Source organism: Treponema phagedenis, assembly GCF_008153345.1.
Lineage (GTDB): Bacteria > Spirochaetota > Spirochaetia > Treponematales > Treponemataceae > Treponema > Treponema phagedenis.
The window spans coordinates 2,191,332-2,306,674 of record NZ_CP042818.1; the positions used below are offsets into that span (position 1 = coordinate 2,191,332).

Genomic DNA, 115,343 nt, shown 5'->3' on the forward strand with positions numbered 1-115,343 from the left:
TAAATAAGGCGCTTATTCCATCAATGCTTGATGAGCGCCTTGAGCTTAATGAAGCGCAACTTAATAAAATTATAGAAGCTGTTGACACCGTTGATTCCGGCGATATCATCAATGTATCTGAGCCAGGCGGGAAAAAAATACATGTTTTTATTGAATAAAATTATTCAGAGGTTTTCCTTAGTCCGCCTCAAAATAAAATAAACAACTCCCAAAAAGAGATAAGAACAGCTGGCAATAAGAAAAACATAGTCTTTTGCCGCCAGCACCGAAAAGATCCCTCCAAAAATAAAAAAACACATACTTTTTATATAAAACAGCGTGCGCCGCATCTCGTTCGGTTTCCCCCGCATCGCCATTCCGAAAGATGTTGCCGCATCGGTTAAATAGCCGGTAACGTGGGTGGTGCGTACCAAAATCCCATCAAAAAATATAAACATTCCGTTTTGCATTCCGAGAATAAAAGTTGTTATAAATACGCAAAGGTCCTGCCAAAAATCAAGAAAAAATAAGCTTAAAAATACAACAGAAAATCCTATCAAAAAAAGACCGTATGTTTTTTGCAAATGAAAAACCCGATCATAAAACAAAAATCCCGCGACAAAGGAGCCTGCAAAAAAACATAAAACCGACAAAAAAAGGAAGCGCGCGGAATGAAAATCAAAGCTCCCCAGCGACAGAGCGAGTCGAGTCATATTCCCGGTATGATGACTGACCGAAACCGCATATATTTGAATCAATGCAGTATTTAAAAATCCCGAAAGAAAGGTAAGCCCTTCTATCCAGTTTCGTAAGAGAAAATTTTTCATTTGCATGTTTATATTCTAACCTTTTATCTCAATATAAGAAAGACTGAAACAGATTGAAATAGTAATATAATTTTTTATTACTCCTCGTGTAGCGTTTTATAATTAAGTTCCTGGTATAAAAATCGGAGTATCAACAATAAGAGCTTGCGGATTTAAGCATTCCTATGGTACATTGCTCGCCCTTGCGAAATTCTAAACGATGTTTAAAAGCATCAACAGTAAATTATAAAATTGAAGCTTTTAAACTCGTAGGGTTAGTTTTTTTCACCGGACGTCAAAATCAGAACAATGTAAAACGATGTTTAAAAACTACCACACCGACATAAATAGGAGTTTTTAAACTCGCAGCACTGATTTAAGCAAAAATACTAAAAATCAGGGCGTGGCGGTGGTTCCACACAAAAATGATGTTTTAAAGCAAGACAATTTGTAAAGCTTTAAAACTAACCTGGACTCTTTTTTATAAAATTTTTACGATTTGTATAAAATTCATTAAGAAAAATAATTGAATTATCAAAAAAACGCTGTACTCGGTATAAAACCGGATATAGAAAAACTTTTTGTAAAACTATTGAGCAAAACATCTTAACCCATTATAGTGAAATTCAAGGAGCTCCAATGGAAACCGCACTTCATTCGTTTCTATCAAATAGTAATATCTTTTTTTCTCTCGCTTTGCTTTGTCTCAGCCTATATACGCTTGGTAAGGGCGCCGATGTTTTAGTGGATAATGCAGTAGTACTTTCCCTCAGATGGGGAGTACCTAAGATGGTTCTTGGCGCAACATTGGTCAGCCTCGGCACTACATTGCCAGAAGCATCGGTTTCGGTACTGGCGGCTATACGCGGCAATGCCGATCTTGCTTTAGGCAATGCAATCGGCTCAATCATCGCCGATACGGGGCTTATTTTAGGACTTGCAGCTATAATCGGTGTACTGCCGGTGAACAAACAGCTTATTCATCGACAGGGGCTTCTGCAAATTTCCGCAGCCGTATTGCTTGCAGTCGTTTCGCTTCCGTTTTTTTCTCCCGATGAAACCGGAAAAATTTACCAGTGGATGGGGTGGGTGTTTGTTGCCCTACTTGCCGGATATTTGTATATTTCTTTTAAATGGACAAAGGATGCAATGGGAACGGTAAAAGCAGACTCTTTGGAAGCAACCGCGGAAGAAAAACAAAAGCCGCTCGTAGTAACCTTTATTTTTATGATAATCGGCATTGCGGTAATCATTATTTCGTCAAAGGCGCTTATTCCTGCTGTAGAGGTAGTGGCAATACGCGTCGGCATACCGCAAAGCATTATTGCCGCAACCCTGGTTGCCTTTGGAACAAGCTTGCCGGAACTTATTACCGCAATTACTGCGGTACGAAAAGGACACGGAGAATTAGCGGTAGGAAATATCATCGGAGCGGATATTCTAAACGTGCTTTTTGTTTTGGGGACAGCTGCAGCGGTAACTCCGGCCGGCATCATAGTACCGGTATACTTTTTTTATTTGCAAATTCCCTCCATGATTATCATTTTGCTTGTATTCAGATATCTTTCAACCCGAAAAAGCGGTATTATTAGTCATCGAGGAGGCGCCCTTTTACTCTCTTTATATATCATCTATTTGGTATTAAACTTTTTTATAAAAGGATAGAGTTTAATCATTGCAGTAGTTAACGTTAAATTCCTTGAATTAAAATCTGCAAGCCCCGAGAATTTTAGATACTGGTTTAGCGAGATTTTTGATAAATACTTGATTATAAAGAAAAAAAAAGGTACAGTAAGATCCTATGCCCGAAATTATTGACTGGGAAGACAAAAAGTATAAAGAAATCTTTGAGGATGAGTTGAGACTTTTAAGCCGACGGCGAAAAAATGATCCGAGCTGTACTCTTTCGGATATAGAAGGGATCCTGCACTCATTGTATATTATTGACGGCAATAACCAAGAAGGCAGAAGCACTGTACAACAAATCAGCTTATCTGCCACAATCGCCGCCTATGAGCATTTTATTTATGAATGGAAAGGAGAGTTAAAAAAATGAAAAAACTTTTATTAATGCTTTGTATGATCTCTATAATGAGCTCATGTTCGATTAAAAAGATGGCTTTTAATTCTATATCCGATATGATGGCTCCGCATCCGGAAAAGAAGAAAAACATAGTTTCCGAAACCGATCCGTCTTTAGTAATTGCCGGAGAAGATGATATTACACTTGCAGCAGAATTTTTTCCCACTCTTTTGAAAACATATGAGCTGCTGCAGTTACAAAATCCAAAACATAGGGGCTTAACTATGATGACAGGTTCTCTGTTTATCATGTATGCAAATGCCTTTATCCAAACCCCAGCGGAATTTCTTCCCGACAATCAATATGAAAAACAAAATGCGGAATACTTACGCGCAAAAAAATTCTATTTACGCGGTGCCAAATATGTTTTAAAAAGTCTTGAGTTACAATACCCAGGATTTTCGGAAAACATTTTATCGTCCGATGAGCAAAAAATTGCAAATGCGCTACAGCAATGCAAAAAATTTGATGTTGAAAGTTTATATTGGGCAGGAGCGGGACTCCTTGGTGCATTCAGTTTGGAACCGCTTGATCCTGCTATCACCGAGTCTGTTTTAGGTGCGGTTGCCATGCTGGAAAAAGCTACGGAGCTTGATCCTCAATATAACCAGGGAGCTGTTTGGGACTTGCTGACAAAATTTTATGCGGCTGCTCCAGAACCGCTTGGAGGCGGAATGGAAAAAGCGAAGACAGCCTATGAAAAACTCTTGCAATTTTCGGAAGGGAAAAGCGCATCAGCATATGTAACCTATGCCCGTTCCCTCTGTATTCCCCAACAGGATACCAAAGGATTCGATAAAGCGCTGGAACAAGCACTTGCAATTGATCCGAATGCTGATCCGCATAATAGGTTTATAACAATTTTAGCGCAACAACAGGCTCAATGGCTTAAAGAACATAAAGAAGATTTCTTTATTGAATAGTTTTTTAATTTATTTTTAGGAGATGTTTATGAAAAAACGATGTGTACTTTTTATTTTTGCGGTTTTTTTTCTGAGCGGATTTGTCGCTGCTGAAAAAATTACGTTAAAAATAGCAACCGTGGCTCCTGCCCGCTCCCCGTGGGAAATAGAGCTAAAAAAACTTGCCCAAGAGTGGAATAGAATCACCAAGGGACAGGTTTCGGTACGGTTTTATAACATGACTGTTTTAGGAGGAGAAAAAGCAGGTGTACAAAAACTTCGCTCCGCGCGTCCGGGACAGCCCGCTCCGATGGATGGAGCAATTTTTTCCAGTCTTGGATTACATGAATTGGAACCTAAAAGCGGCATTTATACGCTTTCTCTTCCCTTTCTTATCAAAAGTCAAAAAGAACTGGACCTTGTGCTAAAAACATACGGAAAAGATATTGAAGATCCGATTGCAAATGCGGGTTTCCAGCTCATTACATGGTCAAATGTCGGCTGGCTTTCTTTTTACACAAAAGAATCATACCGAACTTTGAAGGAATTAAAAAGCATCAAGCTTTCTCTTTCCGGCATGGATAGCCCGATTTTAAGTAATAGCTTTAAGGTAAGCGGTTTTAATGTAAAAGATACGCCTATTACAAAATTTGCTCAAGCGTTAAAAAGCGGCGGTGTAAGTGGTTTTCTTGCAGTGCATTTAGCCACTTGGGCTACCGGTTTTTATAAAGATATAAACTATGCTCTTGATTCAAGAATATGCCCGATTATGGCGGGTTTTGTTATTTCCAAAGAATCATGGAATAAAATACCGGCACAATATCAGGCACCGATGCTTGCCGCAGCGGAAAAAGCCCGTAAAGCATTGAATGAATCGCTTGACTCTTCTGACAGAGAATATGTCAAGAAAATGGAACAAGCCGGGGTAAAGATGATTAGACTGACTCCGCAGGAGCTTACGGAATGGCAAAAGGAATTCAATATGAATATTGATCAGGTAAACAAATCGCTTCCGGGCGCTTTCAGCATGCCTTTGTATAAGAAAATTCAAAGCTTACTGGCTTCTTAGTAATAAATATCCAAATACGTATCTTATGAAATTAAAACTTAGACAAATTTTAAATATAATTGTACTCACTTTGGCAGGAATTCTTACCGTCCTGCCTCTGTGTTTTTATCTTGCCGGAAAGATTATAAACATCCCGTTTTTTTCCGATAGTTCAAACACATCGCATACCGTTTTTGCCGAACAGATACGACTGGTTATCTTGTCGTCGGAAGGCGTATTAACTCATATTGTGTTTATTTTTGTTTGCTTTGCCGGTATTATTACCTCAGCGGATAAAAAACAGCTCAATATAGAAGTTTTTGTTTCAAAGCTCAGTGAAAAAGCTCAGCATATTGTCGGGCTTGCTATTGATGGTTTAATAATCACCGTATTGGTGTCGGTGTTTTTTGCCGCATGGCCGAATGTTTTTGCGGTTTTTGATCCTGCGGATAATCTCTGGGGAATCCCAATACGTTTTATTTTCATTACCTTGCCGATAATGTACATCGGGATTCTCGGTATCCAAATTGCAAGAACTCAAAAGATTATTCCGATCATACTCGGCATTGCGATCGGGTTGTTTATCAGTACGGGATCTCTTGCATCGATTATCTATAATCTTTTTGAAGCGGACATCGGTTTTCTTGATTCCGTTTTTAATTATTGGAAAAGCTTCGGATCGCTGCTGTTTTGGCCGCTTATCCTTATATTGATAGCTTCCGCCTTTTTCGGAACGCCCCTTTATATTGTATTGCTCGCCATTGCATATCTTGCAACCAGTGTTGACGGCGGCTATGTAGATGTTGTGCCGCTTGAAGGATATAAAATTTTAACCGACACGGGCGGAATAGCGGCAATTCCCCTGTTTACCATCGCAGGTTTTATTCTTGCACAAGGAAGTGCCGGCAAACGGCTATTAGAGCTCGTAAAAAGCAGCGTCGGTTGGCTCCGAGGCGGCGTAGTGATTGCGGCGGTGGTAGTTGCGGCATTTTTTACAACCTTTACAGGCGCATCGGGAGTAACCATTCTGGCGCTTGGCAGTATTTTAAGCTTAATTCTTACCGGAAGCGGCTACGACGAAGAAAATGCGGAAGCGCTTATTACCTCATCCGGTGCCATAGGTTTGTTGTTTCCGCCCAGCATGGCGATTATTATTTTCGGTGCAACAAATATTATGAAGGTCAATATCTTTGACCTGTTTAAAGGTGCTTTAATTCCGGGAATTCTTTTATCGCTTTCAATGATTGTGCTCGGCATCATAAAAGACAAAAATAAACATCGCGTACCATTTTCTTTTCAAGCCCTGCTCATTGCCTTCAAGGAAAGCATCATAGAGCTTTTACTGCCCATACTGATTATAGTCGGTTATTTTTCAGGCGCATTCAATCTTTTACAGGTAGCGGCGTTTACCGTTCTCTTTTCTTTTGTGATGGAGGTATGGATTCGTAAAGATTTTGATGTTAAAAAAGCCGCATCGATTATTTTGGAAAGCGTTCCGATAGCCGGCGGCGTTTTAGTCATTGTTGCGGCGGCAAAGGGACTTTCCTTTTACCTCATTGATGCAAATGTCCCCGATATGCTAACCGGATTAGTACAAACTTTTGTTACCTCAAAGTATGTATTTTTACTTTTACTCAATATTCTCTTATTGATCGTGGGATGTATAATGGATTTGTATTCGGCTATCATGGTTGTGTCTCCGTTGATTATGCCGATTGCCTTAAATTTTGACATTCATCCGGTACATACGGGCGTTATATTTTTAATGAACCTTGAGCTCGGCTTTTTAACTCCTCCGGTTGGAATGAACCTGTTTATTTCAAGTTATACATTTAACAAACCTGTTCTACAAATTGCGAAAAAGGTCTTACCGTTTTTAGGAGTACAGCTGATTATACTTTTAATAGTAACATATATCCCTTGGTTCAGTACGGTTTTATTACAATAAAAAGAGCCCCTGTTTAGTTTTTGACGTCCTTGTCAAAAACTAAACCACGAGTTTTAAAGCTTTGCAAACTTATTTTGCTTTAAAACATCGTTTCTGTTTGGAACCACCGCCACGCCCTGATTTTTAGTATTCTTGATTAAATCAGTGCTGCGAGTTTAAAAACTCCTATTTATGTCGGTGTGGTAGTTTTTAAACATCGTTTTACATTGTTCTGAGTTTTGCCGTCCATGGCAAAACCTAACCTACGAGTTTTAAAGCTTTGCAAACTTATTTTGCTTTAAAACATCGTTTCTGTTTGGAACCACCGCCACGCCCTGATTTTTAGTATTCTTGATTAAATCAGTGCTGCGAGTTTAAAAACTCCTATTTATGTCGGTGTGGTAGTTTTTAAACATCGTTTTACATTGTTCTGAGTTTTGCCGTCCATGGCAAAACCTAACCTACGAGTTTTAAAGCTTTGCAAACTTATTTTGCTTTAAAACATCGTTTCTGTTTGGAACCACCGCCACGCCCTGATTTTTAGTATTCTTGATTAAATCAGTGCTGCGAGTTTAAAAACTCCTATTTATGTCGGTGTGGTAGTTTTTAAACATCGTTTTACATTGTTCTGAGTTTTGCCGTCCATGGCAAAACCTAACCTACGAGTTTTAAAGCTTTGCAAACTTATTTTGCTTTAAAACATCGTTTCTGTTTGGAACCACCGCCACGCCCTGATTTTTAGTATTCTTGATTAAATCAGTGCTGCGAGTTTAAAAACTCCTATTTATGTCGGTGTGGTAGTTTTTAAACATCGTTTTACATTGTTCTGAGTTTTGCCGTCCATGGCAAAACCTAACCTACGAGTTTTAAAGCTTTGCAAACTATTTTGCTTTAAAACATCGTTTCTGCTTGGAACCACCGCCACGCCCTGATTTTTAGTATTCTTGATTAAATCAGTGCTGCGAGTTTAAAAACTCCTATTTATGTCGGTGTGGTAGTTTTTAAACATCGTTTTACATTGTTCTGAGTTTTGCCGTCCATGGCAAAACCTAACCTACGAGTTTTAAAGCTTTGCAAACTATTTTGCTTTAAAACATCGTTTCTGCTTGGAACCACGGGCCCGTGCCCGTTCGGAGTTTTGCCGTCCATGGCAAAAACTAAACTCACGAGTTTAAAAACTTCCTGTGATAAAAAAGAGCTCGACACGGCGCAAGGGTGGGCAATTTACCATAGTGATGCTGAATCCGGTAAGCTTTACAAATACTTTTGCTTTAAAACATCGTTTCTGTTTGGAACCACGGGCGTCCGTGCCCGTTCTGAGTTTTGACGTCCATGTCAAAAACTAAACTCACGAGTTTAAAAACTTCCTGTGATAAAAAAGAGCTCGACACGGCGCAAGGGCGAACCCTTGGAACTTCTACCTTTGGTTCGCCAACGAGTTTTAAAGCTTCAATTTTACAATTTTGTATTGATGCTTTAAAACATCGTTTGGAATTGAGTAAGGGGGGACGATTTAGCATAGGGAAAAAGCTTCAATCATTGTGCAATTGTTTTTACTGATGGTTTTACACGCATTACAGCTGCCCTTTGCCGTAGAAAAATTTTCGTACGTACCTCTTACTAAAATAAAACAGTCGAATTATACCAAAACGCCGCGCGTATCCCTTCCGTTAATGCACGGTTAATCAGGCATGCGCACCGGCTCCCGTATCTTTTTTAAAACAGGTTCGGCTTGAGGAGAAAGTAAAAAACGGTATGTTGCTTCCGGCACAAACTCTTTCAATACACACAACTCTTCCTGTCCGCTGGTTTCCCGTATGATTTTCCGCACTGCCGACGCAGAGATTGGATTTCCCGCATGGGTTTTCCGCTGCACTTCCACACAGGTAATTCCAAAATCCGGCAGCAGCTCTTTCATTACTTCGTTATAGTTTTTAGTTACCGGATCATTCGGTTCGGTTCCCACATAGCGATAGTGAATATTTAAAGCCGGTGCAATATAAGAGCCGAAAATGTTTACATCAAGACGGGCATGAGTTTCCACAATCACCTTTGAATCTTTTAAAAAATAACTGGGAAAAATCGATGATGAAATAATATATTTTCCGCCCGCATGAATTTGCAGATTGGAAAGATGCGCGGTTCCCTGCTTTACCAAATCATAGCGAACGGCAAACGGAAAAACCGATTTATCTTCTTCTACAATAAAAAGATGCACAGCATCATTTTCTTTGCATGCGGTTTCTATTAAAAATTGATGTCCGTAGGTAAACGGATTACAATTCATTACAATCGCCGCAATTTTTTTCCCCGACCGCTTGTACGACTCAAGACTCTTTACATACTCGTAAAGAAGTTTAGGATTATTATCAAACAAAACAAGCTTGTCCGTTTCGGCGATTTGCGTAAACCCGAGACTTGAAAAAAAGGCGGCATTGTCAGGTTTGGTAAAAATAAAAAGATGAAATATTCCGATGCTCGCGGCGTATTCGATCACCTTGCTTATCAGCATATTGGTTATCGCCATACCGCGATATTCGGGATCAACGCCGATACATTTTATTACATGCCGCGCAAGCGAGGCGGAGCCGATTATCGTGTCGCCTATCTTTGCAAGAACGGTGTACTCGATATCATCATCAAGCAATAAGTCCTGCGCCACCAGAAAATTTTTCAGCGCGTGATATTCGGATGCAATACTTAAAAAAGCTCTTTCGTATGTGATATTCATTTCTGTATCTCCTTTTTTTGTTATTATCATTAAGATTGAGCTCGGCGCTCAGATAAAAATTCATGTATCAGTTTTTGGCAATATGCGGAAAGCTCGAATGAATTATGAGTTTGCATTTTACAACAAAGCGCCGCTTCTTGCGAGCAGAGTAAGCAGCGGCGCGGCGGAAGTTTACATTCTCTGCGCGAAATTTGAGTAAAATCTTTGTCAAAAACATCGATATCAAGTAAGCGAAAGGGCGGAATGCTTTCTTCTAATTGTATCATACGGCGTTTAAGCTGTTCAGCATTTTCGCTTGATACAACAAACCCCTCCAACCCTGTCGGCTTGTCTTTTACACTAAGATGCAAAATATTTTCAGTCGTCAAAAGGGAAAGAATTTTTTCCCATCCCACATAAAAAAACATATCGATTTCGGTTGAGCGTTTTATTTTCCCCGGAATGTTCAGCGTATACGAGATAAGCGATTGATGATACCGATTGATTAACTCTTTTTGGAATGAACTCCGCTCTTCCCGTGCTTTCAATATTGTAAGCATTCTCTTTTCCGTATCAGAATCGTAGTACAATGTTCTTTCTCCTATACTCTTTGTTTTAAAAAATAAAATAATAAGGTTAAGGCAAGATAATCTGCAACACCGCCGGGACTTATGTTCTTTTTAATACATGAAGCATTTAACCTTTTAAGCATCTCGTAATTATTTTTTCTAAAACTATTTTCATCGTTTAAAATGTTTTTCGCCTCTGCTTGCAGCCACCGCAGATGCTCATATCCGCCGCGGCCGATAACATTTGTATCATCTAAGGATTTCATAATATGCAGCATGGTGTATAAAAGCGCATCGTTGATATTTTCTCCCGTGTAAAAAGATTCAAAAGCTCGCAGCCCTATATGTAGTGCTTTTGAAAAACCTTCTTCCGCCTCTCCGCGAATGCCTTTTATTCCAAGTTGTAAAAATGCGGATTGCCCGTATGTTTTACCAGGCATTTTATATCGCATTTCCTCTGAAATATTATGAACCATTTTTGTAATATATTCAGAAATACCATGCGGATCATTTCGCTTTTCAGGATTATTTTTTTCCACGTAACCTGCAGCAAGACAAACAAGTCCGAAAGAAAAAATAATCCCTTTATGCGTGTTCACTCCTCCAGTTGCACGAAGCATGATTTTTTCCGCTTCAACTCCGAGCGAGCGAGCTTTTACAAAAAGTTCCGATGGAGTACCGGTATGTTGTACACCATATTCCGCGCACTGCAGAAAATAAGGATACAAGGCAAAAGCACTTTCAAAAAAGGTGAAAAGATTCATATCGGTATGAGCGCCTGAATCATTGGAATCCACAAGACCGGGTTTCGGCGTGGCGATAACCTCATAAACAAGAGCCTTTACACAATATGAAGCAATAGTATGCGCAAAATTCATACGAGATCTACACTAATTTGCTTATAAACTTTATTACCAGAGGAATTAAAATAACCACAAACGTTAGCCGAATAGTATGCACGGTTGCAACTACCTTTACATCCGCATTATAGGAATCGGCTAAAATTGTCATATCGGTTAAACCGCCCAGTGATGTTGACAGAAAGGCGGTTATAATATCCACCCTTCCAAGCTTATAAAAAATAAAACCGAGTATTAAAGAAAAAACCAATAAACAACTGACCACCATAAAAATAGGAACAAGCAGTTCTTGTAAGTGCACAAGCACTTCTTTTTTAAAGCTGCTGCCGATACTTGCGCCCATGACAATTTGCACGATAATCTTTAGATTAGGCGGGATATGAGCTTGATTGCTTAGAATATTATACGCTGCCGTTGCGATGAGGGCACCAATCATTGCGCCTGCGGGAATCTTGAGTTTTATGCCGAGAAAACCGCCAAAGCAGGCAAAAATAAATGTTACGGCAATTTTTACAATACTTGAATGCACGGAATACCTCTTGTCTAAAATTAAATGATACTTTGTTCTATTATAAAGAAAAAGCCCCGAAAAATCTTCATCTTACAAAGCTTTTCGTAAGTTTCTCGCAAGCGTTATGTCAGCATTTTTATTTCGCCGAATTAATTTAAAATGTTTAGCATACAAACAGGAAGCTTGCGTGTAATCGCAACTCTAATCGGAATAGTAACAATTTGTATAAGATGTATTAAAAACGGAATGAGTTATCAAAAGCATTGCAGCAGATGAAAACATGTATAAAAATAGTTTTCTTGTTCAAGAATAGCGTAAATTGTGCCGTATGGTTATAACTTTTTTACTTAGGCTTCAAAAAGACAAAGCATCTGCTGAGGGAAATCCCTCACCAGATGCAATACGTTTTACTTCCAATAATCCAAGTTGCTTGTGTCTATGCCGATGTCCTTCGCGTGGAATACAGGATCCTTTCCTTCTTTTCGCTGTTTTTCATAATCTTTCAGCGCAAGGATTGCTGTTTTCCCTAAAATTAAAATTGCCGGTAAGTTGATGAGCGCCATCACTCCCATCAGGAAATCTCCGATATCCCATGCGAGTGCTTGTTGTTGAGCCGCTCCGAATAGGATAATAACTGCCGCAAAAATGCGGTATATCGTCATAAAAGTTTTGCTCGGTGTTTTACCGTTTATATACGCTAAGTTGCTATCCACATAGAAAAGGTTTCCCAGCAAAGTGGTAAAGGCAAATAAAATCAACGAAAAAGTAATGAAGTAGTGGCCGAAATTTCCCATAATGACCGAAAGTGCTTTTTGCACATAGGGAGCACCCGCCAGCTCTGCACTTGGTTCAATTCCCGAGCCCAGACACATAAAGGCGGTAGCACTACCTATCAACACAGTATCGATGAATACGGAAAGCATTTGCACCAAACCTTGTTTTACCGGATGGCTTACGTCCGCCGCAGCAGCCGCATTCGGTGCGGAACCGATACCTGCCTCGTTTGAATACAAACCGCGCTTAATTCCGTACACCATACAAGAACCTGCGATCCCGCCGAAAATTGCTTTAAAGTTAAAGGCATCCTGAAATATTTTTACAAAGATACTCGGCAGTAAACCGATATGCACAACGAGCATGATAAGTGAAACAAGAATATAAATAATACTCATCAAAGGAACCAAGGTCGAGGTGAATTTAATAATACGCTTTCCACCGCCTAATACGCAGTATCCGGTGATCAGAGCCAGTACCGCCCCGATAATCCAAGGAGTTACATTCGGGTTATAAAATTCATAGAGTTGAAATGAGGTTTGTAAATTATACGCTGCAAGCATATTAAATCCGACCGCATAGGTTAAAATCAAACTAACCGCAAAGACAATGCCCAGAGCCCTGCTTTTGAGCGCTGTTTCTATATAGTATGAAGGACCGCCGTAGCTGCCACCGTTTTCATCTCTTTTTTTATAAATCTGCGCAAGCGTTGATTCGATAAATGCGGAAGAGCCGCCAACAATGGCAACCACCCACATCCAAAAAACAGCACCGTATCCGCCCAAACAAATCGCATTGGCAACCCCTACAATATTTCCGGTTCCAACCCGAGAGGCTGTCGATACCATCAAAGCCTGAAAAGATGAAACGCTTCCCGCATGTTCGGGTTTTTCCTTCACAATGCGAATTGTCTCTTTCAGTAACCGTCCTTGCAAAAACCCTGTCCTCAGGGTAAAATACAAGCCTACTCCAAGCAGCAGAATAATCAAAATCGGATAATATAATAATCCGTTGATCATTCCGAGAGCGCTACTAAACCATGCCATATAAATCTCCTCGTTCAATAAAACTACTCAATATTCTTACTCTATATTATCTCTTAATAGATACTGAGTCCCAAATCTCTTGAAATGCTTTCAAGCATTCTGATACCGACGTAGGAATTCCCGTGAGAATCCAATCCCGGACAATAAACCGCTAAACCGAAACCGCCCCTTGTTGCGGTTACAATGCCGCCCCCTACTCCGCTTTTAGACGGAATACCTACCCGCAGTGCAAACTCACCGGAATAATCATACATACCGCATGTTGCCATAACGGTGCGTAAGATTTTCGCATGCTCTGGCTTCATCCGTTGTTTTCCGTCAATGCCGACTCCGTCTTGAGACAAGACAAAACTTAAATTTGCCAAGTCAGCGGTATCCGTTAAAATAGAGCAGCTTTTAAAATAAGCATTTAATAAATCTTCTACGTTTACATTCGGAGCAATAATTTTATCATTCAAAAGCATATAGGTTAGCGCCCTGTTTGCAAAAGCGCAGGAGCTTTCAGATTCAAAAATGCTTCGGCTGTAATCCATTTTTTCATTACCAACAAGTTCACGAGTTCTGTTTAAAATCATTTCAAAAGTATTATTGCCGTATTTTTCATGCAGCAGCCAGGTTGCCACAATTGCTCCCGCATTGATAAAAGGATTGACAGGAATATTTTTATTGCTTAATTCTAAATCTAAAATGCTATTATACGGTTTTGAGGATGGTTTTACACCGATAAAATTTTCTATGTAATCTAAATCGTAATGCTCCAGCACGCAAAGGTATATAATAACTTTTACTACACTCTGAATAGTAAATTTATGGTGCGGCTCCCCTACTTCATATTGCTGCCCGTCTTTATCGATGATTACCGCCGCCGCAATATTCGGATTCTCTTTTTCCAACTCGGGAATATAATTTGCCGGCACGCCTTTTCCCGCATATGCGATTCCGTAATCATAGGCTTTTTGTAAAATATCTTTCAAAATGATACACTCCACCTAATGTATGAACCATTCATAAAAAAATTTTTAAATGATATTTTTTATTGCTACAATAAAAATGATAAGGGCAGAATTCTCATTTGTCAATAAAAAAATATAAAATTGTCTTTAATCTGTGATAATTTCACCCCTATAAGTTTTCAATAAATATTTCACCCCTATATTTTACCGAGGTGAAATTATTGACTTATTACATTACACTGGAGGAATGAAATTATTTATGAGCATTGATCAAATTACACGAGGACATGTTATCGCCAACTGCTTAGAGGGGAGATGTACGGTACAACAAGCTGCGCTTCGATTAAACCTTTCACGAAGACGCGTACAGCAATTAAAAAAGGCGTTCAAAGAAAAGGGTTTAGCAGCAATGCTGCATGGCAACAGTCAGCGTCCCTCTGCAAAGAAGACCTCGAAAGAAATTGAGCAGCGATTACTTGCGCTGCGAAGCGATCCCGCATTGTCAAAAAGCAATTTTTTGCATTTTCATGAAATAGTAACTGAAGAATATCAATTGCAGCTGTCATATTCGACTCTGCGCCGTATTCTGTTATCACATGGAATTTATTCACCAAAGAAAAGACGAACACGAAAGAAGGTGCATAAAACGCGCGAGAGAAGAGCTTGCTTCGGAGAGCTGTTGCAAGTGGACGCAACCCCGTTTCCTTGGTTCGGCGGGAAAGAAAAATCCGCATTACATGCTTTTATTGATGATGCGCGCGGAATGATTACCGGTCTTTATTTATGCAAAAACGAGTGCCTGCTCGGATATTTAGAAGTTCTGCGGCAGACACTCGAAAATTACGGACTCCCTGCCGCTCTTTATCCGGATAAGTGTAGCGTTTTTTTTGTTAATGCAAAAAAACAGTTATCCATTGAGGAGCAATTACAAGGAACCAAGGAACAAGTAACACAATTCGGCAAAATTATCAAGTACTTAGGAATCGATATGTTCCCGGCTCATTCATCACAAGCAAAAGGACGTGTTGAGCGATTATGGCAAACTTTACAAAGCCGACTCCCTGTTGAATTTGCACGACGCGGAATTACAACCATAGAGCAAGCAAATCAATTCTTAAAAGAGTATATCGGTATTTTCAACAAACAGTTTGGTGTTCCTGCCTGCGATTCATATTCAATGTTTGTACCGACGCCAAAAACACTCGATCTTGATAAACTGTTGTCATCGGTTATTACGCGCAAACTTTCAAGCGGATCTACCATCTCAATCAAAAACCATTTGTTTAAAATTGAGCAGAATAAATTCGGCGCAGGCACAATGGTAAATGTATTGATTTCCCAAAAGCATGGTATACGCGCTTTAATACATGATGAATTCTATCCGATTGTACCGCTCGATGATATATACCGAACCGATACGGTTGGACGAACCGGAGACCTGCCTCAAGTAGTTATTGACTTGATTTATGAATTCTTACTTAAAGATGCAAAAGCAGGATAACTCGATGTGTTAAGGGGTGCAATTTTCATTGCAAAATTAACCCCCTTTAGGGGTGAAATATTCACTGGTTATTGACATAAAAAAATATAAAATATTTAAAAAAAAATTAAGAATAGAAGAGTCAAAAATTTGGGCACAGAGATTTTATATGGATGGTGTAGCGTTTGTAATTAACTTAACCTGTTATGCAAAGCGAAGCAAAAATAAAAATTCCAAGGTTTCGCCCTTACTCAAGTCCAAACGATGTTTAAAAGCATCAGCAGTAAATTATAAATTGAAGCTTTTAAACTCGCAGCACTGATTTAATCAAGAATTCTAAAAATCAGGGCGTGGCGATGGTTCCATACAGAAACGATGTTTTAAAAGCACAAACTTTTTCCAAGTGCTTTTAAAACCAAACCGTTGTTTCTTCTATAATTAATGTAAGAACCTTACATTTTTCTTACTTATTTTTAGGCATGATATTTGCTTTAGATTCAGTAATAATAACTATAAAGCGAGGAAATTGATATGAGTAAATTTATGCTGCCCGATATTCCGGAGAATTTTGCGGATTTATCACAAGAAGAGCAAAAAGAATTTGCAGATGCAATTTTTGAAGTGCTCTATTTTAATTCCGCACGGATACTGTATCCGATGCGGTATGTTGAAGAGGAATTATTTGATTTTCTTCTATTATTTTATCAAAATTTAACAACCACGATAAAAAAATATAATAGAAATTTATCAAAATTTTCAACCTACATTATCGGATCGTTTCGATTTTCGTATAAAAGCTTTAAGAGAAAACAGATGCAAAATAAAATAATGCAGAATACGCTTTTATATCATGAGAAGTCAGGCTTGGAAACAGAAAATTCCTACCATATTGAGACCGGATATCAATCAGCTTTTGCAGCTTCAAACGAACCTACATATACCGTATCAGTTGAACCAAAAATGAAAGAAGTAAAAACGGAACGTAAAAAGAAAATTCGAAATAAGACACTATTGCTTCTTGCTTGTAAATCCTGTCTTCATATCGATGATGATTTAATTAAAAAAATTGCAGCAACAATAGAAATGGAATTTTCAGACTTATATAAAATTATTTTAAATCAACGGCAAAAACTGGCAAATAAAGATCACAAACTACAAAAGATTCGTGAAAGGAGAAATGCGTATTATATAAAAGCGTTGCTGTATGAGAAGTTGCATAGTCGAACAGAACCTTTTTCCGAAAATCAGGAAAGGTACCGAGAGCGAATTGAGTTTTATCGGCGGAATTGGGAAAAAGCATGCAATGATTATAAACAGGTGAAAAAAACTCCAAGTAATAGGAAATTGGCAGAAGTTATCGCTATGTCGAGGGGATCAGTTGATAAGTATCTTGCGCAGGTAGAAGAAAACATATAAACTCTTTCTATGAAACTATATATTGCAACAGGAAATGAGCATAAAAAGAAAGAGTTTATGCAAATCTTACAAGGCATACACTGCGTGCTGCCTAAGGATGAAGGAATTTCCTTTGATCCGGAAGAGACGGGATCGAGTTTTTTAGAAAATGCCCTAATAAAAGCAAAGGCTCTTTTTTCGGAAGTTAAGCAACCGGTTATTGCCGATGATTCAGGGATTTGTATTGATGCACTTGGCGGAATGCCGGGTGTGTATTCAGCACGATATGGAGATAAGGCCGGAAAGATTCTTAATGCTGAAGAAAAAAACATGCTTGTGCTGCAACAAATGACAGGAAAGCAAGAAAGAAGCTGTCGTTTTGTTTGCTGTATTGTGCTCATGCTTTCGTCTGACAGGATATACACAGTTCAGGAAACTTGTGAAGGGATTGTTGCCGATAAACCGTTCGGGGAAGGCGGTTTCGGCTATGATCCGATTGTGTATCTTCCGACATTTCAAAAGACGGTTGCAGAGCTGAGCGAAGAAGAAAAAAACCGATTTTCACACCGCGGAAAAGCAGGAGCAAAAATAGCAGCTCTTTTAAAAATGCTCTAATGTAGCGTTTTGTAATTAATTTCCTGTTATAAAAATCGGGGTATCAACAATAAGTGACTGCGGATTTAAGCATTCCTATGGTAAATTGCTCACCGTTGCGCCGTGTCGAACTCTTTTTTATAAAACTTTTTACGTTTTGGTAAGATGTATTAAAAAAACGCTGTATTAAGGATGAAAAACCGATTTGGAATTTTGCATAAAAATAATGCAATAGTCCGTCTGCGTTTAAACCGCAACGTCGATAAAAAATATGCTTTGGCTGTAATGCAGGGGATCGCAGTTCGATACCCTGCATTTTTGTCTTTTATAATTTACCGAATATGATACAAAGCATTGCGCTGCAAGCCGGCGGGCTGTAAGTATTTAGCTCCGAAAAATAAGTCGGATAAAAATCGGATAAAAAATTGTAAATCACGGTGCCCATTAACGTATGCTTTTATTTTTTGCGTATGCCTCGTCAAATAATAAATTTCTGCTTGTCAAACAAAAGCATTATCAGTATGATAAAAACCATGCAATCAAAAACAAAAGAACTTTTGTCTGAGTGGTATGGCTCCAATTTTATGCTAATGATTGAGAGCCTTGTGATCGGTGTTTTAACAGGCTTTGTAGTAGTAGGTTTTAGAAAAGCAATCGAATATGTTACATTCGGGCGAATGCGACTGTATGCGATCTTGGAAACAAAAGGCATATGGTATTTTTTGCTTTGGATTTTTGCCGTTGTTATTATTGCGTATTTACTGGGGCTTATGAGTAAACTGTATCCGATGATTAAAGGCAGCGGTATTCCGCAATTAAAAGGTTCTTTTTTGCATAGGCTTGAATTAAAAACATGGCCGGAGCTTCCGCTTAAAATAATTACCGGAGCGGTTGGAATAGGTATGGGGATGTCGCTTGGGAGGGAAGGTCCTTCTGTTCAAATAGGAGGTTATGTCGGAGATGCTTGGGAAAAAATCGGCAAGCGTACTCCGATGGAACGAATCTTTTTGGTAACAAGCGGTGCCGCAGCGGGGTTGGCTGCCGCATTTAATGCGCCCCTTGCCGGGGCTGTGTTTGCGTTAGAAGAGTTGCATAAACATTTTAATCCGATCTTGCTTATCTGTGTAATGATAGCCTCTGTTTCCGGAGACTTTATTGCAGGTCATTTTTTCGGGGTGGGAGCTGTTTTTAAATTTAACGATTTGAGCATTTTGCCGCTCAAATATTTTCCCTGGCTTATACTGCTTGGTATCATCATTACTATTGTCGGAGATATTTTTAAACGCGGATTGTATCTTTCTCAGGATTTGTTTGATAAATCTAAAATTCCTGTTGCGTTTCGTCCGATCATTCCGATGCTTGTTGCAGTTCCGATTGCGATTTTTTTAACCGATGCTTCAGGCGGCGGGCATACCTTAATAGAAAAACTAGCATCGCAGGAATACTCTTTTTCTCTTTTGCTTGTTATTCTTGTGGTGAAACTTATTTTTACCGGCTTGTGCTACGGGTCAGGCAGTTCAGGCGGTATTTTTTTGCCGCTTCTTGCCTGCGGTGCGCTTACGGGAATTATTGTTTCAAAGGCGTTAGTGCACTTTCAGATGCTGGAACCCTTGTATACTCTTAATTTTATGATTTTCGGAATGGCGGCGTGCTTTTCCGCGGTGGTAAAAGCACCGCTTACGGGAGCAATCCTCCTTTTAGAAATGAGCGGAAAGCTTACGCATCTTGGCGGTTTGGTATTTACCTGCGCTATTGCCTTTGCTTTTTCTACTCTGATAAAATCTCTTCCCGTGTATGAGGTATTACTTGATCGGCTGCTTGCAAAATCAAAAAACGAAGCTGAGAAAAGTGCCAACAAAACAAAAAAGGAAATTGCGGAGCTGTCGGTAAATCCTGGCTCCCAACTTGATGAAAAACTTGTAAAAGAAATTGTATGGCCAAAGCACTGCTTAATTGTAGGGATTGGCCGCGGTGAAGAAGAATTTATTCCCAACGGCAATACTAAAATCTATGCGGGCGACAGGCTAATTATTCTCACCGATGAGGACGCGATGAGGGAAACCATTGCCGCGTTAATGTTGCTCGCGGGGATTTCTTAAAACACAAGATAGGTTTTACAAAATAATTGTGTTAAAATGTAAGATAAAAACTTCTATATCTATCGGAACATTAACAGGATGCTTGCAACATCACTATGGTAGATTGCTCACCGTTGGCGAACCAGAGGTAAAAATTCTAAAGGGTTCGACCTTGTTCAAATTCAAACGATGTTTAAAAGCATCAACACTGTTTTGTAAAATTGTAGCTTTTAAACTCGTGGCGAACCAACGGTAAAAATTCCAAATGGTTCGCCCTTGTTCAAATTCAAACGATGTTTAAAAGCATTAACACTGTTTTGTAAAATTGAAGCTTTTAAACTCGTAGCGAACCAGAGGTAAAAATTCCAAAGGGTTCGCCCTTGTGTCGGACTCTTTTTTATAAATTAATTTTTTTTTACGATTCGTATAAATGTATTAAAACTGAACAAGGTATCAAAAACACTCTATACGAGTTTTTAAATTCGGCAATGAATTTGCAGCAAAAATAAAATCTCTGATTTGACTTTTTTTTAACTTATGCTTACAATGAAGGAAATGGAAACAACAAAAATATTTTTTGGAGGAGATGTCTGCGGTTTAATCGGAGTCAAAACGCTTAAAAAAAATCTTCCTTCAATTATTGATAGATATGGAATTGATTTTGTATATATTAACGGTGAAAACGCGAGCTCCGGAGTAGGAATACGTCCTTCCGAATCCAATGTTTTTTTTGAGTCCGGAGTTGATGTTATTACGGGAGGGAACCATAGTCTGGAACGTTTTGATTTACGTGATACATACGGTAAAGAACCGCGAATCTTGCGCCCTGAAAATTATCCTTTTGCAAAAGGTTCCGGTATATATATCACGGAAAAAAAATCGCTTACCTATATTGTTATTAATATTCAAGGGCGGGAATACATGAAGCCGATTGATTGCCCTTTTCAAACACTTGATAGAATTTATGATACTATTTTCAAACAATATCCTGATGCACTTATCCTTGTTGATATTCATGCGGAATCTTCTACGGAAAAAGAAGCGCTCGGATACTATCTTGACGGAAGAGCTGCACTTGTTGCCGGCTCTCATACGCACACGCAAACCGCCGATGAAAAAATTCTTCCGAACGGAACCGCCTATATTACCGACGCGGGTATGATAGGCGCAAGATATTCCGTTATCGGAGGAGATCCGGAAATGATCATAAAGCGTGCCCGCACACAGGTGCCGCAGAAGTTTACAATTCCTGAAAAGGGGGAAACTATTTTTTCAGGCATAATTGCGGAAATCCATAATGAAACAAAAAAAGCAATTGCAATTGATCGCATAAAAATATTTGATTATATTGATTAGATATTTTTGCAAGAGATTTTTAAATTGACGAAAGAAAAACAAAAACTCAACCTTTTTACGGTTGAGCCGCCATATTACGCGTAACTGTAAACTAAAACGAGTAATTATAAAGGCTTAGTCAAAATCTGTATAGTTTTCTTTTGTTACCATTTTGCTCGGCACCCAGATATACACTCCGTCAACTATTTTTTCTCCGCACTCGGATGCCGGATTTCCCAAGGCAAGCTCATATGCAAGTTTAAATACGATAGCAGCTTGTCCTTTTGCATCGTTCAAAATAGTTGCATATAAATAACCATCCCTAATCGCTTCAACAGCTTCTGTGGTAGCATCTACTCCAATAATGGGAATGTATTTTTTATCCTGATAATATCTTGCAATCTTAAGCGCATCCATTGCACCTAACGCCATATCATCATTATTTGCAAGAATAAGTTCTATACTGTCTCCAAAGGCTGTTAAAAATTCGCTTGTTTTTTTTCTTGCATCTTCTCTATTCCACCTTGCAGTTTCAGAAGCAAGCTTTTCGATTTTCTTGCCGCTATTCTCCATTGCCAGAATAGAATACTTGCTGCGCAGCTCGGCATCCTGATGTCCCGGTTCTCCTTCCAGCATAACATACTGGATAATACCGTCCCTGTTTTTATCCGCCTGCGGATTTTTATTAAAATAATTGACCGCAAGCTGTCCTTGCATTGTTCCCGACTGTTCCGCCAGGGCGCCGACATAAAACGCCTTATCATAAGATTTTAAATCTTGTGCAAAAGGTTCCCGATTAAAAAACACTATCGGCAAATTTGCCTTTCTTGCTTTTTTAATGATCGGTAATGCCTGTGATCTGTCTACAATATTTACCGCAAGCACATCGACATTTCTTTCAATTAATCTGTCAACTTGCTTGTTCTGAATCGGTTGAGAATTTTCCCCGTCAAGTATAAGGAGCTCTGCCTTATTTTTGCTTGCGGCATTAATCGTCGACCGCATAATTGTGATAAAACTATCATCATATTTATAAACAACCACTCCGATGCGAGGTTTTTTAACGCCTTTATTAGTACAGCCGACAAGTACTCCAAGCATTGCAATACATATACCACAAGCAATTAGTCGCTTCATTTCTTTCTCCTTACATGTATAAAAACATATCCTAGTCTTAGTTTTACTATACTGCAAAATCTTTAATCTGTCAAAATAAATCTTAGGTAGCAATCTCCGTACCTCAGTCCATCAGAATGTACATAGCGAAGGAAATTAAATCGCAGCCCACGGAAGTACGGTTTTATTCTTTGCGTAAGATTCAATTACTTTGAAAGCTGCGATTTAAGCAAAGGTTTTTTGTGTTTTTTCAAGGAAGATATTGAGGACGAATGTTTTTGAGTGAAGTAAAAAGTTTTAGCTTTAGCTCATAGCTGCCGCCGGTTAAAGCGTCAAGGCGGGATCGAGCTTCCTTTCGCGTAGAATTTGATTGGTAATTACAAGTACAGGTAGAAGAAAAATAGTTTTGCATTTGTGCATGACGGACAATCATCGGAATATCCGCAAGGCAAAGCGGACGAATCATCGTTATCGGATACTTTTCAAATTGCAATACCGGCGGCATTGTGGAAAGAATACCTTTACCGAGTGCATTCATTAAAAGTGTTTCCAAAATATCATCAAGATGATGCCCGAGCGCAATTTTGTTGAATCCGTTTTTCAATGCAAAATTATTCAGCTCGGTTCTGCGCTGACTTGAACACCACCAGCAATTCATACGATGTCTTTCTTTAAGCCGTCCCAACACTGAAACTGTTTTTATAATCAGCGGAATGCCCCAGCGCTCAAATAGCTCTGCAAGATTTTGATTAAAAGGACTTCCGATGTCCGTTGCAATATGCATTGCGCTTACCGTAAATTGCGCATCTCGTCGTTTTAAACGCGCCGCAAAATATTCAGCCAAAGCGGTAGAATCCTTGCCACCCGATGCTCCGATAAGAATACGGTCTCCATCTTTTATCATCTGATAATCAGATACCGCTTTATCGATTGTTCTGAATAATTTAGGATTTGCCATAGGATGCTATTGTATCTGAAAACAAAAGAAAAACGCAAGCACTTACACGAAAATCACAGGCTGTACGCACAAAAAATAAAAACATACATTTGTGGGTGTTGGGTTTGAAATTTTCTTTTATCCGACTTATTTTTAGTTGTCGGAGTTTAGTACGTATAAACTTCCGGCGGAATCGGTATATCGTTTTTTTGATAATTCTATCCGTTTTTAATACACCTTACAAAAATCAAGACAATTTTATAAAAAAGAGTTCGACACAACGGTTTCATTTTGCCATCCGTGGCAAAATGAAACCTATGAGTTTGAAAACTCCTATTATACAAATGTGGTAGTTTTCAAACTCAATTCTGTGTGGAACCACGGGCGTCTGTGCCCGTTCTGATTTTGCCATCCGTGGCAAAATTATACCTTGCGAGTTTTAAAGCTTTGGAAACAGTCTTGCTTTAAAACATCGCTGCTGCTTGGAACCACGGGCGTCTGTGCCCGTTCTGACTTTTGACGTCCATGTCAAACCAAACCTGTCTGCGTGGAACCACCGCCACGCCCTGATTTTTAGTATTCTTGATTAAATCAGTGCTGCGAGTTTAAAAACTCCTATTTATGTCGGTGTGGTAGTTTTTAAACATCGTTTTACATTGTTCTGAGTTTTGACAACGGTGAGTAAACTTACCATAGGAATGCTAAATCCAACATTCGGTAAGCCGCCTGTTGATTTTCCGTTTAAGTATAAGAGAAGTTAATTGCGGAACGCTATACCGGGATTTTGGTGTTCAGTTTTTCTTAAATATTTTTTTAGAGCTTGACATTTATGACCAAGAGTTATAAGATGACCAACAGTCAGTAAACGGAGTTATGATGGGAATTGCAGATAGAAAAATTCGTGAACGGGAAGCGCGTCGGGCAGCTATTCTTGAGCAGGCGATGCAGCTCATTCATGAAAAAGGAGTAAACTCGTTCAATATGCAGGATCTTGCCGATCGGTTAGAGCTGAGCAAGGCAACCTTGTATCTTTCTTTTAAGAGTAAGGAAGAACTTTTATCTGAACTCATGTCTGATGCCTTGGATGAGTTTATCCGTTCGGTGGAACCGCAAATCAGCGATTCAAAGACAGGAATAGAAGGCTTGCGTAAGTTATGGCTTTGTTATCTTGAAAATTTCAGTAAAGAAAATGAACTTTTTTTGGCAATGGGAATTCAAAACACCCTTGCCGTAGGAATGCCTTTACACACCGCCATTTCAGGAGATGGCAATTCTTCTATGCAAAAAATAGTCAGTCTGATTAACAATATTTTACAGCACGGACTTGCAGACGGAACCTTGGATGCTTCTATCCAGCCCGCACAGGTAACTAAAATGTTAATTCTTATTGCTACCGGTATTATACAAAGTGTGGCCCAACTACCGGAAGAATTACGCGACCCGAACAAAATTACTCAAGAAATGAAATCGATATTTGAAATTATTTTACGCGGTCTTGCTTCGGATCGGGTAGATAAAACAAACTTACATTTATAAATATCACAAAAGATAGAAGGAATAAGAGTATGAAAGAAAAACAACCGAAAAAATCAAGCACAAAAAAAAGAAATCGTTTTTTTAGTTTTGAACGGTTTTATGCACATCCGCTTGTGATGCTTTTAGTTATTTTAGGTATCACCATATTTTTTGCCTTACAGCTTTTATATGTGCAGCTGGACAATAATAATTTCCGATTTATTCCGAAAACGGATCCGGCTCGTATGGCGGATCAAAAAATTTCCGAAATATTCGGTCCCGAACTGCCTATCATGATCGGAATAAAGCGGGAATATTCTACAATCCTTGATAAACAGTTTCTTGATAAGGTAAGAGAGCTGATAAAGGAATTTGACACTATCAAGTTGGTAAAAACCGATGGGGTAATCTCTGTTTTGTCTACAAAACATATTGAAAGCGGCATCGGTGGAGAATCAATTCACACCGATGATTTGATTCCTGAAAACTTTACCGGCAGTCCTGAGGAAATAAGTGCCGTGCGCGAAAAATTGCGTGACTGGGAACTGTATGCACGCAGCCTTATTTCGGACGATCTGAAATCTATGCAAATTATGATTTTCTTGGATACGGAGCATTCAAGCAGCGGCGGGCCGGAGGCGATGGCTGCCTGTCAGCAAATTATGGCAATGCTGGACAACTGGGACTGCCCCGATGCCGAAACCTATATTACCGGTATGACTATTTTCAGTGAAATTATTAACGAGGCTACCGCTCACGATTTAAAATTTCTCATTCCTTTGGTAATTATTGTTGTGGTAGTAGTTCTCTTTTTATCTTTCAGGCGCTTTACCGGTATTTACTTGCCGCTTTTAACGGTTATCATCTCTACAATCTGGGCAATCGGTGCTATGTCTTTATGCCGAGTTCCCTTGTCAATTTTATCTACCGTTTTGCCCGTTATCTTAATCGCCATAGGCAGTGCATACGGAATCCATGTTATCAATCACTATTTTGATCAAGTAGTGCAGGATACTACTATTTCCAAAGAAGAGCATGCAAAACAAGTTATCAATTCAATACGGCATATTATACGCCCGGTATTCTTAGCGGCACTTACAACCTTTGCCGGATTTGTTTCTTTTTGTTTTACTTCCGTGCCTCCTATTTTTGAGTTCGGGATATTTTCAAGTTTCGGTGTTATTGCCGCTTTCAGTATTGCGGTTACTTTGATTCCCGCTATTTTGATTTTACGCGGTCCCAGAAAGCCCATAATGAGTCAATTATTTAAGAAAAGACGAAAAACGGAAGAACAGCTTGAGCAACGAAGCCGCCGAATGGATCAGGTTATTACAAGCACCTTATTGGTAATTAACAATCACCGCAGAACGATTTTGTTCGGCATGCTTCTTCTCGTTGTTTTTTCTGGTTTAGGAATGTCTAGGCTGGTGATTGATAATGTGATGATGGAATATTTTGAACCGACCGTTCCTGTTGTACAGTCTGATGTCTTTATACGTGAAAAATTCGGCGGCTCAAAACTCTTAAATGTTTTAATTTCAACCCCCGATAAAGACGAGACAATATTACGCCCCGATGTTTTGCAGGCAATGGACGGATTAACAACCTATCTTGAAAAAAATGTTCCGGACGTAGGAAAAGTAACTTCTATTGTTCCGCTCATTAAACGAATCAATCAAGTATATAATGCGGATGCTTCGCCGGAAGGTTTACCTGAAAGGAAGGTTATTGCGGAAAGCTCGTCAGCCGATGACGGATTTGGTGATTTCGGCAGCGATAATGATGATAGTTTCGGAGATTTCAGTATTGACGAATCGGAAACCGCTGAGCATACAAACAGCTCAAGTTATAAAATTCCGGAATACAATTTCCCGACTCTTTTAACCAATCTGAATAAGATAATACGAAATTCGGATAAGGATACCATGACCGCGGATGAGCTTGTAACCGAGCTTGAAAAACAAAACAATTACAGAGGTTTGGCATATTATGAGATTCCTTCAGATCCTAAAAAATACGGTGTAAGTACGGAAAAAGAGTTAGAGGCAATTATTAATGATTATTTAGTGTTGCTTGCGGGGAATTCCAAGGGATTTGTCGATGAGCCGATAAAACCGCGAATACTTAAAATGAATTTGCAATTACGGACTCTCGGACAAAAAGATTCCGACCAAGTATTGGATACGGTTAAAAAATATATCCAAAATGAATTTCCGCAAGATTTACAAATAGAGTACGGCGGTTATGCACTGATTGAAAAATCACTTAATCACCTAGTTGTTGAATCACAGCTTATATCGCTCGCGGTCTCTTTTGTAATTGTCTTTTTGATTATCGCGATCTATTATCGGTCGGTTGTTGCGGGGCTTATCGGAAGTGTGCCGCTGTTTATTTCAATCATGGTTAACTTTGGCGTAATGGGATATTTCGGGATTAAGCTTAATATCGGTACTGCAATGGTTGCAAGCTTTGCAATAGGAATAGGTATTGATTATACGATACACTACCTTGCTGCCTATCATTCCGCATATCTTCAAAATAAGGGCGAAAACTTTTTGCCGCAAACATTTTACGGTTCCGGAAAGGCAATATTGTTTAATGCGGCATCGGTTGGAGCGGGCTTTGCGGTGCTGATGCTTTCAAAGTTTAATATGCTTGCGGAACTCGGTCTTTTGATTGCAATTGTGATGGTAACAAGCTCTTTTGCAAGTTTAACCATTTTACCAACAATATTAAATATTGTGAAACCTAAGTTTATTACAAAGGTTTTAAAAGCAGACAGGGTGGAAGCTTTAATTGATGCAACGAGCGAGGAGGAACCCTCGTCGGAATACAGTATGGAGGAAAACAAATGAAAAAGAAATTTTTTGCATTACTGATCGGTTTTTGTGCAATCGGTTTTATTTTTGCGGATGATGCTGCGGAAATTATGAAACAGGCACGAAAAAATGCGGATGTGGATTCTGTCGGCACACAGGCGGAAATGCACTTACAAAATAACGGTAAAACCGTAAATATTCTGAAAATAAATCAGTATACGTCAAAAAATAAGAGCGGTGATCAAAGAACTTTTATTGCTTTTACCGCACCGGCAAATGTACGCGGAACACGTTTTTTAACTATTCAAAAAAAGAAGGGAGCTCTCGATCAGCGTATATTTTTACCGTCGCTCGGAAAAGTTCGTCGTATTGCGGGAGCAACCGAAGGAACCACCAGTTTTATGGGAACAGACTTTTCCTATAATGATATTTCATTTATGAGCAGAGACCTTGATCTTGATGTATACAAAATTGTGAACACCGAAAACTTTAACGGTAAAGATTGTAATGTTATTGAATCCGTGCCGAAAGATACAAAATATGAATACTCAAAAACTCTTTTATGGATAGAAAAAGGGAATAATCGTTTTTGGAAAGCGGAATTTTATGATAAAAAAGGTGCCGCGGTAAAACGTATTGAGCTGTCCAATTATAAAACGCTGCAGGGTATTGATACGCCAATGACAATAAAACTTACAACGCTTAGTGCAAAAACATCTACATTGATCAAAGTCCTTAAAATGCAATATAATATGGAAATACCTGAAAAAGTTTTTACTGCTCAATATCTTGAGCTTGGAAAATAAGAGTTACAACACGGAGAGCGTTTGCTCTCCGTATTAACCTAATTCTTAAGTTATAATTCTGCATAGGATGTGTTTGCAAAAGGAGCGTGTATGAAGCAGATTGTGTTTATTTTTTGTTGCCTATTTTCTTTTTATATATGGGCACAAGAAAATACCGAAGATACCGATGCCCCATTAAGTTTTGAAAGTTTTAACAGCGAAGAAGCTTCTGCCGAATCTGCTGATACCGACAGTCAAAACGATGATTTCGGTTTTGGCAGTTTTGATCATCAGGGAGATTCGGCTGAAGACGCTGAAAAAAATTTTAAGATTTCCTTTGGCGGCGCTCTTTATGCAGGCGGTAGACTTTTTTTTAATGACTTTAAAAAGTTCAAAGATTTTCATCCGGGCTCTCTTGTATGGGGCAATTTGCATATACGAGCGGAAGCCCCGCTTACCCAAGCATATTTCGGGGTGGATTTAAGCGATCAAACGCTTCCGATTAATCTCGGTTATAAACCGAAAATTTTCCCGCCTAAACCGCAAATTCCTAATTTTATTGAGCAGGCATATATGCAGTTATCGGTCGGTCCGGTTGTTTTCGGCGGAGGCATAAAAAAACTGACTTGGGGAAGGGCGGATGCAATGAGCGTGCTTGATGTTATCAACCCGCAAGATTACAGCGATATGTCCGTGCTCGATTTTGAAAAACTGAAAATTGCCCGTCCGATGTTTTACCTTACCAGTTACCTTCCGCATGATATGCGCCTTGAGGCGGTTTTTTTGCCCGTCTTTGAAGGAGATCGTTTTGCTTTAACTGGGAGATGGGCGCCCGTACAGCTAACCGAAAAAACCTCCGTTGAATCTTTGTTGTCTACGGAAAATCTTGCAAAAATAAAAGAGATAAAAGATCAGATGCTGAATCCACTAAACATGCTTCCTCCCGGGTTAAAAGGTCTCATACCTGAAAGTATATTACATGATATCTCAGCCCCAATCGGAAACGCATCTTTACCAAAGATAGAAACTGACAAAATTCCCGATATAATAATGGATAGTGTTTTTAGCGATTTGGAAAAAAAGACCTCGACAATTAAATATGCGCAAGGCGGCATTCGCTACACTGCTACAATAAACGGCGCCCATGATCTTGGCTTTCAATATTATTACGGAAGATGGCATCGTCCTGCTATGAAAATGGATATTGATAAAATAAATGCCACTATAAAAAAATATACGGATTTGCTTAAAAGAGTATTGGATCCTCTAGCTAAAAAAGAAGAAAAAGAAAAGGCTATAGAAGAGCTAAAAACGATAAAATTTCCTACAGATGCTATCGGATTTGACTACAATCCCTATCACCAAATAGGTATTGATTACGGGACTACTGTGGGGCCGGTAAATCTTAGGGCTGAATTCGCGGCAAATATCACCTACGATATAAAAGGAAATGACCCCTCGGTGTATAATCCGTCCTTAGCATGGAACTTCGGACTTGATTATACTACACCTTTTGGTATGATGTTGAACGGAACCGTTGTGGAAAACATTCGTTTAATGCAAAAGAAAACAAATGAAAATAAATTTGATATTGAAAAAGGCACCAACGCGACGAATACAAAAATTGTTTTTGTAATTGACCAAACTTTGTTACGAGACTCTTTGCACTTAAAATTGAATACGGTTGTCGGGATTGAAGATGCCGATTTTATGATTTGTCCCGCGGTAAGCTGGCAGTTCGGAACCCTGCTTGTTGATTGCAGCCTTGGATTCTTTGGCGGCAAAAAAACGGGTGAACTCGGGCAGTACCGCGGCAATCACTATATAAAAGCATCGATCGGCTATGTTTTTTAAAAAACTATGAGCCAAATCTGTTTGCAAATTTATTTTGGTATATAATTTCTACTTGTACCAAAAAAGGAAAAATGCTAGTATAAGCCTTATGAAAATTACGAAAGATTGTGTTGTAAACATTGAGTATACACTCAAAGACGAGGCGGGAGAAATTCTTGATTCTTCCGCTGTGATGGGTCCTTTGGAATATGTACAAGGGTACGGAATGTTGATTCCCGGACTTGAAAAAGTAATGGAAGGAAAAGAGCCTGGAGATAGTTTTGATATTACCGTTCCGCCTGCCGAAGCATACGGCGAGATAGCCGAAGGCTTAAAACTGGAAGTAGATCGCAGTCAATTTCCTCCCGATGTTGAGATTGAAGTAGGAATGCAGTTTGATGCGGGATCCGGACACGAAAGCAGATTGGTTACCGTTACCGACATTGACGGTGATAAAATCTTTATTGATGCAAACCACCCGCTTGCAGGCGAAACTCTACATTTTGATATTGAAGTGCTTTCCGTCAGAGAAGCAAGCGAAGAAGATTTAGCTTCTATTTTATACGGCGGCGGTTGTGATTGCGGCGATCATGATCATGATTGTAGCACAGGCTGCGGAAGCTGCTGCGGATGCCACTAAGTAAACAAAAACAAGACAGCCTCATACCTCTGTTCGGGGCTGTCTGTTTTTTTCTTTCCGTCATCGAATTTATGATCCCCAAGCCATTACCTTTTTTGCGCTTGGGTCTCGCTAACCTCCCGCTTTTATTTGCGGCAGACCTTCTTTCTTTTTCCGGATATTTATTACTTGTTTTTATCAAGATAATCGGCCAGGCGGTTATAAACGGAACGCTCTTTTCTTATATCTTGCTTTTTTCGATGGCGGGCAGTATTTCTTCGGCGCTGGTAATGTTCGGCTTAAGAAAAATTTCAGGTAAATACCTGTCATTTATCGGAATAAGCGTAGCAGGTTCGTTTTCATCAAACATGGTGCAGTTATTACTTGCACGGTTTCTTATTTTTGGTGAAGGCGTATGGTATATTCTCCCGCCGTTTTTTATTATCGGAGCGATAACCGGCGTTGCGCTTGGCTCTTTTGTAAACAGTTTTGTTGAAAATTCCTCATGGTATCAACAAATTACCGATGAAAATTATACGTTCATGATAAAAACTGCAGAAAAAGAGGATACTGTTTCTCTTACTCAAATTTATATACGCATAGCAGTCGGGTTCCTTTTTATTTTGTTGCTGGTTTTTGTCAATCTGCCTGCCGCCAAGGCGATAGTTTTCGGTGCTGCTCTCATTCTCTGTTTAATTGACAGACAAAAAATTCACTTTATCTCGCTTTTTCTTATTTCGGTCAGCATTATTGTTTTTAATCTTTTGCCGCCTTTTGGAAAGGTGCTTTTTTCCGTCTTCGATTTTCCTGTTACTGCCGGAGCGCTGCTTCGCGGCATAGAAAAGGTTCTAATTCTTGAAGGAATGATTTATACTTCCCGATGGATGCTTAACTGTCCGATAAAATTGCCGGGCGCTATCGGAAAAAAAGTATCTGACTCGCTGATTATTTTTAAGAAACTTGTCTTGGTAAAAAGTGAATTTCGGTTTAAGGACATTATCGGAAGCCTTGACGAAATATTATTCAGTGTGGAACTCCTTTAAAAAAATCCTTTATCGCCGTATTGATACAATACTAAGTGCTGATAGTAAAATTAAAAGCCTTAGCAAGACCTAAGGCTTTTAAACAATCAGCGCACGATTATTCGAACAAATCGTTTTTTCCCTGCCCGCAGAATGAGTTCTTTTTCAGAATTAAGATTTTCCGTATTAATCATTGCTTTTATATCTTTTATCGTTGCCTCACCGACAAAGGCACCGCCTTGTTCGATAAGACGGCGAGCCTCACTTTTTGAAGACGCTAATTGCGCTTCGACAAAAAGCGCAACGATGTCAATACCTTTTTCAAAAACCGTATACGGCATCTCTATTGTTGGCATGGAACTTTTATCGCCGCCTGCTCCAAAGGCTGCTCTGGCTCCTTCCAAGGCGCTGTCCGCCGCTTCTTTTCCGTGAATGAGGCGGGTAACCTCATAGGCAAGTTTTTCTTTTGCTTTATTTATATTTTCAGCAATATAAGAGTCAATCTCTTCTATTGGTAGGAAAGTAAAAAGAAGCATGAATTTTCGAACATCAGCATCCATTGTGTTGCGCCAATATTGGAAAAACTCATACGGGCTAACCAGTTCGGGATCAAGGAAAAGCGCACCCTTTTCAGACTTGCCCATTTTTTGCCCGTCGGCACGGGTTACAAGTGCGAACGTTAACCCAAAAACCTCTTTACTGCGTAACCGTCGGATAAGATCCACGCCTGCAACAATATTTCCCCATTGATCATCACCGCCGATTTGCATTTCTATATTGTGTTTTTCATTGAGCATTAAAAAGTCATAGCTTTGTAAGAGTTGATAATTAAATTCAATAAAAGAAAGACCGGTTTCCATTCTTCTTTTATATGATTCAAAAGAAAGCATCCTGTTTACTGAAAACTGTGAGCCGATTTCGCGCAAAAAATCGATATAGTTAAGGTTTGCAAGCCAGTCCTTATTATTTGCATGAAAAATAGTTTTGCCGTCGAAGTCTAAAAACCTTCCCAACTGTGCAATAATGGACTCAACATTTTTGTCTAAAGTTTCATAGCTGAGCATTTTTCGCATTTCTGTTTTTCCTGAAGGATCACCGATTCGTGCCGTACCTCCGCCCGCTAAAATACAGGCTTTATGCCCGAAAGCGCATAGATGCCGCGCAGCAAAAACCGGCAACATGTGCCCGATATGTAAACTTGGCCCTGTGGGGTCAATGCCTACATAAAAGCTTATCGGCCCCTTATCCATTCTTTCGGAAAGGCCTTCAAGGTTCGTACACTGTTGGAAAAATCCTCGCTCTTGTAATACTTTCAATGCTTCGTTCATAGTTTAACATTATAACGTTTTCTATTTTTTAGTCAAGGGAGAATAATTTTTGTGTCAAGCCACTATAAAAATGTCCCCTTTTTATTATGCGAAAATGAGCTTTGGCGACCTCCTTGCCTGGTTTATTAGTAAGTTCTATAAAATTCAGTTTCATGTTATTCCATACCAATCGTGTCGTTCCATCCAAACGTTTCCGTACGGTAATTGCTGTTTTCGGTCTTGGAAGTTTTTTATTTGCTTTTAGTATTTGGAAGAATTTATTTTCATATCGAACAATATAATCATTATTTACAACGCGTTGTTTGATGTGTTGGAATGCTGCAAAGGTTAAATAGGCTTATAAAAACAGGCTGCCGGTTATCAGCCGGCAGCCCTTATTGTATCTGTGGAGACGTACTATGAAACAAAGTCTTTTATTGAAGTGTAAACCGTTCGCATGAGCGGCGGCAGAAAACCGCTTTATACTTTTTCGTTTAATTGTAAATAGATTTGGTCTGCCAAACCGAAACCTGCATTTGTCGTTACATCGCGGGTAAGCTGGTCGTACATCATATCTTCATACATTTTACCCGCAAAGCTTTGCTTTCCCGCTAAAGACGTATGCGACAGGGTGTTCCGCATTGAGCTAAGCATAATTTTTACAAAATAAGATTCAAGCTCCAATGCTTGTGTGTATAATTTGCTTGTTTTATCGATTGTTTTTTCCTCACCGAACCGCTCCCGTGCAAGACCGTGCGGTTTTGCCTCGGTGTCGGCTTGGGTGGGATTTTCTTTTTCAAAGGAGCGGATATAATCGCCCGGAAGTTGTGTTGCAGACAGACTGCCGCCATTATGCACCACCTCCGATTGCATGCCGTGATTGCGCATGCGGTCAAGCATTTCGGCAAAATTGCCCGTCTGCGTATGATCCTTTGCGCGCGAAATTTCCGGCTTTTGCGGAGTTTGTATCGGAACTGTCTGTACGGTTTCTATTTTCATATTTTACACTCATCTTTTAATTTTAAGCTAGGTAAAACCTTATCGTTTTAAGCCAACTGCGGTGCCGAGCATATTATCGCTGGTTTGAATTGCCTTTGAATTAAATTCATAGGCGCGCTGGGCTACAATCATGTTGACCATTTCGCTGACGGTAGAAACGTTTGACATTTCCAAAAACTTATGCTCGGTTTTACCAAAGCCGTTAAAGCCCGGCCGTCCGGGGATTGCCTGTCCTGAAGCAGGTGTTTGTTTGAAGAGGTTGCTTCCTTCCGCCGCAAGTCCGGCGTTATTCTGGAATCTATAAAGCTCAATTTGACCTACTTCAATGGGCTCATCTTCTTCCCCAACACGTACGGTAACGCGCCCGTCCTGTGATATTGCAATGCTGCGCTCAACATAGTTTTCGGGGAAAATAATTTCCGGCAAAACGCGTAAACCGTTTGAGGTAACCAGCTGACGGTCTGCATCAATTTTAAAAGAGCCGTCGCGCGTATACGCATAGGTTCCGTCATATTGCAGAACGCGGAAAAAACCCTCGCCCGCAACAGCAACATCACTGGTAAGTCTGGTATGCTGCAATGCGCCCTGCTCAAAAATACGCTGTGTTGCCGCAAGCTTTGAGCCGTGCCCCATTTGAATGCCAACCGGCGTAATGGTATCCTCGGTAGCGGGTGTTCCCGCACTTTTTACCGTTTGATACAAAAGGTCTTCAAATTCCGCCCGCTGTTTTTTAAAACCGGAAGTATTTACGTTTGCAAGGTTATTTGCCACCGTATCAATATTTGCCTGCTGGCTATTCATACCGCTTGCCGCTGTCCATAAACTTCTAATCATATCGCACCCCTGTTTTTATTATTTACTTCTATCAAAACTACTATAAACTACTATAGTAGGTATCGGCTTTTTTCAGCTCATACTTAGATACTTTATCAAAAAAAACTCAGGGGCTTACGCATGAATAGGGACAGCCGGCCATTGTATAATATTTTTTTAATAAGTCGATTATATTTTTTAATACATCTTACCCAAAACGTAAAAAATTTTATAAAAAAGAGTTCGACACGACGCAACGGCGAGCAATTTACCATAAGAATGCTTAAATCCGCAGTCCCTTATTGTTGATACCCCGATTTGTATAACAGGAAGTTAATTACAAAACGCTACACTTGTTCATGCGTAAGCCCTGCAAAAACCTTCAGTCTGATTGACAAAACAGTGCTAAGACACTAATTTTGAAAGCGTAATGATAACAAACCTCAGGGAGTTCTACGGATGACAGTTTCTTTTATTTTAGCGAGAAGTGAGAACAAGGCAATCGGCTACGCGGGCGGATTGCCGTGGCTTTGCCCCGAAGACATGGCGTATTTCAAAAAACGCACAATGGGCAGCCTCTGCCTTGTGGGAAGAAAAACATTTCAAACCCTGCCGCAAGGCGGGCTGCCGGGACGCCGTCTTATTGTAATAACCTCTCGTCCCTTCGTTCAAAGCGATACCGTACAATCAGCTGCCGGCATAGAAGAGGCACTGCAGCTTTGCCAAGGCAGGCAAAACGTATTTTGCATTGGCGGCTTAAGCCTCTACAAACAGCTTCTTCCCTTTGCGGAGGTTATTTACCTTACCGAGGTTCACGGAACATACGATGGCGATGTTTTTTTCGGTGATGATCTTTTAAGCGGCTTTGAACGCGTTTCCTTACAGCAGGGCGAAACCTGCGACTTTATCGAGTATCGCCGAAAATTACATTGAATATAACCAATCGGGCCGGTGCGGTTTGAATGTGCCACAAACCGGCTAGTGGCTGCGGCTCTTTTTGCGCTGATTTTGGCGCGCACAATTTGCCGCTTTTAGCCATTGATTGGATGTATGGAAGCGCACGGGCAGCAGCAAGCGCAAACAAGCGGAACTAATGTAGCGTTTTTTAATAACTCAATTATATTTTTTTGATACATCTTACAAAAACCATAAAAAGTTTTATAAAAAGAGTTCGACACGGCGCAACGGTGAGCAATTTACCATAGGAATGCTGAATCTGCAAGCTATTATTGCCAATGCTCCGATTACTAACAGCAACTTAATTAGAAAACGTTACACTAAGGAGCCCAAAGTTTTTTGGAAGAAGGCTTATGCAGAAAAATTTTGCCTCACTGTTGCGTGTAAATCATCATATCGCCCGGTTTTCATTTTTTTCAAACACCGTTGGTCGATATCCTTTTTCAGCAAGATAAAAGGCACAGCTCAAGCCCGCGGGGCAGCCTCCGATAATGGCTATCTTTTCTGTAAATAAACGCCCGGTTGTCGGCGGTATTATCGGCGGGATATAGCGCGTTTTTGCATCTAAATCTTGACGGGCAATAAATTTTTTCACTTCATCAATGGCAACTGCTTGGTCAATGCTGCCGCGTGTGCAGGCATCCTCGCAGCGGCGGTTACAAACATAGCCGCATACTGCCGGAAAAAGGGGTTTTCTTTTTTGATCAATGCGAGTGCTTCTGTGTACTTACCCTGCACTGCCTTTTTCAAGTAGCCCTGCACGGCAATATGGGCAGGACAGGCCGTCTGCACGGCGCAGTTCCGGTGTCGTAGCAGTTAATGCGGCTATTCTCGCGGTAACCTTCATTCCACTTTTCCAGCTCCCATTTGACATTATCCGGAAGCTCCTGCTTGGAGTATACAATGTGGCCGTCTTTTGTGCATAATTTTTGCCCGAGCCGTACCGCTCCCGCAGGGCAAAATTCTACACAGCGGCCGCATGCCACACAGTCTTTTTCCTCTACACGGGCCACATAGGCTGAGCGGGATAGGTTGGGCGTGTTAAATAACTGTGAGGTACGCAGTCCGTAACAGGTGTTGGCGTTGCAATTACAGATAGCAAAGATCTTATTTTTGCCGTCTATATTGGTAATTTGATGGACAAAACCGTTGTCTTCAGCTCGTTTTAAGATTTCCATAACTTCTTCATAGGTAACATAGCGCCCATCCTTGTTTGTCTGTACCGCATAATCGGCCATATCGCCTACCCCTATGCACCAGTTTTCAGGGTCATCGCCGCAGCTTTCACCGAGAATCTGCCGAGACATTCGGCACGAACAGGGCGCGGCGGCATATTTTCCTTCGTATTTTTTGAGCCAATGAGAGATGTGCTCAATGTCGATAGATTGGTTTTCCAGTTCGATGGCTTTTTCCACCGGTATCACAGGGCATACCGATGCCCCCTCCTCCGGGCGGCACCATGGGACTTGCTTTTTCAAGCGGCAGCCGTGACATCCGCTCAAAGAATTTTGCTAATTCCGGATACTTTTCTAACCGCTTCTTATTCATGTTCATAAATTCAGCGCTGCCGGGTACAAACATGGGAAGGATATACTGCTTTTCTCGTCTGGGATTTTCCCAGTTATATTCAAGGATGCCGAGTTCGCTCATGTCATCGAGCAATTGCTGCAGTGCTTTTTCTTCCTTTTTACTTATTTTTAGCAGTTGCTCAAAGGTCATCGGCTTGCGCATCTTCATTTTAAGTGCAAGTTCTGCCATCTCATCAGTAACAACACTCGCTAAGCCCCAATATTCAGGATCATCCGTAGTTACTTTATGGCCAAGTCTATCCGTGAGCTTTTGCCCCAGTTTTATTATCAGTTCTCTTCGTTCTGGCATAGTTGCCTCCTATTGAGTATTTTCTTGCCAATTAGCTATTGTTCCATTCTTGTACCGCAGCTTTCAACCAGGTTATCCATACGTCTATACCCTCACCGGTACGCGCACAAATGGGAATAATCAGAGCATCCGGATTACGCTCCAAAATATTACGCTTACAAGTTTCCATATCAAAATCAAAATATGGAAGCACATCAATTTTATTAATGATGACTACATCACAAGTGGAAAACATGAGTGGATATTTAAGCGGTTTGTCATCGCCTTCGGGAACACTAAGTATCATAACATTTTTGCGGCACCGGTATCAAATTCTGCGGGACAGATGAGATTGCCGACGTTTTCAAGGATAACAAGATCAATGTCGCCAATTCCAAGTTCAGAAAGACCTTCTGTGGTCATACTTGAATCCAGATGGCACATACCACCTGTATGGAGCTGAATAACTTTTACACCGAGTTCGGAAATTGTTTTTGCGTCGACATCAGAATCAATGTCGGCTTCCAGCACAGCGATACGAATCTCATTTTTAAGCTATTCTATGGTTCGAGACAGCATCGTAGTTTTTCCTGAACCGGGTGATGACATCAGATTTAGCAAAAACACTTTCTTTTCTTTTAATGCTGCTCTCAATGCCTCTGCCCGCCGATTATTGTGTTCAAAAACAGTCTTTTTAACTTCAATAATCTTAAACGGTTTTGTTTCATTCATTGCATACTCCTTGTCATTTTGATGACCACAGCAATAGTGTAACATGGTTTTTGAATTTTTGTAAAATATCTTTATAAAAAATGTATTATTGATTTTGGTTTAATCGTTTTATTCGCATCATATTATTTGTTTTATAACTAATGCAAAACGCTTGTTGGGATTTCCTTACTATAATTATGAACAAACTGAACGTATCTGTTTTGATAGTTTTACCGTTTATTATAATGGTTTTAATTTCGTATTTATACATGGGTTTTCTTGGTCGCCTATTGAACAAAAAAAATTCACTGCGGCTCATTTTACGCCTTATTTCCGCGGTACTGACATTCTCTTTTATTTTCCTGCATTATTCATATCTTTATTTAGTTGAAGGAGTAATCAATTGAGGATTACCGAATTTTTTGAATCAAATTATCTCACTTACCATTATACACTGATTAAGGCATCGAAAAGTGGCTTGCGGATTTTGCATTCCTATGGTGAATCCGCGATTTGCCTGTTGCTATTTCGATTAGTATACCGAGAGTTAATTGCAGGAACGCTACAGTAGTAGCCGAGAAAACAAAACGGGTGTTCCACAGAGTAAAAGCAAGAAAAGTTTTTATTCTAAATGTACGATTGTTTTACCGGTGCCGCCGTCTTCGGGGCGGGCAAAATAAAAGTTTTGAACAAAGGTGGTTTGTTTGAGTTTTTCGTGTACCATGGTTTGTAGAATGCCAGATCCTTTACCGTGAATAACGGCGAACTCTTTTATGCCGTGCATTGCGGAAAGGTCAAGCTGATCTTGCAAAGCTTTTTCAGCTGCTTCGATTCTTAAGCCAAGCAGGCGCAATTCAAATTGGGGGCGTTTATCCGAAGATATTTCGGTTATAATTTGAACGGGTTGTTTTTTTTGCTGTTCCGATTCAAGCGGCTGTAAGTCGTTTTCAAACACAACCATTTTGACAGTATCGAACGAAACAAGCCATGTGTCTTTTTTTTCTTTTCGGATAAGCGTACCTTTGCGGCGAAAGCTTGATACATAGACGGTCATGCCTTCGGTAAAGGGTGTTTGCGGCGTTTGGTGTTTATTTTTATCGGATCTTTTTTTAATTAAGGCAGTAAGCTCCGCGTTTTCTTCGCGCATGCCGGTTTTCTCTTCGGCAAGTTCGCTTTCAAAATTGTCAAACCATTGCTTTACCTTTTTTGTTTTTTCAGATGTGAGCTCGCCTTCTTTAATTTCCCTGATTAAGTTTTCAAGCTCTCGGCGCTTATCGCTGAAAAGATTATCGAGGCGTTTGTATCCCTGTTTGCGCAGCTCCAATTCTTTTTGCTTTAATTGCAGCTCTTTTAAATCAATCCGGCGTCTGTCGCTGCGCAAGGCTTGTTGCTCAATTTGTTTTTCTTCTTCAAACTTATTGAGGTCTGCATGTTTTTGCACAAGACTTTGAATGAGTGCGGAAACATCCGCACGATTATCCTGTATGTATGCACGAGCTTGCGCTATGATATGTTGCGGCATGCCGTTTCTTTCAGCAATGTCGATTGCGTGGCTTTCTCCGGGTACGCCCATGATAATTTTATAGGTTGGGCTTAAAGTGCTTTCGTTAAATTCAACGGAGGCGTTGACGCAGTTCTGTTTGGTGTATCCGTAATTTTTTAAACTGCCGTGATGTGTGGTAACAAAAACAAGCGCATCGCGTTTTGCAAGCTCGTCAAGGACAGCCATTGCAATTGCCCCGCCTTCCAAAGGGTCGGTGCCGCTTGCAAGCTCATCAAGGATAATGAGGCTCTCCTTATCAGCCGAGCGAAGAATTTCCGCAATGTTTTGCATATGTGCGGAAAAGGTTGAAAGTGATTGCTCTAAGGATTGTTCATCGCCTATGTCACAAGCTATGAAGTTAAAATACGGCAAACAGGTTTGCGCACCGGCGGGAACAGGCCAGCCGGTTTGGTTCATTAAAGCAAAAAGCGCAGCGGTTTTCAAACTTACGGTTTTGCCGCCGGTATTCGGCCCCGTGATAATAAGAAGCCGATCGTTTGCTACAAGTTTTAAATCGATGGGCACCGCTGTTTTTCCAAGCAGCGGATGGCGTGCCTGATGCAGAAAAAATGCCGCCGTGTCTTTTTGCGGCTGAGCGGCAAAAACACAGTGAAAGTTTTTTGCCCACTTTGCACTTGCGGAAACGCAATCTAATGCGATAAGCTTTTCGGAAAGCTCTTCCAATGCGGGTGCATAGGCTGCAATTTTTGCCGTTAATTCTTTTAAAAGCCGCTGTAATTCCCGATCGTACTCGGCATGAGCGGAAAGCAATTCATTGTTTTTAAACACAATTTCTTCCGGCTCAAGATAAAAGCTTTGCCCCGATTGGGAATACTCATGAATGATTCCTTTAATTCTTCCTTTAAAATTGGAGCGCACCGAAAGTACTTGCCGTCCGTTTCGCAGCACGGGAATATTTGTTTGCAGTAAATCCCGCGTGTGTTCGTCGGTAAAATATGAGCGCATGGTTTTTTCAATATCCGATTCAATGGCTGCAATTTTATTTTTTATGCTTCGCAGCTCCGGGATGTCTTTTAGGTCACCGTCTTCGTCTATAAATGAAAACACCGCTTTGTATACTTCAAGAAGATTGGGAAATGTTCTGATAAATTGCAATACATCCTGCTGCGGCGTTTTATTTGCATTTGCTTTTTCAAAAGCATCTGCCCATGCGTGCAGCTCGTTGCAATGCTTTGCGGATATTCCTATCGAATAGATTCCCTCAATGCTTAATGCGCTTCCCTCTTTGCCGAGACTTTGCAAAAACTCAATAAGGGGCGGGCGTTTTTTTACCGGCGGTTCCGCTCCCGTTTGCAGCAATGATAAAAAATCCGAACCGAGTTTTTTTTCCGCAGTAATTTTTTCTTTATCCGTTAACGGTTTTTTTTGAAGACACGCTGCCCTGCCCTCTTCGGTTACACAATATGCTGCGATGGCGGCGCATATCTTATTAAATTCCAATACTTCAAGTGTGTGTTCCGTCATGAATAATCCTCGGCGGTAAGAGCTTCAAGTTCTTCACTGATAAGCCGCCAGCTTTCATAGCGGTCGGGATGGATGCCGCCGTTTTCCAGTGCATGCAAAATTGCGCAGCCTTCTTCGTGCGTATGCGAACAGGATAACCCGAAGGTACAGGTTCCCAAAAGTTTTTGCATTTCGGGAAAATACAAGGCAAGCTCATCGGGCTTCATTCCCCAAATAGCAAAATGCCGAATGCCCGGCGTATCAATTACTTCGGTTTTTGATTCCGTACCGTCCCGAAAGCGGTGTGTTGCTTTAAGAAGTATGCCCTGCGTTGTGGTGTGAATTCCTCGATCGTATTTGCTTGAAATTTCGGCGGTTCTTAAATTGAGTGTAGGATCAAGGGAATTCAGCAAGGTTGACTTTCCGACTCCCGACTGGCCGATAATAGCAACGGTTAAACCTTCAATTCGTTTTGCAAAGCGTTCCACGCCCGTATTGTTGAGCGCTGAAAGTTTCAGTGTTTCATAACCGATTCGTTCCCAATCGTTTATGCGCAGTCTTACTTCGTCCGTAGTATCAAGGTCGGTTTTGTTTATTACAATTAAAACGGGGATTTGTTCGGCTTCCGCCTGCACCAAAACACGGTCAATAAAACGCGGGCGAAACGGAGGGTTTGCGGGGCTGGTAACACAAACAAGTAAATCAATATTGCAGGCAAGGATTTGCGGCTTATCCGTTTTTTGATTCCAACGCACAAAGTGATTTTTTCTTTTTTCCAACGAAACAATCTGTCCCTTTTCTTTGTCATGGGTATCTTCATCAACTAATACAAAGTCCCCCGGAGCTAAAGGGTTATAATACCCTACCGGGTCTTCCAGTTTTTTTCCCCGTATGGAGCAATACCGAACGGTGCCGTCTTCACAGCTGACATCAAAAAAATTATTGGCTCCGCAAAGAACCTTTCCTCTGATCAAAGAGCCCCCCCCCATCGAAGTTGAAATAGTTTTGAATACATTCGATATTGTTCTTCAATATGAGTATCAAGTGCTGCGGTTGCATAGCAGGAATTCGGCGGAGCATCAGGATTTTTTTTACAGGGTGCTATGCGTAATGCTTGATGAATTACTCCGCTGCGTGTGTCTATTATTTGCATGTCAGATCCGGCAGCCGATTCAAAGACATCTTCGATATGTAAAAAATGAGTACATGCAAGAATAATTGAATCCGTATTTGCTTTTTTGAATTGCTCAAGCGCCGGCTGTATTGCTTTTAATTTTTCCTCATAGGAATCGGTAATAAGTCCGTCTTCAATTTGCGCAATAAGTTCTTGATCCGCTCTTTTTTCAAAATAGCAGCCGCTGCCGAATTCTTCGATAAGCCGTTCCGTATACGGATCACAAACCGTACGTTCGGTTGCCAAAATACCGATGCGTTTATTGCGTGATTGTTTAACGGCAAGTTTTATTCCGGGAACAGTACCGACAAAGGGAAGGGTAAATTTTTTCCGCAATGAATCCAATGCCATTACGGACATGGTGTTGCATGCCACAATAATGATTTCAGGATTAAATCGTGCAATCAGTTTTTCAACCGTTTCGGAAGCAAAGGCAATTACCTCTTCTTTTGTTTTTTTCCCGTATGGAAAGTGTGCATTATCGGCGACATAGACCATAGAAGCGTCGGGCTCAAGCTCATGTAAGTATTGCAAATACGGTAAGCCGCCGGTTCCTGAATCTATAAATGCGTATTGGTATTGCTCGTTTTTTTTCGTCATAGTTTTATCCGTTACTGGTTAAAATATAAAAGAGGAAGACTCTTTTTTGTAAAAGCGCTGCCTTTTTCTCGATACCGAGTTATCAGAGCTTTAACATGAAAACCTTCTTTATCGGAGTGTGCTTTCCGTTTTCCGCTATTTTTCGCTACTGAATTCGAGCGGCAAAAAATACTGCGAAGTTCCTTCACGCATGGCTGTGTAGGGTGCGGACTGCGCGTTAGTGGCTTGGAGGGCATCGGGCAAGTTTTTCAAAACTTGTCCGATGGTACATTTTTGCGCGCCCAAAAAGCGCAAAAATACCGAAGCCGATAGGCGGAGCCCGGAATGACACGGCGGTTTGCGAGTGTTTAGTTCCGGCATGGGTAATGCAAAGCCGGCTTTACGAAAAAGTTCAAACCGCAACGCCCATATGATACCTTTTAGGCCTTCATGCTTAAGCTGTAACTGAATAATATCCTTTTGACAAAAAAGCTGCAATACCGTACACTGTGTCCATGTTTAGTACGAACTGCGTTCTGACAAAAGATGTTTTTCTCAAAGAGTACGGAGCGGAAAAAAATATCAACTCGGTTAATGTTTCCGATCAGGTTTTTGAAAATATTGATTTCTCGGAAAAGATACTTACCGGCACCTGCTTTTCAAACTCGGTGTTTAAGAATTGTATCTTTGACGGCATAAGAATGCGTATGTCTTTTTTTGAGTTTTGTCAATTTCAGAATTCATCATTTAAAAATTCCGATATACAATTCAGCTCGTTTTCGGGAAGTAGTTTTGAAAAGGTGAGCTTTAAAAATTCAGTCTTACTGCATAATAATTTTAATGGAATCCGTGCCGATGAAACCGTTTTTGATGATTCGGATTTGTATAATTCCCGTTTTATTGCCGCAAAACTGAAATTAACCGGCTTTAACAATTGCAATATACGTAAAACTCGTTTTTTTAAAAATACCTATGATGCGGTATCATTTAAATCTTCAAATACACGGGAAGCGTTTTTTGGAAAAGGAGAAAATCCCGAATGAAAATATATTTTCATTATTCAATCGGCAGTTTTACTAACTCCTATCTTGTCGGTAATGAAAAAACATCCGAGGCTATTATGGTTGATCCCGGACGCATTACAACGGAGATTATACACAATATTGAAAAAAATAATTTTTCTTTGCGAGCGGTTTTTATTACCCATTGTCATGCAACATATTATGATCATGGTTTGCAAACAATTATGAATGTATATCAGCCGGAAGTTTTTGCAGCAGACACCGAAGTTGATACAATAAAAACAAGCGTTTTGCGCGGAGACGGTTTAATTGAGCGAGCAGGTTTTACGATTGAATATTTTTCAGTTCCCGGATACTCTCCCGATTCTTATATGTTTAAAATACAGAATGTACTTTTCACCGGAGATTCGTTATCTGCGGGAATGATTGGCGAAACCGCAAATATCTATGCGGGAAAAAACTTATTAAAAAATTTGCATACAAAGATTCTCTGCCAAGATGAAAATATTATTCTTTTTCACGGGCATGGGCCGCCTTCTTCATTGAAATCTGAATTACTCTATAATGATGAGTTACATTATCCCTATGTATCTTTACAACCACAAGGATAAACATGAATACGGAATGTTTTTATGCAATTGTATTGCCGGGTAATTTGCTTTCTGTTTTGTATGAGGAGCAACGGCTTTTTCAAACGCTGATAGAATCTCAGTTTAGAAAAATGCCTCCTTTTTTGAAATATGAGAAAAGATATGATCAAAGCGTATTAAAAATCTCCGCGCCTGAATTACGAGACGGGTATTTGATTAGGCAATGCAGTATGCAGGGCGAAAAACTTTCAGAATGTTTTGTTTTAGGTTTTGGCGGTGTGCATGCCGAAAAACTGATAAAAACCATGCCTGAGTTAAAAGCGCAGAGTAAGGTGCAAAATATTTTTCTCCCCTTGCAGTGCAGCAATTGGCGGTTAGCAAAAGTAGAACTTACACATTACGGTACCTATGGGATATGCTGGAAACTGCGGGAACTATGATAGCGGGTTTTTTGATGACTCAATCCATTTTTCATGCATCCTGAATTGTCAAGTTAAGCTAGACACGGATACACAAAATCCATAAAAACTTCTATTGGTGTTTTGTATCCCAGGGATTTTCGTGGGATGTTGTTTCTGTAATTGGCTACCGAAATAATCTCCGATTCTTCACTTATATTGAAGTCGCTCTTCTTTGGCAGTCCGTCTCTTCTGAGTAACCCGTTTGAGTTTTCGTTCATTGTGTATTGACTCGGAAAAACGGAGTCTGGAAAAAAGATAGAGCTGTCATGCAGGGACAGATGTTTCTCTAATTAGAGAACTCCTTGCCGCAATCAAAGGTTATCGACTTGAACAGGTTTCTCGGTAATTTTTAAACCGGTGAATAAGCCTTTGTTAGACTGCAGCTAATCTTTTGTTCCTGTCGATTTCAGTGCGATAATTACTTTTGAAACACGCTCCGCAAGAGTGATGACCGTACTTTTATGATCTTTAGCCGACAATTTGACATTATTCAAAATTATCCGAACTCGTTCTCATAGCGGAAAAATTCGTTTGATCAGTTGTACCGCGTGCGATAAAATACCTGTTTTCCCCTCCCCTGATAAAAGCATTTTTATTCAGCTACCCCAGCGTAACTTCACGGGTGGTTAAAGAGCTTTATACCGCTTTACGTAGAAGAGATTTGCGTTAGGCGGACGGATGGCGGCGAGCGCTTTTTCAAAAGCGCGAAGCCGGATCCTTTTTGCGCGCCTAAAATAGCGCAAAAAGAGCCGCAGGCGATAGCCGGAGCCCGTAGTACGCCGGCGGTTTGTAAGTACTGCGCTTCGGCAAACTTACGACTAAGCCGATGTTGAAAAATTTCAAACCGCAACGCCCGTATAGGTATAATTTTTATTTTTACTGCCTAAACCGCTTTGTTGATACATTATAAGCTGCTTGACAGTGCTGAATAAATTTGCTATCTTTTTTATCTATATTAACGGTTCTACCGGTAGGAGGTGAGTATTTTAAGTGGCTTATATAACTGTCGATGATTCTGAAAATTTAGAAAAAGCGATTAAACGTTTTAAGAGACAGGTAGAAAAAGAAGGCATTATTCGTGAGTGGAAAAAAAGAGAATATTATGAAAAGCCTTCAACTATTCTTAACCGAAAAAAGAAGGCGTTACAGCGTAAACTAATGAAAAAAAACCGCAAAACATACGATTCAAAAGCGTATTAATTGCGTGTTTTAACGGAAGAAGTGCGGAATGTTCATTTGGACAACCGCGCTTTTTTTTATATTGACTTAACCATATAAAATCCTGTATCTTTTAAGTATGGAAATATTGTATTTAGGGGAAGAGTCTTTGAGGCAAAAATCAATTCCCGTTGAAAATATAACTGAAGAAATCAAAGATTTGGTACAAAAGATGTTTGTTACCATGAAAATAAAAGACGGAATTGGGCTTGCCGCCCCGCAAATAGGAAAGAATATTCGACTCTTTGTTACAGGAGTAAATAATGAACAACGGGTATTTATCAACCCTCAAATTATAGAAACATCGGAAAAAGTTTGCTCGTATGAAGAGGGCTGTTTAAGCATTCCTCAAATATATGAAAAGGTTGTGCGCCCCGAAACTGTTACGGTACAATATCAAAATATTGACGGCAGACGAAAAACGCTTCAGGCAACCGGTTTGCTCGCCCGTGTTATTCAACATGAAAACGATCATTTAGACGGCGTATTGTTCATTGACAGAATAGACGAAAAGCTGCGAGAAGAAGCGATTAAACTTTTTGAAAAAAAGAAAAAACCAATAAAGAAAAAGGCTGCTGTTTGATGCTGAAAATACTCTTTGCGGGAACCCCTGAATGTGCGGTTCCCGTTTTACATGCTATCGCACAAAAGCATCATATAGTCGGCATTTTAACGCGCCCGCCCGCTGCAGTCGGCAGATCAAAAAAACTTATTCCTTCCGCTGTTGCACTTGCAACGGAAGTATTAAAATCAGAAAAACGCATAAGCCCTGCCGCCCCTCTTTTTACCCCCGAGAAGCTGAATAAGGATGTAAGAGAAGCAATAGCAGCAGTATCGCCGGATGTCATGGTATGTTTTGCATACGGAAAAATATTCGGGCAAAGCATGCTTGATTTATTTCCTCTAGACGCAATCAACATTCACCCCTCATTATTGCCAAGGTGGCGCGGCAGTACTCCGGTGCCTGCCGCCATTTTAGCCGGCGACACCAAAACCGGCGTTACCGTACAGCAAATGGCGCTCGAAATGGATGCGGGGGATATCCTTGCACAATGTACAATTCCGCTCGACGGATCTGAAACAGCGGAAAGTCTTTTAAACCTTTGTGCGCAAAAATCTGCGGACTTAACACTCTCCGTTTTGCAAAAGATAACAGATAAAACTCTTTCTCCGATGCCGCAAGATCATTCAGCGGCAACTTTTTGCGGAATGCTTACGAAGGAAATGGGCTTAATAAACTGGCACAATTCCGCTGAGGAAATCGATAGGAGACATCGGGCTTTTGTGCCGTGGCCCGGAACCTTTACGTATAAAAACAACGAAAAACTTTCTATTCAGGCGCTTGCAATTGCGACGTCGGAAAATACTCAGAATGCAGAGCCGGGAACTATTTTGACTGCGGATAAAAAAAACGGCATTTTAGTGCAAACGGGAAAAGGAATCATTTCTCTTATACAATTGCAGCGAACGGGGAAAAAAAGCCTCTACTGGAAAGATTTCTTAAACGGTTCTGCAGAATTTTTGACAGGAAAATTCAATGCATCTTTATGACAGAAGTATCTATATACCCGGCACAACGCTTTTTGATAGCTTGATCCGTTTTTAATTTATTCTTATACAAATCTTAAAAAAATTATATAAATAAGAGTCCGACACAACACAACGGTAAGCAAACTTACCATAGGGCAAAGCGTTAATAATTTGCCTCCGCTTTGCCAACGAGTTTAAAAGCTTCAATTTTACAAAACAGTGTTGATGCTTTTAAACATCGTTTGGAATTGGGCAAGGTGGCGGTTTGACATAAGATCAATTTTAATTTTTAAATAAAAAGCCCCTTTCGATTAACTAATCAAAAGGGGCTTTTTTTACAACCTCAAAAAGAATTAGAAGGGTCTGTCAGCAAGATACTTATATTCTTGCCACTGCCTTCTTGTTTTCTCTTCCGCGGCTTTTAAGAGCATTTCTGCCCGTTCGGGATTTGCATTTTTCAATGTCTTAAAGCGAACTTCTTTGTACATAAAGTCTGCAAGTTTGAAATCAGGCTCCTTGCTGTCAAGCTGGAAGGGATTTTTACCTGCCGCAACAAGACGCGGGTCATAGCGGTAAAGCGGCCAAAGGCCCGAACTCACCGCTTCTTTCTGATGAGACATTCCCTTGGTCATGTTAATTCCGTGAGAGATACAATGGCTGTATGCAATAATAATTGCAGGGCCGTCATAACTTTCAGCTTCACGGAATGCCTTAATTGTCTGAGACATGTTTGCGCCCATTGCAATTCTGGCAACATAGACATATCCGTAACTCATCGCCATCATACCGAGGTCTTTTTTGCTTGTGGTTTTACCCGCAGCGGCAAATTTTGCAACCGCACCGATCGGGGTTGCCTTTGACATCTGCCCGCCGGTATTTGAGTACACCTCTGTATCAAGTACGAGTACCTTAATATTTTTTCCCGATGCAAGCACGTGATCCAAACCGCCATAGCCGATATCGTATGCCCAGCCGTCACCGCCGAAAATCCAAACGGAGCGGCGTACCAAATGATCCGTTAACGAAAGCATTTCTTTTGCAAGCGGATCGGAGCTCTTTTCCAGCTCTTTTCGCAAGTCCGCAACAAAGGCTCTTTGGTCTTCAACAGCGGAATCTTCTTCCTGAGTATTCGCTAAAATTTTCGCAATGACATCTGCCGCAATATTTTTGTCTTTTAATTGGCCAGCTACCTCGCGTGCATATTCGGCAAGTTTATCGCTGGTAAGCCGCATTCCGTAGCCGAATTCGGCGGCATCTTCAAACAGTGAATTTGACCATGCAGGGCCTCGTCCGTCGGCACGTTTTGCATACGGAGTAGTCGGCAAGTTACCGCCGTAGATTGAAGAACACCCGGTTGCGTTTGCAATAATTGCGCGGTCTCCCGCAATCTGGCTCATCAGTCTGATATACGGTGTTTCGCCGCAGCCGGGACAGGCTCCCGAGAACTCAAACAGAGGTCTCTTCATGGAAACACCTTTTGGAACACTTAAGTTAAGTTTTCGCGCATCCGGATCCGGAAGATTTACAAAAAATTTCCAGTTCTTTGATTCTACCTCACGGTGTTCTACAAAACTTTCCATGTTGATTGCTTTGCGCGTCGGATCAGCCTTATTCTTTGCCGGACACTGCTCAACACAAAGGGCACAACCGGTGCAGTCTTCAGGGGACACTTGAATAGTAAAGGCAGCGTTTTCAAACTCTTTACCTTTATAGGCACATGATTTAAATTCCTTCGGAGCCTTATCCAGTTCTTTTTTATCGTATGCTTTCATGCGAATAACCGCATGGGGACAAACCATTACGCATTGCCCGCACTGGATACAAACCTCGGAATCCCAAATCGGAACATGCTCGGCAATACTGCGTTTTTCGTATTGAGTGGTTCCCGTCGGGAAGGTTCCGTCAACCGGCAACTGACTTACTTTCAGCTCATCGCCCTTATTAAGAGCCATCTCACCCAGAACGTTTTGTACGAATTCGGGAGCATCGGCGGTCATTGCCGAATGGCGAGTTACTTTGCTGTCGGCTGTTTTCGGATACTCTACTTTTTCAAGTCCCGCAAGAGCCATATCAATTGTTGTAATATTTTTCTGAACAATTTCGGCACCTTTTTTGCCATACGTTTTTTCGGTAAATTTCTTGATAAGACCTACCGCCTCATCTTCGGGAAGAATACCGAATATTTTAAAGAAAGCTGTCTGCATGATGACATTGATACGTGTGCCCATTCCCGCTTTTTCCGCAATAGACATTGCATCAATTACATAAAACTTTGCTTCTTTTTCGATAATTTGTTTTTGTACCTCAACCGGTATTTTTTGCCAAATCTCATCCTTACCATAGGGAGCATTTAAAAGGAAGGTACCGCCCTTTTTCAGGGTTTTGAGCATATCAAAGGTTTCAAGATAGGTAAATTTATGGCAAGCCATAAAATCGCTTTGGGTAATAAGATAGGGCTTTCTGATTTTGTTCTTTCCAAATCGAAGGTGAGAGATGGTAAAACCGCCGGATTTTTTACTGTCATAGGCAAAGTATGCCTGTGCATTATTATCCGTTGCCTCACCAATAATTTTAATAGAGTTCTTGTTTGCTCCTACCGTACCGTCGGCACCGAGCCCGTAGAACATTGCCTGATGCATATCCTTATCATCAAGATGGAAACTGGGATCATAATCAAGGCTGGTATGAGTAACATCATCAGTAATACCGACTGAAAAATTCGCAATCTTCTTTCCGCTCAAATTATCAAAAACACCTTTTACCATTGCAGGGGTAAATTCTTTAGAGCCAAGTCCGTATCGTCCTCCAAGGATAAGCGGATAATGCGTAAAGGGGCATTCTTTTTTAAACTGCATTTCTCCAATTGCGGTGCGAACATCCTCGTATAGGGGCTCGCCAAGAGCTCCGGGTTCCTTTGTTCTGTCAAGAACCGCAATGGCGGTAACTGTTGAAGGAAGAGCCTTTACAAAGGCTGAGGCATCAAAAGGACGATACAGGCGTACCTTTACAAGCCCGCATTTTTCTCCTTTTTCATTTAGCGCATCAACAGTTTCTTCTACTGTATCCGCACCTGACCCCATTAGAATAATAACTTTTTCGGCATCGGGGGCTCCGTAATAGTCAAACAGATGATATTGTCTACCGGTAAGTTCGGCAAACTTATCCATTGTTTTTTGTACAATTGCCGGAGTTGCCTGATAATACTTATTCACAACCTCCCTGCTTTGGAAGTATACATCGGGATTTTGTGCGGTTCCGCGAATCATCGGCTTTTCGGGTGTTAAACCGCGCGTGCGATGTTCGCGTACTAACGTATTATTTACCATTTTTTGCATAACTTCATACGAAACTTCTTCTACTTTTTGAATTTCGTGTGATGTTCTAAAGCCGTCAAAAAAATGCAGAAACGGAACCCGCGCTTCCAAAGTTGCGGCATGCGCAATAACCGCAGAATCCATAACTTCCTGCACGCTGTTGGAAGCAAGCATTGCCCAGCCGGTTTGACGGCAGGACATTACATCCTGATGATCACCGAAAATAGACAAAGCACTGGTAGCCAATGCTCTTGCAGCCACGTGGAAAACCGTACTGGTCAATTCTCCGGCAATTTTATACATATTCGGAATCATAAGGAGCAGTCCTTGTGAAGCGGTAAACGTTGATGACAAAGCACCGGTTGTTAAAGCACCGTGAACAGCTCCGGATGCGCCGCCTTCGGACTGCAACTCTACAACAGAGGGCACCGTTCCCCAAATATTTTTCCGCCCTTGAGCCGAATACTCATCGGCAAGCTCTCCCATCGGACTTGACGGGGTAATAGGATAAATCGCGATAACCTCGCTTAAAGCATGGGCAACATAGCCGGCGGCTGTGTTACCGTCAATCATTACAAGATTTTTTTCAGACATAAAACCGTCCTTTGATAAGTAGTGTGTGAATATCTATATTCTATCTATATGTTAATGATAAAATATACCTACCTATAGGATACTATCTTTATCCCTTTTTTTCAAGAGCGAATTATTCTATATTTTGATTAAATTCTTCAATAAATATGTACGGAATTATGTACGAAAAAAAGTGAAAGACTGGACGCTCTTTATACTAATCGAAGTATTAACAAACAGCCTACGGATTTAAGCATGCCCCTACTCAATTCCAAACGATGTTTTAAAGCATCAGCACAAAACTGTAAAATTGAAGCTTTTAAACTCGTTGGCGAAGTTGCTGTAAATTTTCAAAACTTCGCCCCTGCTCAATTCCAAACGATGTTTTGCCTGTACTCCAGCGTAAACAGGCAAAACTCGTTGGCGAAGTTGCTGTAAATTTTCAAAACTTCGCCCTATGGTAAATTACTTGCCGTTGCGCCGTGTCGAGCTCTTTTTCATGATTAGATGAATTAAATAATTGAGATATCAAAAGAACGGTTAGCGGGTTTTATCTTTTTTTCATTCTTTTTGCAAAAAGTTTGCAAAAATGCTTTTTACTACTTGATTAAAATATCCGTTTATAGTACTTTTAGCACAGAGATATTGTTACCTGGAGTTTACATTGATACCATTGATTGTTTTAAAGACAGGTGAAAAGGCTTCGGTGTTAAAATTTGACGGAACAGGAGCCGAGTTTACCCGATTACGCAGCTTGGGAATTGACGTTAACACGGAACTAACTGTTGTAACCTCGCAAGCGGATAAAAAGGGGCCGATGCTGTTGTTGGTAAACGGTGCAAAGTATGCAATTGATTATAACTTGGCTTCTAAAATTTTTGTGCTTATATAGAAACCGAATCTTAAGTTCGATTCAAGTTTCGCCTTGTATTTGCGAAACATTGCTGATTAACTTGCAGTTTATAAGACTTTAAGACGTGGCTTTGTCTTATAATGTTAAAAAAATTAAGGGATTATCAACATCCGGAAAAATTTTTTAGGAGAATGAAATGACGCTTGATGAGCTGGAACAGGGTAAAAATGCAGTAATTGAAAATTTAGAAATAACAGGCAGCACCTTGCAGCGGCTTATAAGTTTAGGGTTTACCCCCGGAGCTGAAGTCTCAGTTGTTAGAAAAGCGCCGTTTTTAGATCCCTTCGATATTTCTATTTGCGGTTCTCTTGTGGCAGTACGAAGAGATGAGGCAAAAAGAATTATTATCAGAGAGTTAGCCGAATGAAACAGGACCAGATACATATCGCATTTGCGGGGCAGCCAAACTCAGGGAAGTCAACTTTGTTTAACATGATGACTGGCGCCCGCCAGCATGTCGCAAATTATCCGGGTATTACCGTAGAGAAAAAAACAGGCAATTATCAAGCGTTTGGACAATCCGTATTGATAACCGACCTGCCCGGAACCTATAGTCTTACCTCATACTCTCCCGAAGAAAGGGTTTCCCGGAATTTTATTCTTTTTGAAAAGCCAAATCTTTTAGTCAATATTACCGATGCGTCAAATTTAGAGCGGCATTTATATCTTACGTTTCAGCTTTTGGAAATGCAGTGCCCTGTTATCATGTATTTAAACAAAACGGATATTGCAACATATCAAGGGCTTAAAATCGATATCGATAAATTGTCGCAAACGCTGGGTATTCCGATTATTGCCGGTTCGGCAAAAAGGAAAGAGCATGCACAGGAACTTAAACAGTGCATAGCAGAAACTACGGGACATACACAAAACCCGTATATGCTTTCGTACGGAAAAGATATGGAAGCCTGTCTTGCAGCAATTGTTGAACGGTTGCAAAAGGCTCAAAAAAATGCCGAAGATGCGGTGCCGTTGCGTTGGCTTGCAATTAAACTTTGCGAAAATGATTCCGCCGTGCGCAATGAGCAAAAAGAAAAATTTGAAGAATTCGATTCTATTTTACAATATATAAGCGAGCTTGAAGCACAGCACAAAGAAAAACATAAACACAGCTTTGAAATTGAAATAGCCCTTGCCAGAGCGGGCGCCGCAAAAAAAATTATTGCCGATTGCGTTACCAAAGTTGCGGCTGATAAAAAAACAGTTGAGCGGGTACGTTTAAAAAGAAGAATCTTTGAAGGGCTTTCCGCTCTCACACTCTTTTTTGTTACCTTTCAGATTCTTGATGCGGTTTTGGTAATGTTTCCCGGCGTGTTTCAACACAATAGCGTGCGGCTTTGTATAAATCTTCTGCTTTCAGGGATTTTTACCGGCGGGGCTGCTTTTATCTATGTGAAAGGCGGAGAAAATGCCGTCAATGCCACCGACCGGGTTGATAAAGTCTTGTGCCACCGCGTGTTCGGTATTCTTATTCTTGTGGAACTGGTGCTGGTCTTTTATTGGATAACCGTTATTCTCGGATATAAGATGACTGATAAGGTTTTTCCGGTTTTTAAATTTTTCCGTTCTATTGTATCGCAACTTATTCCCGCTCAAGGTTTAATAAGTGAAGGACTGTTACGCGGTCTTTTTTTAAACGGTATTATTGACGGCGCGATTATGATTCTAAACTATGTGCCGATTTTCTTCTGCCTTTTTGCGCTTATTGCCTTTTTAGAAGATGTGGGTTATATGGCACGCCTTGCTTTTATAATGGATAGGATTCTTCGTAAGTTCGGATTACACGGGCAGTCTACCTTACCGATGATTCTCTCCGGGGTTATTATGGGCGGCTGTGTTGTTCCCGGCGTTATGTCAACCCGCACAATTCGTGATAATAAATCCCGGTTAGTTACCATTCTGATTTTGCCGCTTTTAAATTGTATGGCTAAGATTCCTTTTTATGTGCTTATTACCGGAATCTTTTTTGTGCGCTATCAGTGGCTTGTGCTCGGCGGCATTTCTTTTATTACGTTATTGGTAGCACTCATTGTGGCAAAGTATTTTAGTTTATATGTGGTGCAAGGCACGCCGGAACCATTTGTGCTTGAATTGCCCGCATATAGTTTGCCGACTGTGCGCGGAGTGCTTACCAGAACTTTTGAGCGATTGTGGAGCTTTATCAAAAAAGTTGCTACAACCGTCGTTGCCGTTTCGGTTGTGATTTGGGCAGGCGTCAGTTTCCCCGCAATGGGTGAAAAGGAACAAGCAGTATTTAATACCGAAAGGGACACCTATATTCACAATTTTGTACGCAGCCTGAACAATTCCTATGCTCCGTATTTTACCTCTGAAAAAGGATTTTTAGATTATCAAAATCTTACGGAAAGAATGTATTTGCTTGAAACACTTACCTCTTTCGGCGGAGAAAAGGCGGCGGCGCGCAGCATGAATAGACTCTTTTTGGAAAACCCCGAAATGACCAAAATTGCTTTGCGCGGAAAACTTGAGCTTGGCGATACTATTCACGCATTTAAAGACTACTTTACCCGGTATGCGGCAGCAGAAAAAGATTTTATAAACGCTTATGCCAAAACACCCGACTTTCAAAAACCGATTATGAAATCCGCCTTTTACGGCTATTGGCAGCGCATGAATCCTTTCTTTTTTGCAATTGTGCGTACGGGCTCTATCAGCATAAGCGGCACAAGCGTGGTTGACCGCGATGCGGCGGCGATGACAAGATCATTACGCACCGCTTTTGCAGACCTAAAATTGATCAGTGTACATTATCACCGCGAAACACTGGAACATTCAGCGCTTGGGTACCTTGGTAAAGGTATGGAGCCGGTTACCAAATACGCAGGTTTTGACTGGAAAATAAATATCGCAATACTCGGATCTTTTGCGGCAAAGGAAGCCCTTGTTTCAACCTTAGGCACTATTTACAGTGTGGAGTCCGCAAGCGAGGACAGCGGAAAGCTTTTGGAAGCACGGATTCAGGATAAAGAAACCGGTATGACTCCTTTGGACGGACTTACCATAATGATTTTAATCGCTTTATTCCCGCCCTGTATTGCAACAATGATTGCAACAAAAACAGAAACTCAAAGTATCGGTTGGACAGCGTTCAGTGTAATATATCCGGTTGTCTTAAGTTCGCTGGTTGCGGTGTTTGTCTTCCAGTTCGGAAGGCTTTTAGGATTTTAACCTAAGGAGATTGTAAAATGATAACCATAAGAAAAAATGACAAGGAGTACAAATGAAAAAAATATACCTTCTCTTAGTTTTGATAATAAGCGCACCCGTGCTTTTTGCGCACACTCCCCTACTCACCGTTGAGGATAACGGAGACGGAACAATATATGTGCAGGGAGGTTTTTCAAACGGCGCTTCTGCGGCGGGAGTTAAGCTTTATTTAACCGACAAAAATACCGGCGAAAAACTTTGGGACGGGGAATTTCCCGCCGTAGGAGAAATCAATCTTGAGATTCCCGCTGTTCCGTACACCGTTACCTTTGATGCGGGGCCGGGACATGTGGTTGTAAAAGACGGACCTCTTTATGAAAGAGGTGCGGATGATGCGCCGGCTCAAAAAGACGCTACCGAAAACGGCGGCACCGTTACTGCGGGATCGGTTGCAGCCCCGTCCGCAAGCTGGGTTCCTATGGATACCGTTTCCGCAATGCCGAGTGTCGGCCCATCCTTTACTGCAATAGCAGCGCTTTGCCTTGCCATACTCAACCTTGTGTTAATTCTTTTCTTGTTCAGGAAAATAAAAAACAGGAGTTCATTGTGAAAAAACTTGTACTCACTGCCTTTTTATTTACATCCGCTTTTTTTCTTTTTGCTCATTTTCAAATGATATATACCTCCTCTTCCATAATTGAGCAAAATGCAAAATCGGCAGGCTTTATTCTTACCTTTACTCACCCCTTTGAATCGGGACTCACCATGGATATCGGAAAAAACGAGCAGGGAGAAATCAAAGGTTTAAAAGAATTTTACTCTATTCATAAAGGAAAAAAACTTGATCTTCTTTCGATGATAAAAGAGAGTGAATTTACCTCTGCCGAAAATAAGGCTTCCGCATATACGTTTACATTGGATAAAGATTCCGGTTTTAGAGGCGGCGGCGATTGGGTGCTTGTTGCCGTTCCGCATCCCTATTACGAAGCAAGCGAAGAAGGCTACATTCAGCAGATAACAAAAGTTTTTATCAATAAGGCGGGGCTTGCCACCGATTGGCAAACTGCCTGTGTAAAAGGCTATCCCGAAATACTGCCGCTGGTAAAACCTTATGATATATGGAAGGGAAGCATTTTCCGCGCGGTTGTTTTGGATTCAAACGGAAAGCCCGTTCCGTTCGCGGAAATTGAATTTGCACATATCAATTATGATATTGATATGCAGGCAAAGGCATTTACCGGAAAAGCAAAATTGGAACAAGCGGGCGGCGGTATTATTTTGGCTGACGCAACCGGAGTTTTTGAATTTATTCCTCCGTGTGCCGGCTACTGGGGATTTTCCGCCCTCGGCGTAGGAAAAGAAAAAGAATTTTCCGGCAAAGCGCTTTCTCAAGATGCGGTAATCTGGATTGAGATAAACAAGGATGAAACGGAGCCTGCCCCAGCCTCAAATGAGAATGAAGAAAAAACCGCTGCAAGTGAAGAAACTTCAGCGTCCGAAAAAGATCGGGAACCCCGAAAGGATGATTTTTCTCCTGCAGCCTTAATTATTGTTATTTTATTATTTGCGGTTATGTTTGCATGGCCGCCGATATTCAAAAAAATGTCGGAAAAATCGGAGAAAAAAGACAGTTAATCTAAACAAAGAATTACTGAAGGAGTTTATGATGAAAAAAAATATAGGAATACTGCTGCTTTTATGCGCAATCGGCGCAACCGTGTTTGCACACCATCAAATGATTTACACCCCTGCATCAGTCATTGAATCAAATGAAGTCAATTTTAAAATCACTTTTACGCACCCCTTTGTGTCCGGTCATACCATGGATATCGGAAAAAATGAGCAAGGAGAAATAAAAGGATTTGAAAAGTTTTTTTCAGTGCATAAAGGAAAGATTCAGGATTTGCTTCCGAGCCTCAAAAAAACAAGCTTTTCAAGCGCGGAAAATTCCGCCTTGGCCTTTGACCTTGTACTGGATAAAACAAACGGTTTTCGGGGAGGCGGAGACTGGGCACTTATCGGCGTCCCCTACCCTTATTTTGAAGAAGCGGAAGACGGATATATTCAGCAAATCACGAAGGTTTTTATTAACAAGGCGGGACTTGCAACCGATTGGAAAAATCGCTGCGCCGAAGGCTATCCTGAAATTCTCCCTTTGGTAAAACCCTATGACGTATGGGTTGGCGGAGTATTTCGCGGCGTGGTTGTAGACGCAAACGGTAAGCCGGCACCGAATATAGAAATAGAAATTGCCTATATCAATTACGATGTAAATATGGAAAAAAGTGCGTTTGAAAAAACACCGAAGACAAATCGGGGCGATGCAATTATTCTCACCGATTCAAACGGTGCCTTTTCCTTTGTGCCGACTGAAAGCGGATACTGGGGATTTTCCGCCTTGGGTGCGGGAAACAAAAAAGAATTCTCCGGCAAAGCGCTGTCTCAAGATGCGGTTTTATGGATTGAAGCAAGTCTTCCAAAGTGAGGAAATAAATGGTCGAAAAAATTATTATCGGTGTTGCGGTTGTTGCAATAGTTTTGTTGTTTGTCAGAAAATATTACAGAATATTTACGGGTAAAGCTTCAGCATGCAGTTGCGGCGAAAAAAACGATATGAAAAACGGATGCGGCTGCTGCTGTTCAGCATGCCACGATACAAAAGAAAAAAACGAAGGGGAGGGATAAAAAATATACAACCCATAAAGTAACTCTTTACTAACATTAGTATTTATTTTATTATAAAACTGACAATAAACGGTATCAATTCAAGGCTGATATCGGGAACTGTCAAAACACAATGTAAAAGATAAGGTAGATTAAGAATTCAAAAGAGCAGGAAATTTTGCATAAGTGAATACTATCAACCTTACCATATAACCGGACGGTTATAATTCATGACTATAGAGGAGATTCAATAGATATGTTAAAAAAAACAATCGATATAAAACATATATCGTTTTTTATGTTCATTACAGTATTTTTCATTGCCTGCCAATCGGTACCAAAATCCGAAACCGAAACAATAGCGAAAGGGAATGAAATGGCGGCGTGGAAGGGCGAATGGGTTTCCCTTGACACCATAAAAACAGATGCAGCTTTGGAAGATTCTTATACAGAAGCTGCAAAAAGCATGGCGCATTATACGGTAGAAGGTTTTAAAGCTGCTGTTGCAGATATGTATCAAACACCTGTTGTAAAAATGAAATTTGACGGAACAAACACCGTCCTGCTTACCGTACAAAATAACAAAGGAGTAATAGTCGAAATCCCTTGTGAGTATGTATACAAAGGAAAAGTTGCGGTGATCGGTGAAAAAAATCGTTTTTGGTATACCTTTGAAGCAGCAAAAAATATCCGCGAATTAAAAAATGCAAAATACCTTATCGCTCTTCCGCCCAAACAAGATAATAACGGTATCCTGCACTGGCATGCACGCATAAGCAGTCATGATATTGACTGGCTTGTAAACGGAAAAAAAACATGGCCTACCTATGTTGCCGAATCAACGCCACAAGAAAAAATGATTCAAAATCTTAAAGAAAGCATCCGCACAATGCCTACACAAATTCCTGAAAAACCATTTGAGCAATATGCGGATGGCGGAAAATGGATTAACAGACCGGCAGTATTTGACAATACCGGCAAAGAAGTTTTGGCAGTATATGAAAAAATCATCAAAGAGTTTGCCGGCAAAAATCCTAAAGGCGGAGATTTTACCAAAGAAGAAATCATAGCGGAAATAAAAAAGAACGATAAAACTCTTAACACCCTTGATGACTTCACCCACCTCTCTTTTATTACTGAGGGAAAGAAAAATGAACTCATTGTATACAAAGGGGAAAAAATAGTTTTTCAATCAGAATATAAACGGGTGGCACAAAGTGCATCAAAACCGTATATCACCATGCGTGCAGAAAAAAAAGATGCGGGGAAATTCTCACTCATCTCTTTTGTGGTAGTACACGGAGCTCCTATGTATCATTTCCATTTATGGTACGGCAGAAATGAGGCAGACCTTGAAAATCAGGAAGGAGTGCCTACCTGTTTTTCAACAACAAAAATATCAAACGAAACATTTGCAAACTATATTGAAAAAACATGCCGCAGAACATTGACTGCGGAAAACTGAGTTTACGGAATTTCGATTCGGCATCATGCCTGAATCTGAGATTGATAAAAATGCGTAATTTTAAAAACAGATAAAATTACGCTACCACACAATTTAGTGACATATAGGAGGTTATGTATGTCTAAAAAAAGAATTGGTACCTTACTTGTACCTGTTTTTATGGCGCTTGCGGTATTCTTTACCGCATGTCAATCCGCACCCGATGCGGAAAGCGGTGCAACACCGAAGACGGGAGAGCTTGCCGGGTGGAAGGGTGAATGGATTTCTTTTGGTGATACAAAAGACGATCCTTCTTTAGAAGCCGCATATAAAGAAACAGCGGAAAAAATGCCTAATTACACGGTAGAGGGATTCAAAGCCGCTTTTGCCGCAATGTATAAGACACCGGTAGTAAAGGCAAAATTTGACGGCAGCAATAAAGTAAAATTCACCGTACGTGATGCTGACGGCAAAGAAAAAGAAATTGCATGCGAATACAAGTACATCGGAAAAATTCCGGTTCCCGGATATGAAGGCTCCTCTTGGGAAGCTTTTGAAGCGGTAAAAGATGTACGCGGTTTATCACAGGCAAAATACATGGTTCTCTTTCCGCCACACTCTCACGATGGCGGCATGCTTCACTGGCATGCACGTTTCGGAGCAAGGAGTGCCGAAGCCATAGCAAAAGACACAAGCTTCTGGTGGCCGACCTTTGTTTCAGCATCAATGTCAAAAGAAGATCTTTTAAAAGAAGCGAAAGAAGGCATAAAAGCAATGGGCTCCATGTTCGATAAATCTCCCTTTGAATCCTATGCAGCACAGGGACGCTGGATGAACAGCTCGTTAATCTATGACAACACAAGCAAAGAAGTTTCGAATGCATTTGATAAAATCATCAAAGAATTTGCCGGAAAAAATCCCAAAGGCGGAGACTTTTCAAAAGCGGATATCATTGCCGAAATGAAAAAAGCATACGGCACAACCGATGATTTTTCCCATATTGAGTTCGTAACCAAAAAAGGAAAAAACGAACTTGTTCTGTATAAAGACGGCAAAGAAGTTTACAGAGCCGCTTACAAAAGAGTCGCAGACAATCCGTCAAAACCCGGAATGCTTGCGGTTGCAACAGACAAGGGTGGAAAATTTAAGACAATTTCTCTTACCGGCGCACACGGAACGCCGATGCATTTCCATCTTTGGTACGGTGCAAGTGATATTGATTTAACGCAATTCACCACAAAACCGACCTGCATCCCCGAAAATACAAGCAATGCCGACATTGCGGTACGTGTTGAAAAATCATGCAGATCAGTATTGAATTCAATCCTGATAAAATAAAACCGTAATTATTTTAATACGATACGCAAGGCGCCGGATATACGAGCACTTTGCGTATCCTGCGGGTTTTGCTTTTTCCGAAAACCGGATTTGCAAAACAGAGATTATATTTAATGTAACGTTCTTTATGATAACTCAACAAAGTTTTTTAATTCGTTCCATACGAATCATAAAAAAATTTTATAAAAAGAGTTCGACACGGCACAAGGGCGAATCCTTGGAATTCCTACCTTTGATTCGCCTACGAGTTTTAAAGCTTCAATTTTATAGTTTTGTGTTGATGCTTTAAAACATCGTTCGGAATTGAACAAGGGTGAGCAATTTGCCATAGGAATGCTGAACCGCAAGCTATTATTGTTGATAGAACGTTACACTAATTGCGATAAGACAGAGGTAAAACGTCTGTTCTTACCAAACAATGATAAGGAAGAAAAAATGAAAAAACGAAATGTCATTCTTATTTGTCTTTTAGCCTTTGGGGCTGCTTTTTTGATTGCTCACACTCCATTATTGTTATGCTATGATAACGGAGACGGAACTATCACCTGCGAAGGCGGATTTTCAGACGGCTCCAGTGCAAAGGGCGTAGAAATCCGCGTGGTCGATAACAAAAACAAAGTTTTAATTAAGGGCAAACTTGATAAAAACAGCGAGTTTACTTTTAAGCGCCCTAAGGGAAACTTTTCGGTTATCTTTGATGCAGGCCCCGGACATGTGGTCAAAGTAAAATCAGAGGATATTGAATAATTTTCCTTAAAAGATTTTATGCAGCCGACACAGGCAAGCTCGATTATGAGCTTGCCTGCTTTATTTTTCAGGTGTAAAACCGCTAAGAATAAATTTGTTTTGCAAGATCAATTCTGAATTCATGCAGGGCAACATCATTATTAGTATAACAGAGTGTATCAAATCCGGTAATTTGAAATCCGTGTTTTTGGTAAAACCGGATAGCATTATAGTTACAGCTTTCAGTATCAAGAACAACGGCACGGCAATGCAAATGCGCAGCCCTTGATTCGGCAAATTCCAACAGCAAAGATCCGATATGGTGCGAGCGGTATTTAGATTTTACATAAATGTTCAAAATGCGCAAACGCCTAATCCATTTTTGTTGAATCATCTCGATAAAGCCGATAACCTCATTTTCGTTTTCAACACCGTATACCATAGCACCCGCTTCTTCAAAAAGATTAATCGTATAGCGTTTTTCAGTAAGCTTTTCAAAATCCTTTTTAATAAGTTTAAAAGCATCCCCTCCCCCATCACGGTTAATCTGTAAATCAAAATACGAAGGAGTTTTGTACTTTACGGGGATCTTACATGCAAGATCATTTTTGTGTAGTTTAATAATTCGATAATCAGTCAACATAAAAATAGCTCAAATATAAGAACCCCGATAGTTAATCGAAGTTACCATTTTTATTGTACCAAAAAAACTGCTTCTAAAAATTTTTTACTAGAGTAGTGTTTTTTGATAAGTTAATTGTATTTTTTTAATACATCTTACCCAAAATGTAAAAAATTTTATAAAAAAGAGTTCGACACGGCGCAACGGTGAGTAATTTACCATAGTGATGCTGAATCCGCAGTCCCTTATTGTTGATACTTCGATTTTTATAACAGGAAGTTAATTACAAAACGCTACACTAGTGTAACGTTTTTTTGATAAGTCGATTAATTTTTTTTAATACATCTTACCAAAAACGTAAAAAATTTTATAAAAAAGAGCCCCTGTTTAGTTTTTGCCGTCCATGGCAAAAACTAAACCACGAGTTTTAAAGCTTCAATTTTACAGTTTTGTGTTGATGCTTTAAAACATCGTTTCTGCTTGGAACCACGGGCGTCCGTGCCCGTTCTGATTTTGCCGTCCATGGCAAAAACTAAACCACGAGTTTTAAAGCTTCAATTTTACAGTTTTGTGTTGATGCTTTAAAACATCGTTTCTGCTTGGAACCACGGGCGTCCGTGCCAGTTCTGATTTTGGCAACGGTGAGTAATTTACCATAGGAAAGCTGAATCCGCAGTCCCTTATTGTTGATACTTCGATTTTTATAACAGGAAGTTAATTACAAAACGCTACATAAGATTGAAGCCGCAGCGGTATTCTTTAAGCGGAGAAAGGAAAACTAAAAACCTTCCGCTTTGTACGGCAAGCTCTATGGGTTTGCCGTCAGAGCGGTTACTCAGGCTGACCTGTCCCGATTGCCAGTTTACCGTATCAAGTTCCCAATGCAAACCGCGCGAAGAGATAAAACCGCACGGCTCACCGGCGGGGAAAACAGAAATGGCGGCGTTTTCGGCTCCGTCTATTCTGAGCGTTTTGACGGCGCAGTCCTCACCAACGCAATACACAAGCCCTGCATCATAGAGCCAAAGCCGCGGAGGCTTTTTTTCTCTGAATATCCGTGCAACCGATAAAAAGTGATCAGCGCGCCCGCCGCCGGCTCCGCAGATAATAATATCCTGTGCACCCTTTTCCTTTGCCGCAAAAACCGCAAGCTCAGTATCGGTAAAATCCTTATCGCAAGGGTGCAGCTGCACCTGCGCTTCTGGGTAGGCGTGCAGTAATGCCTTATTTTGCAAACTGTCCATATCGCCCAGAATAATATCGGGCGTAAAGCCGGCGGATGCAGCCGCCTCAAGCCCCGAGTCCGCAGCGATTATAATACTGTCGGGCAAAAAGTATTTTGAGGCAATCGCATAATCGGGCTGACTGCCGCCGGTAATAATTATCGCATTCATTTAAACTTCTTGCACACTCTCTTTTGCTTCTTGCTCATATTTATCAAGTTTGGTGTGCAGCGTTTTTCTTCCGATACCGAGTACATCCGCAGTTTTGGTTTTATTTCCGCCTTGTGCCGCAAGCGTTTGCAGAATAATTTCTTTCTCAGCCTCAGCCATGCTTACGCCCATCGGTACTCTAATGGAAGAAAAATCTTCGATTTTTCTGACAGGTTCGGGCAGATCATCAAAGCGGATAATTGAATCAGAGCTCATCACAACGGCGCTTTCAATGCAGTTGCGAAGCTGCCGTATGTTTCCTGGCCAATCATACGCATACAAGGCGGTGCGCGCTTTCGGCTCAATCGAGGTTATTTCTTTGCCGTTTTCATCTGCAAACTCTTTTACAAAGGCGGTAATCATCAGCGGCAGATCGTCCTTTCGCTCCCGAAGCGGCGGCACATGAATATGCACCACATTAAGGCGGTAATACAAATCTTCGCGAAAGGTACCGTTTTTTATTTCTTCTTCCAAGTTTCGGTTTGTCGCCGAAATAACGCGTACATCAACATCAATGGTTTCCTGACCGCCCACCCGCTCAAATTGCCGCTCCTGAAGCACACGCAAAAGTTTTACCTGCACCGCCATGCTCACTTCTCCGATTTCATCAAGAAAGATGCTGCCTTTGTGTGCAAGTTCAAAACGACCTTTTACCCGATTGATTGCGCCGGTGAAAGCGCCTTTTTCGTGCCCGAATAACTCGCTTTCCAAAAGCCCTTCAGAAAAAGATGCGCAGTGAACTTTCACCAACGAGTTATCTTTTCGGGCGGATAAGTTATGAATAGCATTTGCAATAAGCTCTTTTCCTACGCCGCTTTCTCCGGTGATAAAAACAGAAGCTTTTGAGGCGGCGGCTTTTTTGACTGTCTCAAACACTTTTTCCATTACTGCGGTTTTGCCGATGATATGCTCAAAAGATTTTTTGTCTCCCAACTCTTTTAGCAACTCTCGGTGCTGTAACACAAGCTCACGATTTTGTAAGGCGCGGCGTACCAGTAACGAAAGCCGGTCAAGGTCAAGCGGTTTGGTTAAAAAATCATAGGCACCGGTACGCATCGCTTCAACAGCTGTTTCCACTGTGCCATGCCCAGTAAGCACAATGACGGGAACACCGGGAGTTTCGGAGCTTATTCTTCGCAGCACTTCTTCGCCGCTTATTTCGGGCATTTTTAAATCGGTTATGACAAGATCAATATCATTGGAGAAGGCAATATCCAAACCTTTTTTTCCGTCGGAAGCGGTGAACACTTCATAGCCTTCATCTTCCAAAGACATTTGTAAACCTTCCCGAATATTTTTTTCATCGTCAATAATTAAAATACTGAATTTCATATGGACTCCCGTTTCTTTTTATCAGATTTCGTTTTTTCCGTTAGATCAAACGGATCGTTCATTTCATTTTTATTCTCTAAAAGTAATTGGTTTTCATGCCGATGAATCGGAAGATAAACCGTAAAGCAGGTTCCCTCTCCGACAACCGAGTCTACATGAATATCTCCGTTATGTTCTTTTATTACTTTATATGCCATTGTAAGTCCGAGTCCGGTTCCGTCAGACTTAGTGCTAAAATACGGCTCAAATATTTTGTGTAAGTTTTCTTCAGAGATTCCCTGCCCCGTATCTGAAATATAGATTTCAATAAAATCATCCTTCCAGGTGGTATAAATAATAAGTGCGCCTCCCGTTTTCATTGCAGCTTTCGCGTTAGTTAAAAAATTCATAAAAGCCTGTCTAAGTAATCGCTCATCGCCTTGAATGATTGGGATGGTTTTATCAAGGCGGAGTGAGAAATAAACACCGCTTTTTTTAAATTCATCAAGAAAGGTTTGATGTAAATCATTTATTATTTTGTTGATATTAACCGGGGCAAGCTCAACTTGCAATGGACGTACCGCAAAAAGAAAGTTTACCACAATTTTATTTAAGCGATCAATTTCTTCTTCTACCACGTTAAGATGTTTTTGTGCTTTTTCATTAATATGTAAATCACATGCTTTAAAATTTTTGCGCAGTAATTGCACATGAATGCTAATAGCCGCAAGAGGATTTTTTATTTCGTGCGCAACCGCCGCCGCAAGATTGGTTAAGCTTGCAAGACTTTCCAAACGGCGATGATTTATTTCAGTTCGTTTTTTTTGCGTTATGTCTTCCAGTAAAATAATCGTACCGCGAACCCGATGCTCTTCCACTAAGGGCAGCACTGAAATTTCTATATAACGGCTTCCGGAATCTCGGGAGAGAATAAATTCTTCGGTTGTCTCCCCTTCTTCATTTTGTATAACGGAAGAAATAAAAGCGGCGATTTTCTCATCGTCAATATATTCCCAAAACGGTTTGTCGGAAGATTCGTGAAATGTTCTTCCGAGAATACGTGCTGCCGCCCGATTGGTTTTTACCGCGGTGTGAAAAGAGTCAAGCACAATCACTCCGTTGCTTAATGAGTCCATCATTGCCTCAAGTAATGAATACTCTTCGGCAATACGACCGATCAAATCCCGCAATTGTGCTTCATTCATTTTAGAAGATTTGTTAATTGCCCGAGAGATAAATTCTCTCATACTATCCTCCATAAAAATTTTTCCGTGCTTTTGGAATAAAACGAAAAAGCACCGTAAATAAGCAATGTTTTGGCAATCTCAATTGAAAGCCAAAACTCGACAGATAAAAAGTTTTTGCAGTGTTTTATACAATACGTACTCGGCGATCTTTCGCTGCAAAGATTAAAAACTCAAGCGCAGATAAAAAATTCCGGCAAAGTTTAATTTTCTTTTATACTATACGTCATTCAAAAATAGCGTTAGAACATAGCTGCAGTGCATAATTTTTAACACACCTCTTTCATTTGTTCGGCACAATTTTCAAGAACCGCTTGAGGAGAAAGATTAAAAATATCCACCGAAGATTGCGCAGTATGTAACAGTTTTGAAAAATTTGCATAAGTTTCCGTTTCTTTTGCAGAGAGCGTTCCCGCTCGCAATCCTTCCCGCAAAAATAAAATAACATGGGCAAGAAATAATCGGTACACTGTGCGGGATTTACATCCTTGCAATAATTTTATTATTTCCGATATGCCGGAACCGGTTTTCGGAAGAATAGTTTTCCGATATGTTTGCACACTTACGAAAAGCGTTTCAGGAATTGCTTTTTTTTGAGCACTGCTGCGTTCAAACATATTTTCCAAAAAGAGCGCGGCAGCTTCTTTTATATCTTTTTCTGAAACAGGCAAAAAGCTATAAAGATATTGCTGCAGTAAACTTACCTGTCCGAAGTTTTTCTCATCGGGAACTTCCGATCTGAATACACGTTTGATTACTTCTTTTTCCGCATCAAAACTGCGATCAACAAAGGCGTAGGTTCTGACGCGCGATAAAATCGTCGGAATGATTGCCGCACGCCGCGCAGTGGTCAAAATAAAGGTTGCATACTCGGGCGGCTCTTCAAGTATTTTCAGAAAGGCGTTGCGGGCGGATTCTTGCATTTTATCGGCGTTTTCGATAATCACTGTTTTTCTTTTACCTATCGGCATAAGTCTAACCCATGCGGATACTTTACGTACCTGATCAATCGGAATGCTCTCATACATGCAATCATGTTGCAGTTTTTCGGCAGTAGCGCAGATTTTATCAATCTGTTTTTCTATCTTTGTATAATCAATCGTCGAATCCGTTTTTGTTGTTGCATCAATAAAACCCACCAGTTCTTCATCTAATGTCGCAAGCAGAGGAGCAGCTTTTAAAAATCGTGTTTCAGTCGGCTCCCATAAGCGAGCATCAAAACGAGCGGTGAGCTTTCGTATTGATCGAATAAAAAGATAGCGGGACGGTATTGTTTTTGCAGATAAAAAAGCATGGGCCGCGGCTCGTATTTCGCATCCCGTATCTCGCTGCCCGATAATTATAAGATCGGGTGAAGTCATTTCCCGTTGTTTCAGACAGGAAGGACATGCACAACTCCATTCGGCATTACCCGTACAAGATACTATTCGCGAAAGTTCGAGGGCGGTAGTAAGTTTACCTGCTGCTTCCGGCCCCGAAAAAAGAATAGACGGCGGCAATGTATGTGCCGTGATATCATCAATAAGAAGCTTGATCGTTTGTTGTTCAATCACATTCTCAAACATAAAACCTCACTTAATAAGATGAAAAAACCTTGAGCTGTCAACAATAAAAGGAGAAAGGAGTTTTACAAAAATACTGTCAGCCAGAAATGGTTGTAAATTGATAATGGGCTGTACATGCAAGATTATCAGGATAAGCGCAATAACTAAAAGCCCTTCGGCAATCCCTAAAAAAAAGCCTAGCGCTCTGTCAAGATTTGTCATGGTTGCTCCGGTAAACATTGAGCCGACCAGCAGTTGAAGCAGTTTAACGCCAATGTAGGTAACTACAAATAAAAGCAAAAACGAAACAATGGATGCGAAAAGCGTTCTCCCTATAAAACCAACTAGAAAAGGTGTAAAGGGTTTATAAAAAAGGACGGCAGCCAGCAATGCTCCGAGCACAGCCGCTTTTGAAAAAAACTCTTCAATAAAACCCTTTACCGCAACCTTTACTACGATAATAAGAAAAAGCGCTCCAAAGATTAAATCAGCAACAACTATTGTCATATTTTTTTCTCTAACTCCGCAATTAGTAAATCCGCAATATACTCGGCTGGTTTTTGTTTGCCTAAATGCAAAGCAGCTTCGTGCGCAACACGCAATTTTTCCGGATTATGCAGCAAGTCTTGTAAAAGAGCGATGAGATTTTCCGCTGTAGTTTTATTGCCGCTTAAAACAAAGGCAGCTCCTTTTTTTTCAAAAAAAGCGGCATTATCAAGCTGATCCCCGCGCGATGAGCCTTTTTCCAAAGGTACCAAAACCATGGGCTTTCCTGCGGCAGCGCACTCCCAAATAGAGTTTGCGCCGGCACGGGAAAGTACAATATCCGCTGCGGCAAGCACCTGCGGTATTTCCTCCCGAATAAACGGAAAATACTGATATGAATCAGCGGCATGAATTTTTTGTTTTATCAATTTTGCCTGATCGACATTTGCCGCCCCGCATTGATGCACCACATAAAAATGCTCCGTAAGGAAAGAGATTGACTCAAACACTAAATCATTTATTTGCCGCGCCCCTAAACTGCCGCCTTGTATAAAAAGCAAGGGCTTTTTTGTATCAATATGCAAAAAGCTTCTGCCCGCATCCGCCTTCGCCGTGTAAAAATCAAGGCGCACCGGATTCCCCGTATACACAGCCTTCCCTTGCTGCTCTTTTTTTAAGAACTGAATTGTTTCAGGGTACGCGACAAAGATTTTTGCTGCGCTGCGACTATTGAGCCTTGTGGCAAGACCGGGCGTAAAATCTGATTCATGGGTAATAACCGGAATTCGCAAAAATTTTGCAGCCATACAAGGCGGAACGGACACAAAGCCTCCTTTGGAAAATACAAACGCCGGTTTTAACGTTGCCAGCAAATACAGGGATTTTATAAAACCTCCCGCAACCTTAAACACGTCAACAAAGTTTTGCAAACTGAAATATCTGCGCAGTTTTCCCGCCGGAATGCCCTTAAACGGAAGTCCTCCGCTTTCCACATACGAGCGATCCGCTCCCTTCTCGTCTCCGATCCAGACAATCGAAATGCCTTTCTTTTGAATCATTACCTCGGCAACGGCAAGACCGGGGAAAATATGCCCGCCCGTACCTCCGCCGGTAAATACAACATAGCTCATGGCGCAAAGTGTATCACAATGACGCAGTTTTGCAAAGAGCCGGCAAAAAATGCGTAAAACATTAGAGCCATATTTATTTCGGAAGCGTAAAAAAATAAATTTGAAAGAGCTTGTTTTTCTTTAGATGTGAATTTGCAAAATTTTGCATAAAACTCAACACAAGAGAATAAAAAGTTTGATAGCCGTATTTGTTAGGCAAAATAACAGTATCCGGAATAATTCTCATTAGTATAGCGTTTTGTAATCAACTTCCTTGTTGGGTTAATCAAAACATTAACAGGTGTCTTGCAGATTTAACATTGCTATGGTAAATTGCCCACCGCTACTCAATTCCAAGCGATGTTTAAAAGCATCAGCACAAAACTGTAAAATTGAAGCTTTAAAACTCGTTGGCGAAGTTAAAGCGAATTTCTAAAACTTCGCCCTTGCGCCGTGTCGGACTCTTTTTTATAACAGGAAGCTTTAAAACTCGCAAGGCATAATTTTGCCATTTTTATAAGATGTATTAAAAAACGCTGTATTGTGCAGCAGTAAGTTAATTCCAGAACACCGCAATAGCTTCATAATGACTCATACCTATTCCCCTAAAGCGCATATCTTTTTTGCCGATGCTGATAGTACGTTATTATTTTGTAATTTTGATTATAAAAATTAAAGCAATATTAATTCAGGAAAATTCTATTGGGAGGCTTATTTTGCAGCGAAATTTTCATGTATTTTTAAAAAAACTTACCGGAATCATCGGCAGTCTTGTACTCGCTTGTATAATCTTTTCCTGTACCTCTACGCCTCTGCCGGAACGGAAGCAAACTCTTTTTGAACTTATACAAGAAGGAAATATCGAAGGCTTAAAAGAACGTTTTAGTAAAGAGTCCGTAAATATCCGTGACAGTGCGGGAAATACCTTATTGCACGCAGCGGTTAAACAAAATAATGAGATTATTATTCGATTTTTATTAAGTATGCGTGCTAATCCTGAAGACACCGACAGTATGGGCAGAACACCTTTGATGCTTGCTATAACCGAAGACTGCCTTGAGGCTGCAAAAGTTTTGGCCGAAGCAAATGCAAATATTTTTGCGTATGACGGTAATAATGATACTCCTTTCGCTCTTGCTGCCCGAAAAGGAAGCGCAAAGTATATTCTAACCGCACAAACAGTTTTACAACAGGACAAGGACGGAAGGACGCCGCTACATTACGCCGCCATTGTATTAGATGAAGAGTTGGTAAAAGATATTCTAAAAGAAGGCAATCCTATACAAAAAAAAGATAAAGACCACAATACTCCTTTGCATTTGGTATATAAAAAAACCAATCATATTGAAGCGGCAAAAATTGCAGCGCTGCTTTTACGTGCCGGAGCGGAACCTTTACACAAGAGTTTTGATGAATTTGAAATAGCGGTATTAAAAAGAAATTACTCAATGCGTTTTAATAGCGGAAATACAGCTTTGCACATGATGGCAAAAGAAGGGTTCCTTGGTTTTATTCGGTATTTAATCGCACAAGGCGTTGACTTAAATGCAAAAAATGTTGCAAGCTCAACCCCCTTACACGAAGCGGTACGCAACGGTCATGCCGATGCAGTGCAAGTACTCTTACTTTCCGGAGCAGACCCAAATGCGCGCGATGCTTCTTCAAATACTCCGCTTCATATTGTTATGCCAAAAGAAAAGCGTATACGTATTTTCACCGATTTACTTAATGCGGGAGCGCTTCCTTCTTTAAAGGACATTTACGGTGAAACTCCATTACACATTGCAGCTCGAGTGGGAATGGATGTAAGTATCATTAATCAGTTAATCCGTGCGGGAGCGGATGTAAATGAACGGAATAAAAAAGGAGAAACACCTCTTTTACTTGCAATTGATCGAAACAATATTGCTGCAGCAACATATTTTGTTACGCTTGGAGCGGATATTAATGCGGAAAACATTGATAAAGAAACTCCTCTTACAAAAGCGTTTGACAAAGGACTTGAAACCGTTAAAGCAATTATCACTCCGCAAAACCTGGGCGGAAGAGATTCCCTCGGTAGAAGTCCTTTACATATTGCAGTAATAAAATCCTGCAACACGGATATTCTGCGCTTTCTCCTCAGCGAAAAAAAGCAAATATCAGCAGGAGATCAAATGGGAAACACACCGCTGCATTATGCGGTTGCCAATAATGACAAAGTTGCAGGGGAGCTTTTAATGGCAGAAGGTGCCAGCATTTTTGTGGCGAATATGCAAGGAGCTTCTCCTTTAAAAACCGCCCTTACACAGGTTGGTGGCAGAGAAGGTTGGATATTAAATCAAAAAACCATTAATGCCCAAGATAGTGCCGGAAACACGCCGCTGCATTATGCTGCCGAATGGAAGCTTGTTTCTATTATGAACTATATTATTCTCAAAGGCGGTAAAATTGATGCCCGCAACACAAATGCGGAAACGCCTCTTTTCAGTGCGGTAAAATCAGACAGCGCCGATGCCATACGGCTTTTACTGCATCCCGAAACAGGCAAGAGCGCAAATATTGATGCACGAGACTTTTTAGGGAATTCCGCATTGCATGCCTGCATACGCTGGTCGTCGTATGATGCGGCGGAAGCTTTACTGGAAGAAGCAAAGTTAAAACAAATTGCGCTACAAAATGCGCAAAACCTTGCAGGAAAAGCCCCTTTACACGATGCGGCGGAGCAAGAGCAATTAAACTTTATCCGATTACTCATTGAATATTATGCAAAAATAAACATCGGAGACGAGACCGGAAAATCTCCTTTGGCGGATGCCGTAATTTACGGAAGAAAAGAAGCGGTACGCATGTTATTGGAAAATGGCGCATCCCCGGTACAGCAAGATATGTACGGACGGACAGCCTTCCATGAAGCGGTAAATCTTGGATCCTTAGCGATTATTACCGAAATTAGAACCGCCGGAGGAAATCCGCTTGCACGCGATTCCTTCGGTACAACACCGCTATCACTTGCCCTCTTTATGGGAGACACCTTTGTTGACACTGTTGTAGGCACAAATCCAATGCTTGCAAATTCAGACGGAGACTCACCGCTTCATATTGCAATAGCTGAAAATGCAAAAGAACACACCTTAAAACTTTTGCTGAACAAAAAATATCAGGTAAACAAGCGAAACAGAACGGGCTCATCAGCTCTCCTTACCGCTGTAAAAAACGGAAGAAAAGATTTTTGCAAAGATTTACTTGAAGCGGGTGCCGATCCTTTTTTAACAAACAATGCGGGAGAATCTCCGCTATCAATAATGCTTTCCGAGCAAACAGACATGATCGATATTTTTGCAAATTTCGCGGCTCAAAAAACCGATGTTATCGGAGACACCATATTGCATTATGCCGCAAGAATTGCAAATGCGCAAACAGTTAAAAAACTCATCAGTATGAATAAATTCAATCTGCTTGAACGAAACACTGCCGGAGAAACTCCCCGCGATGTTGCCCTCCGCTGGAAACGCAGTGATATTGCTCAGTTACTTAATTAAGAATACATTCTTAAAAAAATCACACACACGTGCGGTATTTTACTGCAAGCTATTTCGATTTGATCATTATTCACCATTGTATACAAGCATACAATGGTGAATAATAGTTTTTTTTACCCTGCTCTTCTTCATCGCTTATGGTATAAAATCCGATTCCGCAATTGTTTTTCAGATATGCGGTTTAACTGCTCTATCACTTGCGAAACAAATCCCAATGCTAAACGAAATTCATCAATCTAAAAGAGTGCCGCTATTTCGCAGCTTGATTTAATCTCCGCTTTTTTTTATTATTTTATACATGGCAAATCGTTCACGAACTGCGGAAGCTTTGGTGCTTTCTTTAGGAGAATTCGGAGAAGGGCATCGAATGGTGCGTTTATTTATTAAGGAAGATACTACGTGCTCGCTCTTGCACGCTGCCCTGTACGGCGGCGCAAAAAGTAAGGCACGCAGTTCTATTGCCCCTTATCAAACCGGAACCGTCTGGTTGTATTCAAATCCGATCAAAAACACGCATTCGATAACCGACTTTGCCATTACCTCATATCGTTTTAGTATTAGAGAAAGTCTTGTCCGTTTATGGAGCGCCGCTCTTTGCGCGGAGCTTATCGATGCAACAAAGGGAAATATCAGCTGGGTTTTGGTAAACGCGTTTCTTGACGGCATAGAAAACCTTCCGGACAATGAGTGCAAAGTCGCCCTTATCAGATTTTTGTGGCGAGTATTATTGGGCGAAGGGATTGCTCCGGAAATTGACTGCTGCGCCGCGTGCCGAAAAAGCTTTACCGATTTATTGGCAAACGAATATTTTTATTATCATACGCATGAGGAGCTCTGCCTTTGCAGCAGCTGCAGCGATATATCACAAAGCGGTTTTCAACTAAGCAAAGAAGCGCTTTTTTTTCTGCTCGCCGTGAAAGAAAAACCTCCCGCCTATTCGCGGGCGCTGCCGCTTTCCCAACAAACCTACGGAATGCTACGGCGTTTCCTCTTTTACCTTATCACCAAAATGAACGGCAAAAAACTGAACACCATTGAAAGCGCGCAAGGTTTGCTCTAATGTAGCGTTTTGTAATTAAGTTGCTGTTACCTTAATCGGAGCATCACCAACAAAAGCGTGCGGATTCAGTATCACTATGGTAAATTGCTCACCGTTGTCAAACTCAGAACGGGCACGGACGCCCGTGGTTCCACGCAGAATTGAGTTTGAAAACTACCACAGCGCACTCGGAGTTTTCAAACTCACAGGTTTCATTTTGCCACGGACGGCAAAATGAAACCGTTGTGTCAAACTCTTTTTTATACAATTTTTTACGTTTTTGGTACGATGTATTAAAAAACGAATTGACTTATTAAAAAACGCTGTACTAAACGTGCATATCTTTTTAAAAGCTAATTTCCGATAACTTCGGGAAAAACGCGGTCGCCGAGAACGTGTTTTATAAGGAAGGCAAGCAGGGTTCCGCAAATTAATCCTACCAAAATTCCGAGTATGGCGGTTCCTTGATTATCCGTATAGCGAAAAATGAGTCCATAGCCAAGCGCCGCTAAAAAAAGAGGTACGATAATTGAAATAAGGATTTGAATCAGCGTTTGCATTTTTGTAGTGATTACCGTTACCGCATCTCCAATCGAAAGACTTTTACCTTTTTTATTTAATGCGATAACTTCGTTTCCGTTTATCACAAAAAGCCCTGTCTCCGCATGTTCATAATTACAGCCTGCGCAGGAAGGGCGGGAAGCGGCGTTAAAAGTATCGGTAGACTTAATTGAACAGGCGCACGTATCCTGTATGAGTTCTATTTTTAGTTTTTGAAATCCGTCTTTTGATTTTTTTTCAATTGCTTTTACTATTCCCCGTTTTCTCATGTTTTTCTCCTGATACTATAATTCGCTCTATGGTTTTTGCCGTGCCGTCATCATTGACTTCCAATACAATCCCTTGTAAGCAGGGACATTCCCAACTATGGCGGGTGAGATTAAAAAGCCCCGTTTTATATTCTTGTATTTTACCTTGCGGGTCAAAACCTCCCACCGAATAAAAACTGCCGGTTCTCCCCGAATCGGTGATATAAGCGGTTTTTTCAGATAAGATAGTTTCATCGGCGGTGGGAACCTTGTTTCCCGATCCGATTACTGCGGAAACTTTTCCGTTCAGAAAAAACCCCATTGTTTGCTTTTCCGCGGTTGACAAAGCCGCATAATCAACGATAACAGCGGAAGTTTCTTGTTTTATTTTTTCTATTGTTTCAAGCAAAAAAGGAAAAGGATTATCTGCAACGATTTTCCGTATTCCCATTCTTCCTAATAAAGAGATAACTGCAAGCTTTTTTTTATTCAAATTTGAATAAAAGATTCCCATGCCTTTTCCGGGACTTTCAGAAGATACATTCATAGGACGCAAAACATAGGAAAGAGTATCCAGTTTTTCGGTTAAATCAGGCTTTTGAAAAATAGATTCTCCTGCGGTGATACAGTCAACGCCCAGTTTGTGCAAGTATCCCGCATGCTGCCTTCCAAGGCCGGAAAAACCGGTTGCGGAATTTGCATTGGCAATAATAAAATCAGGACGATATTGTTTACGCAATTGAGGTAATAATTCTTTTACCAAAAACACTCCGACTTTCCCGATAAGTTCCGCTATATATATAATTTTCATTCCTTTTCCTCGTCAGGGTAATTCATTTGTTCTAAAAGTTTTGTGCAAATTGCCGCTTTTTCATCGTTTTTAAGCACAAGATACGTATCCCGTAAATTAAATACCGCATCTCCGAGATCGGGCATCAAAGAAACGGCGGTCTCAAATGAGCGTAAGGCTTCGGTATATTCTTTTTTATTAAATAAAAGAGTCCCGTAATTATTCCATATTCTGCCGCTATCGCTTTCCAAGTTAAGTGCGCGCATATAGGCTTTTTGCGCAGCCTCAATTTCTCCGGTTTCGTGTAAAATAACGCCGAGTGTGTCCCAGATGTCCGCATCAAAAGGATCGCAACGGGCAGCCTGATACAAAGCGCTGGTGCAATCCGTTTTTTTCTTAAGTGCATAATAACTTAACCCTAAATTAAACCACATCAGGCTATTATGAGGTTCCATTCTTAAACCTTTTCGAAGACAGGCAATAGCCTCCGCATGCAACCCTTCCGCAGCAAGAGTTACAGCAAAATCATTTAAATAATCGGCTGTTTCTTTCATATTGTCCTCCTGGTCGTATATATTATACTCAAACATACATTTTCATTTGTTTTAAGAAAAACAAATCTTGTATGTACCCTACTCCATACTATGAAAAAGATCGGCAATAAGTTTTGCCGCCGGCTTAGCGGGAAAATGACCGCAAAGTTGCAGTACGGAAGCTTCTATCATTTGAATCCCGTAATTTTTTGCCCGCTCCGCCGCCTTGGAAGAATTCAAGAGCTCAATGCATTCCCGTATTGCCTGAGATTCTATTCCTTCTTTTTTTGCCGTTTCAAAATAACTTTGAATCTTTTGCAGATCTTCGGGATGTTCTTCAAGATGAAATATTACCGGAAAGCTTTTCTTTCCTTCGACAATATCATCTCCGATATTTTTTCCTTTATTTCCTCCCGTGATATTTTTTGCATCATCTAAAATTTGAAATCCGATCCCTATCGATTCCATTGTTTTCCCGTATTGCTCTGTAGCTTCCTCCCCTGCTCCGCCGGCAAGAAATCCGATTTCCGCTGCAAGCCGTGCAAGCGATCCGGTTTTTAACGCAATCATTGCCATATATTCTGCCCGCGAGGGGATAAAATTCGAGTTTCTATGCCAATCGATATCCATTGCCTGCCCAAGATGTAAGTTGGTTAAATTTTTATTAACCGTCCGATACAGAGAAAGCTTTAATTCCGAAGAAGAAGGATACGCATTGATAATTGACATTGCATGAAAGTAAAGCCAACTCGCCGCATTTATCGCCGTATCCGTGCCGTATTGTATGTGGATAGCCGGTGCACCTCTTCTGGTTTCGGCGGAATCTTCTATATCATCGTGAATAAGGCTCGCCGTATGGATAAATTCAATTACCGGCGTTAAGGCATAGGCGCGGTACGCATCACCGCAGGCAAGTTCCGCGGATAGCACTGCAACCAAAGGACGCCATCTTTTACCGCCTCGCAGTACTAAGTCTTTGCAAGGCTTAAGCAGCGGCAAAATATGACGCGGTAAAACTGCTTCGGGTATATCTGAAAAACTGAGGTTTACCCAGTCCTGATCAATATATTCCAGCAATGCCGCGTATAATGCTTCTTCTATTCGTTGCAATCGCTGCGCAAATTCTTCACTCATGCGTATACTATAGCCTATGTGCACAAAATTTTCTATAGGGGATGCCGCATGTTTTACAAAAGTCAAGAAATTCTTAAAATAATGGAGTATTTCCGCCGCCTCAAGCCTTATAGGTTTTTTGTTTTGCGTATAGTTCCTAGCAAACTTAACACGGATTAAAAACACACACAATTTACCATTTACCATCTTTACAAATACAGTGGAATTTAGTATTATCGTAAAGATATGAATGACCAAAATGATGAAATCAGTCTGATTGATATTTTTGCCGTGCTCTGGCGCAGAAAAAAAATGATTATAGGAGCCACCCTTTGTTCGGCGATAGTTATAGTTATTCTCTCCATTATTTCAATGGTACTACCTGCAGAAAAGTCTTTTTTACCTAATGTATATACTTCTACCGCTTTGATGCTCATCAATGATAGCCATGGAGGAGGAATGAGCAGTCAATTGCAAAATGCCGGTTTAGAATCTTTTGCAGGCATGCTAGGTGGTATGGCAGGAAAAAAAGGATTAAATTACGGGCAGCTTGCGGTGTTTCTTACAGAAACAAATGCTTTTTTGGACACTGTTGTAGATACTTTTGATTTAATAAAAAGATATAAAATCACAAAATTCCCTCGCTCAGGAAGCAGACGGCTGTTAAAAAAATATATTAAAGCAAAATATGATGAAAAAACAGGAGTTTTTACTGTGAGCTTCACCGATATAGATCCTGTCTTTGCCCACCAAGTCACAAGTTTTATTGCTCAATACTATGAAAAAAGATTTGATGAACTTGGACTAGATGTTGATAAACATCAAAAGGCAGGCATGCAGGAAACTATGAATTTAGCGGTAAAAAAAATACAGAAACTTATGGAAGAAAGAAAAAAACTTGAAGCCAGTGTTTCGATGGGATTTAGCGGCAATATTCCCGCGATTAGCCTGGAAATGGAGCGTTTGGCAAAGGAGATTGCCGCACAAGAAGCTTTTTATACTCATTTGAGGGTGCAGGAAGAAACGATGAATCTTGAGCAGCGAGCCAATGTTCCTATTTTTCAGATACTTGACGCCAGCGAAGTTCCCGATCAAAAATCAGGTCCGTCAAGAGGTATGCTTTGCATCATAACAGTTTTTGCAGTGTTTTTTCTTTCTATATTTTTTGCTTTTATATTACAATCAATTGAAAATATAAAAAATGATCCTGATACACTAAAAAAATTAAAAGGAACGGAATTGTGAAAAAGAGGCTTTTTTTTGTTTTTTGTTTTTTGGCTTATAGTATATGCCAGCAGACAATACTTGCTCAACAAACAATAGATACACAACAGGCGATGTCAAATCCGAACTATCTGGTTACCCCGGGGGATATGTACAGACTTTCCTATGCAGTTGGAACAACGAAAATTGATTATACAATAGCGGTAGATATTTCTTATCGAGTGAGGATTTCAAACTTAGCAATTATTAATGTACGAGGCATGACTTTTTCAGCATTTAAAAACGAGGCAGAGCGAATTGTTTCAAAAAACTATCCCTTAAGTGCAGTACAGTTGGCAATGATTTCTCCTGCCCGGTTTTCGGTCATCGTCAAGGGAGAAGTAAAAACAACCACCGAGGTTCCCTGTTGGGCATTGACAAGGCTATCGGCAGTGGTTACTCCTCTTTTAACACAATATTCGTCAATAAGAGATGTTTCCATAACATCGGTAACGGGTGAAACTAAAAACTATGATATTTTTAAAGCTGCAAATGAGGGTGCTTTGACGGAAGATCCATATCTTCGGCCGGGAGATATCATTACCATACAAAAGCTTCAACGTTCGGTTGTTTTAAAAGGTGCGGTAAGGCGGCCGGGGACGTACCAGCTTTTAGAAAATGAAAATTTGGAAACCTTAATCAATTTATATGGCAAGGGATTTACAGATTCTGCAAACTTAGCCGGAATAAAAATAAACCATGCGATAACCACGGAAGAAACGGATGCAAATGCCGAATTTGCGGATTGGTCTGAACAAGCACAGGATGTTGCTTTAAAAAACCGAGATACGATCATTGTGCTCGATAAAGAAGATTCACATCAAGTTGTTTATTTTGAAGGAGCCTTTTCTTTTAAGAATTCCTCTTTAGTTTCAGGGGATAAAATAGTTTCAGGGGATAAAATAGTTTCAGGGGATAAAATAGTTTCAGGGGATAAAATATCGGATTCTATTATCCCTGTACAATTTACACGAGGTGATACTCTCGCTTCTGCAATACGAGAAAGAAGGACATGGTTTGGTCAGTATACCGATACAGCGGCAGCATATCTATTACGTGAAAACAAGCGGATCCCCATAGAGTTAAACAAGATACTTTACGATATCGAATATCAATGTCCGATTGAATTACAGGCAGGTGATAGATTAATAGTTCCTATTCTAGTGCAACAGGTTACCGTGTCGGGAGCTGTTATGCGGCCCGGCAGATACCCTTATGCACCCGGCCGTACATGGAGTTATTATATCGGTCTTGCGGGCGGCTTTGATACCAACCGAAATACGGGATCGGCTGTAATTATCAGAGATATTTATGGAAAAAAACAAGACAAAAAAACTCCGATTATGCCTGAAACCGAAATTTATGCAAAAAGTAACTCTTTCCTTTATAATTTTAGTCTATATGCCCCGATTATAACGGTTAGCGCTACAGTTGTCACTGCTGTTATTGCGGTTTTAACATTTGTGTACAAAAAATGATTAAAAACATTATTTATAAAGAAGAGTTTATAATCAATATGCCTAAGGTTAAATCGTATAGAAACCTTTGAAATACCAATTTTTAAAGGTTTCTAATAGGGATGTTTTTCTGAAGGTTACTACTAAACCACAAGATAAGGGCTTGCCATGTCTCTTTGAAAAGTTTTCTGAGTTTTTAGAAATTTCCTTGTGTCTATTTTGAATGAACACTTACAAATTAAATCTTGAAAAATATGTATCGAGTTACGAATTTTGATACGTTTGTTTTATTATCAGTGTCAACCGTATAAGTTTTATTGTCTTTAATCTGTGATAATTTCACCCCTATAAGTTTTATTGACGATATTAAAAAAAAATCTTGATACCAAATTTATATAATGAGATAAAAGTGCATGGGTTATAGTCGGTTGCATCGGTGTAAATGATATAAAGATAGAAATAATCAATCAGATGGAGGGTGTTATGGGAAAACTGCATGTGTTGCCTGCAGATAGTTTTGGACTAAATTTCATTACAAAAGAATATATCCCTGTCGGAGAAGATGAATATTATCTTCGCTTTAAACAAAACTCGGAAAAAAATCACCGCTGGCGCGCGCTCACGTTAGGAGAGCTTGAATCTCTTATCAAAAACGGTAACTCTTGCACTGATTGGAATAAAATCTTAGTAGAAGATCCGTTTAACGCGCATCTGATCAAGAATTCCTTTTTTGCCGGTCTTGTGCGGATTTCAGCTTTAGAAGAAAATTATTTAAAATATCATGATTTTACCGTACCGACCGGCATAACAAATAGTAAAATTATTTCCTCCGACATCGGCAAAAACTGTGCAATTCATGATTGTGCTTACATCTCTCATTATATCATTGGAGATCATGTTATTTTAAGCAGAATTGATGAACTTTGTGCTACAAATCATGCAAAATTCGGGGAAGGAATTATCAAAGAAGGAGAAGATGAATCTGTACGAATAAGTATTGAGGTGGTTAATGAAGCGGGAGGCAGAGAGGTTTTACCCTTTGCGGAGATGATTCCCGCTGATGCGTTTTTATGGGCACGATATCGAGACAATAAAAAACTTATTGAAAGATTTAAGAAAATAACTCAGGAGCAGCGGGATAATAGACGAGGATACTACGGAATAATCGGTAGCGAGGCTGTTATAAAAAGTTGCTGTATTATTAAAGATGTCAGCTTCGGGGAATCCGTCTACGTAAAAGGTGCAAATAAGTTAAAAAACTTGACGGTAAAATCATCCTCCAATGAACCAACCCAAATTGGTGAGGGCGTGGAGCTGGTAAACGGTATTATCGGTTTTGGATGCAGAATTTTTTACGGCGTCAAAGCGATACGTTTTGTACTGGGCAATAACTCGGCCTTAAAATACGGAACACGTTTTATCCACTCAATACTCGGGGACAATTCCACTATTTCTTGTTGTGAAGTTTTAAACTCTCTTATTTTTCCTTATCATGAGCAGCACCACAATAATTCATTTTTGATTGCAACCATGATACAGGGACAGTCAAACATGGCAGCCGGCGCAACGGTCGGCTCAAATCATAATACCCGCGGCAATGACGGAGAGATTATTGCCGGCAGAGGTTTTTGGCCGGGACTTTCAAGTACTTTAAAACATAATTGTAAGTTTGCATCTTTTGTGCTTCTTAATAAAGGAAACTATCCGTCTGAACTGAATATAAGCTTTCCGTTTAGTCTTGTCAGTGAAAATGCTCAAAAAAACAGACTTGAAATAATGCCGGCTTATCACTGGATGTATAATATGTATGCGCTCATACGCAATAACAAAAAATTTGCGACTCGAGATAAACGCATTACAAAAATTCAAAAGATAGAAACAAATTGCTTTGCTCCCGATACTGCGATGGAAATGGAGGATGCAATTGCAGAACTTAATTCGCTTATTGAACAAACCTGGCAGAAAGCGGGGAATCCGTTCCTTTCCGCGAAAAAAATTATTGCATCGCATGAAGCGGAGATAAGAAACATGCTGATTATTGTGCCAAATGCGGAAAGATTAAAAGAAAGAGAGAGTGTTTTATTAAAACCTATTGAAGCATGGCATGCGTATCATGATATGCTTATCTGGTATGGGGTCAAAACACTTTTTGATTTTTTTGAAAAAGAACATTGCTCAATTAAAAAATTTGAGCATATAACACTTGAAGAAGTTGAACGAAACTGGGTAAATATGGGCGGGCAACTTGTCCCTGAAAAAAAACTTTTTGCACTTATGGATAGAATAGCAAACGGAGACTTTTTAACCTGGAATCAAATACACGAGGAATACGAGGTGTTATATGCGCAATATCCTTATGATAAGGCGGAAAATGCGTATGCCGTACTTTGCCGAATTAAAGGAGTATCAAAACTAACCAAAGAGCTTTGGAATGAGTATATTGATGAATCTCTTCGGATAAGAAAATTTATTGAAGAAGAGATTCTTAAAACAAAACTCAAAGATTACACTAATCCTTTTAGAGATATTACGTATCGTAATAAAGCCGAACGGGATGCCGTACTCGGGAAGGTTGAAGACAATCCGATAATACAAGAATCAAAGATTGAAACAGAGTATTTTTTTTCTCAAGCGGAAAAAATGCGATTATAGGTTTAGAACATTTGCTAAAATCTTTTTCAAAACACTGATAGGAAAATGAAACTCCGCTTAGTTTTTAGTGCTTTTTTTCAAAATTCAAAGCATTTTTCATAACAATCGGCTGACCTGTGGCATCAAGGGCGTCTCTCCAGAGCGACCCTTCAGGATCGACGTACTTTCGTTGACTTACAACAACATCAATCGGTAGATGCACAAATTTATTGTGTACAAGTCCGACAATCATCTTTGTTTTTCCGCACATAGCAGCATGCACCGCGTTATTACCTAAGCGTTCGCAATAAATTGAATCTATGGGCGCAGCAACAGCGGATCTGATTTGGTAGCTTGGATCAATATATTTTAAATTGATGTGCATATCAATCAACTTAAAATATCGCTCAATGGCTTCTTTTAAATGAAGCCCGATATCCGCCAAACGTTTATTGCCGGAAGCGTCTGTTGCATTTTTACTTTCCATTATATCTTGTCCCGCACCCTCGGCAACTACGATTACTGCATGGTGACGAGCTAAAAGTCTTTTTTCAAGATGTTTTAAAAACCCGTTTTCTCCTTCAATATCAAAGGGAACTTCAGGGATTAAGACAAAATTCGTTTCGTGGCTTGCAATTGCGGTATGTGTGGCAATAAAACCTGACTCTCTTCCCATTAATTTTACAAGTCCTATTCCGTTTATTTGAGAATGTGCCTCCATATGGGCGGCAGCAACCGCCTCTGTCGCTTTTACAACAGCTGTATCAAAGCCGAATGATTTTTGAATAAACGAAAGATCATTATCAACTGTTTTAGGGATACCGACAACCGCTATCTTCAATTTTCTGCGTTCAATTTCTTCGGCGATTTCCTTCGCTCCCTTTTGACTTCCGTCGCCGCCGATAACAAAGAGTATGTGCAAATTTAATCGTTCAATGCCGTCAACAATATCCGTAACTCGATTGCCGCCGCCACGAGACGTCCCCAATAATGATCCGCCTGTTCTGTGACAGTCATCAACAACATCGGGGTTTAACGGAAGAATATCAAAACCGTAATCGTATAAAAGCCCTTTAAATCCGAATTTAATACCGCTTATCCTTTTGACGCCGTATCTGCGCCAAAGGCAGCGAACAATAGAGCGAATAACATCGTTTAAACCGGGGCATAAGCCGCCGCAAGTGATAATCCCCGCATGAACATGGTTAGGGTTAAAAAAAATCTTCTCTCGCGGCCCTGCCCGCTCAAGCAGCTTTGTTCGATCAAAAGGACCGATTGCTTCATTTATTTTTGAATCAAGTGGATAATGTATGTATTGATCATCATACACATAATTCGGAATATAATCCCCTGAAGTATTTGATAAATGTATTGGAGAGTGAATTTTACATTCTCCCAATGATTCAATTGAAAAATTAAGACTGTCTATATTCATATTTTTCCTTCCTTATAGTACGTTTTGATGCGCGAAACCTATTAAAGTATACCGATAAGCATAAAAAAGCACAAGCAGTTTGTACTGACCCCCATTTTTTGGACACGAAAGTTATTTTTTTAAGCAACCTGCGTTCTAAAATCAACAGGTGACTTCCAACCCAATTTTTTTTGAATTCTTTCATTGTTAAAGAATTCAATGTACTTACCTATAAGTTCTTCCATCTGTTTATAAGTGAGTAATCCATTTTCCAATGTACCATAATAACCACTCTCACACTTAATGGTTCCAAAAAAGTTTTCTATACAGGCATTATCCCAACAGTTTCCACGCCGGCTCATGCTTTGTATCATTCCAAGTTCAGTGAGTTTTTCTCGGTACGCATGTGATGTATACCGTTGCTCCTTGATCGCTATGTAGCAGGACTCCTTCAAGACTATATTTTTCGGCTCGGTGCGTAACGGTGTCAACAGCAAGTTGTGCATCCACATGCCGTGAACACCTCACACCCATACGTGTGAACACTCTGCCTACATAATGGCAGACGGGATGCGGATGTAAGCATTCCCATGGTAAACTGCCCACCGTTGCTCAATTCCAAACGATGTTTTGCCGGTCACTCCAACGTAACCAGGCAAAACTCGTAGGCGAACCAAAGGTAGATTACGGTGCGGAAAACGGGATAATTGATATTGCAGTTAAAAGCAGAGATGAAAAAATAAGCATAAGTATAACCGATTACGGAAAGGGATTTTCTCACGAAGATTTGCAAAAATCAAAACAACAATTTTACCGCGGAGATAAAAGCAGAAACTCACCCAATCACTTTGGTATCGGTTTATATATCGCCGATCAAGTTGCAAAGCAGCACCAAGGGAATTTATCACTTTCAAACTGCACTCACCATCCCGGAGCCGAAGTCGAAATATCTATACCTATAAATTAGCCTCTACAAATTGCCCCTGTAAAAAAAACTCTAGTCCACTCAGTGAAAAAATTTTATTGATGTGATATAATACTCGAAATTAAACACACGAGGATTTTATGAGTAGAAGCGAGATAAGAGAAAGGCTGAAGCTACGACAAGTTACAAAAAAATATTTAAAGCAATTTAATGCGCTATTGCGTTATGCGTTTCAAGTAACAGATAAAGAACTGCAAAGTATCGGCTGGGAGGACGAAGAGATTCGAAAATCCAAGTCTCCGATATTTGATAAGGCAAAGGTATTCGGCTGGTTTGACGGCAGCAAGCTTGCATCGCAGGTAGTAATTTTTCCAATGAGGATGAATATACACGGAAAGATTTATGATATGGGCGGCATCACCGGCGTCGCGACATATCCTGAATATACAAAAATGGGATTGATGCACGAGCTCATTATAAAATCACTTAATGACATGCGCGAAAATCATCAAAGCATTTCACTTCTATATCCGTACTCAATTCCCTTTTATCGTAAAATGGGGTGGGAAATTATTTCCGATAAGATGAGTTATACTATTAAAGATACACAGCTGCCAAAATATGTAAAAGTTTCCGGCATGGTTGAGCGGGTTGATGATGACAACGCTGACTACCGTGAGCTGCATAATCGCTTTTGTTTAAAACGGCACGGAATGTTGCTGCGAGATGAGCTTGCATGGGAAGAATATTGGCGCTGGGATTCGGATGATGTTATCGTTGCTCTTTATTATGATGAAAACCATGTTGCACAAGGATACATTGTCTATTTATTGGAAGAAGAAGTTTTTAAAATAAAAGAATTGGTGTATCTAAATCAGGAAGCCCGCCATGCTTTGTGGAATTATATCGGCGCGCATTTTTCGATGGTCGATAAGGTTAAGGGTTATAATTACGCAAATGAGCCGATGGCGTTTTTGCTTGAGGACAGCGAAATCTCGGAAAACATCCGCCCATATTTTATGGCGCGCATTATTGACTTTGAGCAATTTATTTTAGATTTCCCTTTTGCTGCCCGCTTCGATAAATACAAACTGCATTTTATTATCGATGATCCGATGGCCGAGTGGAATTGCGGAAGCTTTTCCGTTACATGGGATGCCGCAGGAAAAACACAGTGCACGCGCGGCGGCACGGAAGGGCTTGAGGTTACGCTTTCAATCCAAACGCTTTGCACTATGCTGATGGGATACAAGCGCCCTTCATATTTGCGCCGCATTGAAAGAATTACCGCAAACGATGACGCTATTGATTTGCTCGAAGATATAATCCCCGTCGAGCAGCCGTATTTTAGCGATTATTTTTAAAAGGGGGAAAAACCGCACCAATGGCAAAATCAAACTTTAAAGCCACAATCCAACAGCCTATCAAAAAAGTTTGGGAGACGGTAACGGATCTTAAAAATTATTCGTGGCGAAGCGATATCGAAAAAATTGAAATTATAAGCGACAAAGAATTTATTGAATACACAAAAGACGGATTTAAAACCGTCTTTACCACAACAGTATTTATGCCGCATGAGCGCTGGGAATTTGATATGGAAAATAAAAATATAAAAGGTCATTGGGTTGGACTCTTTTTTGACCATGGAGACAAAACAATGATTGATTTTACCGAAGATATTCAGTGCAGGAAATTCTTTTTAAAACCTTTTTTTAAGATTTTTATCGACCGCTATTTACAAAAACAGCAGCAACACTATTTTCAGGATTTACAACGGGAGTTGGAAAGAAAGTAAAAGAAAAACAATAAAAGCTGCAAAATCAAACTTTGGGAATTCTACGAGAAAAGATCTCAACACAGCCTAACGGTTGGTAATTTAGCATAGGAATGTTTAAAGCGGTAAGCGTTATTGTTGATACATTCTTTAGTAGTAACTTAATTACAGAATGTTTTCTCCTCTTGTGCAAATTGCGTGAAATTTAGAAATTACCCCGATTTTGCCTGCCGCACATAACAATTTCTCTTAAGAGAAAAATGAGTTGCGGTTAAAGAAAAAGCATTTCGCGGTCAATACAAAACTGTAAAATTGAACCTTTTAAACTCGCAGCCACTGTAAACAAGAATAGCAAACATTACATTCAGAACCGCCACGGACGGCGGTAGTTCCAAACAGAAGCGACGTTTTAAAGCAAAGTAATTTGCAAAGCTTTAAAACTCGCAAGGCATAATTTTGACAAGGACGTCAAGATTAAGTCGTGGTGGTTCCAAACAGACGGTTTAGTTTTTGCCATGGATGGCAAAAACTAACCTGGACTCTTTTTTAAGAAAACTAAATTCTCACCGGGAAAAGAGTACTGCGCTCGGATTTTAGCTTTTTGCTTTTTCCTGTTCGAGTTCGGCTAAGCGCTGTTCAAGTTCGGCAATGCGTTCTTGTTTGCAGTGCGGGCATTCAAACTGTTCGCCTTCGAGGTAGCCGTGTTTGGGGCAAATCGAGAAGGTGGGCGAAATTGAAAAATAGGGGATTTTATAGGTTGAGGCAACCGCTTTGACCAAGTCTCTGCATGCTTGCCAGTCTTTGATGGCTTCGCCGAGGAAGATGTGAAAAACAGTGCCGCCGGTGTATTTTCGCTGCAGGCTTTCCTGATGGTCGAGGGCATCGAATACGTCGTTTGTGTACATGACGGGAAGCTGGCTTGAGTTGGTGTAGTACGGGTCATCCTCGCCTGAAGCGATGATGTCGGGGAACTGTTGTTTATCGTGACGGGCAAGCCGGTACGAGGTGCTTTCCGCCGGAGTTGCTTCAAGGTTAAAAAGGTCGCCGGTTTCTTCCTGAAAGTCGGCAAGCCGCTGCCGCATATAGGTTAACACCTTTTCCGCAAATGCCTTTCCCTCGGGGCTTACAATATCTTTTCCGAGGAAGTTGAGGCAGGATTCATTCATGCCGCAGATTCCGATGGTAGAAAAGTGGTTGTTCAGGTGTTTCAGGTACCGCTTGGTGTAGGGGAAAAGTCCGCCGTCAAGCAGGCGCTGCACCACTTTGCGCTTCATTTGCAAACTTTGTTTTGCAAGCTGCAACAGATAGTCAAGGCGGGCAAAATAGTCGTTTTCGGTTTTTGCAAGATAGCCGATTTGCGGCATGTTCAGGGTTACCACGCCGATTGAGCCGGTAAACTCATCGGAGCCGAAAAGCCCGCCGCCGCGTTTGCGCAGTTCTCGTTTATCAAGCTGCAGCCGGCAGCACATGGAGCGCACATCGCTCGGGTTTAAATCGGAGTTAATAAAATTCTGGAAATACGGAGTGCCGTATTTTGCCGTCATTTCAAACAGCAGTTTTGCATTCGGGCTGTTCCAGTTAAAATCGGCGGTTATATTATAGGTCGGTATCGGATACTGAAAACCGCGCCCCGCCGCATCTCCTTCAAGCATCAGCTCAATAAAAATTTTATTGATAACGTCCATCTCTTTTTGGCAATCGCCGTAGGTAAAGGCTTGCTCTTCGCCGCCGATAACTGCGGGAGTGTTTGCCAGATCCTTCGGGCAAACCCAGTCAAGGGTAATATTGGTAAAAGGGGCCTGACTTCCCCAGCGGCTCGGCGTGTTTACTCCGTAGATAAAACTTTGCAAACATTGTTTTACCGCTGTTTCATTGAGCGCATCGCTGCGGACAAAGGGCGCGAGGTAGGTGTCAAAGGAACTGAATGCTTGTGCGCCCGCCCACTCGTTTTGCATGATGCCGAGGAAATTGACAATTTGCTGAATGAGGGTGGAAAGGTGTTTTGCCGGTTTTGAGGTAATTTTATCGGGGACGCCGCCTAACCCTTCCTGTATAAGCTGGCGAAGCGACCAGCCGGCGCAGTAGCCCGAAAACATTGATAAATCGTGAATATGAAAGGCAGCCGTTTGATGCGCTTCGGCAATTTCGGGACTGTAGATATTTTTGAGCCAGTAATTTGCGGTAAGCGTGCCGGAATTATGCAAAATTAACCCGCCGAGGGAGAAGTTGACATTGGCGTTCTCGTTTACCCGCCAATCGGATTGACTGAGATAGCCGTCCATTGTTTCGTTGATGTCAAGCATGAGCTTTTGTGCGTTCCGAACCGCCTCCCGCTTTGCCCGATATAAAATATAGGCTTTTGCAATCGGCGCCTCGTTTTCGGCGATTAGGGTGGTTTCCACCGTGTCCTGAATTTCCTCGATTGCGGGAATAGAGTTCGCATGGCGCCCTGAAAGGAAGGTTTTTAAGTTTTCGATAACTTTTTCTGTTAGCCGCTCCGCCTTTTCAGGGTTTTCCGCCCCTTCCGCCGCCGTAATTGCTTTGGAAATTGCAGCGGTAATCTTGTTTTTATTAAATGCCTGAATTTCGCCCGAGCGTTTTACAACCGAGCGCAGAAAGGGTTTTTCTCGTTCAAATCCGCCTTCCAAAAGAGGTTTCCATTCAGGGAACACCGTTTGTCTGCTTTCTTGTTTAATTTCCATAATTATCTCCTATTTGTTTTACTTCATTGACAAATTCTTCGAGGTTGGTGAATTGCTTATACACCGAGGCAAAGCGAATATAAGCTACCTTATCAACCGAGTACAGCCGCGTCAAAACCATTTCGCCAAGGCGGGTGCTTTCGATTTCGTTTGAGCCTTTGCTTGCCATCACTGCACTGTCTTCTATTTCGGTTACAATGTTTTCGATGGTGGTCATCGAAACCGGCCGTTTTTCTAACGCACGCTGAATACCGCGCTCAAGTTTTTTGCGGTCAAAAGGCTCCCGCCGCTGATCGCGCTTAATAACCATAAAAGGTTTTTCTTCGATTTTTTCATAGCTGGTAAACCGGTACCCGCAGGCAAGACATTCCCGCCTGCGCCTGATACAATCGCCTTGTGCAAGCGTGCGGGATTCCATCACCTTATCATCAAAACTTCCGCAATGGGGACAGCGCATTTTTAAACTCCAAAATATAGTGTTTTTATTAGTATTTTTGCATAATAAACACTATATTTAGTGTTGTCAAGAGAAAGGGTGAAAATTGGCAGATTTTAGACACGATGATGCGTTGTATTAAGGGGCTGCTGCCCCTTAAACCCCGCTTTGGTGTGCTGCGCACCAGCGGTTGGAGGTCTTGTAAAATTTATTGTTTGGAAATGTCAATATCAGTTCAGTATTTTTATCCCCTAAATGTATGTTCAAGCCACTCCATTCTTTTTCTTTGTGACTTTCAGCCGATACAATGTCGGCGGCAAACCATCCTCATTGACCGTACTGATTCTTTTCCGGTTGTAATAGACCATGGTGTATTGCCATACAAGCGTTTTCACTTGTTCCCGCATCATCTTTGTTGTATCGATTCTATATAAAAGTTCTTTCTTTAGTGTTGCAAAAAAACTTTCCATGCGCGCATTGTCATAACATTTTCCAACATCACTCATGCTTTGGATAGCTCTGAATTTTCTAAGCGTTTGTTTATACGCTATGCTTGTAAATTGGCCTCCGGCATCACTGTGAACTATGACTCCGGCTCCAAGCTGCCTCATTTCAAACGCTTCGGTTAGTGCTCGTATGCACAACTCTTTTTTCATATTACTATCCATCGCAAGCGAGACAATCTCTCCGCCACAGGCATCGAACATCGGACAGATGTATAATTTTCCGTCAGCGCAGGGAACTTCTGTTATGTCCGTGAAGTAGAGTGTATCCGGTTCTGATGCATAAAAGTTTCGCTTTACTAAATTTTCAGGTCGTTGCGCTTTTTTATCCGCTTTGGTAAGTCCGTCAGGACTTCTGCGGCTTTCATGCAGGAGATTTCCCTTTTTCATGGCATTTCGTACCGTCGCATACGACTTGGGATTGCCTCGCTGTTTAAGAGCGCTCACCATTCGCACAACGCCATAATTATCATTGTAATAATCTTCCTCGATAATCTTATGTATTTCGGCCAGAAGAAGCTGCCAGCGTTTCGGTTTATTACGATTTTGTTTCCATTTGTAATAGCCTCTTTCGCTGACGCCTAACGCTTTGCATATCGACAAAACCGGATGGCTTTTTTTGCCGTCGGCATTTTCATACGTGTAAAAAATATATGCAAAGATAGTGCTTTTTTTCACTTCTTTCAGCCCTTCACGAAAAAAGCGAGTGCGCCTTGCAAGATTTCGTTGGCTTCTTTGAGCTCTTTGATTTCGCGTTGGAGCTGTCTCTCTCGCTCATCCAAAACGATAGCTTTTGCCGTTGCAGCTCCGTCGCTTGCTTTATAGCGATTTTTCGTTTTTCGCCAATCGGTCAGCGTCCCGTATGAAATACCGAGATTCTTCGCCGATTCTTTTGTGCCGATTTCATCAGACAGTTGTAATGCCTGCTGTTTAAATTCTTGACTATAACGTCGCATAGTATCCTCCTACTATTCCCTATTATATACCTTAGGGGCTTTTTTGACTGTACGTTTATTATATCCTTCCAGTTTTCAGTTGTGGTGGGCACGCAATAGTGGATGTGTATTGTGGAAGTTCTCAGCGGCTGCTGCGCAGGGCTTTGCAGGCTTATGCTTCGCATTAAGGGCTTGGGCAGCCCTTAGACCTGCCGTTTTATGCGTTGCATTAAGGGGCTGCTGCCCCTTAGACCCCGGATTGCAGGTGCTGCTGCGCAGGGCTGGTTGCGCGTATGCTTCGCATGCAGGGCGTTACGGCACCCCTGCACTGGAGGGATGTAAATTTCAGGACGGGCATGGATAGTGGTGATTCCGTGCAGGAGCGATGTTTTAAAGCAGGACTGATTGCAAAGCTTACCGGATTTAAGCATCACTATGGTAAATTGCTCACCGTTGCGCCGTGTCGAACTCTTTTTATAAGAAGAAAATCTTGCCGCTTTGCTTTTTGCCGGTTTTTGCGGTTAAAAGTCTGCAAGTTTTGTTGCGCGGGGGAAGGGGATTACATCGCGGATGTTTCCCATGCCGGTAACATAGAGCAGTAAGCGGTCAAAGCCGAGTCCGAAGCCCGAGTGGGGCACGGTGCCGTATTTTCGTAAGTCTAAGTACCACCAGTAGTTTTCTTTTGCAAGCCCGAGCTCATTAATTCGTTTTTCAAGGGCTGCGTAGTTGTCTTCCCGTTCGGAGCCGCCGATTATTTCCCCTAAGTACGGTACCAGTACGTCCATTGCGCGCACTGTTTTTCCGTCCTCGTTCATTTTCATGTAAAAGGCTTTAATTTCTTTCGGATAATCGGTTACAATGACCGGCCCCTTAAAGACGGTTTCGGTTAAATAGCGCTCGTGCTCGGTTTGTAGGTCGCAGCCCCAGTAGGGCGTAAACTCAAAGGCGGATTTGTTTTTTTCCAACAGCGCAACAGCTTCCGTGTAGGTAATGCGTGTAAAGGGCGTGGTTACTACCTTTGTCAGCATATCGATCAAACCGTTTTTAATGCGCGAATCAAAAAAGGCTAAATCCTCCCGGCATTTTTCCAAAGCCCATTTCAGTAAATGCACTACAAACTGCTCGGCCAGGTCCATAGTCTGTTCCAAATGGAAGAAAGACATTTCAGGCTCAATCATCCAGAACTCCGACAAATGGCGCGTGGTGTTTGAGTTTTCGGCGCGGAATGTCGGCCCGAAGGTGTACACGCGCGAAAGGGCGGTGGCATAGGTTTCCAGCTCAAGCTGTCCCGAAACAGTGAGGTTTGCCTCTTTTCCGAAAAAGTCCTGCGTGTAATCGACTGCAAAGGTTTCGGGGTTTGTTTTTTCTTTTAAAGCTTTTTGCACAATTTCTTGAATATTCAGCGTGGTTACATGAAACATTTCTCCCGCGCCTTCACAATCGGAGCCGGTAATAATCGGCGTATGTACATACTGAAATCCGTGTTCCTGAAAAAAACTGTGCACGGCGAAAGACATTTGATTTCGCATCCGCGCAACTGCGCCGAAGGTATTGGTACGCGCCCGCAAATGCGCAATTTCGCGCAAAAACTCAAGCGAGTGATTTTTCTTTTGTAATGGATAAGAGTCTACCGGCGCTTCACCGAAAACCAGAATGCTTTCCGCCTGTACTTCTGCCGCCTGTCCCGAAGCGGGGGATGGGACTAATTTTCCTTTTGCACAAACCGATGCCCCCGTACTGATACGTTTTAATTCTGCTTCCGTTTCGGCGCTTATTCCGCGCTCCCTATCAAAAGTTATTTGAATTGAACCAAAACAGGAGCCGTCATTTACTTGCAGAAAAATTAAATTCTTTGTTTCGCGCTTGGTGCGCACCCAGCCGTACACGGCAATTTCCCGTCCGTCAGGTTCAAAAGTTAAAATCTCTTTAATTAAATTAATCATAGAAAACGATAGTATGCTTTTTTTGCCGCTTGGTCAAGCCGTGCGTTTGGGGTGAAAAAATGCGTGTTATTCAACTTTGAACTTTGTCATTTCATCGGTTAATTTTTTGATGCTTGTGTTGGTTTCCTTTGTAACGCTTTCAACAGTATACGCCGCTTCATTGATTTGTCCTGTACCGGCGGACATTTCACGCACGCTGTTGTTTATAGTTTCCGCAATCTCTGTTAAATTTTTCATTTTAACAAGAACTTGATTGCATTCATCTCGTAGTTCAAATGAGCCGTTTTTTACTTCATCGGTGATGCTGTTAATCTCAGATACCGCTTGTAATACCTGTGCGCTGCCCTGCCTCTGTTCATACATGGCGTTCATGATAACTTCTTCCTGATTTTTAACCGCAGTAGTTAAATCAAAGCTTTCTTGAAATAATTTTTCCGCTCGGATTGAATCAGCGGCAACAGCATCAATTTTTGTTTTAAGTTTTTTTAAAACAGCGGTTATGTTTTTCCCTTGCGAGCCGGACTCTTCGGCCAGTTTTCGTATCTCATCGGCAACCACGGCAAAACCTTTTCCCGCCTCTCCCGCATGAGCGGCTTCAATTGCAGCATTCATGGCTAAAAGGTTTGTTTGACTTGCAATATGCTGGATAACATTGCCTGCCTCAATCAAACTATCAGACTCGTTGCTGATTTCTTGCGTAACTGCTGCCGAATTCATCGTAGTAAGTTTTACTTCTTCTGCCTTATCCTCCAGCTTTTTGATAAGAAGGCTGTTTTTTTCAAGGATACGCGTAACAGATTCTATATTTGCGACAATCTCTTCGATAGCCGCCGATGATTCGGTTACCGCCACCGCCTGTGTATCAATCTTTGCGCTCAAATGTCCTAAACCTTTTGTCATATCTTGCATAGTATCTGTTGTCTCATGGATGCTTGTAGCGTGGTGGATGACCTTATTGTTTACCCCATTGATGTTCACGGTAATCTGTTTTATGGCTCCTGCCGTTGATGCGGTGCTGTCTGAAAGGATGTTGCCGCTTTGTGTTAATAACTCAATAGTGTGTAGCACTGTTGTAAGACTTTCGCGAATTTTTTTTATGGTTTGATTGAATGCTATAGAAAGTTGCGCTATCTCGTCATTGCCCTGCACCGGTAAGGATACGGTTAAATCGCCTTCACCTTCAGAAATATCGGTTAAATGGGCAGCTGTTTGTCGTATGGGCTTAACAATTCTTTGTGTAATCAAGGCTATAAGGAGCCCCGCAGCTGCAAGTAATACAAGTGTGATGATGATTATGGATCGGATAATATCAATATACATTGCAAACATTTCCGACTCTTCCATAAATGCTATAATTTTCCAGTCCAAGCCTTTAATTACATGAATGTTTACTACCCATTTTTTCCCGTCCATCATAATGGCTGCGCCACCGGATTCAATATCCTGTAGCTTGGCAAGGTCGGCGCTTCCGGAGTCTTTAAGCGTTTTAAAATTTAACTGCGGATGTTTAGGATCTGCAAGGATTGTACCGTCATCTTGTACAAGTATTATATGTCCGGTGTTTCCTATTTTTGTTTCGCCTATCATTTTTGTCAAGTTATCTAATGTAACCTCAATGGTCATATTTCCCACCATTTGTCCTGAACTTGAAAAAATTGATTTTGACAGACAGACGACAACTTTACCTATTGTTGAGCGGTAGGCTTTTGTGATGATAGTATTTCCTTTTGCCGCCGTTGCCAGCTCGTACCAGCCTCGCTTTCGGGGGTCGTAGCCGGCAGGCATCTCGCCGTCAAACGATGTGGCATATCCTCCCCAAATAGTTCCCATACAAACTTCGGCATATTCAGGAAACGCATCATAGAACTGCTTGTATAGCTGCACCATTCTTTGCTCGGTTTCGCTTTTGACGGTATCGCTTACTTTTATATCATGCGTATCGGCGGTATACGTATGAAGAGAAGAATCGGCATTTTTTGAATAGGGATGCTTTGACAACAAGGTTAAGTTTTTGTCGGTGTTTTCAATAAAGGCGAATATACTATTTCCTATATGCGATAGTTCCGCCGATGCACTTTTATGAAAAGAATTACGCGCATTTGTTTTAAGCTTAATGCCGATCGTAATAGCGGTAACAAGCATGAGAAAAATGCAAATAGAATAAAAGACACCGTAAATTCTGGCAGAAATTGATACTCTAAATCGTGAATTCATAACAACCTCCTGATATTTAGCTTTATGTATTTAGAAAATACCGGAAAATACTCATAGCGTAATTAGGCGTTCTATTATTGCATACAAGAAAAAAGATGATCGACGTACCTCACAAGATATATCAAAAGTATTGAAAAAACAAGGAAAAAAAGATAAGAGAGACAGGGCTTACGCGTGCACAAGGGGCGGCTCCCCATTGAACCCCGGAAAATTCCAAGCGATGGTTAAAAACTGTCGCACCTTTTGAATAGGAGTTTTTAAAAGCTATTGTTGGTATAACGTTTTGTAATTAACTTCCATATGTATTAATCAAAGCATCAACACTGTTTTGTAAAATTGAAGCTTTAAAACTCGCAGGTTTAGTTTTTGACACGGACGTCAAAATCAGAACAATGTAAAACGATGTTTAAAAACTACCACACCGACATAAATAGGAGTTTTTAAACTCGCAGCACTGATTTAATCAAGAATACTAAAAATCAGGGCGTGGCGGTGGTTCCATACAGCAGCGATGTTTTAAAGCAAAAGTATTTGCAAAGCTTTAAAACTCGCAGGTTTGGTTTTACCACAGACGGCAAAATCAGAACGGGCACGGACGCCCGTGGTTCCAAGCAGAAGCGATGTTTAAAAGCATCAACACTGTTTTGTAAAATTGAAGCTTTTAAACTCGCAAGGTATAATTTTGCCAAGGACGTCAAAATCAGAACTGCCACGGATGGCAGTGGTTCCACGCAGAAGCGACGTTTTAAAGCAAAACAATTTGTAAAGCTTTAAAACTCGCAGGGTTGGTTTTGACATGGACGTCAAAACCAACCCGTAGTGTCGAACTCAGAACTGCCACGGATGGCAGTGGTTCCAAGCAGAAACGAAGTTTTAAAAGCACAAATTTTTTCTAAGTGCTTTTAAAACTCGTGGTTTAGTTTTTGACACGGACGTCAAAACCAAACCGTTGTGTCGGAATCTTTTTAATAAAAAAGCGCCCCTTGTGTAAGCGCCTCTAATTTCTTATAGTAGAGCGCATGAGAAAATACGGCGGTTTGTGGGCGTTTTTTTTGTTTTTTGCGGTCGGCAGTGCGGCGGCACAGGATGGGCTTGTCGGCTTTGTGTCGAGTTTGCCGGCAGAGCAAAAGGCAGCGCAGGTTTTGATGGTAAGTATCGACGGTAAAAATACGTTTGATTCTTCTTCAAAGAAGTTTTTTAATCGGTTGGTGCCGGGAGCGGTGTTGTTGTTCGGTTTTAATATTGCCGACACGCCGCAGGGTGTGCAAAGTTTTTTGCGGGACTGTACAAAGGGCTTTGCAGAAAATGCGGAAAAACATCGGGTTGAGTTTATTCCGCCCCTGTACGCAACCGATAATGAAGGCGGCGCGGTGTATCGGTTGAAAAAGATTCAGTCGGCGCTTCCTTCGGCGCAATCGGCGGCGGAAGCGTTTTCGTCAGCCGAGGCAAAAACTCTGTATGAGGCAACCGCCGCCCAAACCGCAATTATCGGCATCCATTTAAACCTTGCCCCCGTTGCGGAATGCAGTGCTGCCGAAACGCTGCAAACCTTAGGCGCCCGCACTTTTTCTGAAAGCCCCGAAAAAAACGCTGCCTATGCGGCAAGCTTTGTAGCCGGCATGCAAAAAGAAGGCGTGCTTGCAACGCTCAAACATTTTCCCGCAACCGGCAATTCAGATCCGCATAAAGAAAAATCAACCCTATCGGTTTCCCGATCTGAATTGAATACCCGCGTTGAACCGTTTAAAAAAATAATCGAGTCCGCCACGCCTGCCGCCGTGCTTGTCTCGCACACCAATGTTTTGTGCATTGAAGATGTTCCCTTTTGTTTTTCCAAAAAAGGCATTGAGCTTTTGCGCAAAGACTTACGGTTTTCCGGGCTGATTATTACCGATGATTTGGCAATGCGGGCTTTAAAAGAGGGCGGGCACACCACCGCCGACAATGCCCTTAGAGCCTTAAAGGCAGGCTGCGACATGCTCATGTGCTCCGAAAAAGGAATTCATGCGATTGTTCAAAAAATTGCCGAAGAAGCAAAAAGAGATTCCGAGTTTGCAGCTCGGCTTGATGAGGCGGTGCTGCATGTTTTGCAGGCAAAGCAAAAGGCAGGGCTTATCTGCGATACAGGGAAGGCGCTGCCGCAGCCCGCGCCTGATTGGCAGCGGTATCAAAAAGCAAAAGAGCGGGCAACGGAGGTGCTGAAAAAACTGCCATGAAATACAATGTCAGCTTTAGCCGAAATGAACACAATATGGCGGTGGTGCTCGGCGCAACCGCAACAGGCAAAACCGCCTTTGCAGTAGAACTTGCCCACTCATACGACGGCGAAATTATTTCCGCCGACTCGCGGCAAGTATATCGCAACCTTAACCTCGGTACCGGAAAAGACTTACACGAATACGGCACCCTACCCTATCACCTCATTGATATCTGCAAACTTGATGAAGAGTACAATGTATTTCAGTTTCAAAAAGCGGTGTATCGGCTGATTCCGGAAATAGAAAAAAGAGGAAAGCTGCCGATTGTCTGCGGCGGCACCGGCTTATATCTTGATGCCTTGCTGCGAAACTACGAACTTATTCCGGTTCCGATAAACGAGGCGCTGCGGGAATCTTTACACGATACAAGCATGGACGACTTGCGCACAATGCTTTTTTCATTAAAGAGCAAAGAAGCGATTCACAACAAAACCGATTTGGAACAGCGCGACCGGCTGTTACGCGCAATAGAAATTGCCTCTTTTTATAAAGAGAGTCCGAATGCGCGCGCCGCGGCGGAAAAAGAGCGGCCGCATATGCAACCGAAGGTATACGGCATACGCTTTGAACGAAGCGCACTGCGCAAAAGAATTTACACACGGCTTGTCAACCGCATCGAAGCCGGCATGATTGAAGAGGTTGAAGCTATTCATCAAAACGGGTATTCATGGGAAAAGCTTGAAAGTCTTGGACTTGAATACCGATTCACCGCCGAGTATTTACAAAACAAAATCCCTTCAAAAGAGGCATACATCGATACACTTTTCCGCGCCATCTGCCAATTCGCAAAACGCCAAGAAACATGGTTCCGCCGTATGGAAAAAAACGGCGTGCACATACACTGGCTTGAAGGAATTTCGTGATAAAAGAGTTTTGCCTAATGCTCCAGCGTAAACAGGCAAAACTCGCAAGTGAAGCAAAAGGAAAGTACCAAAGTTTCGCCTATTGTTCTGCAACAGCCTTCTTGCTGCAAAACATTTACCCTATGGTAAACTGCCCACCGTTGTCAAACTCAGAACGGGCACGAACGCCCGTGGTTCCAAACAGACGGTTTAGTTTTTGCCATGGACGGCAAAACTCAGAACCACCACGGATGGCGGTGGTTCCACGCAGCAGCGATGTTTTAAAGCAAGACTATTCGTAAAGCTTTAAAACTCGTGGTTTAGTTTTTGACAAGGATGTCAAAATCAGAACTGCCACGGATGGCAGTGGTTCCACACAGACGGTTTAGTTTTTGGCACGGATGTCAAAAATCAGAACGAGCACGGACGCCCGTGGTTCCAAACAGAAACGATGTTTTAAAGCAAAATAGTTTGTAAAGCTTTAAAACTCGTGGTTTAGTTTTTGCCACGGACGGCAAAAACTAAACCGTTGTGTCAAATTTTTTTTATAAAATTTTGTATGTTTTGTATAAGAGGTATTAAACACTATTTGAGTTATCAAAAGAATACTGCGGTAGAACCATGTATTCCCGACAATGCGCAAATAAAAAAAAGAGAGGACGCTGCCTCTCTTTTTTTATAAATAGGTTATGCTTCAAGCAAACGGTTCATGCGTTTGATAAAGTCGATCGGGTCTTTCAGTTCGCCGCCTTCGGCAAGGAGGGCTTGTCCCAATAAGACAATGGAAACATCGGCGATAAAGGTTTCGTCATTATTGTCTTTGAGTTTTTGTACAATGGGATTGTTTGCGTTAATTTCCAAAATCGGTTTTATTGCCGCATGATTTTCCTGCCCCATTGCGCGCATAAGCCGCTCCATCTGCAAGCTCGGGTCATTTTCGTCAACAACAATACAGGAAGGAGACTCCGCAAGCCGCTTGGAAATGCGCACTTCTTTTACGCGGTCGCCTAAGGCTTTTTTCACCTTTTCAAGAACCGGCTTAAAATCTTTTTCCGTTTCTTCCGCAGTCTTTTTTTCTTCTTCGGTATTCAACTCATCTTCTGAGCCTGCACGGTTTGCCGCCTTAAGTTCCCAGTCCTTATATTTGCCGATAGTCGGAATAACAATATCGTCAATTTCATCGCTCATAATTAAAACCTCAAGACCCTTTGCCTTGTACGCCTCAAGGTGCGGAGACTGACGCAAGTTCTTTTCATCGGCACCGGTAATATAGTAAATAGCTTTTTGGTCGGGCTTCATACGCGATACATAATCGGCAAAGCTTGTCCACTCATCTTCTTTTACTTCGGAGGAGGTTGTCTTAAAACGCACTAGTTCCAAAAGCTCATCCTTGCGCTCAAAATCGCTGTATAAGCCTTCTTTTAAGGGACGGTTGTATTCAGCGATAAACGTTCCGTATTTTTCCTTATCGTTTTCCGCAAGCTTTTTAAACTCGCCAAGCAGTCTGTTCACCGAAGCGTTTCTAATGGCGGAGAGAATTCTGTTTTGCTGCAAGATTTCCCTGCTCACGTTCAGCGGCAAATCTTCGCTGTCGATAATACCGCGTACAAACCGCAAATACACCGGCAGCAATTCTTTTTCGTCATCGGTGATAAACACGCGCTTGACAAAAAGTTTTACGCCCGGGCGGTAATCCGCATGGAACATATCAAAAGGCGCCTTTGCCGGAACATAAAAGAGCGTCGTATACTCTTGTGTGCCCTCAGCCTTGGTGTGCAAATACAAAAGCGGATCTTCGGAATCATGCGAAAGCGATTTATAAAAGTTTATATAATCTTCTTCTTTTAACTCATTTTTATTTTTTTGCCATAAGGCGCTTGCGTCATTTATTTTATCACAATGAGCGGACTCCGATTTTACCGTGCCCTTATCATCATAATCTTTTTGCGTGTAATGCAGATAAATCGGAAAAGCAATATGATCCGAATATTTTTTGATAATCTGCTCAATGCGCCAGCGGGTAGCAAACTCTGAATCCTCTTGATTAAGATGCACAATTACACAGGTGCCGTGGCTGCCTTCAGGAACATCATCGATAAGCGGAAAATCCGTGTCCTCCGCCTCTTCCAGCGTATAAGAATCCTTCCCGTCGGAAATCCATTTCCACACCTTTGACTCGCCCGCCTTTTTGGCAATCACCTCGATTTTTGAGGCAACCATAAAAGCAGAATAAAACCCGACACCGAACTGCCCGATAAGGTTGGAATCTTTTTTTTCATCATTCGCCAGCTGCTCCAAAAAAAGCTTGGTGCCGGATCGGGCAATAGTGCCGAGATTGCTGCGAATATCTTCATCATTCATGCCGATTCCCGTATCGCGGACAATCAGCTTATTTGCGTCCTCCTCAAACGTAATATCAATACGCGGATTAAACACAACCTGCTTATACGCCTCATCCGAAACGGTCAGATACTTTAATTTGTCTAAGGCATCGGAGGCATTCGAGACAAGCTCCCGCAAAAAGATTTCCTTGTTTGAGTACAATGAATGAATAATCAGCTGTAACAACTGATTTACTTCGGTTTGAAATTCATACTTTGCCATATATGTTCCTTAAGTTACGTGAAAATTGCGCTGTTTTTTTTCCGGGCAAGCGTACACCCGACGAGCCTTTTTTGCACAAAAAGCCCTGTATTAAAAATACTAAAAAAACACCTTACCGGCAAGTTTTCAAATGCAAGGCTCTGAAACTTCTCACATACCGGGTCATTAAAAAAGAGCCCGACACGGCGCAACGGTGAGTAAACTTACCATAGGCAAAATGGAACACTCGAATTTTTTCTGTCCAAAACTGTAAAATTGAAGCTTTAAAACTCGTAGGCGAAGTTATAGCAAATTTTTAAAGCTTCGCCCCTGTCAAAATTCCAAACGATGTTTTAAAGCATCAACACTGTTTTGTAAAATTGAAGCTTTAAAACTCGTAGGCGAAGTTATAGCAAATTTTTAAAGCTTCGCCCCTGTCAAAATTCCAAACGATGTTTTAAAGCATCAACACTGTTTTGTAAAATTGAAGCTTTAAAACTCGTAGGCGAAGTTATAGCAAATTTTTAAAACTTCGCCCCTGATCTTTTTTATAATATAGATGAATTAAAAAATCAGCTGAAAATATCAGAAAACGTTATGCTACGGTTTTTACCGCACATCAAGGATTTCAGCCGCGAGCGGAGACAGGATCGTTACCGCTGTTTCTTTAGAAACGCCGTTTATTTTGATGAGGCAAATCTTGGTATCGGCAGAGCTTCCGTCGCGGATAACCATTGTGATGATATTCCCGCCCGCATCGGCAATTCCCGCCGTGATATGCTTAAGCACTCCGTGTCCTTCTTTCAGCAGCAAGGTGATACGTACTCCTTCTTCGCGCGCTCCGAAGAGATTGATAAAGAGTTTAAAAAGGTCGCCGTCGGAAACAATGCCGACAAGCGCATCGCCGCGCATAACCGGCAAGGCGCTTACCTTATTGTCTACCATGATGCGCGCAGCTTCCTCAACGGCAACATCTTCAGTAATAGTGATAACATCTCTTTTCATCACTTTTTCCACTTTCAGTTTTGAAAGTAAATAATTTATTTCGTAGATGTCAAGAGCGGTTGCAGAAGAGGGGCTTGCATTGAGTAAATCCCGTTCGGTTATTATACCGATAAGGTGATTGCGCTGATCAAGCACCGGCACACGTCCTATTCCTTCTTTTTTTAAAAACGCAAGAGCATCGGGGACAGACATCTCCGGATGAATATATAGCGGAGTGTTTGTCATAATACTTGCAACATCCATACGCATTCCTCCCTGATAATATACGGGAACAGTTTACTTTGTTCCCAAATAGGCTTGGCGGACCGAATCATCATTCAGTAATTCTGCGCCCGTCCCTGTTTTTACAATACTGCCGGTTTCAAGCACATAGGCACGGGTGGCTATGTGCAAAGCTTTAAACGCATTTTGTTCGACCAGCAATATTGTAATACCTTCACTATTTATTATACGGATAATATTAAAAATTTCATCTACTAATATCGGCGCAAGCCCCATCGAAGGTTCATCAAGGAGCAGTAAACGGGGGCGGCTCATCAGTGCGCGCCCGATTGCAAGCATTTGCTGCTCGCCGCCTGAAAGGGTTCCGGCAGCTTGCCCTTTCCGTTCAAGCAAGCGAGGAAAAAAATCAAAGACGCGCTGTAAATCTTTTTGTATGCCTTCTTTATCGTTTCTAAGATAGGCGCCCATTTCAAGATTTTCCATAACGGTTAAATTAAAAAACACCCGTCTGCCTTCGGGAACTTGCACAAGTCCCATGCGTACAATATCTGCGGGCGGCAATGCGGTAATGTCTTTATCCAAAAAGGAAATGCTTCCGCTTCTTTTTTTGATGATATTGGAAAGCGTATGCAGGGTTGTTGTTTTGCCGGCTCCGTTTGCACCGATGAGCGTACAAATTTCCCCTTCATTGACCGTAAACGAAATACCGTGCAGTGCTTGAATATTTCCGTAAAACACTTCGAGATTTTGTACGTTAATCATATAATGAGTCCTCCGAGCCGAGATATGCTTTTATAACCTGCGGATTATGTACAACTTCCTCAGGAGAGCCGGCAGCGATAACCTTTCCGTAATCCAACACAATAATCCGCTCGCAAATGCCCATAACAAGTTTCATGTCGTGCTCAATTAACAAAACCGTCAGCTGGAATTCTTTTTTGATAAAGCTGATAATTTCCATCAGTTCGCTTGTTTCCTGCGGATTCATGCCTGCTGCGGGTTCGTCTAAAAGTAAGAGCTGCGGACGAACGGCAAGGGCACGCGCAATTTCGAGCCGCCGCTGTTCTCCATACGAAAGATTTTTTGCATAGTCATTGATTTTATCTTCCAGCGATAACAAACGGAGTAATTCACGCGCTCTTTTTCGTAATGCGGTATCATCGGCATAAAAATTTCCCATACGGAATACCGCATCCGTAACCGTTGATCGTTTTTCGTTATTTAATGCAATCAGAATATTATCTTCCACAGTTAAATTATTAAACAGGCGGATATTCTGAAATGTGCGCGCAATTCCTAATTTTGCATGATGCCATGGTTGTTTTCCTTGCATCATAGAGCGGCTGGCCTGCCGATCGTAATACGTAATAGTGCCCGAAGTGGGCGCATAAATACCGGAGAGCATATTAAACACTGTTGTTTTACCCGCCCCGTTCGGCCCGATGAGCCCGACCAACTCATTGCGGTTGAGCACACATGAAAAATTGCTGACCGCACATAAGCCGCCGAAAATCATTGAAAGGGAATCCGCCTCTAAAAGCGTAGGACTAATTCGTCCGGAATATTCTTTTTCCGTCTGTTTTTTTACAAAGAAAAAAGGCATTATGCGTCCTCCCTTTCTGCTTGTTTTTTACCAAAAAGTCCCTGTAGTTTTTGAGCCGCTGCGCTAAAGGATAGCTCTTTTGAACCTAAGAGTCCTTGGGGACGGAAGAGCATAACAATAATTAACAGCATCGGATAAATCAATAAGCGGAATTCCTGTAAGAACCGCAAGAGTTCCTGCAAATAGGTTAATACAAAAGCGGCGATTATTGAGCCGGTAATATTACCGATGCCGCCGAGTACAACAAAGATGAGGAAATCAACACTCTTATTAAAAGAGGCGATATCTGGTTTTACAAACCCGAGAAAGGGTGCGTAGAGGGCGCCGGCAAGCCCCGCAACAAATGCGGCAAAAATAAAACTGCCCATCTTATAGCGGAACACCGAAATGCCGCAAGAATTTGCGGCTATTTCATCTTCGCGTACAGCCAAAACCGCTCGCCCGTATGGAGACTTCATGCCGTTATATAACACGATAATTACTAATGCCAAAACCGATGCAATGGCAAACCACGCATACTCAGGCATAACGGTTAAAATGCTGGTAATTCGTTTGCCGTTCGGGCCGCCGGTAAAACTTTTAAAATTAGTAAATACCACACGAATGATTTCGCCGAATCCCAGTGTAACAATTGCCAAATAATCGCCGGTGAGCTGCAATACCGGAAACCCGATTACAAAACCCGCAACGGCTGCAACAAGAGCCGCCGCCACAATAGCCGCCGGCAAAGGGATCGCGCAAGTTTCATAAAACCAGATTAAAAAATAAGCCCCGATTGCCATAAAGCCCGCCTGTCCAAGGGAAAGCTGACCGGTTAATCCGCAAATAATATTAACACTGATTGCCGCAATAGCATTGATAGCGGCAAGCGTAAGTATTTGTGCGGTATAGGGATCGATGATTCCGTTTTTGATAAAAAACCCCGGCATGACAACCAATACTAAAAGTGCCGCTATCGACAAACCGATCGATCTGTATTTTTTATGTACAAGACTCATACTTTTACCCTTGTTTTTTTACCCATCAATCCCGAAGGCTTTACCAACAAGATAATAATTAACAGCGAAAATGAAATTGCATCGGCATACTGCGATGACAAAAAACCTTTTGTAAGTGTTTCCACCAAACCAAGAATATACCCGCCAATCATCGCCCCGGGTATTGATCCGATTCCGCCGAGCACGGCAGCAATAAATGCTTTCAGTCCGGGCATCGCACCCATGGTCGGCTCAATTTGCGGATAGGCTAAGGCAAACAATACGCCGCCCGCAGCCGCTAAAGCGGAACCGAGTGCAAAGGTAAAGGAAATAATTCCGTTAATGGACACACCCATTAAGCCGGCGGCGGTCGCATCAAACGATACTGCGCGCATTGCTTTACCCGCTTTGGTATGATTTACAATATAGTTCAGTAAAAACATTAACCCGATAGAAACGGATACAACAATGAGCTGGATGTTTGAAATGTCAAAATCGCCAACTGAAATTTTTACAGTTGGCAATGTGGGAAACTGACGCGGGTCGGGGCCGATAAACGGCAAAACCCGCGCTCCGTTTTGTAAAATAAGCGAAACGGCAATCGCGGTAATAAGCGAATTGAGCCGCGGGGCATTCCGCAAGGGACGGTACGCAAAACGTTCTATAATAATACCGACCGCTGCGCAAACAACCATTGCCGTTCCTATTGCAATAACGAATGACAGAGGCGATGTACCGAAAGTCAGCAGCACATAATAACCGACATAGGCGCCGAGCATCAGCACATCTCCGTGTGCAAAATTGATCAGCAACACAATACCGTACACCATTGTATACCCGAGCGCAATAAGAGCATAAATACTGCCCAATGACAACCCGTTTATCAGCTGTTGAATAACCATAACCGCCCCCGTAAACTTTTCGTATTTTGCGCTTTATTTAAGGATTAACCGTATCTTTATAAACAGTCGCTACTTTTCCTTCGGCATTTTTTGTCAAACCAACCACAACCATTGCCTTAATAGGATTGCGTTTTGAATCAAAGCGCAGTTTTCCCGTTACATACTGACCTTCCATAGTTGCCAACGTATCCTTTAACACTGAAGGATCGGTTGAATTTGTTTTTTTAATAGCATCTCCCAGCAAGTAAACAGAGTCATACCCAAGAACCGCAAAAGCTGTGGGAGTTTGTTTATACGCATCACGATAGACAGAGACAAACTTCACCACGGCGGGATCTTTGGAATCGGCAATATAGTGATCCGAAAAATACGCACCCTCAAGCTCTTCACCAGCATATTCCTGAATACCTGCCCAGCCGTCTCCGCCAAGCAGTTGAGCCGTAATACCTTGCGCTCTCAGCTGTTTTGCAATTAACATAACCGTCGCATAGTAATCGGGTAAATAAATACATTCAGGATTTGTGCTTTTTATTTTTGTTAATTGCGCGTTAAAATCCTTGTCTCCACCGGCATAGGATTCGGCAGCAACAATTTTCCCGCCGCTTTGTTCAAATGCTTTTGTAAAACTCTCGTACAAACCGCTTGAATAATCACTACCGGGATCATACAAAACAGCCGCAGTATTAAACCCGAGATTCTTCTTTGCGTACTCGCCCATCACTCTTCCTTGGAAAGGATCGATAAAGCACATTCTGAAAATAAAATCGCCCGCATCGGTTATTGACGGCATTGTTGCGGCAGGAGCAATTACCAGCACTTTTTGCATTTGCGCCAGCCCCGTCATTGCCTGCACACAGCCTGAAGTCAACGAGCCGATAATCATACGAACGCCGTCTTTTGCGGTTAATTTTTTATAAACGTTTACGGACTTTTCGGGATTACCTTCATCATCTTCAATAATCAATTTTATTTGTTTACCGTTCCAACCGCCCGCCGCATTTATTTCCTGCACTGCAAGCTTAATTCCGTTCAACGCTTCGGTGCCGTATACCGCAACATTGCCCGACAGGGGAGCAACAATACCGATGGTAATTTCTTTCTCATCGGAAACAGCCTCCGACTTGCTGCACGAAACAAAAAGACTCAGCGCTGTAACCGCAACACAACATACCGCCACAATAAACTTTCTCATCTTTTTCACAATTTTACTCCTTGAAAAAAATCAAAATAAAACAACCCACAATCTTTGCAATTGATTATTTAGGCGAGAGTGTACGTTATTTTGGCATTTTTGTCGAGATATATTTGAGAATGAAACCAGGACATTCGCATAAACAAGGGCTTGCAGCTGTAAGTTTTTGATAACTCAATTTGATTTTAATTCATCCAAATACGAATCGTAAAAAAATTTTATAAAAAAAAATTCGACCCTACGGTTTAGTTTTTGACGTCCTTGTCAAAAACTAAACCGTCTGCGTGGAACCACGGGCGTCCGTGCCCGTTCTGAGTTTGACAACGGTGAGTAAACTTACCATAGGGCAAAGCATTAATAATTTGCCTCCGCTTTGGCAACGAGTTTTAAAGCTTCAAACAGAGTAAGTCGCTTAACTTGGGGTTTGTTTTAAAAAAGAGTCTATGGTTTTTCGGAGACTTTCCGTATCTGAAGGCAAACTGAGATTAACGGGTTGCACATTCGGAAAAGATTTAAAAAAGGTTTCCTGGCGTTTCGCATACCGCTTGCTGTTTCGCTTAATCAACTCTTTAACTTTTTCGATATCAGCGGCGTGAGGATTTCCGTTGCCAAGCTCAAAAAATTCCCGATAGCCAATTGCTGTCATTGAAGGATCGTGTTGCGAAAAACCTTGTTCGAAAAGTGCATACACCTCGTTTTGTAAAGCGTTTTGTGCAAACATTTGTTCAACCCGCGCTTCAATGCGGGCATACAATTCTTCTCGGGGGCGAAACAGGCAGACGGCTGTGAAATCATATGCACTGCGATATTCTTTTGTCCGAGAAAAAGCACTTAACGGTTTTCCGGAAGCGATAAACACTTCAAGTGCACGGATAATTCGATATTCGTCATGAATATGAATTTTTTCTGCGGAAAGCGGATCAACCTGTTCCAATTCACGCAATAAAGCAGCAGCTCCTTCCTCCGCCATTCTTTTTTGCAGCTGTTTTCGAACCGACTCGTCCGCTTGCGGAGTTATCGGTAAGCCGAACATAAAGTTTTGCAGATAAAAGGCAGCCCCTCCAAGTAATACCGGTAAATTCCCGCGCTGAAAAATTTCCGCGCAAAGTCTGTCCGCTTCGCGCACAAAATCTCCTGTTGAGAATTCGCAATCCGGCTCGCAAATCGCCACAAGATGATGCGGCAACTTTTCCATAAGAGCTTCTGCGGGCGCACAGGATCCGACACTCATGCCCTTATAAATCTGCACGGAATCGGCATTTATTATTTCAGGCTTGAAGTTCGTATAATCGGTATTATTTTTTACAAGAAAATTTTCAGCAACTGCCGTTTTACCTACGGCAGTTGCCCCGAAAATTATGAGAACAGGAATTTTCTGAGAAAGGTGCACGCGTTAATTATAATCGGGGTGATACTCAAGCTGATAATCAATTACATGGGTAAAAATTTGCCGCGCCGCTGTTGATACCACTTTACCGTCATTTTCTTCTAATATTGGATCATTAATGGTCGCAAGCTGAAACGCTCTACGAGTACCGGCTACGGTTATTTCGTAAATATTCCCCTCAAATTCAATCAATTCTTTTAATGGAAAAATCATAAACTGATTGTACCATTTTTTTATAACCTATGCAAGCAGGGCATTATTACACTTTCAGGACTTACGCATGAATAAGTGGCGGCAGCCCTCCGTCCGCAGGTTACTTCCTTGACACGGTTGTCAAAAAACACCCTGCAAGTTTTAACGCTTTGCAAATAGTCAACTTTAAACCATCATTTGACACCCGTATAGGTATCAAGGAATACTGAATCCGCAAACCGTTGTTATTAGCACTCGGATTAGTATATGTAGAAGTTAATGACAGAACGCTGCATTATACTTTGAACTTACCTACTTCAATCGCAAGATTTTCAATAGTCTCTTTTGTCTGTTGTGTAATTTCGTTTAATTTTTGAGTGGCTTTATTGATCTGTATTGCTCCTAAATCCATCTCATCCATGCTTGTAGTTATTTGGCCGGCAATATGTGTGAGTCTCTGTATTTCATCAGCTACCTGAATGCTGCCATTCATCATGTCAACCGAACCGGAGCGGACTTTTGAAGTTATTTCCCCAATATCTATTATCGTTTTTATAACTTGTTCAGAACCGCTGCTTTGCTCTTGCATTGCATTCATGATGCTGTCTTCCTGTGTTTTCACTTCTTGCGTAAGACTGTACGTATCATCAAAAAGTTTTTGAGCTTCTGCGGCATCGGATGCAATATCATCTATCTTAATTTTAAGAGTTTTTAATACAGAGCTGATTTGTTTACCCTGTGTGCTTGACTGTTCTGCAAGCTTTCGAATTTCATCCGCAACAACCGCAAAACCTTTTCCCGCATTTCCTGCATGAGCGGCTTCAATTGCCGCATTCATAGCGAGAAGGTTTGTTTGACTTGCAATATGCTGAATAACTGTGCTCGCTTGTAAAAGCCCTTCGGATTCTTGTGCTATTTCCTGTGTGAGTCGAGCAGAATTTACGGTTTTTGCTCTTACATAATTTGATTTTTCCTGTAAAGTTTCTATACGTTTTGCGTTTTCACTTAAAATACTGCTTACCGAATTAATATTGACAACCATCTCTGTAATTGCCGAAGAACTTTCGGTAATATTTGCAGCTTGCATTTCAATATGTCTATTAAGGTTTTCGATAATTTTCCGCATTTCTTGCATTGAAGCTTCTGTTTGGTTAACGCTTGATGCTTGAGAAAGCACCTATCTTTTAACTTCTTTAATATTTTCACCGATTTGACTGATTGCTCCCGTGGTTTCATTCATATTATCCGAGAGGTCGGTCCCTACTTTTTGTAAATTACCGGCTGCTTTACCGACGGTAACAACGGCACTGCGTATCTTTTTTATTGTTTCATTAAAGAATGTTGCAAGATCGGCAATTTCATCATTTCCTGTTACCGGTAAATGTACCGTCAAATCTCCTTCCCCCTCCGCAATATCATACAGACTATTCGTTACCTGTTCGATTCTTTTTGTAATTTTATATATGAGTAAAAAAAGCAGAATAAATACCGTAACAGCGGTTATGGCTAACATTATAATTACCGCAATGGTGAGCTTGATTCCGTTCGCATATATGTCAAATACGGGAAGTGCGCTTCCCGCAAACCATATTTGCTTTGTCTCTCCGATTTTTATCGGTACATATACATACATCCATTTAGCGTCATCTATTTTTTTAACAAAGTGAAACGGTTTGAGGTCTTCAGCGGCCTTTTTAAAAAAAACTGAAAAATCACTTTCAGAAAATTCAGGTAATTCTTTTGAAACCAAGGAATCGTCTTTATGAAATAAAACAAGCCCCTCCGCTGAAACAAGAATAGGAGCTCCTTTATTAAAAACGGTCTCGGTTTTAAATAAATCTTGCATATGAGAAAGAGAATAATCTATGCCGATAACGCCTATCGGTTTTCCGTTTTTATCATGAATGGGTACGGCACTTCCAGCAACATACATTGTTTTGCCCTGTAACGTATAACGGTTCGGTTTTATTAAAATACCCACTTTTGAATGTAAAGGATTTTCATACCAGAAGCTTCCGTCATAGTCGGTTAAGGGGTTAAGAGACACGATTCCGTTAACCTTGGTCCAATAAGGAATAAATCTGCCGGTTTCATCATGGCCGGGTTGATTTTTAAATTTATTGTCTAAACCGTCGAGTGCGTTTGGCTCCCACACCGTCCATACATCAACAAAATTATTTTTTTCTGAAAGTGTTGTTTGCTGCAAACGATTAAAATATTCACGGCGTAAATCTGCGGGTATTATTGTATAGTTTTCAAAAGTTCTGGCTAAACTTACGGTTCTATCATAAACATTTTGAATAATGAGCTGTACATCTCGCGCCATTGTCATACTTTGATCGTATAAATGTTGTAACGCAAAATCATATGAGGCCCGAGTCAAGCCTGTTATCAGAAAAATAAAGATAATCAGTGCAAAAGGAGAAAACACCCCAAGCAATGTCAGCACAAGTTTTTTACGAATAGTAAATTTCATACAGACCTCATCAGATATAAATAGTTTATAATATATTTGTTTTTAATTTGTCTTATTTTAGAAACTAATGAAGTATTTTGCATGCATATACTTGGTGTTTCCGTTTTTTTAAGCATTACATTATTAATCGGTGTTTTTTCATAAATTTTGAAATAATAAGTGTCAATAGTATGTACTTTATCGGGAAAAAATACGGATTCTAAGAAAATATCAACATGCATGAACTTCTCCACTTTATTAAAAAAAAATTAAAGAGACTTAAAATATTCTCTTTTTTAAGCAAACTCTTGATTATCTCTATCAGTATAGCATAGGAAAATAAAAAACACCACGAAAAAATAAATTTTTATGAAGATTTTACCGACTTGCCAGCTTACACTTTTCCCATTTCTCGAAAGTAGTATAGCGTTTTTTTTAATAAATCAATCTATTCTTACTACATCGTATTTGAATCGCAAAATTTTTTATAAAAAAGAACCCGACACGGCACAACGGTGGACAATTTACCATAGTGATGCTGAATCCGCAAACCTCCTGCTGATGCTTCGCGCTGCATACCAGCAAGTTAATTGCAAAACACTACACTAATGCTTTTTTTCGAGTCCTGTTTAATCACTCGAATTTTATATACAAAAGAGAAATAGGTTCAGCATTATATCCGAATTTTATATCATTAAATTTTAAATTTCTTAACTTCTTCAGCAAGACGTTCGATGCTTTGATGGGTTTTGCGACTTATTTCAGCTATTCCTATAATTGCACTGTTAATCTTGATTGTATCGGTATTCATAGTATTCATGTTTTCGGTAATCATTGCAGCGATCGATGCCAATTTTTGCATTTCAGTCGAAGTTTCCTTACTACCGGTTAACATTTCCGTTGCTCCATGTTCAACTTCCGTTGTAGCAGTATTGATGCTTTTTATTGCTCGGAGAATTTCCATGCCACCGGCGCTTTGCATTTGCATTGTCTTCATAATAACATCTTCTTGTGTTTTTACTGTTTCGGCAAACTGATAGATATCGGAAAATACGCTTTGTACGGTATCCGATGATTTTCCCAATTCACCTATCATAGCTTTCAATTCTTTCAGCACCATGGTAATTGATTTGCTTTGTCGCGCAGCTTCTTCTGCGAGTTTTCGTATTTCCGCAGCGACGACGGCAAAGCCTTTCCCCTCATTTCCTGCATGAGCAGCCTCTATAGCGGCATTCATAGCTAAAAGATTTGTCTGACTTGCAATGTTTTGGATAATAGTGCTTGCTTCCAATAAACCGTCAGACCGTTCAATAATCATCTTAGTGATCTCAACGGAGTGCATCAAACTTGTATGACCGATATCCGTTGACTCATTCAGACTTTCAACTGTTTCGGTGTTCTCTTCCAAAATATCGGTTACCGCTCTGATATTCGTAACCATTTGTTCTATTGATGCGGAGGACTGTTCAACGCTTGCTGCCTGAGTAGCAATATGTTTATTAAGTTGCTCAACGGTTCGAACAGACTGCTCCATTACAGAAGCTACTTCAGTAATACCGGTTGTTTGACTTAGCACATCATTTTTTACATTTCCGATACTTTCCTCAATTTTTTTTGCAGCAAGCTCCGTTTTGCTTGCATGCTCCGTTAACTCCGAGCCTATCGCTTCCATTTTATCTATATTGTAGGTAACAGTGGCTATTGAATTGCGAATTTTCTTGATTGTCTCATTAAAATAGAGTGCAATATCGGATATTTCATCGTTTCCTCTTACAGGTAATGAAATAGTCAAATCACCTTCACCCTGCGATATGTTTTTTAATGCCATGGCTGTTTTCTGCAATGGTTTTGCTATTTAATACGCAATAACCAGAATAACAAAGCCTGCGCACACAATTGTTATAATGATAACAACACAAACAGATATCATAAATTTATGGACTCCACCCATAAACTCTTCAGTGGGAGCACAAATAACCAAGGTCCAGCCAGTTGTACTGATTTTTGAAAACGCTCCGCTTATTTTTTTCCCGGCAAAATCATAGGTATCGTAATTATACCCGTAATATTGTAATGCTTGTTGTATAAACCGGTCAAAATCTTTGTATGCATTGTCTTGCTTTGCTTTTTCTAAAACATTCAGTTTTTCCTTTACGATTTGCTCATCCTTTCCCGCTATGATAGTTCCGTCGGTTCCTACGATAAAGGCTTCTCCTGTTTTCCCGATAGAGGCATTTTTGATATCGCGAGACAGCATCGCGGCATTTATTTCGGCAACTAAGATATTAATAATTTTCTGCGACACATTGTAAACGGGAATATAATAGTACATTGATACAAAACCGCCCGCAGCCGATGGCTCTGGTTGACTAATAAACATTCCGCCATTCAAAACAGTAGTAACCCCGATTTTTCCGCTATGGTTGACCGCTGTGCCGTCTGTTTGAAAGCCCTTTCCCGATGTATCCAAAATAAAAAGCTTGGTGATAAAATTTTTGGTATTTTTTACCGCCTCATATCTGAGCGAATGCGCTTTTTCACTTACATTGAAATTAGGGTCGCGCACAGTTTCGTTTCTTGCAATAGTTTCCAACTGCCGATATAAACTTTGCAGGTTTACATTAACTATTTCCGATAAATTGTATGCTTGTAAAGTAAGTCGCTCCGTAACATTATCCGTTAACGCTTTGTATGATGTAAGTAAAAAAACAGCACTTATTAACGCTATCGAAAATAGCAGTACGATACCAAAATAAAAAACTAATTTAATTGTAATTGAATGTTTTCTTTTTTCTGCTCTCCCCATATTTTATCTCCATTTATATTTGTATAAATCCGGCTGAAAGTGAGTATTATTATATTCACACACGAGCAATTATTTTCGGTTTTCTCATCGTATAAAACCACCTCAGTGATGAAAAATGTAAAAACCGTAGTGCATATTTTAAATATGACATAAAGAGGAGACTTGTTATCAAACAGTTGAAAACTTGCCTTCTTCAAAATATCACTATAATATTACAGAAATTATATCATAAAGCCATATAAAGTCTACCAAAAAATATATTTTTAAATAAAATATTACGGTATCATTTAAAGCTCCACATAAAAATAAGCACAAAAACAAGAATCTATGTGTTATAAAACGATTTGTAAAAGAGAAAATCAGGTGAATTAAGAGGAAGTTTAGATAAAAATATTTTTAAACTGTTAAAATATTTTTTATAGTACTATTGCACCCTGCCGCAGAAGTTTTGGCTCGCTTCCTGAAATATCAACGATGGTTGAAGCAAGCCCCGTAATCTTTCCCGCATCTACGATCAAAGAAACATCTTGCTGAAATTCTTGTTTGATTTCTTCTATATCTGTCAGGGGAGGAAAACCCGATCTATTCGCACTGGTGGAGTAAATAGGCTTTCCGGTTTTTTCTACCACTTCTCTAAGCCAATTATCATTTGGGCAGCGAAAAGCCTGTGTATTTCCGTTTTTCAGCCTCATAATTAGCGTAAGCGGACCCGGCCATAAAGATAAAAACTTTTGGGGAATAGAAATATCGGTATATTTTTTATAATCTTCAGGTTTGGCAATGAGGGCGATAAATTGCTTAGAAGCGTTTCGGCCTTTTATTGCAGCAATTTTATCCGCCGTTTCCGGCATAATACCTGAAAAACCGTAAATTGTATCGGTTGGGATAATAACAATTTTTTTTTCGCGCAAAAGCTCGGCGGTAATATCAGCCGAATTACCATCAATTTTTGAAACAATCATTTTTTGATTCCAAATAGCATTTCCAAAATAAGAATAATAATCCCCGCAGAGGCTGCAAGACTTTTACAAAAATCATCACTCAAAGTATACGGCTTTGTAATCTTAAACGATGTCCCTGCAGTAAGTTGTTGTGTAAAGCTTCCCG

The 115,343-nt window shown here is 40.9% G+C and carries 97 protein-coding genes and 3 pseudogenes (2 of these 100 cut by a window edge); 45 read left to right on the forward strand and 55 right to left on the reverse strand.

Annotation, left to right across the window (positions count from 1 at the left end; genetic code table 11):
* Positions 1-158, forward strand: partial view of a hypothetical protein gene (locus FUT79_RS09755; RefSeq protein WP_002700114.1) — the 3' end only. The gene continues 241 nt to the left of window position 1, outside the view; the window shows 158 of its 399 coding nt (coding positions 242-399); the start codon falls outside the window, past its left edge; the stop codon is at positions 156-158.
* A gap of 6 nt (positions 159-164) precedes the next feature.
* Here the strand turns inward: FUT79_RS09755 and FUT79_RS09760 are convergent, their stop codons facing one another.
* On the reverse strand, positions 165-812 hold the full coding sequence (locus FUT79_RS09760; protein WP_002700115.1) for a YoaK family protein: 648 nt from the start codon (positions 810-812) through the stop codon (positions 165-167).
* Positions 813-1,424: 612 nt separating this feature from the next.
* Between FUT79_RS09760 and FUT79_RS09765 the strand changes: the two genes are divergently transcribed.
* From FUT79_RS09765 to FUT79_RS09785, 5 genes are all read left to right on the forward strand, one after another.
* The gene (locus FUT79_RS09765) at positions 1,425-2,450 is read left to right on the forward strand and encodes a calcium/sodium antiporter (RefSeq protein ID WP_024752482.1); all 1,026 of its coding nucleotides are present in this window, start codon (positions 1,425-1,427) and stop codon (positions 2,448-2,450) included.
* A gap of 136 nt (positions 2,451-2,586) precedes the next feature.
* Positions 2,587-2,841 (forward strand): hypothetical protein, encoded by a 255-nt coding sequence (locus tag FUT79_RS09770; RefSeq protein ID WP_002700121.1) that lies wholly within the window; start codon positions 2,587-2,589, stop codon positions 2,839-2,841.
* Positions 2,838-3,791: a TRAP transporter TatT component family protein gene (locus FUT79_RS09775; RefSeq protein WP_024752481.1), complete on the forward strand. Its 954-nt coding sequence runs from the start codon at positions 2,838-2,840 to the stop codon at positions 3,789-3,791. Before FUT79_RS09770 ends, FUT79_RS09775 begins: the two co-directional genes overlap by 4 nt.
* Before the next feature lie 28 nt (positions 3,792-3,819).
* On the forward strand, positions 3,820-4,839 hold the full coding sequence (gene dctP, locus FUT79_RS09780) for a TRAP transporter substrate-binding protein DctP (protein ID WP_044634180.1): 1,020 nt from the start codon (positions 3,820-3,822) through the stop codon (positions 4,837-4,839).
* Positions 4,840-4,864: 25 nt separating this feature from the next.
* Positions 4,865-6,766 carry a TRAP transporter large permease subunit gene (locus tag FUT79_RS09785; RefSeq protein WP_024752479.1) on the forward strand — a complete coding sequence of 634 codons (1,902 nt, stop codon included), beginning with the start codon at positions 4,865-4,867 and terminating at the stop codon, positions 6,764-6,766.
* A gap of 1,660 nt (positions 6,767-8,426) precedes the next feature.
* Here FUT79_RS09785 and citC read toward each other — a convergent pair.
* From citC to glsA, 6 genes are all read right to left on the reverse strand, one after another.
* Positions 8,427-9,476 (reverse strand): [citrate (pro-3S)-lyase] ligase, encoded by a 1,050-nt coding sequence (gene citC, locus FUT79_RS09800; protein WP_187426841.1) that lies wholly within the window; start codon positions 9,474-9,476, stop codon positions 8,427-8,429.
* 29 nt (positions 9,477-9,505) lie between these two features.
* A complete protein-coding gene (citX, locus tag FUT79_RS09805; RefSeq protein ID WP_024752475.1) occupies positions 9,506-10,045 on the reverse strand; it encodes a citrate lyase holo-[acyl-carrier protein] synthase in 540 nt (179 codons plus the stop codon).
* Between the two features lie 11 nt (positions 10,046-10,056).
* The gene (gene citG, locus FUT79_RS09810) at positions 10,057-10,902 is read right to left on the reverse strand and encodes a triphosphoribosyl-dephospho-CoA synthase CitG (protein ID WP_002699035.1); all 846 of its coding nucleotides are present in this window, start codon (positions 10,900-10,902) and stop codon (positions 10,057-10,059) included.
* 7 nt (positions 10,903-10,909) lie between these two features.
* Complete coding sequence (locus FUT79_RS09815) at positions 10,910-11,413, reverse strand: AbrB family transcriptional regulator (protein ID WP_024752474.1); 504 nt, start codon at positions 11,411-11,413, stop codon at positions 10,910-10,912.
* A 389-nt stretch (positions 11,414-11,802) separates the two neighbouring features.
* The gene (locus FUT79_RS09820) at positions 11,803-13,215 is read right to left on the reverse strand and encodes an alanine/glycine:cation symporter family protein (protein ID WP_148889609.1); all 1,413 of its coding nucleotides are present in this window, start codon (positions 13,213-13,215) and stop codon (positions 11,803-11,805) included.
* Positions 13,216-13,268: 53 nt separating this feature from the next.
* Positions 13,269-14,189, reverse strand: coding sequence for a glutaminase A (glsA, locus tag FUT79_RS09825; RefSeq protein ID WP_218137394.1), 921 nt, complete (start codon positions 14,187-14,189; stop codon positions 13,269-13,271).
* A gap of 226 nt (positions 14,190-14,415) precedes the next feature.
* Here glsA and FUT79_RS09830 point away from each other — a divergent pair, with 226 nt between their 5' ends.
* From FUT79_RS09830 to FUT79_RS09850, 5 genes are all read left to right on the forward strand, one after another.
* Positions 14,416-15,669: an ISNCY family transposase gene (locus tag FUT79_RS09830; RefSeq protein ID WP_148879628.1), complete on the forward strand. Its 1,254-nt coding sequence runs from the start codon at positions 14,416-14,418 to the stop codon at positions 15,667-15,669.
* Positions 15,670-16,179: 510 nt separating this feature from the next.
* A complete protein-coding gene (locus FUT79_RS09835; RefSeq protein ID WP_148889611.1) occupies positions 16,180-17,064 on the forward strand; it encodes a hypothetical protein in 885 nt (294 codons plus the stop codon).
* A gap of 9 nt (positions 17,065-17,073) precedes the next feature.
* Positions 17,074-17,658, forward strand: a complete 585-nt coding sequence (gene rdgB / locus FUT79_RS09840; RefSeq protein ID WP_024752471.1) for an RdgB/HAM1 family non-canonical purine NTP pyrophosphatase — start codon at positions 17,074-17,076, stop codon at positions 17,656-17,658.
* A 500-nt stretch (positions 17,659-18,158) separates the two neighbouring features.
* A complete protein-coding gene (locus FUT79_RS09845; protein WP_052335696.1) occupies positions 18,159-19,736 on the forward strand; it encodes a ClC family H(+)/Cl(-) exchange transporter in 1,578 nt (525 codons plus the stop codon).
* Positions 19,737-20,270: 534 nt separating this feature from the next.
* A complete protein-coding gene (locus FUT79_RS09850; protein ID WP_231577517.1) occupies positions 20,271-21,071 on the forward strand; it encodes a TIGR00282 family metallophosphoesterase in 801 nt (266 codons plus the stop codon).
* A gap of 114 nt (positions 21,072-21,185) precedes the next feature.
* Here the strand turns inward: FUT79_RS09850 and FUT79_RS09855 are convergent, their stop codons facing one another.
* A complete protein-coding gene (locus FUT79_RS09855) occupies positions 21,186-22,187 on the reverse strand; it encodes a galactose ABC transporter substrate-binding protein (RefSeq protein WP_024752467.1) in 1,002 nt (333 codons plus the stop codon).
* Positions 22,188-22,416: 229 nt separating this feature from the next.
* On the reverse strand, positions 22,417-23,124 hold the full coding sequence (locus tag FUT79_RS09860; RefSeq protein ID WP_024752466.1) for a tRNA 2-thiocytidine biosynthesis TtcA family protein: 708 nt from the start codon (positions 23,122-23,124) through the stop codon (positions 22,417-22,419).
* A gap of 852 nt (positions 23,125-23,976) precedes the next feature.
* Between FUT79_RS09860 and FUT79_RS09870 the strand changes: the two genes are divergently transcribed.
* The 6 genes from FUT79_RS09870 to FUT79_RS09895 all read left to right on the forward strand — a co-directional run bounded on the left by FUT79_RS09870 (position 23,977) and on the right by FUT79_RS09895 (position 31,717).
* Positions 23,977-24,639 carry a TetR/AcrR family transcriptional regulator gene (locus tag FUT79_RS09870; RefSeq protein WP_081718730.1) on the forward strand — a complete coding sequence of 221 codons (663 nt, stop codon included), beginning with the start codon at positions 23,977-23,979 and terminating at the stop codon, positions 24,637-24,639.
* Positions 24,640-24,668: 29 nt separating this feature from the next.
* A complete protein-coding gene (locus tag FUT79_RS09875; RefSeq protein WP_024752464.1) occupies positions 24,669-27,473 on the forward strand; it encodes an efflux RND transporter permease subunit in 2,805 nt (934 codons plus the stop codon).
* A complete protein-coding gene (locus FUT79_RS09880; RefSeq protein WP_024752463.1) occupies positions 27,470-28,243 on the forward strand; it encodes an outer membrane lipoprotein-sorting protein in 774 nt (257 codons plus the stop codon). Before FUT79_RS09875 ends, FUT79_RS09880 begins: the two co-directional genes overlap by 4 nt.
* A 90-nt stretch (positions 28,244-28,333) precedes the next feature.
* A complete protein-coding gene (locus tag FUT79_RS09885) occupies positions 28,334-30,076 on the forward strand; it encodes a hypothetical protein (protein ID WP_024752462.1) in 1,743 nt (580 codons plus the stop codon).
* A gap of 88 nt (positions 30,077-30,164) precedes the next feature.
* Positions 30,165-30,695, forward strand: coding sequence for an FKBP-type peptidyl-prolyl cis-trans isomerase (locus tag FUT79_RS09890; protein ID WP_002698994.1), 531 nt, complete (start codon positions 30,165-30,167; stop codon positions 30,693-30,695).
* Positions 30,686-31,717: a Gx transporter family protein gene (locus FUT79_RS09895; protein ID WP_039943532.1), complete on the forward strand. Its 1,032-nt coding sequence runs from the start codon at positions 30,686-30,688 to the stop codon at positions 31,715-31,717. The genes FUT79_RS09890 and FUT79_RS09895 overlap by 10 nt, the downstream gene beginning before the upstream one ends.
* Before the next feature lie 86 nt (positions 31,718-31,803).
* Here FUT79_RS09895 and tyrS read toward each other — a convergent pair whose 3' ends face one another.
* From tyrS to flgG, 3 genes are all read right to left on the reverse strand, one after another.
* Positions 31,804-33,024 (reverse strand): tyrosine--tRNA ligase, encoded by a 1,221-nt coding sequence (gene tyrS / locus FUT79_RS09900; protein WP_024752460.1) that lies wholly within the window; start codon positions 33,022-33,024, stop codon positions 31,804-31,806.
* 459 nt (positions 33,025-33,483) lie between these two features.
* Positions 33,484-34,002 (reverse strand): rod-binding protein, encoded by a 519-nt coding sequence (locus FUT79_RS09905; protein WP_002698987.1) that lies wholly within the window; start codon positions 34,000-34,002, stop codon positions 33,484-33,486.
* 39 nt (positions 34,003-34,041) lie between these two features.
* A complete protein-coding gene (gene flgG, locus FUT79_RS09910) occupies positions 34,042-34,836 on the reverse strand; it encodes a flagellar basal-body rod protein FlgG (protein WP_148889613.1) in 795 nt (264 codons plus the stop codon).
* Positions 34,837-35,274: 438 nt separating this feature from the next.
* Here flgG and FUT79_RS09915 point away from each other — a divergent pair, with 438 nt between their 5' ends.
* Positions 35,275-35,748, forward strand: a complete 474-nt coding sequence (locus FUT79_RS09915; RefSeq protein WP_024752458.1) for a dihydrofolate reductase — start codon at positions 35,275-35,277, stop codon at positions 35,746-35,748.
* 415 nt (positions 35,749-36,163) lie between these two features.
* On the opposite strand, the gene FUT79_RS15570 is transcribed toward FUT79_RS09915, so the two are convergent.
* The 8 genes and pseudogenes from FUT79_RS15570 to murI all read right to left on the reverse strand — a co-directional run bounded on the left by FUT79_RS15570 (position 36,164) and on the right by murI (position 43,121).
* Entirely contained in the window at positions 36,164-36,367 is a 204-nt protein-coding gene (locus FUT79_RS15570; protein WP_024752457.1) for an NAD(P)-binding protein, read from the reverse strand.
* A gap of 30 nt (positions 36,368-36,397) precedes the next feature.
* A pseudogene (locus FUT79_RS15575) lies at positions 36,398-36,481 on the reverse strand (hypothetical protein); the annotation flags it as partial.
* Positions 36,482-36,518: 37 nt separating this feature from the next.
* The gene (locus tag FUT79_RS15580) at positions 36,519-37,196 is read right to left on the reverse strand and encodes a 4Fe-4S binding protein (protein ID WP_231577650.1); all 678 of its coding nucleotides are present in this window, start codon (positions 37,194-37,196) and stop codon (positions 36,519-36,521) included.
* The gene (locus FUT79_RS15585) at positions 37,144-37,650 is read right to left on the reverse strand and encodes a hypothetical protein (protein ID WP_024752455.1); all 507 of its coding nucleotides are present in this window, start codon (positions 37,648-37,650) and stop codon (positions 37,144-37,146) included. Before FUT79_RS15585 ends, FUT79_RS15580 begins: the two co-directional genes overlap by 53 nt.
* Before the next feature lie 31 nt (positions 37,651-37,681).
* A pseudogene (hypB, locus tag FUT79_RS09925) lies at positions 37,682-38,361 on the reverse strand (hydrogenase nickel incorporation protein HypB).
* 601 nt (positions 38,362-38,962) lie between these two features.
* On the reverse strand, positions 38,963-41,368 hold the full coding sequence (locus FUT79_RS09930) for an endonuclease MutS2 (protein ID WP_024752454.1): 2,406 nt from the start codon (positions 41,366-41,368) through the stop codon (positions 38,963-38,965).
* Complete coding sequence (gene rsgA, locus FUT79_RS09935) at positions 41,365-42,318, reverse strand: ribosome small subunit-dependent GTPase A (RefSeq protein ID WP_024752453.1); 954 nt, start codon at positions 42,316-42,318, stop codon at positions 41,365-41,367. Before rsgA ends, FUT79_RS09930 begins: the two co-directional genes overlap by 4 nt.
* Positions 42,318-43,121 carry a glutamate racemase gene (gene murI, locus FUT79_RS09940; RefSeq protein ID WP_024752452.1) on the reverse strand — a complete coding sequence of 268 codons (804 nt, stop codon included), beginning with the start codon at positions 43,119-43,121 and terminating at the stop codon, positions 42,318-42,320. Before murI ends, rsgA begins: the two co-directional genes overlap by 1 nt.
* Positions 43,122-43,615: 494 nt before the next feature.
* On the opposite strand from murI, the gene FUT79_RS09945 reads away from it, so the two are divergent.
* From FUT79_RS09945 to fmt, 6 genes are all read left to right on the forward strand, one after another.
* Positions 43,616-44,143 (forward strand): pentapeptide repeat-containing protein, encoded by a 528-nt coding sequence (locus tag FUT79_RS09945; protein ID WP_002698961.1) that lies wholly within the window; start codon positions 43,616-43,618, stop codon positions 44,141-44,143.
* Entirely contained in the window at positions 44,140-44,733 is a 594-nt protein-coding gene (locus FUT79_RS09950; RefSeq protein WP_002698960.1) for an MBL fold metallo-hydrolase, read from the forward strand. Before FUT79_RS09945 ends, FUT79_RS09950 begins: the two co-directional genes overlap by 4 nt.
* 2 nt (positions 44,734-44,735) lie before the next feature.
* Complete coding sequence (locus tag FUT79_RS09955; protein WP_002698959.1) at positions 44,736-45,152, forward strand: hypothetical protein; 417 nt, start codon at positions 44,736-44,738, stop codon at positions 45,150-45,152.
* 1,011 nt (positions 45,153-46,163) lie between these two features.
* Entirely contained in the window at positions 46,164-46,373 is a 210-nt protein-coding gene (gene rpsU / locus FUT79_RS09960; protein WP_002698955.1) for a 30S ribosomal protein S21, read from the forward strand.
* A 97-nt stretch (positions 46,374-46,470) separates the two neighbouring features.
* Positions 46,471-46,974, forward strand: coding sequence for a peptide deformylase (def, locus tag FUT79_RS09965; RefSeq protein ID WP_024752449.1), 504 nt, complete (start codon positions 46,471-46,473; stop codon positions 46,972-46,974).
* Positions 46,974-47,942 (forward strand): methionyl-tRNA formyltransferase, encoded by a 969-nt coding sequence (fmt, locus tag FUT79_RS09970; RefSeq protein ID WP_148878827.1) that lies wholly within the window; start codon positions 46,974-46,976, stop codon positions 47,940-47,942. Before def ends, fmt begins: the two co-directional genes overlap by 1 nt.
* A 332-nt stretch (positions 47,943-48,274) precedes the next feature.
* Here fmt and nifJ read toward each other — a convergent pair whose 3' ends face one another.
* Positions 48,275-51,829 carry a pyruvate:ferredoxin (flavodoxin) oxidoreductase gene (gene nifJ, locus FUT79_RS09975; RefSeq protein ID WP_024752447.1) on the reverse strand — a complete coding sequence of 1,185 codons (3,555 nt, stop codon included), beginning with the start codon at positions 51,827-51,829 and terminating at the stop codon, positions 48,275-48,277.
* A 652-nt stretch (positions 51,830-52,481) separates the two neighbouring features.
* Between nifJ and FUT79_RS09985 the strand changes: the two genes are divergently transcribed.
* The 10 genes from FUT79_RS09985 to FUT79_RS10030 all read left to right on the forward strand — a co-directional run bounded on the left by FUT79_RS09985 (position 52,482) and on the right by FUT79_RS10030 (position 62,082).
* Positions 52,482-52,700, forward strand: coding sequence for a FeoA family protein (locus tag FUT79_RS09985; RefSeq protein ID WP_002698951.1), 219 nt, complete (start codon positions 52,482-52,484; stop codon positions 52,698-52,700).
* A gap of 157 nt (positions 52,701-52,857) precedes the next feature.
* Positions 52,858-53,088, forward strand: a complete 231-nt coding sequence (locus tag FUT79_RS09990) for a FeoA family protein (protein WP_002698949.1) — start codon at positions 52,858-52,860, stop codon at positions 53,086-53,088.
* On the forward strand, positions 53,085-55,910 hold the full coding sequence (feoB, locus tag FUT79_RS09995) for a ferrous iron transport protein B (RefSeq protein ID WP_148889615.1): 2,826 nt from the start codon (positions 53,085-53,087) through the stop codon (positions 55,908-55,910). The genes FUT79_RS09990 and feoB overlap by 4 nt, the downstream gene beginning before the upstream one ends.
* Positions 55,911-55,962: 52 nt before the next feature.
* Entirely contained in the window at positions 55,963-56,499 is a 537-nt protein-coding gene (locus tag FUT79_RS10000; RefSeq protein WP_024752444.1) for a hypothetical protein, read from the forward strand.
* Positions 56,496-57,524, forward strand: a complete 1,029-nt coding sequence (locus tag FUT79_RS10005; RefSeq protein ID WP_148889617.1) for a DUF4198 domain-containing protein — start codon at positions 56,496-56,498, stop codon at positions 57,522-57,524. The genes FUT79_RS10000 and FUT79_RS10005 overlap by 4 nt, the downstream gene beginning before the upstream one ends.
* Positions 57,525-57,552: 28 nt before the next feature.
* The gene (locus tag FUT79_RS10010) at positions 57,553-58,374 is read left to right on the forward strand and encodes a DUF4198 domain-containing protein (protein ID WP_002698942.1); all 822 of its coding nucleotides are present in this window, start codon (positions 57,553-57,555) and stop codon (positions 58,372-58,374) included.
* 8 nt (positions 58,375-58,382) lie between these two features.
* Positions 58,383-58,574, forward strand: coding sequence for a hypothetical protein (locus tag FUT79_RS10015; protein WP_148889619.1), 192 nt, complete (start codon positions 58,383-58,385; stop codon positions 58,572-58,574).
* Between the two features lie 235 nt (positions 58,575-58,809).
* Entirely contained in the window at positions 58,810-60,018 is a 1,209-nt protein-coding gene (locus FUT79_RS10020; RefSeq protein ID WP_148889621.1) for a ZinT/AdcA family metal-binding protein, read from the forward strand.
* A 117-nt stretch (positions 60,019-60,135) separates the two neighbouring features.
* Positions 60,136-61,335 (forward strand): ZinT/AdcA family metal-binding protein, encoded by a 1,200-nt coding sequence (locus FUT79_RS10025; RefSeq protein ID WP_148889623.1) that lies wholly within the window; start codon positions 60,136-60,138, stop codon positions 61,333-61,335.
* A gap of 435 nt (positions 61,336-61,770) precedes the next feature.
* A complete protein-coding gene (locus FUT79_RS10030; RefSeq protein ID WP_024752439.1) occupies positions 61,771-62,082 on the forward strand; it encodes a hypothetical protein in 312 nt (103 codons plus the stop codon).
* 82 nt (positions 62,083-62,164) lie between these two features.
* Here the strand turns inward: FUT79_RS10030 and FUT79_RS10035 are convergent, their stop codons facing one another.
* From FUT79_RS10035 to murG, 7 genes are all read right to left on the reverse strand, one after another.
* Positions 62,165-62,704, reverse strand: a complete 540-nt coding sequence (locus tag FUT79_RS10035; protein ID WP_002698929.1) for a GNAT family N-acetyltransferase — start codon at positions 62,702-62,704, stop codon at positions 62,165-62,167.
* Between the two features lie 707 nt (positions 62,705-63,411).
* The gene (locus FUT79_RS10040) at positions 63,412-64,077 is read right to left on the reverse strand and encodes a thiamine diphosphokinase (protein ID WP_002697986.1); all 666 of its coding nucleotides are present in this window, start codon (positions 64,075-64,077) and stop codon (positions 63,412-63,414) included.
* The gene (locus tag FUT79_RS10045; protein ID WP_148889625.1) at positions 64,078-65,448 is read right to left on the reverse strand and encodes a sigma-54-dependent transcriptional regulator; all 1,371 of its coding nucleotides are present in this window, start codon (positions 65,446-65,448) and stop codon (positions 64,078-64,080) included.
* Positions 65,445-66,674, reverse strand: coding sequence for a two-component system sensor histidine kinase NtrB (locus FUT79_RS10050; protein ID WP_244951085.1), 1,230 nt, complete (start codon positions 66,672-66,674; stop codon positions 65,445-65,447). The genes FUT79_RS10045 and FUT79_RS10050 overlap by 4 nt, the downstream gene beginning before the upstream one ends.
* Positions 66,675-66,940: 266 nt before the next feature.
* Positions 66,941-68,236, reverse strand: a complete 1,296-nt coding sequence (locus FUT79_RS10055) for a hypothetical protein (protein WP_002697978.1) — start codon at positions 68,234-68,236, stop codon at positions 66,941-66,943.
* A gap of 6 nt (positions 68,237-68,242) precedes the next feature.
* Positions 68,243-68,722 (reverse strand): CvpA family protein, encoded by a 480-nt coding sequence (locus tag FUT79_RS10060; protein WP_002697972.1) that lies wholly within the window; start codon positions 68,720-68,722, stop codon positions 68,243-68,245.
* The gene (gene murG, locus FUT79_RS10065) at positions 68,719-69,831 is read right to left on the reverse strand and encodes an undecaprenyldiphospho-muramoylpentapeptide beta-N-acetylglucosaminyltransferase (protein WP_148889629.1); all 1,113 of its coding nucleotides are present in this window, start codon (positions 69,829-69,831) and stop codon (positions 68,719-68,721) included. The genes FUT79_RS10060 and murG overlap by 4 nt, the downstream gene beginning before the upstream one ends.
* Positions 69,832-70,526: 695 nt before the next feature.
* Here murG and FUT79_RS10070 point away from each other — a divergent pair.
* Both FUT79_RS10070 and recO read left to right on the forward strand, forming a co-directional pair.
* Positions 70,527-73,331, forward strand: a complete 2,805-nt coding sequence (locus FUT79_RS10070) for an ankyrin repeat domain-containing protein (RefSeq protein WP_039943587.1) — start codon at positions 70,527-70,529, stop codon at positions 73,329-73,331.
* 298 nt (positions 73,332-73,629) lie between these two features.
* Positions 73,630-74,391 (forward strand): DNA repair protein RecO, encoded by a 762-nt coding sequence (gene recO / locus FUT79_RS10075; protein WP_002697964.1) that lies wholly within the window; start codon positions 73,630-73,632, stop codon positions 74,389-74,391.
* A 332-nt stretch (positions 74,392-74,723) separates the two neighbouring features.
* On the opposite strand, the gene FUT79_RS10085 is transcribed toward recO, so the two are convergent.
* From FUT79_RS10085 to FUT79_RS10100, 4 genes are all read right to left on the reverse strand, one after another.
* Entirely contained in the window at positions 74,724-75,200 is a 477-nt protein-coding gene (locus FUT79_RS10085; protein WP_002697958.1) for a SoxR reducing system RseC family protein, read from the reverse strand.
* Positions 75,169-75,990, reverse strand: a complete 822-nt coding sequence (locus FUT79_RS10090) for a TIGR00282 family metallophosphoesterase (RefSeq protein ID WP_148889631.1) — start codon at positions 75,988-75,990, stop codon at positions 75,169-75,171. The genes FUT79_RS10085 and FUT79_RS10090 overlap by 32 nt, the downstream gene beginning before the upstream one ends.
* Complete coding sequence (locus FUT79_RS10095; RefSeq protein WP_024752432.1) at positions 75,987-76,523, reverse strand: tetratricopeptide repeat protein; 537 nt, start codon at positions 76,521-76,523, stop codon at positions 75,987-75,989. Before FUT79_RS10095 ends, FUT79_RS10090 begins: the two co-directional genes overlap by 4 nt.
* Positions 76,524-76,601: 78 nt before the next feature.
* The gene (locus tag FUT79_RS10100) at positions 76,602-77,636 is read right to left on the reverse strand and encodes a polyprenyl synthetase family protein (protein WP_148889633.1); all 1,035 of its coding nucleotides are present in this window, start codon (positions 77,634-77,636) and stop codon (positions 76,602-76,604) included.
* Between the two features lie 225 nt (positions 77,637-77,861).
* Here FUT79_RS10100 and FUT79_RS10105 point away from each other — a divergent pair, with 225 nt between their 5' ends.
* The 3 genes from FUT79_RS10105 to FUT79_RS10115 all read left to right on the forward strand — a co-directional run bounded on the left by FUT79_RS10105 (position 77,862) and on the right by FUT79_RS10115 (position 82,987).
* On the forward strand, positions 77,862-78,860 hold the full coding sequence (locus FUT79_RS10105) for a Wzz/FepE/Etk N-terminal domain-containing protein (RefSeq protein ID WP_148884095.1): 999 nt from the start codon (positions 77,862-77,864) through the stop codon (positions 78,858-78,860).
* The gene (locus FUT79_RS10110; protein ID WP_044635006.1) at positions 78,857-80,356 is read left to right on the forward strand and encodes an SLBB domain-containing protein; all 1,500 of its coding nucleotides are present in this window, start codon (positions 78,857-78,859) and stop codon (positions 80,354-80,356) included. The genes FUT79_RS10105 and FUT79_RS10110 overlap by 4 nt, the downstream gene beginning before the upstream one ends.
* Positions 80,357-80,818: 462 nt before the next feature.
* Entirely contained in the window at positions 80,819-82,987 is a 2,169-nt protein-coding gene (locus FUT79_RS10115) for a DUF4954 family protein (protein ID WP_044635007.1), read from the forward strand.
* Between the two features lie 64 nt (positions 82,988-83,051).
* On the opposite strand, the gene FUT79_RS10120 is transcribed toward FUT79_RS10115, so the two are convergent.
* Positions 83,052-84,401 carry an ATP-dependent 6-phosphofructokinase gene (locus FUT79_RS10120; RefSeq protein WP_024752427.1) on the reverse strand — a complete coding sequence of 450 codons (1,350 nt, stop codon included), beginning with the start codon at positions 84,399-84,401 and terminating at the stop codon, positions 83,052-83,054.
* A 119-nt stretch (positions 84,402-84,520) separates the two neighbouring features.
* Positions 84,521-84,892, reverse strand: a complete 372-nt coding sequence (locus FUT79_RS10125) for an IS3 family transposase (protein ID WP_024752426.1) — start codon at positions 84,890-84,892, stop codon at positions 84,521-84,523.
* A gap of 113 nt (positions 84,893-85,005) precedes the next feature.
* Here FUT79_RS10125 and FUT79_RS15895 point away from each other — a divergent pair, with 113 nt between their 5' ends.
* From FUT79_RS15895 to FUT79_RS10140, 3 genes are all read left to right on the forward strand, one after another.
* Complete coding sequence (locus FUT79_RS15895) at positions 85,006-85,347, forward strand: ATP-binding protein (protein ID WP_187426525.1); 342 nt, start codon at positions 85,006-85,008, stop codon at positions 85,345-85,347.
* A 98-nt stretch (positions 85,348-85,445) separates the two neighbouring features.
* Entirely contained in the window at positions 85,446-86,669 is a 1,224-nt protein-coding gene (locus tag FUT79_RS10135; RefSeq protein ID WP_024752424.1) for a GNAT family N-acetyltransferase, read from the forward strand.
* Positions 86,670-86,689: 20 nt separating this feature from the next.
* Positions 86,690-87,100: an SRPBCC family protein gene (locus FUT79_RS10140; protein WP_044634894.1), complete on the forward strand. Its 411-nt coding sequence runs from the start codon at positions 86,690-86,692 to the stop codon at positions 87,098-87,100.
* Between the two features lie 572 nt (positions 87,101-87,672).
* Here FUT79_RS10140 and FUT79_RS10145 read toward each other — a convergent pair.
* The 6 genes and pseudogenes from FUT79_RS10145 to FUT79_RS10170 all read right to left on the reverse strand — a co-directional run bounded on the left by FUT79_RS10145 (position 87,673) and on the right by FUT79_RS10170 (position 95,812).
* Positions 87,673-89,781, reverse strand: coding sequence for a ribonucleoside triphosphate reductase (locus FUT79_RS10145; RefSeq protein ID WP_024752423.1), 2,109 nt, complete (start codon positions 89,779-89,781; stop codon positions 87,673-87,675).
* Positions 89,771-90,238 carry a transcriptional regulator NrdR gene (gene nrdR, locus FUT79_RS10150; protein WP_024752422.1) on the reverse strand — a complete coding sequence of 156 codons (468 nt, stop codon included), beginning with the start codon at positions 90,236-90,238 and terminating at the stop codon, positions 89,771-89,773. The genes FUT79_RS10145 and nrdR overlap by 11 nt, the downstream gene beginning before the upstream one ends.
* Before the next feature lie 242 nt (positions 90,239-90,480).
* A pseudogene (locus tag FUT79_RS10155) lies at positions 90,481-91,413 on the reverse strand (IS3 family transposase); the annotation flags it as partial.
* Positions 91,404-91,676, reverse strand: coding sequence for a transposase (locus FUT79_RS10160; protein ID WP_148889635.1), 273 nt, complete (start codon positions 91,674-91,676; stop codon positions 91,404-91,406). The pseudogene FUT79_RS10155 and the gene FUT79_RS10160, both read right to left, overlap by 10 nt.
* A gap of 500 nt (positions 91,677-92,176) precedes the next feature.
* Entirely contained in the window at positions 92,177-93,598 is a 1,422-nt protein-coding gene (gene asnS / locus FUT79_RS10165) for an asparagine--tRNA ligase (RefSeq protein WP_148878873.1), read from the reverse strand.
* A 66-nt stretch (positions 93,599-93,664) separates the two neighbouring features.
* Complete coding sequence (locus FUT79_RS10170) at positions 93,665-95,812, reverse strand: methyl-accepting chemotaxis protein (protein ID WP_044634950.1); 2,148 nt, start codon at positions 95,810-95,812, stop codon at positions 93,665-93,667.
* A 486-nt stretch (positions 95,813-96,298) separates the two neighbouring features.
* Between FUT79_RS10170 and FUT79_RS15145 the strand changes: the two genes are divergently transcribed.
* The 3 genes from FUT79_RS15145 (at position 96,299) to miaA (FUT79_RS10185) (ending at position 98,933) form a co-directional block, all read left to right on the forward strand.
* Positions 96,299-96,586, forward strand: a complete 288-nt coding sequence (locus tag FUT79_RS15145) for a hypothetical protein (protein ID WP_187426487.1) — start codon at positions 96,299-96,301, stop codon at positions 96,584-96,586.
* A gap of 245 nt (positions 96,587-96,831) precedes the next feature.
* A complete protein-coding gene (locus tag FUT79_RS10180; RefSeq protein WP_024751951.1) occupies positions 96,832-98,028 on the forward strand; it encodes a glycoside hydrolase family 3 N-terminal domain-containing protein in 1,197 nt (398 codons plus the stop codon).
* Positions 98,025-98,933, forward strand: a complete 909-nt coding sequence (gene miaA / locus FUT79_RS10185; protein WP_024751952.1) for a tRNA (adenosine(37)-N6)-dimethylallyltransferase MiaA — start codon at positions 98,025-98,027, stop codon at positions 98,931-98,933. The genes FUT79_RS10180 and miaA (FUT79_RS10185) overlap by 4 nt, the downstream gene beginning before the upstream one ends.
* A gap of 666 nt (positions 98,934-99,599) precedes the next feature.
* On the opposite strand, the gene htpG is transcribed toward miaA (FUT79_RS10185), so the two are convergent.
* The 15 genes from htpG to FUT79_RS10260 all read right to left on the reverse strand — a co-directional run.
* Positions 99,600-101,516 carry a molecular chaperone HtpG gene (gene htpG / locus FUT79_RS10190; RefSeq protein ID WP_044634949.1) on the reverse strand — a complete coding sequence of 639 codons (1,917 nt, stop codon included), beginning with the start codon at positions 101,514-101,516 and terminating at the stop codon, positions 99,600-99,602.
* 588 nt (positions 101,517-102,104) lie between these two features.
* On the reverse strand, positions 102,105-102,743 hold the full coding sequence (locus tag FUT79_RS10195) for a CBS domain-containing protein (protein WP_024751954.1): 639 nt from the start codon (positions 102,741-102,743) through the stop codon (positions 102,105-102,107).
* Between the two features lie 33 nt (positions 102,744-102,776).
* Complete coding sequence (locus FUT79_RS10200) at positions 102,777-103,484, reverse strand: ABC transporter ATP-binding protein (protein WP_002701151.1); 708 nt, start codon at positions 103,482-103,484, stop codon at positions 102,777-102,779.
* Positions 103,477-104,325 (reverse strand): ABC transporter ATP-binding protein, encoded by an 849-nt coding sequence (locus FUT79_RS10205; protein WP_024751956.1) that lies wholly within the window; start codon positions 104,323-104,325, stop codon positions 103,477-103,479. The genes FUT79_RS10200 and FUT79_RS10205 overlap by 8 nt, the downstream gene beginning before the upstream one ends.
* The gene (locus FUT79_RS10210) at positions 104,325-105,323 is read right to left on the reverse strand and encodes a branched-chain amino acid ABC transporter permease (protein ID WP_024751957.1); all 999 of its coding nucleotides are present in this window, start codon (positions 105,321-105,323) and stop codon (positions 104,325-104,327) included. Before FUT79_RS10210 ends, FUT79_RS10205 begins: the two co-directional genes overlap by 1 nt.
* Positions 105,320-106,204, reverse strand: coding sequence for a branched-chain amino acid ABC transporter permease (locus tag FUT79_RS10215; protein ID WP_024751958.1), 885 nt, complete (start codon positions 106,202-106,204; stop codon positions 105,320-105,322). The genes FUT79_RS10210 and FUT79_RS10215 overlap by 4 nt, the downstream gene beginning before the upstream one ends.
* Positions 106,205-106,241: 37 nt before the next feature.
* Positions 106,242-107,396: an ABC transporter substrate-binding protein gene (locus FUT79_RS10220; protein ID WP_002701160.1), complete on the reverse strand. Its 1,155-nt coding sequence runs from the start codon at positions 107,394-107,396 to the stop codon at positions 106,242-106,244.
* Positions 107,397-107,808: 412 nt separating this feature from the next.
* Positions 107,809-108,786, reverse strand: a complete 978-nt coding sequence (gene miaA, locus FUT79_RS10225) for a tRNA (adenosine(37)-N6)-dimethylallyltransferase MiaA (RefSeq protein ID WP_002701161.1) — start codon at positions 108,784-108,786, stop codon at positions 107,809-107,811.
* Positions 108,787-108,789: 3 nt separating this feature from the next.
* Positions 108,790-108,996 (reverse strand): DNA-directed RNA polymerase subunit omega, encoded by a 207-nt coding sequence (locus FUT79_RS10230; RefSeq protein WP_002701163.1) that lies wholly within the window; start codon positions 108,994-108,996, stop codon positions 108,790-108,792.
* Positions 108,997-109,270: 274 nt separating this feature from the next.
* Entirely contained in the window at positions 109,271-110,152 is an 882-nt protein-coding gene (locus FUT79_RS10235) for a methyl-accepting chemotaxis protein (protein WP_052812643.1), read from the reverse strand.
* The gene (locus tag FUT79_RS10240; RefSeq protein ID WP_052812642.1) at positions 110,153-111,451 is read right to left on the reverse strand and encodes a methyl-accepting chemotaxis protein; all 1,299 of its coding nucleotides are present in this window, start codon (positions 111,449-111,451) and stop codon (positions 110,153-110,155) included.
* 673 nt (positions 111,452-112,124) lie between these two features.
* Positions 112,125-113,273: a methyl-accepting chemotaxis protein gene (locus FUT79_RS10245; RefSeq protein ID WP_280525088.1), complete on the reverse strand. Its 1,149-nt coding sequence runs from the start codon at positions 113,271-113,273 to the stop codon at positions 112,125-112,127.
* A gap of 12 nt (positions 113,274-113,285) precedes the next feature.
* Positions 113,286-114,236 (reverse strand): cache domain-containing protein, encoded by a 951-nt coding sequence (locus tag FUT79_RS10250; RefSeq protein ID WP_148889639.1) that lies wholly within the window; start codon positions 114,234-114,236, stop codon positions 113,286-113,288.
* Between the two features lie 416 nt (positions 114,237-114,652).
* Positions 114,653-115,198, reverse strand: coding sequence for an L-threonylcarbamoyladenylate synthase (locus FUT79_RS10255; protein ID WP_002701173.1), 546 nt, complete (start codon positions 115,196-115,198; stop codon positions 114,653-114,655).
* On the reverse strand, positions 115,195-115,343 hold the final stretch of the coding sequence (locus FUT79_RS10260) for an FtsB family cell division protein (protein WP_162147448.1). 268 nt of this gene lie beyond the right edge of the window; 149 of the gene's 417 nt are visible here — the last part of the coding sequence; its start codon lies off the right edge, out of view — the gene reads right to left on this strand; the stop codon is at positions 115,195-115,197. Before FUT79_RS10260 ends, FUT79_RS10255 begins: the two co-directional genes overlap by 4 nt.

Excerpts from the sequence above, each read along its gene's own strand:
- FUT79_RS09820 (WP_148889609.1), bottom strand. The coding sequence starts at position 13,215 with ATGGCATGGTTTAGTAGCGCTCTCGGAATGATCAACGGATTATTATAT.
- FUT79_RS10060 (WP_002697972.1), bottom strand. The coding sequence starts at position 68,722 with ATGACAATAGTTGTTGCTGATTTAATCTTTGGAGCGCTTTTTCTTATT.
- FUT79_RS09895 (WP_039943532.1), top strand. The coding sequence starts at position 30,686 with ATGCCACTAAGTAAACAAAAACAAGACAGCCTCATACCTCTGTTCGGG.
- FUT79_RS09945 (WP_002698961.1), top strand. The coding sequence starts at position 43,616 with ATGTTTAGTACGAACTGCGTTCTGACAAAAGATGTTTTTCTCAAAGAG.
- FUT79_RS09870 (WP_081718730.1), top strand. The coding sequence starts at position 23,977 with ATGATGGGAATTGCAGATAGAAAAATTCGTGAACGGGAAGCGCGTCGG.
- murI (WP_024752452.1), bottom strand. The coding sequence starts at position 43,121 with ATGACGAAAAAAAACGAGCAATACCAATACGCATTTATAGATTCAGGA.
- FUT79_RS10135 (WP_024752424.1), top strand. The coding sequence starts at position 85,446 with ATGAGTAGAAGCGAGATAAGAGAAAGGCTGAAGCTACGACAAGTTACA.
- FUT79_RS10025 (WP_148889623.1), top strand. The coding sequence starts at position 60,136 with ATGTCTAAAAAAAGAATTGGTACCTTACTTGTACCTGTTTTTATGGCG.
- FUT79_RS10095 (WP_024752432.1), bottom strand. The coding sequence starts at position 76,523 with ATGAAAGAAACAGCCGATTATTTAAATGATTTTGCTGTAACTCTTGCT.
- FUT79_RS09835 (WP_148889611.1), top strand. The coding sequence starts at position 16,180 with ATGAGTAAATTTATGCTGCCCGATATTCCGGAGAATTTTGCGGATTTA.
- FUT79_RS10090 (WP_148889631.1), bottom strand. The coding sequence starts at position 75,990 with ATGAAAATTATATATATAGCGGAACTTATCGGGAAAGTCGGAGTGTTT.
- FUT79_RS15895 (WP_187426525.1), top strand. The coding sequence starts at position 85,006 with ATGTTTTGCCGGTCACTCCAACGTAACCAGGCAAAACTCGTAGGCGAA.
- asnS (WP_148878873.1), bottom strand. The coding sequence starts at position 93,598 with ATGATTAATTTAATTAAAGAGATTTTAACTTTTGAACCTGACGGACGG.
- FUT79_RS10045 (WP_148889625.1), bottom strand. The coding sequence starts at position 65,448 with ATGAAATTCAGTATTTTAATTATTGACGATGAAAAAAATATTCGGGAA.
- FUT79_RS10020 (WP_148889621.1), top strand. The coding sequence starts at position 58,810 with ATGTTAAAAAAAACAATCGATATAAAACATATATCGTTTTTTATGTTC.
- flgG (WP_148889613.1), bottom strand. The coding sequence starts at position 34,836 with ATGATTAGAAGTTTATGGACAGCGGCAAGCGGTATGAATAGCCAGCAG.
- FUT79_RS10160 (WP_148889635.1), bottom strand. The coding sequence starts at position 91,676 with ATGCGACGTTATAGTCAAGAATTTAAACAGCAGGCATTACAACTGTCT.
- FUT79_RS10220 (WP_002701160.1), bottom strand. The coding sequence starts at position 107,396 with ATGAGAAAGTTTATTGTGGCGGTATGTTGTGTTGCGGTTACAGCGCTG.
- FUT79_RS10215 (WP_024751958.1), bottom strand. The coding sequence starts at position 106,204 with ATGGTTATTCAACAGCTGATAAACGGGTTGTCATTGGGCAGTATTTAT.
- nifJ (WP_024752447.1), bottom strand. The coding sequence starts at position 51,829 with ATGTCTGAAAAAAATCTTGTAATGATTGACGGTAACACAGCCGCCGGC.
- FUT79_RS10205 (WP_024751956.1), bottom strand. The coding sequence starts at position 104,325 with ATGCCTTTTTTCTTTGTAAAAAAACAGACGGAAAAAGAATATTCCGGA.
- FUT79_RS09915 (WP_024752458.1), top strand. The coding sequence starts at position 35,275 with ATGACAGTTTCTTTTATTTTAGCGAGAAGTGAGAACAAGGCAATCGGC.
- rdgB (WP_024752471.1), top strand. The coding sequence starts at position 17,074 with ATGAAACTATATATTGCAACAGGAAATGAGCATAAAAAGAAAGAGTTT.
- FUT79_RS10050 (WP_244951085.1), bottom strand. The coding sequence starts at position 66,674 with ATGAGAGAATTTATCTCTCGGGCAATTAACAAATCTTCTAAAATGAAT.
- FUT79_RS09880 (WP_024752463.1), top strand. The coding sequence starts at position 27,470 with ATGAAAAAGAAATTTTTTGCATTACTGATCGGTTTTTGTGCAATCGGT.
- FUT79_RS10030 (WP_024752439.1), top strand. The coding sequence starts at position 61,771 with ATGAAAAAACGAAATGTCATTCTTATTTGTCTTTTAGCCTTTGGGGCT.
- FUT79_RS09850 (WP_231577517.1), top strand. The coding sequence starts at position 20,271 with ATGGAAACAACAAAAATATTTTTTGGAGGAGATGTCTGCGGTTTAATC.
- FUT79_RS09875 (WP_024752464.1), top strand. The coding sequence starts at position 24,669 with ATGAAAGAAAAACAACCGAAAAAATCAAGCACAAAAAAAAGAAATCGT.
- FUT79_RS10255 (WP_002701173.1), bottom strand. The coding sequence starts at position 115,198 with ATGATTGTTTCAAAAATTGATGGTAATTCGGCTGATATTACCGCCGAG.
- FUT79_RS10170 (WP_044634950.1), bottom strand. The coding sequence starts at position 95,812 with ATGAATTCACGATTTAGAGTATCAATTTCTGCCAGAATTTACGGTGTC.
- def (WP_024752449.1), top strand. The coding sequence starts at position 46,471 with ATGGAAATATTGTATTTAGGGGAAGAGTCTTTGAGGCAAAAATCAATT.
- FUT79_RS09845 (WP_052335696.1), top strand. The coding sequence starts at position 18,159 with ATGATAAAAACCATGCAATCAAAAACAAAAGAACTTTTGTCTGAGTGG.
- murG (WP_148889629.1), bottom strand. The coding sequence starts at position 69,831 with ATGAGCTATGTTGTATTTACCGGCGGAGGTACGGGCGGGCATATTTTC.
- recO (WP_002697964.1), top strand. The coding sequence starts at position 73,630 with ATGGCAAATCGTTCACGAACTGCGGAAGCTTTGGTGCTTTCTTTAGGA.
- citG (WP_002699035.1), bottom strand. The coding sequence starts at position 10,902 with ATGAATTTTGCGCATACTATTGCTTCATATTGTGTAAAGGCTCTTGTT.
- FUT79_RS10140 (WP_044634894.1), top strand. The coding sequence starts at position 86,690 with ATGGCAAAATCAAACTTTAAAGCCACAATCCAACAGCCTATCAAAAAA.
- tyrS (WP_024752460.1), bottom strand. The coding sequence starts at position 33,024 with ATGAACGAAGCATTGAAAGTATTACAAGAGCGAGGATTTTTCCAACAG.
- FUT79_RS09990 (WP_002698949.1), top strand. The coding sequence starts at position 52,858 with ATGACGCTTGATGAGCTGGAACAGGGTAAAAATGCAGTAATTGAAAAT.
- FUT79_RS10085 (WP_002697958.1), bottom strand. The coding sequence starts at position 75,200 with ATGAGAAAACGGGGAATAGTAAAAGCAATTGAAAAAAAATCAAAAGAC.
- FUT79_RS10010 (WP_002698942.1), top strand. The coding sequence starts at position 57,553 with ATGATGAAAAAAAATATAGGAATACTGCTGCTTTTATGCGCAATCGGC.
- FUT79_RS09760 (WP_002700115.1), bottom strand. The coding sequence starts at position 812 with ATGCAAATGAAAAATTTTCTCTTACGAAACTGGATAGAAGGGCTTACC.
- FUT79_RS09830 (WP_148879628.1), top strand. The coding sequence starts at position 14,416 with ATGAAATTATTTATGAGCATTGATCAAATTACACGAGGACATGTTATC.
- FUT79_RS10115 (WP_044635007.1), top strand. The coding sequence starts at position 80,819 with ATGGGAAAACTGCATGTGTTGCCTGCAGATAGTTTTGGACTAAATTTC.
- FUT79_RS10100 (WP_148889633.1), bottom strand. The coding sequence starts at position 77,636 with ATGAGTGAAGAATTTGCGCAGCGATTGCAACGAATAGAAGAAGCATTA.
- FUT79_RS09955 (WP_002698959.1), top strand. The coding sequence starts at position 44,736 with ATGAATACGGAATGTTTTTATGCAATTGTATTGCCGGGTAATTTGCTT.
- FUT79_RS10105 (WP_148884095.1), top strand. The coding sequence starts at position 77,862 with ATGAATGACCAAAATGATGAAATCAGTCTGATTGATATTTTTGCCGTG.
- miaA (WP_024751952.1), top strand. The coding sequence starts at position 98,025 with ATGAAATACAATGTCAGCTTTAGCCGAAATGAACACAATATGGCGGTG.
- FUT79_RS10120 (WP_024752427.1), bottom strand. The coding sequence starts at position 84,401 with ATGAATATAGACAGTCTTAATTTTTCAATTGAATCATTGGGAGAATGT.
- FUT79_RS10035 (WP_002698929.1), bottom strand. The coding sequence starts at position 62,704 with ATGTTGACTGATTATCGAATTATTAAACTACACAAAAATGATCTTGCA.
- FUT79_RS09855 (WP_024752467.1), bottom strand. The coding sequence starts at position 22,187 with ATGAAGCGACTAATTGCTTGTGGTATATGTATTGCAATGCTTGGAGTA.
- FUT79_RS10230 (WP_002701163.1), bottom strand. The coding sequence starts at position 108,996 with ATGATTTTTCCATTAAAAGAATTGATTGAATTTGAGGGGAATATTTAC.
- FUT79_RS09785 (WP_024752479.1), top strand. The coding sequence starts at position 4,865 with ATGAAATTAAAACTTAGACAAATTTTAAATATAATTGTACTCACTTTG.
- FUT79_RS10040 (WP_002697986.1), bottom strand. The coding sequence starts at position 64,077 with ATGAATGCGATAATTATTACCGGCGGCAGTCAGCCCGATTATGCGATT.
- FUT79_RS10000 (WP_024752444.1), top strand. The coding sequence starts at position 55,963 with ATGAAAAAAATATACCTTCTCTTAGTTTTGATAATAAGCGCACCCGTG.
- FUT79_RS09930 (WP_024752454.1), bottom strand. The coding sequence starts at position 41,368 with ATGACGGAACACACACTTGAAGTATTGGAATTTAATAAGATATGCGCC.
- FUT79_RS10210 (WP_024751957.1), bottom strand. The coding sequence starts at position 105,323 with ATGAGTCTTGTACATAAAAAATACAGATCGATCGGTTTGTCGATAGCG.
- FUT79_RS09890 (WP_002698994.1), top strand. The coding sequence starts at position 30,165 with ATGAAAATTACGAAAGATTGTGTTGTAAACATTGAGTATACACTCAAA.
- FUT79_RS10055 (WP_002697978.1), bottom strand. The coding sequence starts at position 68,236 with ATGTTTGAGAATGTGATTGAACAACAAACGATCAAGCTTCTTATTGAT.
- FUT79_RS10145 (WP_024752423.1), bottom strand. The coding sequence starts at position 89,781 with ATGGAAATTAAACAAGAAAGCAGACAAACGGTGTTCCCTGAATGGAAA.
- FUT79_RS10015 (WP_148889619.1), top strand. The coding sequence starts at position 58,383 with ATGGTCGAAAAAATTATTATCGGTGTTGCGGTTGTTGCAATAGTTTTG.
- fmt (WP_148878827.1), top strand. The coding sequence starts at position 46,974 with ATGCTGAAAATACTCTTTGCGGGAACCCCTGAATGTGCGGTTCCCGTT.
- FUT79_RS09950 (WP_002698960.1), top strand. The coding sequence starts at position 44,140 with ATGAAAATATATTTTCATTATTCAATCGGCAGTTTTACTAACTCCTAT.
- FUT79_RS09775 (WP_024752481.1), top strand. The coding sequence starts at position 2,838 with ATGAAAAAACTTTTATTAATGCTTTGTATGATCTCTATAATGAGCTCA.
- FUT79_RS15585 (WP_024752455.1), bottom strand. The coding sequence starts at position 37,650 with ATGCCAGAACGAAGAGAACTGATAATAAAACTGGGGCAAAAGCTCACG.
- nrdR (WP_024752422.1), bottom strand. The coding sequence starts at position 90,238 with ATGCGCTGTCCCCATTGCGGAAGTTTTGATGATAAGGTGATGGAATCC.
- feoB (WP_148889615.1), top strand. The coding sequence starts at position 53,085 with ATGAAACAGGACCAGATACATATCGCATTTGCGGGGCAGCCAAACTCA.
- dctP (WP_044634180.1), top strand. The coding sequence starts at position 3,820 with ATGAAAAAACGATGTGTACTTTTTATTTTTGCGGTTTTTTTTCTGAGC.
- FUT79_RS10125 (WP_024752426.1), bottom strand. The coding sequence starts at position 84,892 with ATGTGGATGCACAACTTGCTGTTGACACCGTTACGCACCGAGCCGAAA.
- citC (WP_187426841.1), bottom strand. The coding sequence starts at position 9,476 with ATGAATATCACATACGAAAGAGCTTTTTTAAGTATTGCATCCGAATAT.
- FUT79_RS10200 (WP_002701151.1), bottom strand. The coding sequence starts at position 103,484 with ATGATTAACGTACAAAATCTCGAAGTGTTTTACGGAAATATTCAAGCA.
- FUT79_RS10240 (WP_052812642.1), bottom strand. The coding sequence starts at position 111,451 with ATGAAATTTACTATTCGTAAAAAACTTGTGCTGACATTGCTTGGGGTG.
- htpG (WP_044634949.1), bottom strand. The coding sequence starts at position 101,516 with ATGGCAAAGTATGAATTTCAAACCGAAGTAAATCAGTTGTTACAGCTG.
- FUT79_RS09885 (WP_024752462.1), top strand. The coding sequence starts at position 28,334 with ATGAAGCAGATTGTGTTTATTTTTTGTTGCCTATTTTCTTTTTATATA.
- FUT79_RS09765 (WP_024752482.1), top strand. The coding sequence starts at position 1,425 with ATGGAAACCGCACTTCATTCGTTTCTATCAAATAGTAATATCTTTTTT.
- FUT79_RS10180 (WP_024751951.1), top strand. The coding sequence starts at position 96,832 with ATGAGAAAATACGGCGGTTTGTGGGCGTTTTTTTTGTTTTTTGCGGTC.
- FUT79_RS10250 (WP_148889639.1), bottom strand. The coding sequence starts at position 114,236 with ATGGGGAGAGCAGAAAAAAGAAAACATTCAATTACAATTAAATTAGTT.
- FUT79_RS10195 (WP_024751954.1), bottom strand. The coding sequence starts at position 102,743 with ATGGATGTTGCAAGTATTATGACAAACACTCCGCTATATATTCATCCG.
- FUT79_RS09860 (WP_024752466.1), bottom strand. The coding sequence starts at position 23,124 with ATGGCAAATCCTAAATTATTCAGAACAATCGATAAAGCGGTATCTGAT.
- FUT79_RS09905 (WP_002698987.1), bottom strand. The coding sequence starts at position 34,002 with ATGAAAATAGAAACCGTACAGACAGTTCCGATACAAACTCCGCAAAAG.
- FUT79_RS09770 (WP_002700121.1), top strand. The coding sequence starts at position 2,587 with ATGCCCGAAATTATTGACTGGGAAGACAAAAAGTATAAAGAAATCTTT.